The 114463-nt window shown below is 43.8% G+C and carries 115 protein-coding genes (2 of these 115 only partly in view); 53 read left to right on the forward strand and 62 right to left on the reverse strand.

Annotated features, from left to right (window positions below; translation table 11 throughout):
* Positions 1-894 carry the 5' end (the start) of an aconitate hydratase AcnA gene (acnA, locus tag DL796_RS01925; protein WP_110200688.1) on the reverse strand. The gene continues 1818 nt to the left of window position 1, outside the view, so the window shows 894 of its 2712 coding nt (coding positions 1-894); the start codon lies at positions 892-894; its stop codon lies beyond the left edge, outside the window.
* A gap of 255 nt (positions 895-1149) precedes the next feature.
* Between acnA and DL796_RS01930 the strand changes: the two genes are divergently transcribed.
* Complete coding sequence (locus DL796_RS01930) at positions 1150-2256, forward strand: phosphoribosylaminoimidazolesuccinocarboxamide synthase (RefSeq protein ID WP_110199445.1); 1107 nt, start codon at positions 1150-1152, stop codon at positions 2254-2256.
* A 160-nt stretch (positions 2257-2416) separates the two neighbouring features.
* On the opposite strand, the gene DL796_RS01935 is transcribed toward DL796_RS01930, so the two are convergent.
* The 7 genes from DL796_RS01935 to DL796_RS01965 form a co-directional block, all read right to left on the reverse strand.
* Complete coding sequence (locus DL796_RS01935) at positions 2417-3289, reverse strand: hypothetical protein (RefSeq protein WP_110199447.1); 873 nt, start codon at positions 3287-3289, stop codon at positions 2417-2419.
* Positions 3273-4022, reverse strand: coding sequence for an SIR2 family NAD-dependent protein deacylase (locus DL796_RS01940; protein WP_110199449.1), 750 nt, complete (start codon positions 4020-4022; stop codon positions 3273-3275). Before DL796_RS01940 ends, DL796_RS01935 begins: the two co-directional genes overlap by 17 nt.
* 12 nt (positions 4023-4034) lie before the next feature.
* Positions 4035-4307 carry a hypothetical protein gene (locus tag DL796_RS01945; RefSeq protein ID WP_110199451.1) on the reverse strand — a complete coding sequence of 91 codons (273 nt, stop codon included), beginning with the start codon at positions 4305-4307 and terminating at the stop codon, positions 4035-4037.
* A gap of 61 nt (positions 4308-4368) precedes the next feature.
* Positions 4369-5001 (reverse strand): dUTP diphosphatase, encoded by a 633-nt coding sequence (locus DL796_RS01950; protein ID WP_196597939.1) that lies wholly within the window; start codon positions 4999-5001, stop codon positions 4369-4371.
* A 145-nt stretch (positions 5002-5146) separates the two neighbouring features.
* Positions 5147-5974: a co-chaperone DjlA gene (gene djlA, locus DL796_RS01955; protein ID WP_110199453.1), complete on the reverse strand. Its 828-nt coding sequence runs from the start codon at positions 5972-5974 to the stop codon at positions 5147-5149.
* 23 nt (positions 5975-5997) lie between these two features.
* The gene (gene murU / locus DL796_RS01960) at positions 5998-6696 is read right to left on the reverse strand and encodes an N-acetylmuramate alpha-1-phosphate uridylyltransferase MurU (RefSeq protein WP_110199455.1); all 699 of its coding nucleotides are present in this window, start codon (positions 6694-6696) and stop codon (positions 5998-6000) included.
* A complete protein-coding gene (locus tag DL796_RS01965) occupies positions 6693-7736 on the reverse strand; it encodes an aminoglycoside phosphotransferase family protein (protein WP_110199456.1) in 1044 nt (347 codons plus the stop codon). The genes murU and DL796_RS01965 overlap by 4 nt, the downstream gene beginning before the upstream one ends.
* A 197-nt stretch (positions 7737-7933) precedes the next feature.
* Between DL796_RS01965 and DL796_RS01970 the strand changes: the two genes are divergently transcribed.
* From DL796_RS01970 to DL796_RS02000, 7 genes are all read left to right on the forward strand, one after another.
* Positions 7934-10234, forward strand: coding sequence for an LPS-assembly protein LptD (locus DL796_RS01970; RefSeq protein ID WP_227592930.1), 2301 nt, complete (start codon positions 7934-7936; stop codon positions 10232-10234).
* Between the two features lie 2 nt (positions 10235-10236).
* The gene (locus DL796_RS01975; RefSeq protein ID WP_110199460.1) at positions 10237-11538 is read left to right on the forward strand and encodes a peptidylprolyl isomerase; all 1302 of its coding nucleotides are present in this window, start codon (positions 10237-10239) and stop codon (positions 11536-11538) included.
* Positions 11539-11574: 36 nt separating this feature from the next.
* Entirely contained in the window at positions 11575-12570 is a 996-nt protein-coding gene (gene pdxA / locus DL796_RS01980; protein WP_110199462.1) for a 4-hydroxythreonine-4-phosphate dehydrogenase PdxA, read from the forward strand.
* 4 nt (positions 12571-12574) lie between these two features.
* A complete protein-coding gene (rsmA, locus tag DL796_RS01985; protein ID WP_110199464.1) occupies positions 12575-13387 on the forward strand; it encodes a 16S rRNA (adenine(1518)-N(6)/adenine(1519)-N(6))-dimethyltransferase RsmA in 813 nt (270 codons plus the stop codon).
* Positions 13388-13458: 71 nt separating this feature from the next.
* The gene (locus DL796_RS01990) at positions 13459-13794 is read left to right on the forward strand and encodes a PilZ domain-containing protein (protein WP_110199466.1); all 336 of its coding nucleotides are present in this window, start codon (positions 13459-13461) and stop codon (positions 13792-13794) included.
* Between the two features lie 219 nt (positions 13795-14013).
* Positions 14014-14658 carry an orotate phosphoribosyltransferase gene (gene pyrE, locus DL796_RS01995; RefSeq protein ID WP_110199468.1) on the forward strand — a complete coding sequence of 215 codons (645 nt, stop codon included), beginning with the start codon at positions 14014-14016 and terminating at the stop codon, positions 14656-14658.
* Between the two features lie 37 nt (positions 14659-14695).
* Positions 14696-15661 carry a hypothetical protein gene (locus tag DL796_RS02000; protein WP_110199470.1) on the forward strand — a complete coding sequence of 322 codons (966 nt, stop codon included), beginning with the start codon at positions 14696-14698 and terminating at the stop codon, positions 15659-15661.
* A gap of 58 nt (positions 15662-15719) precedes the next feature.
* On the opposite strand, the gene slmA is transcribed toward DL796_RS02000, so the two are convergent.
* Genes slmA through coaBC form a run of 3 tightly spaced genes read right to left on the reverse strand, consistent with a single transcriptional unit; the run spans position 15720 to position 20049 of the window.
* Positions 15720-16313: a nucleoid occlusion factor SlmA gene (gene slmA, locus DL796_RS02005; protein ID WP_110199472.1), complete on the reverse strand. Its 594-nt coding sequence runs from the start codon at positions 16311-16313 to the stop codon at positions 15720-15722.
* A 14-nt stretch (positions 16314-16327) separates the two neighbouring features.
* Complete coding sequence (locus tag DL796_RS02010) at positions 16328-18808, reverse strand: phosphomannomutase/phosphoglucomutase (protein ID WP_110199474.1); 2481 nt, start codon at positions 18806-18808, stop codon at positions 16328-16330.
* Positions 18809-18843: 35 nt separating this feature from the next.
* Positions 18844-20049: a bifunctional phosphopantothenoylcysteine decarboxylase/phosphopantothenate--cysteine ligase CoaBC gene (coaBC, locus tag DL796_RS02015; RefSeq protein ID WP_110199476.1), complete on the reverse strand. Its 1206-nt coding sequence runs from the start codon at positions 20047-20049 to the stop codon at positions 18844-18846.
* Positions 20050-20298: 249 nt separating this feature from the next.
* Between coaBC and radC the strand changes: the two genes are divergently transcribed.
* From radC to DL796_RS02055, 8 genes are all read left to right on the forward strand, one after another.
* The gene (radC, locus tag DL796_RS02020; protein ID WP_110199478.1) at positions 20299-20973 is read left to right on the forward strand and encodes a RadC family protein; all 675 of its coding nucleotides are present in this window, start codon (positions 20299-20301) and stop codon (positions 20971-20973) included.
* A 187-nt stretch (positions 20974-21160) separates the two neighbouring features.
* Positions 21161-21397 (forward strand): 50S ribosomal protein L28, encoded by a 237-nt coding sequence (gene rpmB, locus DL796_RS02025; protein WP_110199480.1) that lies wholly within the window; start codon positions 21161-21163, stop codon positions 21395-21397.
* Positions 21398-21408: 11 nt separating this feature from the next.
* The gene (rpmG, locus tag DL796_RS02030; RefSeq protein ID WP_068988900.1) at positions 21409-21564 is read left to right on the forward strand and encodes a 50S ribosomal protein L33; all 156 of its coding nucleotides are present in this window, start codon (positions 21409-21411) and stop codon (positions 21562-21564) included.
* A 133-nt stretch (positions 21565-21697) separates the two neighbouring features.
* Complete coding sequence (gene mutM / locus DL796_RS02035; protein WP_110199482.1) at positions 21698-22507, forward strand: bifunctional DNA-formamidopyrimidine glycosylase/DNA-(apurinic or apyrimidinic site) lyase; 810 nt, start codon at positions 21698-21700, stop codon at positions 22505-22507.
* 136 nt (positions 22508-22643) lie between these two features.
* Positions 22644-23051 carry an ExbD/TolR family protein gene (locus DL796_RS02040; RefSeq protein ID WP_110199484.1) on the forward strand — a complete coding sequence of 136 codons (408 nt, stop codon included), beginning with the start codon at positions 22644-22646 and terminating at the stop codon, positions 23049-23051.
* Between the two features lie 233 nt (positions 23052-23284).
* The gene (locus DL796_RS02045; RefSeq protein WP_110199486.1) at positions 23285-23704 is read left to right on the forward strand and encodes an ExbD/TolR family protein; all 420 of its coding nucleotides are present in this window, start codon (positions 23285-23287) and stop codon (positions 23702-23704) included.
* 85 nt (positions 23705-23789) lie between these two features.
* Entirely contained in the window at positions 23790-24152 is a 363-nt protein-coding gene (locus DL796_RS02050; RefSeq protein ID WP_110199488.1) for an MmcQ/YjbR family DNA-binding protein, read from the forward strand.
* Complete coding sequence (locus DL796_RS02055; RefSeq protein ID WP_110199490.1) at positions 24149-24448, forward strand: DUF3301 domain-containing protein; 300 nt, start codon at positions 24149-24151, stop codon at positions 24446-24448. Before DL796_RS02050 ends, DL796_RS02055 begins: the two co-directional genes overlap by 4 nt.
* On the opposite strand, the gene DL796_RS02060 is transcribed toward DL796_RS02055, so the two are convergent.
* The 14 genes from DL796_RS02060 to DL796_RS02125 all read right to left on the reverse strand — a co-directional run bounded on the left by DL796_RS02060 (position 24445) and on the right by DL796_RS02125 (position 37968).
* Positions 24445-25200 (reverse strand): patatin-like phospholipase family protein, encoded by a 756-nt coding sequence (locus DL796_RS02060; protein ID WP_110199492.1) that lies wholly within the window; start codon positions 25198-25200, stop codon positions 24445-24447. The genes DL796_RS02055 and DL796_RS02060 overlap by 4 nt on opposite strands.
* Before the next feature lie 36 nt (positions 25201-25236).
* Positions 25237-25500: a YfhL family 4Fe-4S dicluster ferredoxin gene (locus tag DL796_RS02065; protein WP_110199494.1), complete on the reverse strand. Its 264-nt coding sequence runs from the start codon at positions 25498-25500 to the stop codon at positions 25237-25239.
* A gap of 70 nt (positions 25501-25570) precedes the next feature.
* Positions 25571-26053, reverse strand: a complete 483-nt coding sequence (gene coaD, locus DL796_RS02070) for a pantetheine-phosphate adenylyltransferase (protein ID WP_110200690.1) — start codon at positions 26051-26053, stop codon at positions 25571-25573.
* 53 nt (positions 26054-26106) lie between these two features.
* Positions 26107-27498, reverse strand: a complete 1392-nt coding sequence (locus DL796_RS02075; RefSeq protein ID WP_110199496.1) for a coniferyl aldehyde dehydrogenase — start codon at positions 27496-27498, stop codon at positions 26107-26109.
* A 114-nt stretch (positions 27499-27612) separates the two neighbouring features.
* Positions 27613-28587 carry a hydrolase gene (locus tag DL796_RS02080; protein ID WP_110199498.1) on the reverse strand — a complete coding sequence of 325 codons (975 nt, stop codon included), beginning with the start codon at positions 28585-28587 and terminating at the stop codon, positions 27613-27615.
* 13 nt (positions 28588-28600) lie between these two features.
* A complete protein-coding gene (gene hemE / locus DL796_RS02085; protein WP_110199500.1) occupies positions 28601-29668 on the reverse strand; it encodes a uroporphyrinogen decarboxylase in 1068 nt (355 codons plus the stop codon).
* A gap of 105 nt (positions 29669-29773) precedes the next feature.
* On the reverse strand, positions 29774-31114 hold the full coding sequence (locus DL796_RS02090) for an SPOR domain-containing protein (protein WP_227592931.1): 1341 nt from the start codon (positions 31112-31114) through the stop codon (positions 29774-29776).
* A 115-nt stretch (positions 31115-31229) separates the two neighbouring features.
* Positions 31230-32324, reverse strand: coding sequence for a 3-dehydroquinate synthase (gene aroB / locus DL796_RS02095; protein ID WP_110199502.1), 1095 nt, complete (start codon positions 32322-32324; stop codon positions 31230-31232).
* 8 nt (positions 32325-32332) lie between these two features.
* On the reverse strand, positions 32333-32857 hold the full coding sequence (aroK, locus tag DL796_RS02100; protein ID WP_110199504.1) for a shikimate kinase AroK: 525 nt from the start codon (positions 32855-32857) through the stop codon (positions 32333-32335).
* A 97-nt stretch (positions 32858-32954) separates the two neighbouring features.
* Positions 32955-35120 carry a type IV pilus secretin PilQ gene (gene pilQ / locus DL796_RS02105; RefSeq protein ID WP_110199506.1) on the reverse strand — a complete coding sequence of 722 codons (2166 nt, stop codon included), beginning with the start codon at positions 35118-35120 and terminating at the stop codon, positions 32955-32957.
* An 11-nt stretch (positions 35121-35131) separates the two neighbouring features.
* Positions 35132-35689 (reverse strand): pilus assembly protein PilP, encoded by a 558-nt coding sequence (locus tag DL796_RS02110; RefSeq protein WP_110199508.1) that lies wholly within the window; start codon positions 35687-35689, stop codon positions 35132-35134.
* 1 nt (position 35690) lies between these two features.
* On the reverse strand, positions 35691-36305 hold the full coding sequence (pilO, locus tag DL796_RS02115; protein WP_110199510.1) for a type IV pilus inner membrane component PilO: 615 nt from the start codon (positions 36303-36305) through the stop codon (positions 35691-35693).
* Positions 36305-36901 (reverse strand): PilN domain-containing protein, encoded by a 597-nt coding sequence (locus tag DL796_RS02120; RefSeq protein ID WP_110199512.1) that lies wholly within the window; start codon positions 36899-36901, stop codon positions 36305-36307. Before DL796_RS02120 ends, pilO begins: the two co-directional genes overlap by 1 nt.
* Entirely contained in the window at positions 36901-37968 is a 1068-nt protein-coding gene (locus DL796_RS02125) for a pilus assembly protein PilM (RefSeq protein ID WP_110199514.1), read from the reverse strand. The genes DL796_RS02120 and DL796_RS02125 overlap by 1 nt, the downstream gene beginning before the upstream one ends.
* 289 nt (positions 37969-38257) lie before the next feature.
* On the opposite strand from DL796_RS02125, the gene DL796_RS02130 reads away from it, so the two are divergent.
* Positions 38258-40798 (forward strand): penicillin-binding protein 1A, encoded by a 2541-nt coding sequence (locus DL796_RS02130; protein ID WP_227592932.1) that lies wholly within the window; start codon positions 38258-38260, stop codon positions 40796-40798.
* A gap of 99 nt (positions 40799-40897) precedes the next feature.
* Here the strand turns inward: DL796_RS02130 and rpmE are convergent, their stop codons facing one another.
* From rpmE to DL796_RS02160, 6 genes are all read right to left on the reverse strand, one after another.
* On the reverse strand, positions 40898-41110 hold the full coding sequence (gene rpmE / locus DL796_RS02135; protein ID WP_110199518.1) for a 50S ribosomal protein L31: 213 nt from the start codon (positions 41108-41110) through the stop codon (positions 40898-40900).
* Between the two features lie 188 nt (positions 41111-41298).
* The gene (locus DL796_RS02140) at positions 41299-43986 is read right to left on the reverse strand and encodes a carboxypeptidase-like regulatory domain-containing protein (protein WP_110199520.1); all 2688 of its coding nucleotides are present in this window, start codon (positions 43984-43986) and stop codon (positions 41299-41301) included.
* Positions 43987-43991: 5 nt separating this feature from the next.
* The gene (locus DL796_RS02145; protein ID WP_227592933.1) at positions 43992-44840 is read right to left on the reverse strand and encodes a fimbrial biogenesis chaperone; all 849 of its coding nucleotides are present in this window, start codon (positions 44838-44840) and stop codon (positions 43992-43994) included.
* Between the two features lie 31 nt (positions 44841-44871).
* Complete coding sequence (locus DL796_RS02150; protein ID WP_110199524.1) at positions 44872-45495, reverse strand: hypothetical protein; 624 nt, start codon at positions 45493-45495, stop codon at positions 44872-44874.
* Between the two features lie 25 nt (positions 45496-45520).
* Positions 45521-46066 carry a hypothetical protein gene (locus DL796_RS02155; RefSeq protein ID WP_110199526.1) on the reverse strand — a complete coding sequence of 182 codons (546 nt, stop codon included), beginning with the start codon at positions 46064-46066 and terminating at the stop codon, positions 45521-45523.
* Positions 46067-46531: 465 nt separating this feature from the next.
* Positions 46532-46864: a hypothetical protein gene (locus DL796_RS02160; protein WP_110199528.1), complete on the reverse strand. Its 333-nt coding sequence runs from the start codon at positions 46862-46864 to the stop codon at positions 46532-46534.
* Between the two features lie 289 nt (positions 46865-47153).
* Between DL796_RS02160 and DL796_RS02165 the strand changes: the two genes are divergently transcribed.
* The 14 genes from DL796_RS02165 to DL796_RS02230 all read left to right on the forward strand — a co-directional run bounded on the left by DL796_RS02165 (position 47154) and on the right by DL796_RS02230 (position 60607).
* Positions 47154-49340 (forward strand): primosomal protein N', encoded by a 2187-nt coding sequence (locus DL796_RS02165; protein WP_110199530.1) that lies wholly within the window; start codon positions 47154-47156, stop codon positions 49338-49340.
* 152 nt (positions 49341-49492) lie between these two features.
* Positions 49493-50056 (forward strand): SPOR domain-containing protein, encoded by a 564-nt coding sequence (locus DL796_RS02170; protein WP_110199532.1) that lies wholly within the window; start codon positions 49493-49495, stop codon positions 50054-50056.
* 241 nt (positions 50057-50297) lie between these two features.
* The gene (gene hslV / locus DL796_RS02175) at positions 50298-50837 is read left to right on the forward strand and encodes an ATP-dependent protease subunit HslV (RefSeq protein ID WP_110199535.1); all 540 of its coding nucleotides are present in this window, start codon (positions 50298-50300) and stop codon (positions 50835-50837) included.
* A 121-nt stretch (positions 50838-50958) separates the two neighbouring features.
* The gene (hslU, locus tag DL796_RS02180; protein WP_110199537.1) at positions 50959-52299 is read left to right on the forward strand and encodes an ATP-dependent protease ATPase subunit HslU; all 1341 of its coding nucleotides are present in this window, start codon (positions 50959-50961) and stop codon (positions 52297-52299) included.
* Between the two features lie 443 nt (positions 52300-52742).
* Positions 52743-54596, forward strand: a complete 1854-nt coding sequence (locus DL796_RS02185) for a S8 family peptidase (RefSeq protein WP_110199539.1) — start codon at positions 52743-52745, stop codon at positions 54594-54596.
* Positions 54597-54769: 173 nt separating this feature from the next.
* Positions 54770-55159 carry a gamma-butyrobetaine hydroxylase-like domain-containing protein gene (locus DL796_RS02190; RefSeq protein WP_110199541.1) on the forward strand — a complete coding sequence of 130 codons (390 nt, stop codon included), beginning with the start codon at positions 54770-54772 and terminating at the stop codon, positions 55157-55159.
* Between the two features lie 36 nt (positions 55160-55195).
* Positions 55196-55984 (forward strand): bifunctional demethylmenaquinone methyltransferase/2-methoxy-6-polyprenyl-1,4-benzoquinol methylase UbiE, encoded by a 789-nt coding sequence (gene ubiE, locus DL796_RS02195; protein WP_110199543.1) that lies wholly within the window; start codon positions 55196-55198, stop codon positions 55982-55984.
* Entirely contained in the window at positions 55984-56607 is a 624-nt protein-coding gene (locus tag DL796_RS02200) for a ubiquinone biosynthesis accessory factor UbiJ (RefSeq protein WP_110199545.1), read from the forward strand. Before ubiE ends, DL796_RS02200 begins: the two co-directional genes overlap by 1 nt.
* 2 nt (positions 56608-56609) lie before the next feature.
* Positions 56610-58262 (forward strand): ubiquinone biosynthesis regulatory protein kinase UbiB, encoded by a 1653-nt coding sequence (gene ubiB, locus DL796_RS02205; RefSeq protein ID WP_110199547.1) that lies wholly within the window; start codon positions 56610-56612, stop codon positions 58260-58262.
* A gap of 28 nt (positions 58263-58290) precedes the next feature.
* The gene (locus DL796_RS02210) at positions 58291-58629 is read left to right on the forward strand and encodes a histidine triad nucleotide-binding protein (protein ID WP_110199549.1); all 339 of its coding nucleotides are present in this window, start codon (positions 58291-58293) and stop codon (positions 58627-58629) included.
* Positions 58630-58657: 28 nt separating this feature from the next.
* Positions 58658-58924, forward strand: a complete 267-nt coding sequence (tatA, locus tag DL796_RS02215; protein WP_110199551.1) for a twin-arginine translocase TatA/TatE family subunit — start codon at positions 58658-58660, stop codon at positions 58922-58924.
* Positions 58925-58941: 17 nt separating this feature from the next.
* Positions 58942-59304, forward strand: a complete 363-nt coding sequence (gene tatB / locus DL796_RS02220) for a Sec-independent protein translocase protein TatB (protein WP_110199553.1) — start codon at positions 58942-58944, stop codon at positions 59302-59304.
* Positions 59305-59309: 5 nt separating this feature from the next.
* Positions 59310-60074 (forward strand): twin-arginine translocase subunit TatC, encoded by a 765-nt coding sequence (gene tatC / locus DL796_RS02225; RefSeq protein ID WP_110199555.1) that lies wholly within the window; start codon positions 59310-59312, stop codon positions 60072-60074.
* A gap of 53 nt (positions 60075-60127) precedes the next feature.
* Entirely contained in the window at positions 60128-60607 is a 480-nt protein-coding gene (locus DL796_RS02230) for a DUF4442 domain-containing protein (RefSeq protein ID WP_227592934.1), read from the forward strand.
* Between the two features lie 22 nt (positions 60608-60629).
* Here the strand turns inward: DL796_RS02230 and DL796_RS02235 are convergent, their stop codons facing one another.
* Entirely contained in the window at positions 60630-61997 is a 1368-nt protein-coding gene (locus tag DL796_RS02235) for a M24 family metallopeptidase (RefSeq protein ID WP_110199559.1), read from the reverse strand.
* Between the two features lie 234 nt (positions 61998-62231).
* Between DL796_RS02235 and DL796_RS02240 the strand changes: the two genes are divergently transcribed.
* From DL796_RS02240 to DL796_RS02255, 4 genes are read left to right on the forward strand one after another with little or no spacing between them, the layout of a single operon-like run.
* A complete protein-coding gene (locus DL796_RS02240; RefSeq protein ID WP_110200692.1) occupies positions 62232-62798 on the forward strand; it encodes a TetR/AcrR family transcriptional regulator in 567 nt (188 codons plus the stop codon).
* A gap of 12 nt (positions 62799-62810) precedes the next feature.
* Positions 62811-63953 carry an efflux RND transporter periplasmic adaptor subunit gene (locus DL796_RS02245; RefSeq protein ID WP_227592935.1) on the forward strand — a complete coding sequence of 381 codons (1143 nt, stop codon included), beginning with the start codon at positions 62811-62813 and terminating at the stop codon, positions 63951-63953.
* A 12-nt stretch (positions 63954-63965) separates the two neighbouring features.
* Positions 63966-67109 carry a multidrug efflux RND transporter permease subunit gene (locus DL796_RS02250; RefSeq protein ID WP_110199563.1) on the forward strand — a complete coding sequence of 1048 codons (3144 nt, stop codon included), beginning with the start codon at positions 63966-63968 and terminating at the stop codon, positions 67107-67109.
* On the forward strand, positions 67102-68595 hold the full coding sequence (locus tag DL796_RS02255) for an efflux transporter outer membrane subunit (protein WP_110199565.1): 1494 nt from the start codon (positions 67102-67104) through the stop codon (positions 68593-68595). Before DL796_RS02250 ends, DL796_RS02255 begins: the two co-directional genes overlap by 8 nt.
* An 80-nt stretch (positions 68596-68675) precedes the next feature.
* Here DL796_RS02255 and DL796_RS02260 read toward each other — a convergent pair whose 3' ends face one another.
* The 5 genes from DL796_RS02260 to DL796_RS02280 all read right to left on the reverse strand — a co-directional run bounded on the left by DL796_RS02260 (position 68676) and on the right by DL796_RS02280 (position 72074).
* A complete protein-coding gene (locus DL796_RS02260) occupies positions 68676-69071 on the reverse strand; it encodes a hypothetical protein (RefSeq protein ID WP_110199567.1) in 396 nt (131 codons plus the stop codon).
* A gap of 60 nt (positions 69072-69131) precedes the next feature.
* Positions 69132-69536 (reverse strand): hypothetical protein, encoded by a 405-nt coding sequence (locus tag DL796_RS02265; protein ID WP_110199569.1) that lies wholly within the window; start codon positions 69534-69536, stop codon positions 69132-69134.
* Between the two features lie 87 nt (positions 69537-69623).
* On the reverse strand, positions 69624-70184 hold the full coding sequence (locus DL796_RS02270; protein ID WP_110199571.1) for an NADAR family protein: 561 nt from the start codon (positions 70182-70184) through the stop codon (positions 69624-69626).
* Positions 70185-70237: 53 nt separating this feature from the next.
* A complete protein-coding gene (locus DL796_RS02275; RefSeq protein WP_110199573.1) occupies positions 70238-70756 on the reverse strand; it encodes a hypothetical protein in 519 nt (172 codons plus the stop codon).
* A gap of 271 nt (positions 70757-71027) precedes the next feature.
* Positions 71028-72074 carry an AI-2E family transporter gene (locus tag DL796_RS02280; protein ID WP_110199575.1) on the reverse strand — a complete coding sequence of 349 codons (1047 nt, stop codon included), beginning with the start codon at positions 72072-72074 and terminating at the stop codon, positions 71028-71030.
* Positions 72075-72180: 106 nt separating this feature from the next.
* Here DL796_RS02280 and DL796_RS02285 point away from each other — a divergent pair, with 106 nt between their 5' ends.
* The 3 genes from DL796_RS02285 to DL796_RS02295 are packed head-to-tail and all read left to right on the forward strand — an operon-like array spanning position 72181 to position 75494.
* Positions 72181-73008 carry a TatD family hydrolase gene (locus tag DL796_RS02285; protein ID WP_110199577.1) on the forward strand — a complete coding sequence of 276 codons (828 nt, stop codon included), beginning with the start codon at positions 72181-72183 and terminating at the stop codon, positions 73006-73008.
* A 1-nt stretch (position 73009) separates the two neighbouring features.
* The gene (locus DL796_RS02290) at positions 73010-74890 is read left to right on the forward strand and encodes an MFS transporter (protein WP_110199579.1); all 1881 of its coding nucleotides are present in this window, start codon (positions 73010-73012) and stop codon (positions 74888-74890) included.
* A gap of 49 nt (positions 74891-74939) precedes the next feature.
* Positions 74940-75494 (forward strand): SRPBCC family protein, encoded by a 555-nt coding sequence (locus DL796_RS02295; protein ID WP_110199581.1) that lies wholly within the window; start codon positions 74940-74942, stop codon positions 75492-75494.
* Positions 75495-75507: 13 nt separating this feature from the next.
* Here the strand turns inward: DL796_RS02295 and dtd are convergent, their stop codons facing one another.
* From dtd to DL796_RS02320, 5 genes are all read right to left on the reverse strand, one after another.
* Positions 75508-75945 carry a D-aminoacyl-tRNA deacylase gene (gene dtd, locus DL796_RS02300; RefSeq protein WP_110199583.1) on the reverse strand — a complete coding sequence of 146 codons (438 nt, stop codon included), beginning with the start codon at positions 75943-75945 and terminating at the stop codon, positions 75508-75510.
* Positions 75946-75965: 20 nt separating this feature from the next.
* The gene (locus DL796_RS02305; RefSeq protein WP_110199585.1) at positions 75966-76346 is read right to left on the reverse strand and encodes a hypothetical protein; all 381 of its coding nucleotides are present in this window, start codon (positions 76344-76346) and stop codon (positions 75966-75968) included.
* 121 nt (positions 76347-76467) lie between these two features.
* Positions 76468-78288 (reverse strand): translational GTPase TypA, encoded by a 1821-nt coding sequence (gene typA, locus DL796_RS02310; protein WP_110199587.1) that lies wholly within the window; start codon positions 78286-78288, stop codon positions 76468-76470.
* A gap of 98 nt (positions 78289-78386) precedes the next feature.
* Positions 78387-79091, reverse strand: coding sequence for an SEL1-like repeat protein (locus tag DL796_RS02315; RefSeq protein ID WP_110199589.1), 705 nt, complete (start codon positions 79089-79091; stop codon positions 78387-78389).
* An 85-nt stretch (positions 79092-79176) separates the two neighbouring features.
* Entirely contained in the window at positions 79177-81348 is a 2172-nt protein-coding gene (locus DL796_RS02320) for a sensor domain-containing diguanylate cyclase (RefSeq protein ID WP_110199591.1), read from the reverse strand.
* Between the two features lie 123 nt (positions 81349-81471).
* On the opposite strand from DL796_RS02320, the gene DL796_RS02325 reads away from it, so the two are divergent.
* Together DL796_RS02325 and DL796_RS02330 are read left to right on the forward strand one after the other, a co-directional pair.
* A complete protein-coding gene (locus DL796_RS02325; RefSeq protein WP_110199593.1) occupies positions 81472-82557 on the forward strand; it encodes a tRNA (5-methylaminomethyl-2-thiouridylate)-methyltransferase in 1086 nt (361 codons plus the stop codon).
* Positions 82554-82775: a sulfurtransferase TusA family protein gene (locus DL796_RS02330; protein WP_110199595.1), complete on the forward strand. Its 222-nt coding sequence runs from the start codon at positions 82554-82556 to the stop codon at positions 82773-82775. The genes DL796_RS02325 and DL796_RS02330 overlap by 4 nt, the downstream gene beginning before the upstream one ends.
* Before the next feature lie 19 nt (positions 82776-82794).
* Here the strand turns inward: DL796_RS02330 and DL796_RS02335 are convergent, their stop codons facing one another.
* Positions 82795-83772 carry a class I SAM-dependent methyltransferase gene (locus tag DL796_RS02335; RefSeq protein WP_110199597.1) on the reverse strand — a complete coding sequence of 326 codons (978 nt, stop codon included), beginning with the start codon at positions 83770-83772 and terminating at the stop codon, positions 82795-82797.
* A gap of 70 nt (positions 83773-83842) precedes the next feature.
* Positions 83843-86572 (reverse strand): TonB-dependent receptor plug domain-containing protein, encoded by a 2730-nt coding sequence (locus tag DL796_RS02340; RefSeq protein WP_110199599.1) that lies wholly within the window; start codon positions 86570-86572, stop codon positions 83843-83845.
* A 429-nt stretch (positions 86573-87001) separates the two neighbouring features.
* Here DL796_RS02340 and glnA point away from each other — a divergent pair, with 429 nt between their 5' ends.
* From glnA to trmL, 5 genes are all read left to right on the forward strand, one after another.
* On the forward strand, positions 87002-88411 hold the full coding sequence (gene glnA / locus DL796_RS02345) for a glutamate--ammonia ligase (RefSeq protein ID WP_110199601.1): 1410 nt from the start codon (positions 87002-87004) through the stop codon (positions 88409-88411).
* A 119-nt stretch (positions 88412-88530) separates the two neighbouring features.
* Positions 88531-89106, forward strand: a complete 576-nt coding sequence (locus tag DL796_RS02350) for a DUF4124 domain-containing protein (RefSeq protein ID WP_110199603.1) — start codon at positions 88531-88533, stop codon at positions 89104-89106.
* Positions 89107-89203: 97 nt separating this feature from the next.
* Positions 89204-90328, forward strand: coding sequence for a nitrogen regulation protein NR(II) (glnL, locus tag DL796_RS02355; protein ID WP_110199605.1), 1125 nt, complete (start codon positions 89204-89206; stop codon positions 90326-90328).
* Entirely contained in the window at positions 90321-90950 is a 630-nt protein-coding gene (locus tag DL796_RS02360; protein WP_110199607.1) for a response regulator, read from the forward strand. The genes glnL and DL796_RS02360 overlap by 8 nt, the downstream gene beginning before the upstream one ends.
* A gap of 2 nt (positions 90951-90952) precedes the next feature.
* A complete protein-coding gene (gene trmL / locus DL796_RS02365) occupies positions 90953-91414 on the forward strand; it encodes a tRNA (uridine(34)/cytosine(34)/5-carboxymethylaminomethyluridine(34)-2'-O)-methyltransferase TrmL (protein ID WP_110199609.1) in 462 nt (153 codons plus the stop codon).
* Between the two features lies 1 nt (position 91415).
* Here the strand turns inward: trmL and gpsA are convergent, their stop codons facing one another.
* From gpsA to DL796_RS02390, 5 genes are all read right to left on the reverse strand, one after another.
* Entirely contained in the window at positions 91416-92420 is a 1005-nt protein-coding gene (gene gpsA / locus DL796_RS02370) for an NAD(P)H-dependent glycerol-3-phosphate dehydrogenase (RefSeq protein WP_110199611.1), read from the reverse strand.
* Positions 92420-92917, reverse strand: a complete 498-nt coding sequence (gene secB, locus DL796_RS02375) for a protein-export chaperone SecB (protein ID WP_110199613.1) — start codon at positions 92915-92917, stop codon at positions 92420-92422. The genes gpsA and secB overlap by 1 nt, the downstream gene beginning before the upstream one ends.
* 45 nt (positions 92918-92962) lie before the next feature.
* On the reverse strand, positions 92963-93217 hold the full coding sequence (grxC, locus tag DL796_RS02380) for a glutaredoxin 3 (RefSeq protein ID WP_110199615.1): 255 nt from the start codon (positions 93215-93217) through the stop codon (positions 92963-92965).
* Positions 93218-93224: 7 nt separating this feature from the next.
* Complete coding sequence (locus tag DL796_RS02385) at positions 93225-93650, reverse strand: rhodanese-like domain-containing protein (protein ID WP_110199617.1); 426 nt, start codon at positions 93648-93650, stop codon at positions 93225-93227.
* A gap of 196 nt (positions 93651-93846) precedes the next feature.
* The gene (locus DL796_RS02390) at positions 93847-94743 is read right to left on the reverse strand and encodes a hydrogen peroxide-inducible genes activator (RefSeq protein WP_110199619.1); all 897 of its coding nucleotides are present in this window, start codon (positions 94741-94743) and stop codon (positions 93847-93849) included.
* A gap of 142 nt (positions 94744-94885) precedes the next feature.
* Here DL796_RS02390 and ahpC point away from each other — a divergent pair, with 142 nt between their 5' ends.
* Positions 94886-95449, forward strand: coding sequence for an alkyl hydroperoxide reductase subunit C (gene ahpC, locus DL796_RS02395; RefSeq protein ID WP_110199621.1), 564 nt, complete (start codon positions 94886-94888; stop codon positions 95447-95449).
* A gap of 163 nt (positions 95450-95612) precedes the next feature.
* Positions 95613-97229 (forward strand): alkyl hydroperoxide reductase subunit F, encoded by a 1617-nt coding sequence (ahpF, locus tag DL796_RS02400; protein WP_110199623.1) that lies wholly within the window; start codon positions 95613-95615, stop codon positions 97227-97229.
* 91 nt (positions 97230-97320) lie between these two features.
* On the opposite strand, the gene DL796_RS02405 is transcribed toward ahpF, so the two are convergent.
* Both DL796_RS02405 and DL796_RS02410 read right to left on the reverse strand, forming a co-directional pair.
* Positions 97321-97776: an NfeD family protein gene (locus DL796_RS02405; protein ID WP_110199625.1), complete on the reverse strand. Its 456-nt coding sequence runs from the start codon at positions 97774-97776 to the stop codon at positions 97321-97323.
* A 56-nt stretch (positions 97777-97832) separates the two neighbouring features.
* On the reverse strand, positions 97833-98744 hold the full coding sequence (locus DL796_RS02410; protein ID WP_196597940.1) for an SPFH domain-containing protein: 912 nt from the start codon (positions 98742-98744) through the stop codon (positions 97833-97835).
* Between the two features lie 253 nt (positions 98745-98997).
* Here DL796_RS02410 and gpmI point away from each other — a divergent pair, with 253 nt between their 5' ends.
* The 6 genes from gpmI (at position 98998) to DL796_RS02440 (ending at position 106834) form a co-directional block, all read left to right on the forward strand.
* Positions 98998-100530 (forward strand): 2,3-bisphosphoglycerate-independent phosphoglycerate mutase, encoded by a 1533-nt coding sequence (gene gpmI / locus DL796_RS02415; RefSeq protein WP_110199627.1) that lies wholly within the window; start codon positions 98998-99000, stop codon positions 100528-100530.
* Between the two features lie 14 nt (positions 100531-100544).
* Positions 100545-101693, forward strand: coding sequence for a murein hydrolase activator EnvC family protein (locus DL796_RS02420; RefSeq protein ID WP_110199629.1), 1149 nt, complete (start codon positions 100545-100547; stop codon positions 101691-101693).
* 43 nt (positions 101694-101736) lie between these two features.
* Positions 101737-103029: a S41 family peptidase gene (locus DL796_RS02425; protein ID WP_110199631.1), complete on the forward strand. Its 1293-nt coding sequence runs from the start codon at positions 101737-101739 to the stop codon at positions 103027-103029.
* Between the two features lie 84 nt (positions 103030-103113).
* Positions 103114-104685, forward strand: a complete 1572-nt coding sequence (locus DL796_RS02430) for a hypothetical protein (RefSeq protein WP_110199633.1) — start codon at positions 103114-103116, stop codon at positions 104683-104685.
* 24 nt (positions 104686-104709) lie between these two features.
* Positions 104710-106308, forward strand: a complete 1599-nt coding sequence (locus tag DL796_RS02435; protein WP_110199634.1) for a carboxypeptidase regulatory-like domain-containing protein — start codon at positions 104710-104712, stop codon at positions 106306-106308.
* Between the two features lie 19 nt (positions 106309-106327).
* A complete protein-coding gene (locus tag DL796_RS02440) occupies positions 106328-106834 on the forward strand; it encodes a hypothetical protein (RefSeq protein WP_110199636.1) in 507 nt (168 codons plus the stop codon).
* A 61-nt stretch (positions 106835-106895) separates the two neighbouring features.
* Here DL796_RS02440 and nudE read toward each other — a convergent pair whose 3' ends face one another.
* The 11 genes in view from nudE to gspF are tightly spaced (at most 60 nt apart) and all read right to left on the reverse strand, a layout consistent with a single transcriptional unit that may run on beyond the window.
* A complete protein-coding gene (gene nudE / locus DL796_RS02445) occupies positions 106896-107444 on the reverse strand; it encodes an ADP compounds hydrolase NudE (protein ID WP_110199638.1) in 549 nt (182 codons plus the stop codon).
* 60 nt (positions 107445-107504) lie between these two features.
* Positions 107505-108188, reverse strand: coding sequence for a GMP/IMP nucleotidase (gene yrfG, locus DL796_RS02450; protein ID WP_110199640.1), 684 nt, complete (start codon positions 108186-108188; stop codon positions 107505-107507).
* Positions 108167-108919 carry a type II secretion system protein N gene (gene gspN / locus DL796_RS02455; protein ID WP_110199642.1) on the reverse strand — a complete coding sequence of 251 codons (753 nt, stop codon included), beginning with the start codon at positions 108917-108919 and terminating at the stop codon, positions 108167-108169. Before gspN ends, yrfG begins: the two co-directional genes overlap by 22 nt.
* 17 nt (positions 108920-108936) lie before the next feature.
* Positions 108937-109416: a type II secretion system protein GspM gene (gene gspM, locus DL796_RS02460; protein ID WP_110199644.1), complete on the reverse strand. Its 480-nt coding sequence runs from the start codon at positions 109414-109416 to the stop codon at positions 108937-108939.
* Positions 109416-110636 (reverse strand): type II secretion system protein GspL, encoded by a 1221-nt coding sequence (gspL, locus tag DL796_RS02465; protein ID WP_110199646.1) that lies wholly within the window; start codon positions 110634-110636, stop codon positions 109416-109418. The genes gspM and gspL overlap by 1 nt, the downstream gene beginning before the upstream one ends.
* A gap of 3 nt (positions 110637-110639) precedes the next feature.
* Entirely contained in the window at positions 110640-111695 is a 1056-nt protein-coding gene (gene gspK / locus DL796_RS02470) for a type II secretion system minor pseudopilin GspK (RefSeq protein WP_110199648.1), read from the reverse strand.
* Positions 111696-111711: 16 nt separating this feature from the next.
* On the reverse strand, positions 111712-112401 hold the full coding sequence (gspJ, locus tag DL796_RS02475) for a type II secretion system minor pseudopilin GspJ (protein ID WP_110199650.1): 690 nt from the start codon (positions 112399-112401) through the stop codon (positions 111712-111714).
* The gene (gene gspI, locus DL796_RS02480; protein WP_227592937.1) at positions 112398-112802 is read right to left on the reverse strand and encodes a type II secretion system minor pseudopilin GspI; all 405 of its coding nucleotides are present in this window, start codon (positions 112800-112802) and stop codon (positions 112398-112400) included. The genes gspJ and gspI overlap by 4 nt, the downstream gene beginning before the upstream one ends.
* Positions 112789-113457 (reverse strand): GspH/FimT family pseudopilin, encoded by a 669-nt coding sequence (locus DL796_RS02485; RefSeq protein WP_110199654.1) that lies wholly within the window; start codon positions 113455-113457, stop codon positions 112789-112791. Before DL796_RS02485 ends, gspI begins: the two co-directional genes overlap by 14 nt.
* Positions 113426-113911 carry a type II secretion system major pseudopilin GspG gene (gene gspG / locus DL796_RS02490; protein ID WP_110200694.1) on the reverse strand — a complete coding sequence of 162 codons (486 nt, stop codon included), beginning with the start codon at positions 113909-113911 and terminating at the stop codon, positions 113426-113428. The genes DL796_RS02485 and gspG overlap by 32 nt, the downstream gene beginning before the upstream one ends.
* Before the next feature lie 17 nt (positions 113912-113928).
* Positions 113929-114463, reverse strand: the 3' portion of a protein-coding gene (gene gspF / locus DL796_RS02495; RefSeq protein WP_110199656.1) for a type II secretion system inner membrane protein GspF. Its footprint extends 689 nt past the window's final position; 535 of the gene's 1224 nt are visible here — the last part of the coding sequence; the start codon falls outside the window, past its right edge — the gene reads right to left on this strand; it ends in the stop codon at positions 113929-113931.

Here is a 114463-nt window from a genome sequence, read left to right on the forward strand (position 1 = left end):
AGAAATAGTCGCACGGTCTGTTACCGTTAAATGATCAAGCCCTTCGCCAAAGACTTCTACAAACTTGCCGACCACACCATGCTTACGCAGTAGCTCAGTAATCGTCAGTACCATATCCGTAGCCGTGGTACCGATAGGCAATTTACCTGTCAGCTTCAAACCGACCACTTCTGGCATGATAAAGAAAATCGGTTGCCCAAGAATGGCAGCCTCAGCTTCAATACCACCAACGCCCCAACCAACAACACCAATGCCGTTAACCATCGGTGTGTGTGAGTCGGTACCGACTAAGGTATCAGGGAACAAAGCGCCATCGCGCTCGACCACGCCTTGCGCCAAATACTCAAGGTTTACCTGGTGACAAATCCCCATACCTGGTGGCACCACCGTGAAATTATCGAAAGCCGTCTGCGCCCACTTCAAGAACTGATAACGCTCTTGGTTGCGCTCGTACTCCATATCAATGTTTTTATCTAAAGAGTTCTTGTCGCCATAGAAATCAACCTGAACCGAGTGGTCAATCACCAAGTCTACGGGAATTAAAGGATTAACTTTCTTGCCATCAACGCCGTGGCGGCTCGCTTCCGCACGAACTGAGGCCAAGTCGACCACCGCTGGAACCCCCGTAAAGTCCTGCATCAAGACTCGCGCAGGCTTATAAGGGACTTCTTTTTTCTCTGGGTTTGGCTTCCAATTTAATAGAGTGTCCACATGATCGCCAGTAACAGCTAGCCCATCGTGGTTTCTCAGTGCGTTCTCAAGAAGGATTCGAATAGAAAATGGCAGTTTCTTAATGCCGTGGCCTTGTGCCTCTAGATCTTTGAGGCTCCAAATATCAAAATCTTTACCATTGACTGATAAAGATTTCTTACAATCAATTACCTTGTCGCTCATCATGGGCTCCCTTGTAATTACAATAATAAAATCAAAGAATTAAATTATTTTCACGCTACTCATCACTATACCTTAGTTACTTAATAACATAAAATTTAGACTGTCAAATTACTAAAAATATTGCTTAAAACTCATACAATTCGTGGAGAACGTCACGATTTCTGGTATTATTGCGCTCTTAAATTTGGTGTTGAAAAATCTTCTAACACCGTAGGACCCTGTGTCATTAACTGAATAGCACAATAGGACGACTCCATGAGCCTTGCGGGAAAAGTTTTAGCTGTTAATAACGATCTACCGATCCGTACCGATCAACCAGTTCATAGCGGTAAAGTCCGCTCAGTTTACTGGCTAACCAAAGAAGACAGCGCACGCTTAATCAAAGAACGCGGCTACGACGTCGTTGCTGACGCACCGCTCGCCATTATGGTCATCAGTGACCGTATTTCTGCATTCGACGCCATCTGGCACGGCGAAGGCGGTATGCACGGTGTACCTGGTAAAGGCGCAGCCCTAAACGCTATCTCAAACCACTGGTTCAAGCTATTCCGCGAAAACGGCCTTGCCGACAGCCATATCCTTGAAATTCCACACCCATTCGTCTGGATTGTACAAAAAGCCAAGCCGGTAAAGATCGAAGCGATTGCTCGCCAATACATCACAGGCTCAATGTGGCGCGCTTACGACAAGGGCGAACGTGAGTTCTGTGGCATTCGACTCCCTGAAGGCCTTGAAAAAGACCAAAAACTTGATGAGTTATTAATCACCCCATCAACTAAAGGCATTCTAAAAGGCATCCCTGGTGTACCAGAAGCTGATGATGTCAATGTCACTCGTAAAAACATCGAAGATAACTACGAATCCTTTGCGTTCCGTCGTAAAGACGATATCGACCTGTACGAAAAGCTACTCAAAGAAGGCTTCGAACTTATCAGCAACGAACTTGCCAAACTAGACCAAATGTTTGTCGATACCAAATTTGAATTTGGTTACGTCACCGACAAAGCCGGCAACGAAAAACTGATCTACATGGACGAAGTGGGTACACCAGACTCATCACGAATTTGGGATGGGCAAGCGTTTCGTGAAGAAGGCAAAATTGTCGAGAAATCAAAAGAAGGCTTCCGCCAGTTCCTACTGAACCACTTCGAAGATCCAGACATTCTGTTAAACAAAGATCGCATGGACGAACGCCAAGCATTAGCTCGTGACAACGAACTACCTACAGAAGCACTGATGAATCTTTCGAGAACCTATTTAGATATCGCTGAAAAAGTTACTGGTGTAAAGATCGAGTTATCGGATAACCCAAAAGCAGAAATCATTAAGATCTTAAAAGACGAATTTAAGTTGGTTGATTAAGATCTAAGATACTCTGGCTCCCGCGGCCAAGCCGCGGGATGGCCAAGTAATTAACTTGCCCACGGAACTCAGCTAACTAATAGCCTAATATAAAACCTTTCTCTTACTTGTCTATTCTTTTAACCGTACTTCACGTCGTTTAGCGAAAAAGAGAACTTGTTCAACACCCCACACCAGTATTGCCATTCTGCTCTTGTTCTAATTTAAATTTCATATACTTTTCTACTTCCTTGTTTAAGCTTTTCTTAAGTGGCTCCTGAGTCAATGGTTTCATTCCAAGCTCACTCCTTTTCTTATTAAGTTCTTTAATTTTCTCTTTTGCCCACACTAAGTTCTTTTCCTGGATCAATTCGTTAAGGTGCGGATTATTATATAAACCTAAGCCATTAAGCTCTTGATTGACCGCAGCCCAGTTTAACTGTGTTTCTAAACTACCTTCAGTGGTTAGTGGGAGGTTAAGAATGAGCAAATCTAAGGACACAAAGTTACCAGTTTTAATTAGCATTTCTTCTAACTGTTCAATTACCTTCTTATCATCATTTGTATCGGAGTTAAAAAGTGTATTCATGGCAATTCTCGACATTGCAATAGCATCCCCATTTTCGGCCATAGATTTAAGACTTTCATCATCATAATTATGGTACATAGCCAGTCCATTGTTTTGATAAAATAAATCATAACCTCGTATTTCAAGCCATTCCTTCCCTTCAAGATCATATTTAATCAAGCTGTATACTTCACCTGCTATGTCTAAAGCACAGTCACTGCTTAAAACGTACTGCTTGCCAGCTATAGTCTTTAGGCTATGGTTACTACGGGGTTTTACTTGTTCATTCTCCCCCTCAGGCGACGCCTTTTCTATAGTACGATTTTTATTTTGACTTGATTCTTTAGTATCCAGGAATTTTGAATTATTGCCTACTTCTTTTACTTTCTTTTCAAGACTAGTCTCAGACCAAACTATGTAACAAGAAATAAAAATAGCAAAAAGTACAAATAATAATGCGAATAATTTTTTATAGCTCAATTTCATTTAAAAAGACACCTGCTTTGCTTAATACAAAATAATCCACCACCGAACTCTCTGTCGGTTCTGGGTTTATTTCGATGACTTTTGCGCCTTGGCTTTTGGCGAGTGTGGCGAGTCCAGCCGCGGGATAGACTTGGCTGGAGGTTCCGACTGATAAAAATAGGTCGCAGGAGTAAGACGCGCTTTCGGCGTCGCGCCACGCTTGTTCAGGTAAGGCTTCGCCGAACCAGACAACAGAAGGGCGAACTTGGCCACCACATTCTGGGCAATTGGTAACACTCTCAATCCCAGTAACATCAACTTTATACTCAGCGCGACACTGCAGGCAATGATTGCGCCAGATATTGCCGTGAAGCTCTATAACGTCTCTTGAACCACCAGCTTGATGTAGTCCATCGACATTTTGCGTAATAAGTGTGACGGTTTGTTGCTTTAAACCAAGAGATTTAGACTGTTGCCATTTTGCAATGGCTTTGTGCGCATCGTTTGGCTTTTTATTTTTGAGTTCCCTTCGACGCCATTGATACCATTGCCAGACTAAATTTGGATTTTCTAGGAAACCATCAATACTGGCCATCTTTTGCGGATCGTATTGGCTCCACAGACTTTCCCTGGTTTCATCTTTATAGGCTCTAAATGTAGCAACGCCGGATTCCGCAGAGACTCCGGCGCCAGTTAGAATGGTAACGCGCTTAGCGTTTTGAATTAACGCTAAGACTTCAGGTTCGATATCCATATCGCTAGCGGCTTACTCTATCGAAAGGCCACTAAAGTCGTACCGTGTGTCGATGACTTCGCCCACAGCACCAGTGGCCTCCAAAGCTTTGAGATAGCGTTCAGCTGTTTTCGAATCAACATTATTTTTCACATCACGAGGTTCTTCACCAGTGATTTCTAACAATCTTTTAGCCACTTTTTGTTCAATTCCAAAAAGCTCTGCTAAGTCTTGCTCGATATAATACTTTCCTTTGTCTGAGTCTCCATACCCTTTTAATACAACTTTATGAGTACCTTCTGACATGATTTCTCCAGTATTTTTTATTATCTTAAGAATCGTTTGCTAACAATAGTTAAACCCTAGTTTACTTTAAAACTGAATATCTATCAGCCAGCCCTTTATAAACTTGGTCTTTAAAATCTTCATGCGTCGGGTCGAGCGCATTTAAAATTTCAACTAGGACTTCGTTATCTTCCTGCCCGTTCCATTCTTTTATATAAGAGCCGTCTTTATAACCATTATCTTGGCGGAAAAAGTTAAGCGTATTTTTACCAACGTAACTTTTAAATAACTCCTCAAAAGGCATCTCGATTTGCGCCATACAACCGGCAAAACTTGTACCATCAAAGTGTTGATACAGCACAGCTTGCCCCGCTAATACTTCTAGCGTTTGCTTAAAGTCATCTTTAACTAACGGCTCTAGCATTTCACCCGCAAGTTCTTCTGCAATTTCCTCAAAAGAAAGCTCGCCGTCAATACGAGAGCTTAAGCCAAAATGAAAAATATCAACAAGCTCCATCTTAACTTGATCAACATCTGGCTTTTGATGTTTCCACCATTTCCAACCGAAATGCTCTAGCATCTCAGCACATTCGATCCAGATTGCACGATACCATTCATAGTTTTGATCAAACCATTTCTCATGAACTTTCGTGTTCATCGCATGCTGCATTTCCAGCATCGTTGCGATTTGCTTTACCATTAATTCTTTATTCATTCTATTCTCTATACTTAAGTTATTTTCAATGTCGCTCAGCACTCAATTACAAACACTCGCAAAACGTTACGAGCGAAGGAAGTGTGAGGCAAATTAAAATTTGTATTTAACAAAGTAATCGCAAGTCCAAGTAGCTTAAACTTAATTACCAGTTTTTATGTTTTTTAATTAACTCATACGCCGACTTAATCTCTTGCGTCTTCTCCGTCGCCATCTTAATCATCTCTTCTGGCAAACCTTTTGCCACAAGCTTATCAGGATGATGTTGCGACATTAATCGGCGATATGCTCTTTTAACCGTTTTTTCATCATCCGAGCTTTTAACGCCGAGTACTTGATATGCCTGCTCGACACTTGGTGCACTTGGCGCTTCATAGTGAGTTCCACCGTGTCCACCGCCAGCTTGACCTTGCTGTGAATATTGATGGAAGCCTTGCTGCGCTTGCACCATTTTGATCAGCTGGTCGATCATAAAGCCAGCAAAGCCAAGGTGCTTACCCACTCGATGCAAAATAGCTCGCTCATGCGCATGGATAGTACCATCGGCTAGAGCCATAGTGATTTGCACCTCTAGGAACATTTGCATCAAATTGCGGCGACGATGACACTCTTGTTTAAACTGAGTCAGTACCGCCTCTAGGTCGAAGCTACTGGATTTACCTTGCTGAAACAAATCAATCGCGAACTTGCGTGCATCCTGATCGAGTCCCATGCGTTGCATAACATTCTCTGCATGGCGGATTTCGTTCTGCGTCACAGTGCCGTCGGCTTTGGCAATATGCCCCATAGTAGCAAAGGTCGCGGTGAAAAACGCGGCCTGCACTCTTTCTTGATCGCCTGGGGCGTATCGCTCCTGAAAATCATCACTTTTCTGATCGAGCTTATTCCCTAGTACCGCTCCAATGATTGCGCCAATAGGTCCCGCGAGGGAAAACCCTAGAACACCACCAATTACTTTACCAAACCAACTCATGCGTTATTTTCACCGTTTTTGGACTATAATTTTCCATCATATTCAATGGTTTTAATGCGTCTTTGAAAGCTTTGATTCAATTCCTTCAAGCGCTCAGGCGTGCCGATATCATGCCACTTACCATCGAATAACTCTCCTGTTACCTGCGCTTCTACCATTAATTCTTTTAATAAAGGCGCTAGTGGCAGAGGCTCGTCTTCTTTCAAGTCTTTAAAAATCTCAGGCTGATACACCCCAATCCCTGAAAATGTCGCGCGATTATTCCCTTCGGCAATGACTAGGCCATCATCGCGCAAGAAAAAGTCTCCCTGCGGATTATGCTCTGGATTCGGCACCAATACGATATGTGCCAACTTTGTCGGCTGCTGTAGTAGTTTTTCGTAATCATACTCGCTCCAGACGTCACCGTTGACGACGATAAAAGGCTGGTCATCAAAAAAGTCTAATGCTTTTCGGATACCGCCCGCTGTTTCTAAGGCAGTTGGCTCGTGAGAAAAGGTAAGATTTACTCCCCAGTAGGCACCATCGCCTAAGTATTCAGGGATCTGGTCGCCGAGCCACGAGGTATTGATTAATATTTCTTTGATGCCTGCATCTTTTAGGGCTTCGATATGCCACTCGATCAGCGCCCTGCCGTCTACTTTAAGCAATGGTTTCGGATGCTCATCGGTTAATGGTCGCATTCGTTCACCACGCCCCGCGGCAAGAATCATCGCTTTCACAGAGTTACCCCCTGCTTTTGCTCAAACGCTGGCACTACTTTTTCTTTGAGCCAATGGTAAAACTCAGACATTTCTGGGTATTTCTCTGCTTGCTGAAGAATATAAGTAAGGGTTAGCGGGATATCTTTCAAGTAAGCTTCCTTGCCATCACGGTAATTCAAGCGACAAAAAATCCCCGCAACTTTAATATGGCGCTGTAAGCCCATCCAGTCAAACCATTGAATAAACTGATCTTTTTCTAGTACCGCTGGCGATTGCTCGAGGTAGTAATCAATCCAGTTCTCGACTTGCTGTGGCGACCATTGAATATAACAATCCCTTAGAAGCGACAGCAGATCATAAGTCAAAGGACCGCGAACCGCGTCTTGGAAATCGATAATACCTGGCGCGTCGGTGTTGTCGCAATCCATGATATTGCGCGAGTGATAGTCGCGATGCACAAACACTTGTGGCTGCGACTGTGCGCTTTGTATCAGGTGCTCAAAGGTAGTATCTAAAAGGCCATGCTCAATAGTGGATAAGACTAAGCCGAGGTGCTTTTGCAAAAACCAATCGCGAAACAGCTCCATCTCTGAGCGCAACATCACTTCATCATAATCGGGCAGACTTGTCGCAGGCGATTGCTGAATTTGCACCAAGCTGTCAATCGCTCTGCGGTATAGATTATCTGCAATAGCAATATTATCCGAAGCTTGCGCTTCTTCTAACAGAGGCAGGTATAAGCGATCACCCAAATCGCTCAAGAGCATAAACCCCTGCTCAAAATTCTTTGCCAGCACACGCGGCGCATTAACTCTTTCGAGTAATTGCGCGACTTTTACAAACTGTCGGCTATTTTCGTGCTCTGGTGGCGCATCAACGGCTATCCAACTTTGTCCGTTGGCGACATCCGCCCACCTGAAATAACGCCTAAAACTGGCGTCACCTGAGACCATTGACCACTGGTAGTTTTCCGCGGAGTGGCTTGAATCACCAACCAAAGCGCCAATTTGCTGCTTCGACCACTCTTTAAGTTGGCTTTGACGACTATCTTTTGTCATTATTAATTTTCAATCTGCCTCGTAAGCGTTTATCATTAGGTCTTTATAACTGATGTCAGTTACAAAGCGTAAGCCCTTGAATCAACGGGCTGTTTATTTTGTGACCAACCCGAAAAAATACTCGAAAGTACATGGTAAGCAAGAAAGTCCGTTGGGTAAAATCTTTTTTAGTTTCCGCTATTAGCAGTTCTTTAATAATGGCGACGCCAGCTGTGGCAGAGCAAAATGTCCAGCTTGAGCAAGAAAATACCACTGAAGAAGGCTCTATAGAGGAAACTCAGTCCGAACTGCGTCAAAACGACTTTGTTGATCAATTCCCCGAATTTAAAACCTGCCCGAGTGAAGCCCTAGAACCAATTCGCTATCAGCCTTTGCTGGGGGCAGACGGTGAGCCCATCAGGATCTACTCGGATGAAGCCTCGCGCGAAAACGATATGGCGTACCTTACGGGTAACGTGCGCGTTTCGCAAAACCAACAGCAATTGACCGCCGACAGGCTTATTGCCAACAATAAAACCAAATCCTACCGTGCTGAAGGCGACCTTTTGTTCACCAACCAAAACTTTGTGGTTGGTGCAGAAAGCCTAGATTATTATTCTCTCGAAGGCTCAACCAGCATCGAAGACACACGTTTCCACCTTTACAGCAATAACGGTAATGGTCGCGCAGAAAATATCCGTGTCGATAATAAGCAGGTGTTGACCTTATCCAATACGGACTTTTCGACCTGCCCTGAAGATCAAAAAAGCTGGGTTTTCGAGTCCGACGAAATTGTCATCGACCGCGACAGTGGCTGGGGCAAGGCGTATAACAGTGTGGTGAAAATTGCGGATATTCCTGTTTTCTACCTGCCTTATATCACCTTCCCCGTGGATGACCGCCGTAAAACTGGACTTTTACCACCGTCGTTCAGCAACTCCAACCGCAATGGTCGCGATATTAGCGCGCCATACTATGTCAATCTAGCGCCCAATTACGACTTAACCCTAACGCCGCGCTACATGACTTCTCGCGGCTCGATGTTAGGCACTGAATTTCGATACTTAACGCCACAAAACTATGGCGAGCTGTTTTTTGAGTACTTACCGAATGATAAAGCGGCTACCAACAATAACGGTGAAGCTCTGCCCGATAAGCGCTGGCAATATGACTTAGACCACACAACTCAGTTCACCGATAACTGGTCAAGCGGTATCGCTGCTCGTAAAGTCAGTGACGACGGCTACTTTCAAGATTTTGGTGGCAGCATTGAAGACTCCAACCAAGATATTTTAAGCCAGAACCTTTATGTGCAGTATTTAAGCCAGGACTGGCTTATGCGCACAGAATACCAAGACTGGCAGCTACTCAACAGTCCTGTCGAGCGTTATACAATCGCCCCGCGAGTACAACTGACCCGCTTTTTTGAGCCGAGCGACAGTGGCTTTGAAGCTAAAATACACAGTGAACTCACTCGATTCGATAAGGACAACGCGGTCACAGCCGAGCGTTACCACGTCGAACCTAGCGTCGCCTGGAGCCATGAAACGCTTTATAGTTTTTTCCGCCCAGAGCTGAGTTTTGCTTACACTCAATATGAGCAAACCGACCTTTCAGGTAACGACCAAAGCATTGACCGTAGCCTACCAACATTGTCCATAGACACCGGGCTATTCTTTGAGCGTACGCTTAATTTTGATGACGGCGATATGACGCAAACGCTCGAACCAAGACTGTTTTACCTCTACACGCCTTACGAAGAGCAGCAAAATATCGCTATCTACGACACCAGTCTGCCGACCTTTAACTTTACCCAGTTATTCAGCAGAAACCGCTTTAGTGGGATCGATCGTATTGGTGACGCCAATCAGGTTAGTGGCGCCATCACCAGCCGCTTCCTCGACGAGCAGGGTCGTGAAAAAGCATCGGTCTCGATCGGAAGAACGGTTTATCTAAAAGATCGCAAAGTGACTATGCTTAACCTGCCGGTTGAAACCGATAAACAGTCAGGCTTACTTGCAGAAGTGAATTGGCGCTGGACTGACAGTATCGAGATTAAGTCGGCGATTGAATGGGATGACCAAACCAATGAAACCACCCATGGTTTAGTTAATCTCCATTACGAGCCTAAAGAGAACCATATTCTTAACCTAGGCCACCGCTACCGTAAAACGGTCAATCGAACCCAAGAAGAAGCTGAGCTTGCATTTGCATGGCCAATGGCCCAAGATTGGCGACTTTTAGGTCGTTATAATCAAGATCTCACAGAAAATCGAACTAACGATTCTTTTCTCGGTCTAGAGTATGAGTCCTGTTGTTGGGCTGTACGCGTGGTCGCTAGACGTTACATTAATATTCAGCTCGATAGTCAAGGTGCTTTAGTTCCCGATCAGCCTGATGAACACAGTTCAGGCGTCTACATTCAGTTTGTTCTGAAAGGAATTGGTAGCCTACAAGGCAGTACCACTAAGTTTTTAGAAGACAGTATTTACGGATACGAAGATTTATTAGGCAAATAACTATGACATTGAAACATTTGATTTCAGCTTGCTTACTAGCGGTTTCAGTCGCGACATTAGCACCGCTAAGCGCTCAAAGCGCAGAAACTATTGATAAAATAATTGCTCACGTTGACCAAGACGTCATCTTAAAGAGTGAGCTAGATAGAAAAATCCTACAAGCAAAAGAGCAGATCCGCGCTCGCGGCGGCCAACTACCGCCGGATAGCTTGCTAGAAAAAGAACTATTAGAACAGCTTATTGTACAAAGCCTCCAATACCAAATGGCCAACCGCGCTGGCATGCAAGTCCAGCCTGCAGAGTTACAGCAATTCGCGACACGTGTTGCTCAACAAAACAATATGTCGCTGGACGAATTCCGCCTTCACATGCAACAAAAAGGTATCGCTTGGCCATTGTTTTTAGATGACCTACGCAAAGAGATCGTTACAGCACGCTTCAGAGACGCTTATGTTGCGCGCCGAATTAAGATTAGCGATAAAGAAATTGATTCGCTGGTTAAATCTATGGATGCCAAAAGTAACGTTGAGTATTTACTAGGCCACATTCTTATTGCCGTTGATGAAAATGCTACAGAGTCTGAAGTCGCACAATCCAAGAAGAAAGCTCTAGAGCTTTCTAACCAGTTAAAATCAGACGCAGACTTTGCTGAAATTGCCAAACAACATTCTGATGGCTCAGAAGCTAGCGAAGGTGGTGATTTCGGTTGGAACTCAGAGCAAAGCTTGCCAGAGTTATTCAGAACACCGGTTTACTACCTAAAGAAAGGCGCGGTTTCTACGCCTATCCGTAGTCCAGCGGGATTCCACATATTAAAGCTGTATGACAAGCGCGGTGATTTAGAACACGTGGTGCAGCAAACTAAATCACGCCACATCCTCGTACGTCCTGACGCAATTACGACGGAAAGTGACGCCATTGATTTGCTCAACCACATTCGTGAACAAGTTATGGCTGGTGAGGCAGACTTCGGTAATATGGCAAAAAAACACTCTGACGACCCTGGCTCTGCTAACCTTGGTGGTGAGCTTGGCTGGAATAACGTCGGTGCTTTTGATCCTGCTTTTGAAGAAACCCTCAGCAATTTAGAGGTTGATGAAATTAGTAAACCTTTCCAAAGTAGTTTTGGTTGGCACATCGTTCAGTTAACGGGTAAGCGTAAAGACGACCAGTCGGAAGATATGAAGCGTCAACAAGCAGCGAAAATTTTGCGCCAGCGTAAATTCTCAGAAGAAGTTGAGAACTGGATCCGTGAAATCCGCGACGAAGCTTACGTTAAACAAGTTGTAGAAGAAGACGCTTAACCATCATATCCACATTCATGCTGGATAGGTAACACCATGGATATTGCTAGAATCTTAATTACGGCGGGGGAACCCGCCGGCATTGGTCCAGAAATTATCGTAAAAATGGCGCAAAAGCCATGCACCGATCAACTCGTGGTATGTGCCGATCCCGACTTACTACAACAAGTCGCAAGTGAGATTCAACTGCCCCTAGCGCTCACCGAACTCGATCTAGACGCAGAGCCAAAGCCCCATCAAATAGGCCACCTTTGGGTTATTCCTTGCCAGCTCAAGCGACCAGCCACCTCAGGACAATTAAACCAAGAGAACTCGGCATACGTCCTAGAAACCTTAGGTATTGCAAGCGATTTAGCCCAGCAGGGGCTAGTCGATGCAATCTTAACGGGCCCAGTCCACAAGGGCATTATTAATGACTCAGGCCTGAAGTTTTCTGGCCACACCGAGTTCTTTGCTGAGCGTTGCGGCTGCGACAAAGTGGTTATGATGCTTGCCACAGAAGGCTTGCGTGTGACGTTAGCAACCACACACTTACCCTTACGAGAGGTTGCCGATGCGATTACACCCGAATTGCTGCGCGAGGTAATCACTATCATTGATCGTGAACTTCGTGAGAAATTCTCAATACAACAGCCTCGAATCCTTGTCTGCGGATTAAACCCTCACGCGGGTGAGAATGATCACCTCGGTAACGAAGAGTCTCGAATTATCAGTCCAACCTTAGCTGAGTTAAATCAAGAACTCGACTCGACGCTTATAGGCCCACTTCCTGCGGATACTGCCTTTCAGCCGAATAAAATCGACAAAGTGGATACAGTTTTAGCGATGTATCACGACCAAGGTCTGCCAACTCTAAAATATAAAGGGTTTGGCAAAGCGGTAAATGTTACCCTTGGATTGCCTTATATACGCACTTCTGTCGATCACGGCACGGGCCTTGATATCGCTGGGAGCAACATTGCTGATATCGGTAGCATGCAATATGCGCTACAATTCACCCAAGATTTAATTCAACGCCGCCGACAAAGCTAAACTCATGGTTAATTCAAAAGTGGTTCAAGGTCACCAAGCTCGTAAGCGCTTTGGTCAGAATTTTTTATCCGACGATTTCTACATTTCAAGAATTGTTGAATCTATTGGTGCACAAGAGAGTGACCACTTAGTTGAAATCGGCCCTGGTTTGGGAGCCATTACCGAACACCTTGTAACAAAAGCTGGAAAGCTTGATGTGGTCGAGCTTGATCGTGATTTGATACCAAGATTAGAAAAGAAGTTTGCCGAGCACAACAACTTTACGATTCATCAAAGTGACGCCTTGAAGTTTGATTTTACCCAACTCCAAGCACAACCAGGTGAAAAGTTACGTATTGTAGGCAACCTGCCCTACAATATCTCAACCCCTTTAATTTTCCACCTTCTGCGCCAAAGACATGTCATTCAAGATATGTACTTTATGTTGCAAAAAGAAGTTGTTGAGCGCCTATGTGCTGCTCCAGCGACCAAACAGTATGGTCGCCTAAGCGTCATGGCTCAGTATTATTGCCAAGCCGCCATGTTATTTATTGTACCGCCCGGCGCCTTTTCGCCTGCGCCTAAAGTGGATTCAGCCATCGTTTGCCTTAAACCCTACAAAACTATTAAGAATCCAGTAAACGATACCGATTTACTGGCCAAAGTTGTTACAGCAGCCTTTAACCAGCGTCGTAAAACTATCCGTAATAGCCTTAAAGACTGGCTCTCTGCAGATGATTTTGAGACAGTCGGCATCTCACCCACCGAACGTGCAGAAAGACTTTCCTTAGATGACTTTATTAATATTTGTAAGACCATAGAAAACCGTGATTTCTAAAATTGTGGACTTTTTCACACTTTTTGCTAATCTAGATTAGGAACAAGGACGACATATTTACGGGAGTAACTATGAGAATAGAGCAAGAAAAGTCGGGTAAAAGTAGTGCCACAAATCGGCATGAGTCTTTGCAATCTCAAGAAGATGCGAGACGCTTTTACCGTGTATCCATACACCTTCCTATAGCAATTCGCCAACAAAACTCTGAAGTTTTAATCTCTGAAAGCCTCGATATTTCAGAAGGCGGCGTGCTCGTAAAAAACTCGGGAGAGCATCAGCTCAAAAAAGGTGATTTAGTAAAAGTTCACATAGAAGGTATTTTAGGCGAAGATCAAGACCAAATGGTGTTACACCCGATGCGTGTTATGCGGATTGAAGAAGATACCATTGCTCTAGAATTTACCTAACCCTATTGTAAACCTTCATATCATACTCGGTTGGCCCGTTTACTGGTGCCATAGTTTCCTTTTGACAAAATACTTTAAGCTAAGCATTTCACACACTTCTTCCCTATTCAGTCCAGACAACCAATACTTTATTACTGCGTCACGGCGTTCTAGTTTTTTTTAGCATCAAATAAGGTTATCATAGTTGGCTGATTATATTGACCTTTCAGCGTACCCATCATGCATGACTATCAAAAACAGTTTATCGAACTAGCCTTATCAAAGAACGTACTAAAATTTGGTGAATTCACCCTTAAAAGCGGCCGAATAAGCCCTTACTTTTTTAACACCGGCCTTTTCGATAGTGGAGCAGATCTTGCACAGTTAGGTCGTTGTTATGCGCAGACCATTGTCCAACAAAAGATACCATTTGATGTTATCTTCGGTCCAGCCTACAAAGGCATTCCATTAGTCAGCTGTACTACGATGGCACTGGCAGAGCATCACGATGTGAACGCCCCTTATAGTTTTAACCGTAAAGAAAAGAAAGACCACGGTGAAGGCGGTAATATTGTTGGGAGTCAATTGAATGGTGATGTTCTTATTATTGATGATGTTATCAGTGCTGGCACGGCAATTCGAGAGTCTATAGATATAATCAAAAACAACGGTGCAAATCCTAAAGCTGTTCTTATAGCCCTAGACCGCCAAGAAAAAGGCACTGGAGAGCTTTCAGCTGTGCAAGAAGTTGAACAAGATTACGGAATTCCTGTATTTTCTATTATAAAGTTGACAGATCTGCTAGATTACTTAAAAGATCACCCAACTTTCAGCAACTTCTACCCTAAAGTTCTTGCCTATCGCGAAACTTATGGCGTCGAATAACTCTTGGGTGTTATTGATCAATATTTAATGGAGCACTATGAGCTTTAAACACTTACTTCTTTTTTTAGGTCTGATTCTCGTATCGAGCTCTGTCGATGCCAAAAATTATTATCGATTTAAAGATAGTAATGGTCGACTTGTGGTGAAAGACTACTTACCAAACTCCGCCTTAAAGTCAGGCTATGAAGTCATCAATGAAAGTGGTCGCGTAGTCGAAAAAGTCGCGCCCATTATGACTAAAGAAGAGAAAATAGCGGAAGAACTGCGCCAAGAAAAAATTGCAGAGCAACAAGAAAAAGAAAGACGTATGCGTCAGCATGACCGAATGTTACTGCGTCAGTACCGAACTACCGATGACATTAAGCGCACTGAAGAAAACCAAATGGCTTCGCTAAAAATTAACATTTCGATACTGTCTAGCCATAATAAAAGCTTAGAGAATAAACTTTCAAACTTGCAATCCAGTGCCGCCAATTATGAGCGCAAAGGTCAAGCGATTCCAAAATCGATCCTGACTCAAATTAACGCCACTAAGGAACAAATTCAAGAAAACACCAACTCTATCGCACGTTACGAGTCTCAGGTTGAGGTTATTAAAGAGCAATTTAAAAATGACTTGGTACGATTTAAAGAGTTACAAGCGATGCGCCTTATAGAGCAGTATGCAGATAATCAACGCTCTTTTCCAACAGCTACCAAGGTACAATGCGACTCTCAGAAATCTTGCGAACGCTCTTGGAAGTTAGCGCAGATATTTGCTCATGAGAATGCTTCAAACAAGTTAGAGATTGTGACCGATAGCCTAATTATTTCAAGCAAGCCCAAAAGTGACGAGCAACTAGGATTATCAATCACCCGAATTCCTGCTGACGATGATGCCATGCAAATCGTGCTAGAAGTGCAGTGTTTTGACTCTGAAGCGGGGGAAAAACTCTGTCAGGGTGAAAAAGTTAGTCTTTTAAAATCTGAGTTTATTCAGTACATCTCTCAGAAAAGTAGTTAATCCATCATAATAAATAGAGCAAGCCCATAACGATGGCTTGCTCTTCTTTCTGTAATACTTAATCTGCAACAGTAATCGGCTCGAGCAACTGCCACTGGCTTTCCCAGCTGGCTAAAGGTGACTGCACAAAATCCGTCCTAACATACTGCTGAATTCTCCCCTCTACAGTTGCTAATAGCAAATTTGCTCGGCTACTGACTTCAGGCGTGTATTTCGCCTTAGTAGAAACTTCGTGCTGGCGAAATAGCTGCTTTATCTGAGTCTCAATACGATTGAATAACTGGCTGATTCGGCCTCTGAGACGCTCATGTTCACCTGAAAGCGCTTCACCAGTTAATAACCGACAGATCCCTGGGTTTCTGCTAGCGAAAGTTAAAACCAAGCTTAGTATTTGCTGGCACTGCACACTAAGCACCGCCTGCTCTTTAGCTATTAAATTAATTCGCGAAAATAGCGCTTCTTCAGTAAACTCAATCAGCCCTTCAAACATTCGAGCTTTACTTGGAAAGTGCCGATAAAGCGCAGCTTCTGAAACCCCAACTTGCTTCGCTAATTTTGCTGTTGTTATTCGCTCCCCTGGATCTTTTTCAAGCATCAATGCTAGCGCTTGTAATATTTCATTTTTTCGTTTTGATGAATTTTTAGTTGCCATGCTTCTCTCAAATTTTAGAAATTAAGTTTTATTTTTGGTGCAATTTTTTTCAATTGCCTTTTCAATATGTCTTTAACAGCTTCCAGCGATACTTCATTGTCGGCTTCAAATTTAACCACAATACTCGGTGTTGTGTTGGAAGCTCTTGCCAGTAACCAGCGGTGTTTATAATCCACCCTTAGGCCATCAATAGTGTTTATTTCACCATCGCCAAAATCACCTTTAGCCACCAGCGCATCGATTAGTTTGAATTTAACCTTATCAGGCACAGGAACGTTGATTTCTTCTGATGATAAACCTTCTGGTAGCTCTTCAAATAACTCAGCAGAAGTAGCTTGTGATTTGCCTAAAATCTCCAATAGTCTAGCAGCTGCATAAAGCGCATCATCAAAACCGAACCAGCGCTCATTGAAATATAAATGCCCGCTGCCTTCACCACCAAAAGGAGCTTCTGTTTCACGCATCTTAGCTTTCATCAGCGAGTGCCCAGTCTTCCACATCAGTGGCTGTCCGCCAGCCTGCTTGATCACATCTTTTAAAAAGCGCGTACACTTAACGTCATAGATAATTTCAGCGCCAGGATTGCGCGATAAAATATCCTGTGCAAACAACATCATCAAGCGGTCTGTCCAAATTATTTTGCCTTTATTATCGACCACTCCTACTCGATCACCATCTCCATCAAAAGCAATACCCAAATCTGCCTTTTCTTTGATGACCATATCAACTAAAGCCTCAAGGTTCTTCGCTGAGTTTGGATCTGGGTGATGGTACGGGAAGTTTCCATCAACATCGGTATAAAGCCCAATTACTTCGCAACCAAGCGCTTGTAACATCTTTGGTGCAAAGTCTCCCGTGACGCCATTACCACAGTCGACCGCTACTTTTAACGGTTTATCGACTTTAATATCCGCCAATAACTTATCAAGGTAACTTTGCTCAACACTGGCTTCTTTAACGCTACCTTTACCGTTAAAGTATTCTTGCATTTGAATACGCTTTAATAAGTCTTGGATTTGTTGCCCGTAAAGCGTCTCACCAGCCAATACTATCTTAAGACCATTATGTTCTGGAGGGTTATGGCTACCTGTGAGCATCACGCCTGAGCGCGAACCTAATGTATGAGTTCCAAAATACACTAACGGAGTCGGCACCATTCCTAGGTCAATCACGTCTCTACCGCTCGCAACAAGACCTTCGACTAATGCTTTATGTAGTTTGGGGCTCGATAATCGACCATCCCTACCGACTACGATGCTTTGCTCGCCACGTGAATAGGCCTCGCTGCCTATCGCTTTGCCAATCACATAAACCGTTTCTGCATCGAGATTCTCTCCGATAACACCACGAATATCATACTCACGAAAGATGTCAGGATTAATTGCTTTAGATGCACTGCCCTCATCCACTTCTAAGCTGATAGTTTCTTTTTTCATAACTGCTGGTGCCGCAGCAGTTTCTTTCGCCACTACTGGTGCTGGTGACTCGTCAGCTGTGGTAGTTTCTGATGTCGATTTCGCACGTCTTCTACGGCGTTGCGGTTTTGGTTCTTCTGGAGCCTTGTTACTAACGTCAGCTTCTTCAGCAATTTCAACTCCAGAAGATGCTCGACGATACCCCGCGGCAAGATCTTTAAAGAAACTTAGCTGATAGCTTTTACGAGTCACGCTTTGCTCTTGTACGCCCTGAATAAACTTTCGAGCGTCATTCGCAAAAAGTCGTTTCATACTTAGAAGTGGCATCAAACCAACAATCAAAAATGCAACCACTGCCGCGATAAATAACAGTAAAGGTAACTGCCCTGCATCAGTGCTAAAAGCGCTAACTCTTTGCCATAATACAAGTGACCAATTGGCACCAAAACTTTGTGTTTCTAATAAAGGCTCACCTTCAGCAGTGCCATTCCCAATAGCCGCCACAACATGTGATGCGTCACCAAAGTTTTGTCGTAGCTCTAAGCGACTATCGCCATCTGCTTTGCCTAGCAGGCTCTTCACTTCAGTCAGGCTCACCGTTGCCAATATCAATCGGTCATCTGCCAGTTTTTCGGTCAAAGCGATATAACTCGGCTGACCATTTTTAAGGATTAGCTCAGGCTTGCTTTTCTCACCCTGGGCAGCTTTTCTTAATAAATCAATCACTACATGGGTAATTACTGGATCTGAATTGGCGTCTGGCTGAATCGAGCTATTCTCAAACACCACCACCTTCTCAAGCTTTGGCACTTGCTTCTTTAGCTTCTCAACCACTTTAGGAGATTCTTCTGCGAAAACTGACTGCGCTGCCAAATCCAAAGAGCTTTGTATTTGCTGAATCCTTTGCTCGATTAAACTCGCACGCTCAGCAGTCCGAGAAGCCAATAACTGTTGAGCCTGTTTCTCTAGGGGATCTTGAATACCCAAGTAATATAAACTCGCGGATACCGCGACCAAAATCACTAACCCAATCACTAAAGGTATAATAAAAAAGCTGCTTAAACTTTTACCTTTTCCCATTAAAGACTCCTCTTTCCCCGTAAGCTGACGTCACTTTATGATGGACGCACCTGATGGATTAACTCAATTAATTGCTCAGCAACTTTTACCTTGCTTGCTGGCCCAATTCGTTGTTCTTTTGTAATATTCTGTTCGCGATAAAAAACCAGTAATTCATTATGATCACATGAAAAGCCAATATCATCGCGACTGACATCATTCGCGCAAATCATTGTGATCCCTTTGCGTTCCATTTTGGACTTGGCGTAGTCGCTAACATTCTGCGTCTCAGCAGCAAAGCCCACACAAAAAGCACTCGTTTCCCCTGCAACCCACTTCAATATGTCTGGATTTTGGCTTAACTCGATTGTTAGCCCTTCATCACCAGACTTTTTCATTTTCTCTGTGGCCACTGTTTTCGGTTTGTAATCAGCAACTGCTGCGCAAGCAACAAATACCGAATCATCACGCAGCGTTTCCTGCACTTTCCTCAGCATAGCCTCAGCGCTTTCAACTTTAAAGCAATTCACTCCAAAAGGAACATCCAAACTCACTGGGCCGCTGACTAGAGTAACCTCAGCACCTGCTTTAGACGCCATTTCAGCAATGGCATACCCCATTTTGCCCGAACTGCGATTAGCTAAATAGCGCACGGGATCAATCGCTTCTACAGTCGGTCCGGCGGTTACTACCCAGTGCTGACCTTGCAATGATTTAGCATTTAAAAAATGTACCGTATGTTGTAACAACTCAGCAGGCTCAAGCATTCGCCCAAGGCCAGTATCACCACAGGCCTGCTCTCCTGAACCGGGGCCCCAAACTTGAATATCTCGCTCCAATAAAGTCAGAACATTGGCTTGCGTCGCTTTATTCGCCCACATTTGCTGGTTCATAGCCGGCGCCACAGCCACAGGAGCGGCGGTTGCCAAGCACAGAGTCGTCAGCAGATCATCGGCAGCACCGTGAGTCAACTTGGAGATGACGTCGGCAGTGGCGGGAGCGATTAAAACCAGATCCGCCCAGCGCGCTAATTCGATATGTCCCATGGCAGCTTCGGCATCAGGATCAAGCAAGTGCTCGTGAACAGGATTACCCGTCAACGCTTGGAAAGTCATTGGCGTTATAAATGCTCGCGCGCCTTTAGTCATCACCACTCGAACTTCTGCGCCAGCTTTTATCAACAAACGACTCAATTCTGCGCTTTTGTACGCAGCAATGCCGCCCGTCACTCCTAACAGGATTTTTTTACCTTGCAAACTCATGCTAACCGATTGATTTAACTTATAATGAATTATAAGTTTACGCTTTTACGCACAAAAATTATAGTCAAATTCTTAATTACATCTCCCCTTAGTGCCCCTACACTTGATCCTTAGACTATGGTTGTCGGATTGCCATAGTTTTTAGCTGCGTAAGAGTCATTTTGGCTCATCCAAAGCTTAATGCTTAACGCAGGGCTTACTCTATAGGTGAAATCAATTATTACAACGAAATACAAGGACGTTACTGCCATGAAAATTATGGAATGGCCACAACAAGAAAGACCTAGGGAACGGTTGATGCGCGATGGCGCAGAAAGCCTTTCCGACGCGGAACTACTCGCCATTTTCCTCAGGACCGGCACTCGAAATTACAATGTGGTGGACTTAGCTCGACATTTGTTGAGTCAATTTGGGGGATTAAGGCAATTGCTTGAGGCAGATCATAAAACCTTTACCGAGCAACCAGGAATGGGCACGGCAAAATACTGCCAGCTTCAAGCAAGTTTAGAGCTATCAAAACGCTACCTGCAGCAAAATTTACAGTTAAATCAAAGCTTTTCATCGCCCGATGAAGTAAAACAGTTCCTCTCAAGCTTGCTCAGTCATCACAAGCGTGAGCAATTCTTAGTGCTTTTCCTAAATAACCAACACCAACTCATCGCCCAAGAAACCCTGTTCCAAGGTACAATTAATAGTGCAGAAGTGCATCCAAGGGTTGTGGTGGAGCAGGCCCTAAGGTATCATTCGGCCGCAGTGATATTGGCGCATAACCACCCCAGTGGTTGCCTTGAGCCCAGCCCTTCCGATCGGCAAATTACCGACCGTATCCAACAAGCTTTACAGCTGGTAGATATAAGAACGCTGGACCATATTATTATCGCTCACAACAAAAGCTACTCCTTTGCGGAGCATGGCTTAATATGACCAAATTCGGCATTTACTCGAGTTTCGCTAGATGAACTGGCAAAAACACGTGTAAATTGGGCTTTTATTGTCAGTTTAGTTGTCAAAGACACTCCTTTCTGGTATAAAGTGCGCCCTATTTGAAGAGTAGCGGTGAGATAATTTCATCTCCTCGCCAATGTAAAGATTATTTTTTGGAGGCTATATCATGGCTAAAGTTTGTCAGGTAACGGGTAAGCGTCCAGTGACAGGCAACAATGTGTCACACGCAAAAAACCGTACAAAACGTCGTTTTCTACCAAATCTACACTCTCACCGTTTTTGGGTTGAGTCTGAGAAGCGTTTCGTAAAACTACGCGTATCTGCAAAAGGTATGCGCATTATCGACAAGAAAGGTATCGATACTGTGCTAGCTGAATTGCGTGCTCGTGGCGAAAAAGTATAAGGAGCTGAAAGATGCGCGATAAAATCCGTTTAGTGTCTAGTGCTGGTACAGGTCATTTCTATACCACTGACAAAAACAAGAAAAACATGCCTGGTAAAATGGAGATCAAAAAATTTGATCCAACCATTCGTAAGCATGTTATGTACAAAGAAGCTAAAATTAAGTAATACAACCGCTTTAATTTAGTTTCACTGTTTTCTGCCTCCAAGAAAACAATTAAAAAGCCCGGCCTCGCTGGGCTTTTTGCTATTCTGCATTACAATATTATAGCCTTTTCAATAATTGAGTATTAGATTCCTTATGCCAGAGTTGCCTGAAGTTGAAACAACAACACGTGGATTAGCCCCGCACATTACTGGGCAAACCATCATTGCTGTGAATATTCACCAGCCTAAGTTACGTTGGCCAATTCCTAATGAAATAAAACAGTTGGAAGGGCAAATCAGCGGTGAAATTCAGCGTCGTGCTAAATACATGCTGTGGCATTTCGAGGCCGGTACTGTGGTGATGCACTTAGGCATGTCAGGAGCAATGCGTGTTGTTGATGCCGATACTCCATTAAAAAAGCACGATCACTTTGAAGTCATTTTCAACAATGGCAAAGCGCTGCGATTAAATGATCCTCGTCGCTTTGGCGCTGTATTGTGGCAGGCTAAGGGTCAAACACTCGACATCATTGACTCCCTAGGCCCAGAGCCTTTGTCTGAGGATTTCGATGGCGATTACCTGCATCAAAAGCTCAGTAAGCGTAAAGGAGCCATTAAAAACGCCATAATGACCAATGCAGTGGTCGTTGGGGTTGGCAATATTTATGCTAGCGAATCTTTGTTTTTAAGCGGTATACATCCGAAAAGAGCCGCCAACCGCGTAAGCTTAAAGCGCTGTCGCCTACTCGCTTACAATATCCAGCAAGTACTGACAAAAGCTATCGAGCAAGGTGGAACCACCTTAAAAGACTTTACTCAGGCAGACGGCTCGCCTGGCTATTTTGCTCAAGAGCTGAATGTTTACGGACGTGAAAACCAGCCTTGTAACCAGTGCCAAACACCTATTAAGAATATCGTGCTTGGCCAACGCTCCAGCTTTTACTGCCCGAAGTGTCAGCGCTAGTTTAAAATTGTTCTTGGCTCCTTTTTTTGCTATGTTGAAACTAGGCGCTGGTCAGATGACTTGGTGTATTCACTTAGTTTGATCATTAAGTATTATCAATGCCAGCCGTTTAGGAGGCCATCGAAGGAGTATAGATATGCTAAGAAAGAAAACCAAGAACACGTCACACAATGTTCAAGCCGATATGACCCCAATGCTAGATATCGTTTTCATCTTGCTACTATTTTTTATCGTTACAACCAGCTTTGTTCAAACGCAGAGCGTTGATATCACTCGTCCATCAACCGTTTGTGAGCAAGATTGTAATAAGGATACCTCGCCGCTCATTGTCTCTATCGACGAACATAACCAGGTCTTTTTTAATAATAGAAATATTGATATTGAGGCGATTCAAGCCAACCTAGAAAGTCGGTTGGTCAACAATATCGAAGCTCCTGTCATCGTTAAAATCCATGGCGACGCGCATAACCTCAGCTTAGTATCCGCGGTCGACCAAGCGAATAAAGCGGGCGTGGCTAACGTTAGTGTGGCTCGCTGGCCTTAATTAGTTAAAGCTAATAGCCTGTAATCGTTTGATTTTAAAATAAGCAGACAACCGCCACAGGTACGACTAGCAACTTTTGTTGCATTTAGGGTAGACATTTTTTGCTGGATCACATTTAATGTGGCGGTTATACTTTAACGACACATTTAAACAATGCCGCCTTTGTGGGCCAAATGCTTAAGTTGATTCAATAACATCACCGAAGCAACAAAAGTGCGACAGGATAAAGATATATGCGTAGTAAACGAAGAAATAGAGACGAAGACGAAACGGCAATTGACATGACACCGATGCTAGACATCGTATTCATCATGTTGATTTTCTTCATTGTAACGACGTCATTCGTCAAAGAAGATACGATTGAGCTTGCAAGACCAACAACGAACCAAGACACAACACCGCCGAAGAACCCACCACCATTAATCGTGGTTTCTATCGACGGTCAGAGCAATGTCTTTATGAACGAGCGTTCTGTTGATCCTGAAGCGATTCGAGCTAACATCGAAACTCAACTAGCAGTCGACCCTCGTTCGCCTGTTTTGGTACGTGTGCACGAAGATGCAGTCAACGAAGTTCTAGTAACTGCAGTTGACCAAGCGAATTCTGCCGGTGTATCAAAAGTCAACGTAGCTCGCTGGGTTACGGCAGACTAATAAACGTTTCGAGTAAGCTTATCGAAAGCGTAATAAAAGGTGGCCAGTGCCACCTTTTTTTATTGCCTGGGGTTTTATATTGAAAATGAACTATAATAACTTAGAGCATTTTTGTGAACAGTTGCCAGGTGCCAAATTTGATCTCAAGTGGGGCGCGGATAGAACTTACTGTATCGCTGAGAAAATGTTTACCGTTTTTTGTTGTGACTCTAGCGTACAGGGCAGTAAACAATTGTGTTTGAAAGTCACGCCAGCAGACTTTATCGCACTGACTGATATGCACGGAATCGAGCCGGCACCTTACCTCGCAAGATACCACTGGGTTTCGATCACCGAGAATGCAACATTACCCCAGAAAGAGCTGGAACTTCTGATCAAAGGCTCTTACGATATGGTCTACTCTAAATTAAGTAAAAAGAAACAGCAGTCCTTGCACTCTAAAATATGACTCAATTATTTGTAATCCTTCTCATTGCCCTTGTCGTTGGCATTTGGGTTTATAACAGGCGTATACAGGAAAATGCCTATAAAGCTGCTCAGAAAGCCTGTGAGGAAGCCTCAGTACAAAACCTTGACGGCTATGTCGCTCTAAAAAAGATTTATTTTGATAAGGACTCAGATGGGAAGCGTCAGTTTTTAAGACGTTACCAATTCGAGTTCGCCACAGACGGCGCTCAACGCTATGCTGGATTTATCGTTATGCGGGGAAAATGGCCCGTTATTGTCGAAATGGAGTCGGCTTAAACTGCTAACGCCACTTTGCGGTCGGCGCCAATATCACGTTTCAACGCCCTTTTCGTCGCATTATAAGCGGCGACAAAGGCTTCAGGCCCAAGATGGAGTTTTGTCGGCCCACAGCGAGGCAAGTCAAACAACTGTAACGAGACTAAGTTATCTCTTTGTGGAACTTCCAATGCTTTTGATTTCTTACTGCGCCAGGGTGAAACGGACACTATGTGATGATAAAAAACTCGCTCATCCAGAGCCACGTCAGCTAGGGCAGGTCGGTCTTTAATACCGCCATCTAACAAGCGATAGCCGTGGTAATTTAATGGCTGGAATAAAAAAGGGATGGCACACGAGGCATAAATCGCCGATACCAATTCGCCACTGTTGATTATCACGGTTGATTTGGTCTTAATATCATAAGCCGACAACGAAAGATCAGCTCGACACTCTTCAAAGGTTTCAACGGGCAAGATATCAGTTAAAATTTGTCGAAATTTCTCACCTTTCAGCAAGCCCCAACCAAAGCCCGGATCCCAGAAATCAGATCGCTTCAACTCAAACAGAATATTTTTTAATTCAGCGGTACTCAACCCAGATGCCCAGCAAGCGGCAACTAGCGCTCCTGCACTCGAGCCCGTTACCCTTTGTGGAAGTAACTCTTGCTCTTCTAATGCGGCCAGCATGCCGGTATGCGCAAAAAAACTAAAAAACCCTGAGGACAGGGTTAAAGTGAATGGCTCTTGGGACAACCAGTCTTGTAGGGTCATAGGAATATTAGAGCTGTAATCCCCCAGCTCAAGGTACTAAACTTCAACGTAACTTTCGCCAGTTAAACGTTCGTACTTGGCAATCAACTGCTCTTCCGTTTCAGGATTATTTTCATCAAGAGGAATACAATCCACCGGGCACACTTGCTGACATTGTGGCTCATCATAATGGCCAACACACTCGGTGCACTTGTCCGGATCAATCTCGTAGATTTCCTCCCCCTGATAAATGGCCTCATTCGGGCATTCAGGTTCACAAACGTCGCAGTTGATACATTCGTCTGTAATGATTAATGACATACTATTTAAACCAACGGTTCGTTAATGAGCTAAAGACTATTATCGCTTATATGTTAGGCAAGTTCGAGACTTATTGTGAAAATTTCTGCTCTAGAGCTTGCTGTACAGTCGAGTCAACAAATGCTGTGATATCACCACCTAAAGACGCCACTTCCCTCACTAATGAAGACGAAATGTAGGAATACTTTTCCGATGGCGTTAAAAATATAGATTCTAAATCAGGATCTAGATGACGATTCATATTGGCTAGCTGAAATTCAAACTCGAAATCCGATACCGCACGAATCCCACGAAGTACCGCTAGCGCTCCTTTATCTTGCGCAAAGTGTGCCAACAAGCCGTTAAATCCCTCGACTTGGACTTGGCTGTTGCCCTTAAAAACTTCGCGCACCATACCCACTCGCTCTTCCAAGTTGAATAACGGCTTTTTCGAGGGGCTGTCTGCTACAGCTATAATTACTGTATCAAATAATCGACAAGCTCTTTTAACAAGATCCATATGCCCCTTAGTAATGGGATCAAAGGTTCCTGGGTATAAAACTATTTTCTTCATAGACAACTTCATTCAAATTCTGGCTGTTCGCTTAAGGTATCAAGTCAACGAGATTACCGCTTCATGATGCCCAGTAAAAATTTTGAAAACTTAGACGGCGGTGGGTACATCAGTTTTACGCCAGAAAAGCGTCTTTGCTGATAGATACTCTTTGCCTTTGAGAATGTTTTGAAGCCTTCGTGACCATGGTAGTGGCCCATTCCGCTCGCACCAACACCACCAAATGGTAGCTCATCTTGGCTCACGTGCAAAATGGTATCATTCAAGGTGACGCCACCTGAGATCGTATTCAGCATATAATGATTCGTGACTTTTTTATTATGGCTGAATAAGTAAAGCGCCAGTGGACGCGGCTGTTGATTTATCCAAGCAACAGCTTCAGAGTGTTCTTGATAGGGTACTACCGGTAGCAGAGGACCGAAAATCTCTTGCTGTCTAATCAACATGTCTGGCGAAGTATTTAAGACCAGTGTTGGCACAGCTTTGTTATCAACAAGTTGATCAGCTTCGTGTTCAAAAAGGGGGACTATCTTAGCGCCCTTCTCCTTCGCGTCTTGAAGCATTTCCTGATAACGCTTCACCTGCTTATCGGAGGCTAAAGCTGTATAATCTTTCTCGCGCCACTCTGGATAGAATTTTCGAGCAGTTTCTTGCGATAAACGCACAAACTCTTCAGTTTTTGCCTCAGGTACAAAAACATAATCAGGAGCTAAGCAAGTTTGGCCAGCATTTAGTAGCTTACCAAACAATATCCGCTCCACTGCAGTTTTCAAAGGAAACTTTTTATCGACTATAACCGGCGACTTGCCACCTAGCTCTAGGGTTACTGGTGTGAGGTTTTCGCTTGCCGCTGCCATAACTTTTTTGCCAATATTGGTCGATCCTGTAAAAACGAGATGGTCAAAAGCTAACTTAGAAAACGCTTCACCAATGTCTGCACCGCCATTAATGACGACTACTTGCTCAGATCCTAGGTATTGCTCACAAAGCTCTGCAAACAGTTGGCTAAAGCTTGGCGTGAACTCCGACATTTTCAGCATGACTCGGTTTCCCGCAGCTAAAGCGCCAATTAAAGGTCCCAAAGCTAAAAATAACGGGTAGTTCCAAGGAACAATAACTCCAACTACACCCAGGGGCTGATACATGATCTTTGCTTTAGCTGGCTTAAACCAAATATCCACAGGACGCTTGCTTGGCGCCATCCACTGAGCCAGAGACTTTCGTGTAAAACTAATGGAATTTAGGGCAGGATAAATTTCTGCAAATTCGGTTTCGAAGGGCGTGCGGTAGCCGAAGTCATCATTAAGTGCCTTTTTAATGGCATCTTGGTTTTGTAACAACATACGTTTCAGTTGGCGAAGAAGGTGGTCACGCTTCTCCAAACTTGGATAAGGATCGTCTTGATAGTGTTGTTTGAGCGACTTCAGCGTGTTCTGTAATTCCATAATAAAAATATAGATATCAATAGGTTAATTAAATCTAGCTTAACAGATTAAGGGCATGACTCCTAATCACATGAGAGCAGACTATTTTTAAGCCTTAGCTGTTGCTAGTGGTGATTATAAGAAGGGATCAAAGTAACCTAAAATGGTTTCTTCTAGATAGAAGCTGACACCTTTGCTACCTGGGCTTGCAACAAAACCAACATGGCCACCATATTCACTAATCAACAACTCCAAGCTGTCAGGTAGCTGGTCTTCCCTAGGTATGATTTCAGGCGACATAAAAGGATCGTCCGCGGCATGAATGACTAAAGCTGGCTTTTTGATGGTGCCTATATAATAAATACTCGAAGCTGTTCGATAATAGTCATCAGCATCTTCAAATTCATTTAAAAATGAGGTGACTCGATTATCGAATTCGCGGAAGGAGTTAATCGCCATCACGTCTCTTGGCGATAAATTTAAAAGCTCTAACAAGCGGTGTTCAGGAAATTTACGAACAATACGCTTTTTCATCGAGTTTAATAAAAAGTATTTGTAGATTTTAGAAAAGCCTTGATCAATCGAATCAGCACAGATTGATAAGTTAAATGGCGTCGACACGGCACAGCCAGCATCAATTTGTGCTTTATCTTGCTGCTCGCCGAGCCACTTTAAGAGCACATTAGCGCCTAATGAATATCCGGCAACAAACAACTTATCTGGCGCTTTGCTGGCATGAATCTCTGCAATAACTTCGTCCAAGTCATCACTTCGCCCTGAATGATAGGTTTTATCCAGTCGATTATCTTCTCCGCTACAACCGCGCCAATAGACTAAAACACCACGCCAGCGGCGCTGCTCGATCTGGAAAAGCATACGGCGTAAATAAGGGGAGTTTATGTCTCCCTCCAAACCATGCAACAAGACGACTGTAGGTGCGTCTCTTTCAGGGTTGACCCAATCCATGTCGATAAAATCACCATCGCTCAGCTCTAGTCGCTGACGGACCATTTTAGGTAATGGTAATCTAGGCGCTAACGGCGCCCAGAATGTTTGTAGATGGCGATTTTTGAGCCACCAAGGTGGCTCAAAATGACTTTCCTTTAACATAGAACCCTATGAATTATTGATGGTATTTTTTACTTAGCTCGTGCACCGCCTCAATAAAGACGCCTGCTTTTTCCGGCTTAACGAATTGATGGATGCCATGTCCTAAATTAAACACATGACCGTTACCGTGTCCATAGCTAGCTAAAATAGTCTCGACCTCTTCACGAATTCTTTCATCAGAAGCGTAAAGTAACGAAGGGTCCATATTACCTTGGAGTGCTGTTTTACCCGCCACACGCTGTCTGGCTTCGCTTAAATCCGTCGTCCAATCAACACCAAGACAATCACAGCCTGATTCAGCCATGATATCCAACCATTTGCCACCACCTTTCGTAAACAAGGTAACTGGAATGCGCTGACCATCTTTTTCACGGTTCAAGCCATCAACAATTTTGCTCATATAGCGTAAAGAGAATTCTTGATAGGCCTGAGGTGATAAAACCCCACCCCACGTATCAAAAATCATCAACGCCTGTGCGCCGGCTTCGACCTGTGCGTTAAGGTAAACAATGATTGAGTCAGCAAGTTTGTCCAACAATAAGTGCATAGCCTTGGGGTTGCCATACATCATACCTTTCACTTCTGAGAAGTTTTTAGTTGGACCGCCTTCGACCATATAGGTCGCCAAGGTCCACGGACTGCCCGAAAAACCGATTAAGGGGACACTGCCCTTCAACTCACGACGAATCGTACTGACAGCATCTGTCACGTACTTAAGCTCTTGATTTGGGTCTGGGATTGGTAATTCTTTAACCGTTTTTTCATCACGTACAGCTTTTTTAAAGGCGGGGCCTTCGCCAGGCGTGAAGTAAAGACCAAGCCCCATGGCATCTGGGATCGTTAGAATATCTGAGAATAAAATTGCGGCATCTAGAGGGAATCGACGTAACGGCTGTAAGGTTACTTCACAAGCTAATTCTGGATTAGTGCATAAATCCATAAAGCTACCCGCTTCTGCTCGCAACTGGCGGTATTCTGGTAAGTATCGACCAGCTTGGCGCATCATCCAAATTGGCGTGCGATCTGTGTCTTGCTGGAGGGTGGCTTTGATATAACGATCATTAACGAGTGGATGGCTCATGGTACTCAAAAAGTTAGTCTCTGTTGCACGCTATTATAGATGGAACGGCGCATGAAAACAGCCTAATCTTGCGAAAGCAGCCTTTATTCAGCTAGTATTAGCGGTTTACTGCGAAACTTCCTTGGCGATAGCGGAAAACTGTCGAATCCACGGCTGTTGCGCCAGAATATCTTCTGGTAATGATTCTATGGCTTGCTGAGCTTCGGCGCGGGTATCAAAAGCCCCCCACAGCACTCGGTAGCGGATTTTTCCGTCTAAATTTGCCTGATAGACATAGCTGTCAGCAAGATCTAACGATTTTTGGAATCGCTCAGCGGCAGCTTTCTCTGTATGAGAAAACAACTGCATGCTGTATGCGTCTTGAGAGTGACGGGCTAGCCAGCTATTGAAATCCTCATTCTGTCGTGGCTCTGCTGTTGCTACAACATCCTTGCGTGCGACTTTCAGTGCAATAGACTCAATGGGATCGCTCGACTCAGCGGCTTCATCAACCTCGGCTTGAGAGAGTGAAGGCTGATTATCGGGTTTTGATTTGTCGGTGTGCTGCTCGCCTCCATTAGCGCTTATAGTCATGTCGCTAGTGGATGATGCACTGTTTTCAACAGTTCTAAATTCATTCCCAAACTGTTCTGTATTATTTCTAGAATCAGACAACTGATCTGGTCCAGAGCTACCTAGGTTATCTTTGCTAAGAACTGTTGTTTCTGGTTGCTCACTCGATGTATAGCTATTTTGCTCAGCGCCAGTTTCGAGGCTTTCGATAACCAACTCACCGCCTGGCGCTTCAACTCCATTCTCAGTATCGTCATCATTCGTCGCTATATTAATGATTAACAATACAATGAAGGCGAGTCCAGCGGCGCCTAGCGCAGCTGTCATATACCAACTTTTATTCGCTTTTTCGAAGTTTTCACTACTTTCTTGCCCCGAAAAAAGCTTACTAAGATTTTGCTTTGCTTGGTCGATAATGTTTTTCGGTAATCCTTGGCTAGAATACCAGATAGTATCACTCTGCATTTGAGAGACTTGGACGTATTTCGGTTGATCTTGAAGCTGCTTTTGTAGGAACTCATAACAATCTTCTTTAGAAAAGAGCGGCAACTCGACTTTTCTTTCTGCAAAAGCATCAACTCGCTCGTCAATTCCTGGCTCGGCCAATAACAACCAATATATGTTTTCTTGTGGTTGAGTAAACTTTTGCAACAACAAAGTTGAGGCTTCGTGGGCGTCGTCAATGATAACTATCAACGGTTTTTCAGGCTTCTTAGGCAGTTGAGCCTGGATCTGTTGAATTGTACTTAAAGGGTGAACTTGAACAATTTGGCAGTCAATTTTTTCATCCAGCACCACTTTTTTTTCAAATATCTTAGCGAAGGATGACTTCCCAGAACCAAACTCCCCTTCCATAACGGCAAAGCCACCGTTAGGCACTTGATACTTAATCAAGCTTATTAACCGGTTCCAACTCGAGGGTAAGTACAATACTCGATTATGCTTTTCTAAAACATTTGGGTTTAGGGACTGTGAAAAAGCCATTTAAAACAATGCCTTGTTATGTTATTTATTCAAGATATTGCTCAATGAACTGTTCAACATCTTGAGTTTTTATATTATGTTCAATAGTAACCTTCCCAATCGCTTTTGGCAAAATCAGAGTGAGATCTGTGTCAACATTCTTCTTGTCCAAAGCCATCGCTGATACTAATTCTGAGGTGCTAACGTCATCAACTTGGGTTTCGATGTTCGTAGGTAGCCCAAATCCTTGGGTAAGTCGCTTAATTGCAACAGACTCTGATGGGCTTAATAAGCCTAGTTTTACGGAATATTCTGCAGCCATCACCATTCCAATAGCTACTGCTTCGCCATGTAACAACTTGCCAAACCCTAAAGCCCTTTCAATTGCGTGTCCAAATGTGTGCCCCAGGTTTAGCCAAGCCCTAACACCTTGCTCTTTCTCATCGAGACTGACTATTTTGGCTTTAATACCACAGGCCCTTTGAATCATTGTAGCTAGAGTAGCTGATTCTTGAGCCAAAATACTTTCAGTATTCAGTTCAAGCCATTCAAAGAAATCTCTATCTGCAATCACGGAAGCTTTTATAATCTCAGCAACGCCCGCTAAAAACTCTCTTTTGGGTAATGTTTTTAGCGTATTAAGGTCGGTTACCACGCGAACGGGCTGATGAAATGCCCCTAACATGTTTTTACCAGAAGGGTGGTTCACTGCCGTTTTCCCTCCGACTGAAGAGTCAACTTGTGATAAAAGCGTCGTAGGGACTTGAATAAAGCTAATTCCTCTCTGGTAAATCGCGGCAGCAAAACCACTTATATCACCCACAACACCTCCACCTAATGCAATTAATGTCGCATTACGACGTAAACCGACTTTCAGCATAGAATCAAGGATATCTTCGAGACTACCTAGTGATTTGTACTTTTCGCCATCCTTCAGGATGTAGCTGTGAGTCTCGTATTGACTGAGAGAATTTTTTAGGACTTTTAGATAGAGAGGGGCAACGGTTTCATTGCTGACAATAAAAACTTGTTGCCCTTTAATAACAGATGAGAAATTGTTGCTATCAGAGAGTAAATCCTTTCCGATAAGTATTTGATAATCCGAACTTTTAGTTGGTAGTTGTAAATCCAGAATATTCAAAGGTTGCTCTAGGCTATAGGTTGTTCCATCAACTCAACAATTTCTTTTGCTACAGATTTTACCGAACTAATATTGGTGGCTACGGTAAGGTCGGCAATTTCAGTATAAAGAGGCTCTCTTTCTTTCATAAGCGCCTCAAGAGTTTCTCTTGGGTTCCCATGCTGAATAAGTGGGCGTCTTTTGTCACGGCGAGTTCTTTCTAACTGCTGCTCTATAGAAGTTTCTAAATAAACAACAACACCTCTTGCAGCAAGGTGGTTGCGACTCTTGTCTGAAACAACTGCACCTCCGCCTGTTGCAAGCACGATACCTTGCTCTTGTGTTAGCTCCTCAATGATTTTTTCTTCACGAACACGGAAGCCTTCTTCACCTTCGATATCAAAGATCCAGTCGATAGGCGCACCAGTACGCTCTTCTAGTACGTGATCACTATCCACAAATTCGAGCTTTAAGATTTCAGCCAGCTGCTTTCCAATGGTGGTTTTACCCGCACCCATTGGTCCTACTAGGAAGATATTGCGCTTACCTTTCATTATTAACTTTGAACTCTTTTTTAATTAACCAAATATGAAAAACCAAAAACCCAGGCACGCGATTATACCTAGGTTTTTAGTATTTGGGTATGTTTGACTAATATTTCAAGCCTTGTTTAATGATTTTTGGTGTTACAAAGATTAATAGTTCCTCTTTAGAGTCTTCTCGCGACGTATTGCGGAACAACCAACCTAATAGTGGAATATCACCCAATAGTGGTACTTTTGTTTTATCTAACTTAGTCCTGTGTTGGAAGATACCACCAAGAACAATCGTTTCTCCATTATCAACCAGAATTTGAGTGCCAATTTCTTGAGTATTAATCGCTGGAGCACCACCTACGGCAAAGCCGTCCGGAGTCGTAAATAAAACTTCTTCGCCACGAGTGTCTTGCGTTATCGCTAAGTCTAAGAATACACGACCGTCAGGAGTTATCTGAGGAGTTACCTTTAGCTCCAATACGGCTTCTTTAAACTGAATGTTCGAAGCACCTGATGAACCACCCTGTAAGTATGGAATCTCTTCACCAGCTTTAATAAAGGCTTCTTTTTGGTTAGCTGTGATGACTTTTGGGCTAGCTACAACCTCACCTCGGTTTTCAGCTTCAAGTGCTGATAATTCCATATCAACAATAATGCCATCCGCCAAGCGTGCAAATGAAAGCCCTAATGATCCTGCTGGGTTAGCTACAGGTAGGTTTACATTAAAGCCATCATTTTGGTTTCGGTCTCCTTGAACAGAGCCATTTATTCGGCCTGCATCGACAACAGTGCCAGAAACACCTACTTCACCAGAGTTCATTGAGTCGCTAATACCAAATCTTGTACCCAAATCACGGGCAAAGCCATCGGACGCAGTTACGATTCTTGCTTCAATAAGCACTTGCTCCACAGGAATATCTAGCTGATTTATAAGGCGACGTACATCTTCAAGTTTTGAAGCTACATCTTTTACAATTAGCGTGTTTGTTCTTACATCTACTGAAACAGCGCCTCGCTCAGAAAGCACCCCTATAGATGGAGAGTCTGTTCCACCAGAAGCTGATAATAGGCCAGCAATTTCAGCTGCTTTTGCGTAGTTTATTTGAATAAGCTCTGTTCTTAATGGTGCGAGCTCTTCTTGTTGCTTACTTGCTTCTAGCTCTTGTTGTTCACGAGCCGCAATGACATCTGCCGGAGCAATCATCATGACGTTTCCGTCTTTACGCTTATCAAGACCTTTTGATTTTAAAATGATATCTAGCGCTTGGTCCCAAGGTACATTGACTAGGTTTAGAGCCATAGAACCCTGCACGTCATCACTAATAACAATATTAATGCCCGCGAAGTCACCTAAGGTGTGCAAAATTGCTTTTAGATCCATATCTTGGAACTGAAGTGTTAATTTTTCACCTGTGTACTTTGGCTTTTCACGCTCACGACGCTCAATTTCTTGTTTAGAAAGTGGTTTGAGCTCAATTGTGTATAGGTCATCTGCTTGATACGCTAAATATTCAAATGCATCGTTACCACGAACTTTTAAGCGAACGTTATCACCGCGACGAGTCGTTTCAACTAGCTGGGCAGGCGTGCCGAAATCGATAACGTCTAATCTACGAATAAAGCTTGGGTCTATATCGCTACCGATAAAGTCTGCGATGACCGTACGACCTTCTTGGCGTAAGTCCACATTGACATTTGCAGCGCCTAGATTAACCAAAACACGACCTTCTCCAGAAGTACCTCGGCGAAAATCTACAGCCTCAATATCATAATTTGAACTAGATGAGGTGTAACTTGAGCTAGTATTAGACTTATTCGAAGTCATAGCCGGAGCAGTACCCGACTCAAGCGTTACTAAATAATCGTTACCTTGAATTTGGCTATTAAAGGCCACTAATTCAGATAGGTTAATCACCACACGAGTACGATCTTGCGCTTCAATAGCAGTAATTGAGCCAACAGCACCAACACCAATGTCTTTAGTCTTATAACCTAAGCTTGAACCTACCCCAGAGAAGTCCATTGAGATTCGTGCAGGGTTCGAGGTGGTAAACTCTTGTGGCATCGGCGGAGTGTCAGAATAGCTCATACGAACCATTACCTTGTCTCCGGGCAACACATTGTAATCTATAGATTGCAGTTGGCTGGCCTGGACGCCCCAAGAAAATAGTGTTGCCCCTATTACAAAAGTGCAACTTTTCATCAATTTATTCATCTTTGTCAACATAGTCGTTTTACCCAATTCTGACTTGTTCATCCATTCTTCATTTATAATATGCATCGTTCAGCCCCTCACTGCCCTAATACTAGGTATTGTGTACGATTTTCCCAGCAACCTCTTCCGTTCGGGACAATCGCTTCAATGGTGATCTGGTTACTATCGATTTTAGTAATCTTGCCATTATTCAAACCGATATACTCACCTACATGAACAGGCTGAATGACACCAGCACTATCACCGCTAAGAATCTTGACTAAACCTCTTAATTCTTTCTTATTTGCTATCATGCCTGAGTACCTGAGAGCATCTAAGCCATACTTTTCCATCTCGAACTTTTGACGGTTAGGATCTGGCCTTACATCTGACTCACAATCTCCATCAATCAGCATCATAGTCGACTCAAGCTCAGGATCGAGCTTGGCAAATGGACTGCGCAAGTCTGATGCTGAATACGTAAACGGCTCATAAGCTTCAACTTTTGGTAGAGGCTCAATATTCGTTTTCGTCTCACTCTTAATCTTAGCAATTTTGCTGTCTAAGCTTTGCATATCACCATCTTCACAGCCACTTAATACAGCTAATGCAATGATAGTGCTTAGAAGGGCTTTAATTTTAACAGTATGCTTCATTTTATCCCTCCTCTGACTCATAACGATAGGTTTTAGCTAACACACTAAAACTTAACTGCTCAGACTGTTCGCGGTTTTGCGCGCCTCTTCTCGAACCACCCCCTGCACGTTTTATCTCAAAGCTATGCAAAGTAACAATACGAGGTAATTTAGATATACGGCTTACGAAATCTGCTATCTGGTGATAATTACCTGTCGCCACAATTTCAATCGGCTTTTCGATATAAAAAGCCTTCTTAGTTTCATCCAAGTATTTATGCGACAGAAGCTCAACACCAGCACCTGAAGCGGCATAGGAAATTTCATCCAACAAACCTGGAATTTCAGTATTTTTTGGAAGCTGCTCTAAAAGTCCTTTAAAGGTTTCTTTCATCTCAGCCATTTGCTCACGATAAGCGTCCAAATTAACGGCTTTTTCGTATTCGCGCTTATAGTCTGCTAATAACTGAACTTCTTTTTTCTTTTTGGACTCTAATTCACTTAACTGCTCGCTAGTATCGAAGTAATAGCCCAAGCCAAGAACCACCAGCATAGCAATAATGATAAATACTATTTTCCCAGGAAGAGGCCAAGAACCAATATTATTAAAATCCTGGTATTGACTTAAATCAGCCATTATTTGCCCTCCTGTTGTTTCACAGTGTCAGGAATAATTTGCTTAGCTTCCAGTGTGAAGTTTTGTGCAGGGAGCCCCTTGTTCTGCCTATTAACATCTTTTAGAGCCGATGTTTGCAGCCTGTCAGAACTGTCCATTTTACGCATAAATTCAGAAATTCTAGGGTTTGTTTCGCCTTGCCCAGTAAACACTAACTTATGTTCTGTCGCTTGCTCACCAGTACTTGGGGATTCTTGCCTTGTCCAAGTCGTTAAGTTAATACCTTCAGGAGTCACTCGAACTAACTGATCAAACATACGCACTACTTCTGGGCGACTTTGTTGCAAATCGGTAATCAATTCCATCCGCTTGATTAGCTCTTCTTTTTCTTTTTTAAGCCGATCAATTTCTTTAGTTTGTTGCTTTAACACACTGATTTCAGTGTTCAGTTTGTTAATTCGCTTATCTTGGTTTTCGATTCTCGAGTTCATAACTGTATTGACTAATAGCCAAATCAAACCAGCCAGCACTACCATTAAACCGAAGGTAATCCAAAACTCTTTATTACGTTCTTGACGTAACTCTTCACGCCAATCGAGTAGGTTAATGCGTGCCATTATTCGAAACTCCTTAATGCTAGTCCACAGCTTATCATCATTGCTGGCGCGTCGGCGCTCAATGCTTGTGTATTCACATGAGACGAAATGGACATATCCGCAAATGGGTTAGCCACGCGGGTTGGTGTACCTAGATGCTCTTGAATCATGCCATCTAAGCCATCAATGGATGCACAGCCACCAGCTAAGATAACTTCATTTACCGAGCTGTATTCGCTCGCAGAAAAGAAGAACTGTAATGCACGGCCAACTTGTTGCGTAATGATTTCAGCAAAAGGCATCAAAACTTCTGACTCATAGTCATCCGGTAAACTACCCTGCTTTTTAGCTAGGCCAGCTTCTTGGTACGACAAACCGTAGCGACTTTGGATTTCTTCAGTTAATTGATTGCCGCCGAAAAGTTGCTCTCTGTTATAAATCACTTGCCCATTTTGAAGCACATTTAAGCTTGTCATGGTCGCACCGATATCAACAATCGCCACGATCGAATCTTCTAAGTGCTCAACTGTTTTCTTTTTAGTCAGTTGATACGAGCGTTCAATGGCATACGCTTCGATGTCGACAATCTTGGGGGTTAAGCCCGCGATGTCTAGCGCATCAAGTCGAGTATCAACGTTAACACTGCGTGAGGCCGCTAAAAGCACATCCACCAAATTATCATCTGTTGCAGAATCGCCTAACACCTCGAAGTCGAGGTTAACTTCTTCAAGTGGGTATGGAATATACTGATCCGCTTCAACCTTAATCACATCTTCCATTTCTTGGTCTGACAGACCCTTTTCCATCTGGATGGTGCGAGTAATTACTGCTGAGCCCGACACTGCCACAGCGGCGTCTTTGGTTTTGGCTTGAGCTTTTTGGACAGCTTTTTTTATTGCATTACCGACCGCTTCAGTATCACGAATATCTCGTTCTACTACTGCGCCCTGTGGTAATGGTTCGACAGCGTATCGATCAACTCTATAGCGACCGCCAGACTTGCCAAGTTGCAACACCTTGACCGTCGTCGAGCTGATATCAATACCTATAACTGGTACTTGTTTCTTTTTGAATAACCCCAGAACCATAAATCCTATGCCTCACTAAGTTGGTTCAACACAGTCCATTTGTCCATTTTATCTTAATATACTTCTAAGACATGTCCCCAGAAAAGTGGATACAAATCCACATTAAACTTAAACTTTTTTGTTAACTAACACTTCTAAGATACTATATTTACACTGATTTACAAAAAAATTCAGCCTTTTTTTTTAGAAAAGGTATACTGGTACTCAATTCGTTCATCAGCTATTACGCTTCACAATAAATCTTTCTCATAAAATGACCATCAATATATTGAAGAAATTAGCCCTTTTTGTGATTATTATCACAATATTTGTGGTTATGACCATTATTGGCGCATTCCTTTATGCGACTCCGCAAGTGCCTGAAATCGACTCTCTTAAAAATGTAAAATTACAAACCCCGATGCGCATATTTACCTCAGATGGCAAGCTAATCGGCGAGTTTGGAGATGTTAGGCGTGAACCAGTCAGCTACGAACAAATCCCCAAAAACTTCATTAATGCATTAATTTCGACCGAAGACCAGCGCTTTTATGAGCATAGTGGTGTCGACGTTCAAGGTCTACTAAGGGTTATTAAAGTTGCGGCAACCACTGGCGAGTTTTCCGAAGGCGCCAGCACTTTAACCATGCAAACCGCTCGGAATATGTTCCTTACCCGCGATCAGCGCCTTAAGCGAAAACTTATCGAGATGTTTCTGGCGATCAGAATGGAGCAGGAGTTATCCAAAGAAGAAATTCTTGAGCTCTATACCAATAAAGTCCACTTTAGTCACAGAGCCTATGGACTCGCGGCAGCGGCTGAAGTCTATTACGGCAAATCTCTGACCGAGCTTACGCTACCAGAAGCCGCCATGATGGCAGGCCTACTCAAAGGCGAATCAGCCTATAACCCAATTTCAAATCCCGAACGAGCCCTTCAGCGCAGAAATCTCGTACTAAGTCGTATGCTTCGCGAAAACTATATAGATAAAGACGTTTACGAGCTTGCGGTAGAAACTCCCCTTACGGCTAAAAAGCACGCTGCTGCCCTCGATATTGAAGCGCCTTATGTAGCCGAGATGGTGCGTCTTGATGTCATAAACCGTTTTGGTCGCGACATTGCTTACAATCATGGTCTCGATATAGTCACGACTATCGACTCAAAGCATCAAAAAATCGCTAATGACGCCTTGCGCGAAGGTCTTTTTAGCTACGACCGCCGTCATGGTTACAAAGGCCCAGAGCGCCAAATTGAAGATTTCTCTAATAAGGAATTAAGTGAACTATTACAGATTTTAAAAGACACCCCAGTCATCGCAGGTTTACGCCCTGCAATCGTCACCGATGTTAAGGAACAGTCGATTACAGTCCTGACTGCTGATGCAGAAGAAATTACCATTGATTGGGACGGTCTCAATTGGGCAGCTAAATTTATTAGCGATAGTCGGATTGGCTATAAACCAAAGTCGGCACAAGAAATTGCCGCTGTTGGTGACCTTATTCGCATCATGTCGGTTGACGAGGATAAGTGGCATTTGAGCCAAACCCCCGAAGCCTCGGCGGGCTTTGTTTCGATTCGTTCTAAAGATGGCGGTATTACGTCATTGGTCGGTGGCTTCGACTATTTGACCAACAAGTTCAATATGGTCACCCAAGCTCGTCGTCAACCGGGCTCAAACATTAAGCCTTTTATCTATGCAGCAGCCTTCGCCAAAGGTTTCACGGCCGCTAGTCTTGTCAACGATGCGCCTTATGTCAAAGTTAACAATGAAATAGACGAGGTGTGGAGACCCCAAAACGACAACTTAAAATACAATGGTCCAACACGCTTGCGGATCGGCTTAAAGCGCTCCATTAACACTATCTCGACGCGCTTGATTGACAGCATTGGTCCCGCCTACGCCGAGCAGTTCTTAGTTAAAGTTGGTCTGCCTGATGAACACATGGATCCTTATCAATCCTTAGCACTGGGTACCGCGAGTTTCACCCCTCTTGAAATGGCCACAGCCTACGCCGTGTTGGCTAATGGCGGTTATCAAGTGGAGCCCTATTACATCGAGAAGGTAACCACCTCTTATGGCGACATTCTTTATCAAGCGACGCCTAAAATAGTATGTGAAGAGTGCGAGCAGATTCGTATTAACAACCAAATTCGTGACGCTAAATACAAACCTGAAATACGCAACTACCCTGCTCTACCATTGCCTGAAAAGAAAATTGCCAAAGAAGTCATCGACCCGCGTGATGCTTTTATTATCTACGACATGATGAAGGATGTTATTCACAGTGGTACAGCGACCACTCAGCTAAGACGCAGAAACAGTCCTTTATTGGAGCGCCACGACTTAGCGGGCAAAACCGGTACTGCGAACGACTATAAAGATGCTTGGTTTTCAGGCTTTAACGATAAGCTTGTGGCCAGTGCATGGATGGGCTTTTCGGATCACAGACGAAGCCTCGGGCGTTACGAGTACGGTGGTAAAGCCGCATTACCTATTTGGGCATCCTTTATGGAAAAGGCTCTTGAAGGCATACCTGAGCAAGAAATTATCCAACCGCCTGGTGTAGTCTCGGCTAAGATCGATCCTGAAACAGGGAAGTTAGCGGCTCTTGGCCAAAGTAATGCTATTTTCGAATATTTTAGAGATGACAATGTACCTTCTGAGGTTAGCCAAAGAAGCACTGATTTTGGCGATATCTATAATCAGACCAATCGCTCTCAACAGCAAGACTCGCCTGAAAGCCTTGAGCAAGAAGAGTTAGATCAACTGATCGACTCCATTCAAGATGAAGGCCAGCAAGAACCACCAGAAGAAGAGCAGGAAGAGCCCGAGCCAAGCTCCATATTCTAGCTTTCAAGCCTAGCCGCTTTTAATCAGCAGCTAGGCTTTCCTTTAAGGCACAAAAAAAGCACCCCTAGAGGTGCCTTTTTCAGTAATAACCTAGGGTTATTACTTGTTAAGCGTACGACTACCGAAACGCTTACGGAAACGATCAACACGGCCGCCTGAGTCAACCATCTTCTGCTTACCAGTATAGAACGGGTGGCATGCAGAACAAACATCAAGACTGATGTCCGAACCAGTTGAACCTACTTCAATAACGTTACCACAACTACAAGTTGCCTTGATCGTTTTGTATTCTGGGTGGATACCTTGTTTCATAATTCATCTCTCTTTTTGGAGTCGCCATTCGGGCTATAACCTAAAGAACCGTTAACTAACAGAACCAAGTTACGCCAAACACCACTCAAATATTTGGGAAGCGAGATTGTACGCGCCATTGCTACTGAGATCAAGTGCTACTGAGATCAAGTCGCTAAAATGAAAAGCCTTGTTCCTAATGGACACTCTTACCTTACAAGCTCGATATCCACGCCAAATAAAAAGTTATTTTTTACAGAAAATGAACGCTGGCCAAGAATTTCATCCTTATCATTTATCGCTTGCAGCTGATAATCGCCATTGCGTAGCCCATCAACCCTAAAGTAACCAAACTGATCGGTATAAGTGCTCATGACTAGGTTTCCGTCTTTATCAAAGACAGCAATCTTGGTTTGAGGGCTAGCCTCACCATTAATAGTTACTTGGCCTGCCGCGCTATACTTTGCTTCCATGTCAAAATCGACGCGGGTTACCGCAGAAGATCCAACTTCAACAATATAGCTTTTCGTATCAGGCACCAGCTCAATAGGCAAGAACTCACCATCCAAAGCCACGCGGTGGATTCCAGGGGTCACTTTCTCCAGATAGAAGGTACAGCCCTGAACAGGAACTTTATAATTTGAACCGTTTACCAGTACGCTGACATGCTCCATGTCACAGCTGTCACTGCCGGTATTTAAACTGCCGGCGATGGTGCCGTTAGTGTTATAAGATCTGCGATGAGTTGCTGGCACAAACTTATCGCCTGCGACGGCAAAGTCCATCGAAACGCGTGCAAATACTGAAAGGCCACCATCGTATTGTGGGTCTGCTTCGCGCACTCTTAGGTCAAGATAGACTCCAGAGGCAATTTGCTTACGGTATTCAGCAAATAGGCCAGCACCGTACTCATTCGAATGATTGACCTCGAACCGTAAATGATCATAGCTGGTCCAATCCGTCGAGCGCCAATAGAAACCAGCGGCTGACTCAATAACGGTGTTCTGGTAAGGACGATTGTCTAGAGTGCCCTTATACATTCGCCCAGACATATAGCTTTGTATATTTTCATTAACACTATGATCAAATCGCACAGTTTGCTCATCCGGCTTATGCGTCACTCTAAATCGCGACTCAAAACTTGGCCGATAATATAACTCTGTTCGATAAGCGCCATCGAAGTCAGGACGCATCGCAACAGAGAAGTTATCACTTACTCCATAAAAAACCCCGGGCTTTATGAAACTGACTTTCTCATTGTTTAAAGCGGTACTTTGCTGGTTCTTCCGGTCTTGGTAACGCCCGATTAATTCTAAACGTAGGTTGGTTTCTGGTGTGTAATAAAAGTAGGCGTTGGCTGTAGTTAAATCACCATCCGTATTATCGAAAAAACCCGCTTCCTGCTGACGTACAAAAGTAGAAGCTCGCCACTTTTTACCGCTTCCATCAAGCTCTAGCTGTTGTGTCAGCGCATCATTACGCCAAGCAGCACGGTACGCACCAACAAAGTGGCTACCTAAAGAAGACGCCACACCCGCAGTTTTTGTATCAACATCATCCAATAAATACCCTGCTTCAAGCGTGGTTTCATCGCTTAAGCCGTAGCGATAAAGAAAAACACCCGCCTCACCATTATCCTCAAAGTCCGGATCGAGCCAATTCCCCTTCTTACCATAAGCAACACTGGTGACCATTTGACCTTTACTCAGCAAGCTTTCAGAGCTTAATCGAGTTTTATTTTGACGCTCCAGTTCGGTTCGGCTAACTGCATCTAAAATCACCACCTCTATTTCGTTATAAAGCCCTGATTCCGATCGCACCTCACCGAAATCGTAGGTACCGTCGAGGCGTACAAAAGTTTCGCCAATTAGTTGATTGTTAACGAATAATTGAGCGATAGCACCCGCTTCAGCAGTACCTCTAATCTTTTGTACCGAAGTGCCAAGCTCCCGAAAAAAGCGTGACTGACTAATATCTTGATAAGGGTCAAAAGGCAGGCTTTTGTTGCTGTAAAAATACTGTGCACCAGTAATCGTCACAGTGGGCGATACGACCGATGGACTCGCCACTTGCTTACCTATCAACCACTGTTCTTTATCATCGCGCTTAAGCCAAAAGTATTCATCTAGTCGCCAGTCGCCTAAAGTGTTTTTCTCGGCTTCTAGTAACCATGAGCCACCCGCCGCCGCGCCACTCCCTACGATTTCACTGCGACTATTATTTTGTGTGAAATCTAATGGCCCACCATCTTTCTCTGCATACACTTCATGCGACAAACGGAACTGGCGTAAGCTAAATACATCAGGTTTGAAGTCCACTTCAAGGTCTTGTGTATTGCTCCGGCTCGTTACAGAATCACGTTGCTCGGACCAGGGCGGTAACAACGTTAATGCGTATTTTGACTCATCAAAGTCACCGTTGACCCTAAGGTATTCATTTAAGGTACTCAGCCCCATCCATAACTCACCATCGATTCGAAAGCTTTGCCTAGCAGGGATTTCAACATCTGCTCCAGGCACACTCACAGTGATAAAGCCATTCTCTAATTTAAAACTGGCGCCGATGACTGGAAATACTTGCTCAATTGGGATTAGATAATCAGTTTCTGATTTTACGATATCGAGCGCGATAAGCTCACGGCCTCGCACTTCTAAACCGACTAGGATTTTTTCATAACCGAAACTGTTACCGGCGGTTTTAGCAGAACCCGAATCGTTATAACTCGCTTCCCACGGGCTATAAATGGCGCTACTGTCGAGCGGTTTTGGGCTATGGTAGGCTAACTCGCCTGTCACTTCGTCTATATTTGATGAGTGCGGCTTAGGCTGTGCAAAGGCGTTCGCCGACAGCATTGTCGCTAGCGCAAAACCTACCTTGGTTATAATCTTGCTGTCCAATGCTCTTACTTACCGTTTGTTACACGGTAAACCTTTTCATAGACAGTACCTGCAATATCCACCTTTAACACTAGAGCGTAATCATCAGGCAGTGATTTAGTCAGTGGTAAAGCGCTTTTAACTGTTCGACGTTCGCCAGAAAAAACAGGTTTTGAATTCAGCTTGCCTTGTTCAATATACTTACCTTGGGACTCACCTATGTTGAGCTTTAGCTGTGACAACAACTCTTCATCCGAGAGACTTGTCTTCCCCACGATTCTAAACACTCCTTCTGGGCGAATATAAACATTACCTTTATTGGTGAGGTCGAACGTTAGTTCCTGTGATTCCTTCGAATAACTCATGCCATGAAATACTGCGTTTTCTATAGTCTTGCCAAAGAAAGCATAGACTGGCACGCCGACATTAAACTGTACATTCACTCCTTTTGAGTGCTCTTTCTGTTGCTGCTTAAAAAAGATCATAGCACGATGCTCACCGTCCATTGGTTTTGCTTTCGGGCGGATAGCCATACGAACTGTTTGCTGACTCTTGGCTGGAATCGTTAACCGCACAGGGTTAATGATTAGCCACTGATCCAAGCTTTGTGGTGTCGGTGGTAGAGCGCGATAGTTATTATTCTCATCAAAATCCCAGTTTTGTACCGAGACTTCAACGCTCATGGGCTCTGCCCCTAAATTCAGAACTGTCACGCTTTTAGTGCTACGCACTTCATCGGTATTGAATTCTACGCGCGACGGCGAGATAGCTAGTTGTGGTTGAAGTCCTTTTTGGCTCGCGGCATCTATAGACTCTGCAAGCATTAAGCCTGATAGGATTAAAATAAGAAATATAGAAACAATTTTTCTAAACACTAAGCAACCTCATTAATTCAAGCGCAGTAGTTTATAGGTTGTCGCAGCTCAAAGGAGTGCCATCACCTCCGCTGCTGTCAGACCCTCTAAATAACTCTACTTGCAAATTCCCTCGGTAAACTCCGCTATCTTTAGCATTGCTTAAATCCAACGTTAACTCAATTCTACCGCGGGTTCTCACGCCTACTTTAAACCACAACCAATATAAATTCTGCCTGGCACTAGGAAGAGCACGAATTTGCACAACGTCGAGACAAGAGTTAGCCCCACTACAAATTTTATTATCACCTTGAGTCAGTCCGTTAAACTGGTATGCCGCAGTGATATAATCATCATTTGCAGCGCCTTCAAATGTCACATCCACTTGCCAAATAAACTCTGTACTTTTTACCACTCTGCTATGATCAAAACGAGAAAGGTCTGAGCCGATATCGAGATTAATGCTCTGGTTAATTATCAGCTTCGACTGACTACCGGTAATGGCGAAAGCCTGCTCAGCAGAATTACTTCTTTTAGTAACATCACTTCTAGAAACCACTAGCGATTCATCTATTGAGTTACAATTAACATTCGCACTGGCTGTATCAACTACCCCCAGACAAATAACAAAAAAAGCCGAACTCAAAAGGCTCGACTTTTTTTGTAAAGCATTCATGCTGTTTCTCAATGGCCGGTCGCTATTAAGAGCCCGTTACTGTAATCGTATAGTTAGCGGTTACAGTACCGTCATCCAAATCTGAAGATGTTAAATCGATATCAAACGAAACAGCGCCTGTTGTAGCTGCCATAGAAGGCGTACCAGTTGATGGTGTTATATCAAGATTTGAAACTGCTGATTCGCTTGCCTTGTCAGCAATAGAAGCGTTAAAAGTACCGTAACCTAATGCACGTACTGCCCAGCTGTTTTGTAGTGTGACAGTTGCTGAAGTGCCTGTTGCGGCAAGATCTGAGGCAATATCAAGATTAACAGCATTACTTGAAATAGTGCCACTTTGTGTTGCTGTTAGAGCTGATGCACAATCTTCAGTAGTACAACTACTATCTAAAAGACTTGCGAATTCGCCAGGTGCAAAGCTTAAATCGATATCTGTGTATGCGTAAAGAATCAGTACGTTTGGTATTGAAACGTCAACATTCACGTCCAACTCTGCGGCTTTGCTCGATGATGCAAAGATAAGACTTGCAGCTAGACTAGCTACAAATATAGATTTTGTTAAGATATTCATAATTTCACCTCTATATAAAACTGCTCTCTGGCAACAGGATGCGAACTATATCACATAAAAAGGCTCATACTAAGTCAAATATGCATCAAAATGTCTATTTTTTATACATGAATATTCGTAACAAATATAAAATTATTATTTATCAATAACTTGATGCCTTTTTATCATATATTGCCTGACCTATCTAGGCTAGTAACATGGTTATCTTCTGAACAAACCCTTTCAAAATTGACATGCAACCGGCAACAAGTGACAATTTTCGTCACTTTTAGCAGGCCAACTTGCCACCTCAGATTTATTTCAGATTGATATATTTTTGTTTTTGTCAGGTTTATAAACAATTCTATATAAATACCTTATGAGTTCAAAATTTGAGGCTTGACGAATTTAGAGCATAAAAAAAGCGACTCTAGGTCGCTTAATTGCTTCAGTTTTTATTATTGCTATTATAAGTTGTTGTCGTTATTAATCTTTGCTCATCTCAAATAGCGCTTTGATTGCAACAATCAAGGTTGCGGCACCTACCATATAGCCAATGTTATGCATGATAGATCCGATAATAGTCCCCAGACCGGCTATATCATTTAAGGCATTCTCTAATGGATAAATCGCTGTTGATGCCATCAAGAAAGCAATACATGCGATTAGGAATCCTTTTGTTTCACTACCCGAAACATTAAGGAAACCAACCACTAAACCCACGACTACCAGTAATAATGGAAACCAGCTAACTTCTACGAAGCCACCAATGACCGCTACCGCTAACCCCGCTAAAAACGCAATACTACCTATTTTCATCTCACGCTCCTCCCCATTGAATTTGCTTTTAATCGTAATGACAGACTCTATTCTGCCTGACGATTAGTTTTTTCTATCTCTTTTTTGTTTTGACATTAGTATTTTTTACTAGAGCATACAGTATCAGGTTTTTTTACAATCACAAGTCCGACCAGGTTATCTTTTTCTGCTTTCCCAACGCAACACGCTATTTCATAAGCATCAGACTGCAAAATATTTATTGCCATAAGTGTTCGCACTACCTATCCTTGACGCATTCACTTTGCTTAAGATCTAATAACGTTACTAAATGCTAATTCGACTCGCGGTTCCGACTCCCCTACGTCGCTCTTTTGATTACCGATATAAAGGTACAGCGCCAGCTGTGGGCAGCCGCGTTGTAGTGCCTTTTGGTCGTCAGAAGCTAACCGCCGTAGTGTTGAGCCATCCAGACAGCAGTCAGGTTCCTAGCAGCAAACTCAAGTATATAGACAAAGTTATCGATAGTGAGCCTTTACTACCAAGCGTATTATTCAAGCTTATTCGTTTTGCTGCTGATTACTACCAACATCCTATAGGAGAGGTTTTCGCCAATTGTTTACCAACCCTTCTTAACAAAGGTGAGCCCGCTAAGTTAGAGCCTGAATGGCAATGGTCACTGACCCCATCAGGCGAGGATGCTATTCCTAAAATCCGTAGCAATGCCGTTAAGCAAAAGCAGCTTTTTCAGCTATGTCTCGAGCACAATGGTGTTCTTACGGAGCAGGTGTTAGGGCTCCACGACTTTATACCCTCTTACCTGAAAACCTTTGAAGAAAAAGGCTGGCTTGTGAGATCTGAGCAAAAGCCAAGCCAAGTGGTCTATGAGCCTGAAGCAGGCTACGACACAGAAAACGTAACCTTAACTAGTGAACAAGAAGATGCAGTGGACTCGATTAGGCCACATTTCGGGAGCTTTAAGGGCTTTTTGTTGGATGGCGTAACTGGTAGTGGAAAAACCGAAGTCTATTTACAGCTTATTCGTGAAGCGCTAAGTCGCCAGCAGCAAGTGTTGATGTTAGTGCCTGAAATTGGCCTAACGCCACAAACGGTAAAGCGTTTGGAACGCCGCTTTAATGTCCCTATCGCCATGCTTCATTCCGGCTTAACCGATAAACAGCGCTTGAATATCTGGCTAAAAGCTCGTGCCGGTCAAATTTCGATAGTTATTGGCACCCGCTCTGCACTTTTTACACCTCTAGCCAAACCAGGTTTGATTATTGTCGATGAAGAACACGACCTTTCCTATAAACAACAAGAAGGTTTCCGTTATTCCGCGCGCGATCTCGCTATCGTTAGGGCGCAGTACGAGCAAACCCCGATTGTGTTGGGTAGCGCCACACCATCTATGGAGTCGTTGCATAATGTTGAGCAAGGTAAGCTTTCGTTATTACGACTAACGAAGCGTGCTGGTGAAGCAAAACCGCCCCATATCAAGGTGTTGGACGTGCGACAGCGCCACCTCAATCAAGGGCTATCGCAGCCTTTAATCGATAATATGCGCAAGCACCTCGCGCAAAACCAGCAGTGCATGATTTTCCTTAATCGCCGAGGTTTTGCGCCAACCTTGATATGCCATGAGTGTGGCTGGATTGCTGATTGTCAACGCTGTGATCGTCACATGACCTATCATCAGCGCTTTAAACGTTTACATTGCCACCACTGCGACAAGCAAGTATTTATGCCGAAACGCTGCCCTGAGTGTCAATCCCCACAACTCAATCCGGTAGGGTTAGGTACAGAACGTCTAGAAGAAGCGCTCAAAGAAATATTCCCTGACAAATCAGTCGCTCGGATTGATCGCGACAGCACGCGGCGCAAAGACTCGATGCAAAACTTCGTCGAGGCTATAAAGAATAACGAGATCGACATTTTAATCGGTACTCAAATGCTGGCCAAAGGTCATCACTTCCCAAAACTGTCTTTAGTCGGTGTGGTCGATACCGATGGCTGTTTGTTTAGCGCAGATTTTCGTGCCACCGAGCGCACCGCACAGTTACTAACCCAAGTCGCTGGCCGAGCTGGGCGTTCCAAAGGTATTAAAGGCGAAGTCGTGATTCAGTCACATCACCCCGATCATCCTTTATTAGTCAATTTATTCACTCAGGATTACCAAACGCTTAGCCGAAATATTCTAGCCGAGCGCCAAGAAGCACAGCTTCCACCTTATACCGCCATGGCCATTTTCCGCGCAGAAGCGAATACGCTTGAAATGCCTATGACGTTTTTAAATGATGTAAAACAACAACTTAAACATACAGGTTTAAGTGTTTATGGCCCATATCCCGCGCCAATGCCCAAGCGCGCTGGCAAAATGCGTGCGCAATTAATGGTGCAACACGCCCAGCGTAAACGCCTACAGCAGGCATTAAGCCCCATCACGCCAACACTCGAGCAACTTCCAAGTTCGCGCAAAGTTCGTTGGTCGCTAGACATCGATCCACAAGAAGTGTTTTAGCCCTAAACTAACCTCGCCAACAGCATTAGCCTGCGACTCCTCACAATTTTTATCATTTTTGCCATTGGGCGTTGGACTTCCTTAGCCCAGCGCTTAAAATACTCCCATAGACGATGTGGCCAAGTTGCCCCAAACTGAGCTTTCTAATAATAATGACTAAAGATTACGCCAAGCGTAAGCGCGCAAAGAAAAAAACCAATACGCGCACACCACGCAGCAACACTAAAAAACCAATATCCCCGATCATTGTTTTTCTGAGCGGTATTTTGCTGACTCTTTTCGCCGTATTCTTGTGGGCTATCGTCAAAAAGCCTGATGTCATCGAGGAAATTGTGTCGCAGAAAGAGACTAAGGCCGCAACCGAGAAATCTCAAAACAAAGCGTCGGAACAGACACAAAAGGAATCCACAAAAGAACCTGATACTGAGTTCACTTATCACGAAGCATTAACCAATAAAGAAGTTGATGTGGTCATTAACAAACCTAAAAACACTGACAGCGACAAAACCTATATCATGCAGTGTGGCGCCTTTAAAAAGATTGACGATGCTGAAAAGATGAAGGCAGAGCTTGCCTTTATCGGCTTCCAAGCAAACATTCTCACCAAAGGCGGTTGGCATCGCGTACGCCTCGGCCCCTATAAAAGCAAACGAACCGCCGAAAGCGATCGCCACAAACTACAGGATAATAAATATCTAAATTGCCAGATTTGGTAATCTGCTAGCAAAAACTTTCTAAGTTACCTCATTACCCCTTAGGCCGGACTTTTATCAATGTTTGGCCGATTAACGGGCTTGTTGTCCAACTCTTTATCAATAAGTCCGTCTGCAATTTCGAATCTAATAGCTTCACACTTTGCAACATTTATAGCGAGCCTAGGGCATAATTTATCCTTGAATTCATTTGTCACGCCCCCATTTAGCTGAGTAACAAAGAACAAAACTCCGGAGCAGAATTTTGGAACAATATCGTGGAACCACCATTTTATCGGTGCGTCGCAATGGAAAGGTCGTCATTGGTGGCGATGGACAGGTTTCTTTAGGCAATACCATTATGAAGGGTAATGCTCGAAAGGTTCGCCGCTTATATAACGATCAAGTTATCGCTGGCTTTGCTGGCGGAACAGCCGATGCTTTTACACTGTTTGAGCGCTTTGAAGCCAAGTTAGAGTCGCACGGCGGTAAACTCATGCGCGCCGCGGTCGAGTTAGCCAAAGATTGGCGTACCGATCGCGCTTTGAGAAAGCTCGAAGCACTTCTTGCTGTGGCAGATAAAGAACATTCGCTCGTGATCACTGGTAATGGTGATGTGATTCAGCCAGAAGATGACTTAATTGCTATCGGTTCTGGTGGTGCCTTTGCGCAATCAGCAGCTAAAGCCCTATTGCAAAAAACTGAGCTTGGTGCGCGTGAGATTGTTGAAACTGGTTTAACTATCGCTGGTGATATTTGTATCTACACCAACCACAATCAAACCATTGAAGAATTAGAATACTAGTAATTGACTACCGTCATTACGAGGGCTGTCATGCCCGAAGTAATCTCTCACGGATTGCTTTACCTAAAGGCACTTTCACACACAATGACGGTTTAAAGCAAAGAATCAAAGAGAATTTATTATGTCTATGACTCCTCGTGAAATTGTCCATGAGCTGGACAAACACATTATCGGCCAAAGTGGTGCTAAACGCTCTGTAGCTATTGCGCTACGTAATCGCTGGCGCCGTATGCAGGTTGACGAAAGCTTGCGTAATGAAATTACCCCTAAAAATATCCTAATGATTGGCCCTACGGGTGTTGGTAAAACTGAAATTGCCCGTCGTCTTGCTAAGCTAGCTAACGCGCCTTTTATTAAGATCGAAGCAACGAAGTTCACCGAAGTGGGCTATGTCGGCCGTGATGTTGAATCAATTATTCGTGATTTAGTCGATGCGGCTTTTAAAATGTTGCGTGAGCAGGAAATGACCAAGGTTGAAGGGCGCGCTCAAGATGCTGCCGAAGAGAAGGTACTCGATGCTCTGCTTCCTCCAGCTCGCAAATCGTCTGATTCACCTTGGGATCAAGAAGAACAGCCAAAAACTGAAGACTCTTCAGCTCGCCAAGTATTCCGTAAGAAACTCCGCCAAGGCGATTTAGACGATAAAGAAATCGAAATTGATGTGGCACAAATGTCCGTCGGTATCGATATTATGGCGCCTCCAGGCATGGAAGACATGACCAGTCAGCTTCAGTCCATGTTCCAAAACATGAGCCCAAGCAAGAGTAAGAAGCGCAAGGTTAAGGTCAAAGACGCTATGAAAATGCTGACCGAAGAAGAAGCGGCGAAGATGATCGATCAGGAAGAGCTGAAAATTAAAGCTGTGGCATCGGTCGAACAAAACGGTATCGTATTCCTTGATGAAATCGACAAAGTGACTAAACGCAGCGATAGCCAAGAAGGCGGTGTCTCGCGTGAAGGTGTACAGAGAGATTTATTACCGCTAGTTGAAGGTTGTACCGTCAACACTAAGTACGGCATGATCAAAACCGACCATATTTTATTTATTGCGTCAGGTGCCTTCCACTTGTCGAAACCGTCGGATTTAATCCCAGAACTACAAGGCCGCTTGCCAATTCGTGTCGAACTTCGCGCTCTAACGCCAGAAGATTTCAAGCGCATTCTAACCGAACCAGATGCGGCTTTAACTAAGCAGTATCAAGCGCTATTGGCGACTGAAGGTAAGAAAATCGAGTTTGACGAAAGTGGTATTGAGAAAATTGCTGAGTATTCTTTCCAAGTCAATGAGTCCACTGAAAACATCGGTGCTCGCCGCCTGCATACAGTCATGGAGCGTTTACTCGACGAAGTATCTTTTGATGCAAGCGAGAATGACGAGCCGTTAGTGATTGATGCGGAATACGTCAAAAAACAGCTATCAGATTTAGCCGATGACGAGGATCTAAGTCGCTTTATTCTATAAAAGAAGCGCCTCACACAAAAAAGCTGACCAAATAAGGTCAGCTTTTTTGTTTCTAATCTATTTCAAACTCATCTACGTTTATAGCTCAAATTTGCATTTAGCTGAGCTAATGCCAAATATAACCGCTGTATATCTTCACACATCGCACTCACCCTAGATAATTCTAAAATCACAATGACTACACCTTGTTATAAAACAAAAATTTAATACTAAGATAGAAGCGTATAACGCCATGGGATAAAGCAGATAAAGTCTTATTAGCAAGTCTGGGTTTGAGATATTTGAGATTTGTAACGCTGTGTACAAAAGTGACAAGCCTCAAGATTTATTCATCTAACCCCCTTTTTTGCATAAATAAAATTGTTTTAACAAGTCAATTTTTATACAGTCCAAGTGCTCTTATGAGAAGAGAGATAAGAAATAAATACCAAGGGGTAATAAATATGAAACTAACTAAAGTGGTTACAGGGGTACTACTTGCGACTGGAGCTGTTGGCGCATACGCTGGTCAGTTCAAAACAGCGCACAACCCGTCAAACGCTATCAAAGGACAATACATTGTTGTCCTAAAAGATGATGTCGTTGCTGAAAACGAAGGCTTATTCGCTTCACAAGCAAACCTTAAAGCCGTACAAATGGTTAACGACCAACTATCTAACAAATATCAGGCTCGCGTTACTCGTACCTATAAAAAGGTATTGAAAGGCGGCGTCTATCAAATGTCTGAAGAACAAGCCATGAAGCTTGCTCAAGACCCTAACGTTGAGATTGTTGAAGAAGACCAAATGATGTCTATCAACGCTACTCAAAACAATGCAACATGGGGTATCGACCGTACGGATCAGCGCGATCTTCCATTAAGCGGCACTTACACTTACAACACAACTGCATCAAATGTAAACGCTTACATTATTGATACAGGTATCTTAAACACGCACAGCGAGTTTGGCGGTCGTGCTGTGAGCGGTATCGACACAGTCGATAACGATAACGATGCCACTGACTGTAATGGTCACGGTACGCACGTTGCAGGTACAGTAGGTGGTAGCACTTACGGTATCGCAAAAAACGTTAACCTTATCGGTGTTCGTGTACTAAGCTGTAGCGGTAGCGGTTCAAACTCTGGCGTAATCGCAGGTATGGACTGGGTTGCTGACAACCACGTTAAGCCAGCTGTTGCTAACATGAGCTTAGGTGGCGGTGCTTCTAGTACTACTGACGCGGCTGTTCAACGTTTGACTGACGCTGGTGTTACTACAGTTGTAGCGGCAGGTAACGATAACTCAAACGCTTGTAACTACTCTCCAGCTCGTGCAGCTAGCGCAATCACAGTTGGTTCAACAACATCAAGCGACTCTCGCTCAAGCTTCTCGAACTACGGTAACTGCTTAGACATCTATGCTCCAGGTTCAAGCATTACTTCAGCATGGCACAATGGCGGCACTAACACTATTAGTGGTACTTCTATGGCGTCTCCACACGTTGCTGGTGTTGCAGCTTTATACCTAGCTGACAACCCTAACGCTTCTGTGAGCCAAGTAACGCAAGCAATCCTTGATGCTGCTACTCCAGGCAAAGTAAGCGACGCTAAATCAGGCTCGCCAAACTTATTGCTATATAGCTTCTTCGATGGCTCTACACCTCCTCCACCACCACCTCCAGGTGGCAACGAACTTGAGAACGGTGTTGCACAATCAGTCTCAGGCGCTCAAGGTTCTGAAACTGACTTCACCTTCGAAGTTCCGTCTGACGCAACGTCAGTTGACTTCCAGTTATCAGGTGGCTCAGGTGATGCTGACCTTTACGTGAAGTTCGGTAGCGCTCCAACAACATCAAGCTACGATTGTCGTCCATATAAAAATGGTAACAATGAAAGCTGTAACTTCAGTGCACAAACTGGTACTTACTATGTGATGGTTCGTGGTTATCGTTCATTCTCTGGTGCTAGCTTAGTAGCTAACCATGATGGCGGTGGCACAACTCCTCCTCCAAGCAACGGTGGTAGCTCTAAGATTGAAAACATCTCTGCGAGCAGTGGCCAGTGGAAACACTACTATTTAGACGTACCAGCAGGTATGAGCACATTAAATGCGACCATTAGCGGTGGCTCAGGCGACGCTGACTTATACGTTCGTCGCGGTTCACAGCCTACTACGTCAGCGTATGACTGCCGTCCGTACAAATGGGGCAACAACGAGAGTTGTTCTATTTCTAATCCAGCGGAAGACCGTTACTACATCAGCTTACGTGCTTATCAGACGTTCTCTGGCGTAACGTTAGACGTTGTTTGGGAATAATCTCAACGTGTTAGTTCATCTTAACTATAGATGATAGAAGCCGGCCCTAGGGTCGGCTTTTTTTATCGCTCATATTAATACAGTATGACTCTCTGCTAATCTTACACATCTCTCCAGTTTCATCGTCTGCTCTGCTACAATGGCACTATCAAAAACTGTTTTATCACAAAGCCATGAACCAAGTGCCTAGCGCCATTAAGCTGCATCAAAAGTCGCGACAACTTGAAGTCTGCTTTTCAGGGAATACCTACTTCTTACCTTATGAGTATCTGCGGGTATTTTCGCCGTCAGCAGAAGTCCGAGGGCATGGTAACCAAGAGCTGACCTTGGTTGGAGGAAAAAAACATATCACAGTAACCGACGTCGAACCTGTGGGCCAGTACGCGATTAAGCTCAGTTTTGATGACGGGCACGACAGTGGCCTGTATACTTGGCAGACATTGTTTGAGCTTGGGCGTGATCAGACCACGAATTGGCAGACTTACTTAAAACGTCTCGAAGCAGCAGGTCTAAGTCGCTCTGCCGATAAAAGTGTTAATGTGTACACCCCTAACTCAAACTAACATTAGCAAACGTAGCTACCAACAAAGAATCAAGTCATGACACAAGACGACAAGCAAAACAGCAATAACAAGCCACAAGAGCAGGACAACACCACTCACTTTGGTTACGAGACCGTCGCTAAAGAAGAAAAGGCGGCCAAGGTTGCGGAAGTATTTCACTCCGTAGCGGGTAAATACGATGTGATGAACGATCTCATGTCGTTCGGTGTGCACCGTTTGTGGAAGCGCTATACGATTGAGCGCGCCGCCGCTCGTAGTGGTCAAAGAATTCTCGATATAGCTGGTGGTACTGGCGATCTTACAGCTAAGTTTTCTAAAATTGTTGGTGATCAAGGCCAAGTCATCTTAGCCGATATTAACGATTCTATGATTAAGGTCGGCCGCTCCAAGTTGGTCGATTCTGGCGTTGTCGGCAATGTTGACTTTGTGCAAGCGAATGCTGAGTGTTTGCCGTTCCCAGATAATCATTTCGATCGCATTACCATTGCCTTTGGTTTAAGAAACGTTACTGAAAAAGATAAAGCGCTTAAGTCCATGTACCGTATTCTAAAACCAGGCGGTCGCTTGCTAGTTCTTGAGTTTTCGAAACCTGCGCTACCTTTGTTGTCGAAAGTGTATGATATTTACTCTTTCTCGCTACTGCCAGCAATGGGCAAACTGGTTGCTAACGATTCCGAAAGCTATAAATACTTAGCTGAGTCGATTCGTATGCACCCTGATCAGGAAACCTTAAAGGGCATGATGACAGACGCCGGCTTCGATGACGCCGAATACACCAATCTAACCGGTGGCGTAGTCGCGTTGCATATCGGGAAGAAGTACTAATGCTGGTGGAGCTATTCGCGCCGACTATTGAAACGGTTATCAATAAAGTGATTAGCCTCGACCCAGAGGCTAAGCAACGTTTAGCTCGCCTTGATCAAAAGATCATTGCTTTCCACTTTACCGATATAGAGCAGAAACTGTATTTCGTGATTGATGAAAGCTACATCCTAGTGAAACATCGCTGTGACAAGCCTGCTGACGCTGAACTGAGTGGGGGCTTACTTTCTTTCTTCAATTTAGCTTCTGGCGACGATAGCACGCCTATCTTTAAAGGTGAGGTTCGTTTTGCGGGTGAAATTAGTACGGCGCAAAATTTTCAGAAGTTCTTTAACCAGTTAGACATCGATTGGGAGGAGCATCTATCTCAATATGTGGGCGATATTGCTGCCCACCAGCTGTTTAGTAATGGGCGTGCTTTTTTTAAGTGGCTTGGTAAAACTACAGATACTGCCCAACAAAATGCCAGCGAGTATCTGCGTTTTGAGGCAAAGGCAGTGCCTGCGTCGATAGAGCTCGAGAACTTTTATGATGATATCGCTGACTTAAAATCTGACGTCGAACGCCTTGCCATGCGTATTGAGCGACTGAGCCAGCGAGCACAAGCTGATAAGGACACAGCATAATAATGAATACCATTAAGCAGCTGCACCATGCCCTAAAAATAAACCGCACATTAGTGCGTTATGGCCTTGATGAGTTTTTAACGCCAACGCCATTAGCGGTGTTGCGACCGGTTGCCCGCTTGTTTTCTTTAAGTTTCAAAAAATCAGCACAAGACAAATCTCGTGGTGAACGCTTACGCTTAGCCATGATCGAGCTTGGCCCGATTTACATTAAATTAGGGCAAATGTTATCGACCCGACGAGACTTGGTACCGCCTGATATTGCCGACGAGCTGGCGCGCCTACAAGATCAAGTAGAGCCGTTCCCTTCAGACCAAGCCAAAGCTGTCATCGAAAAGCAGTTGGGAGCAACAATTGAGCAGGTATTTACCAGCTTTAGTACCACTCCTCTAGCCTCTGCCTCCATTGCTCAAGTTCATGAAGCGACCTTAAAGTCCGGCGAAGAAGTAGTGGTTAAAGTTTTGCGCCCTAATATTCGCAAAAAAATCCGCCGTGATTTAAGCATGATGCATGAGCTCGCAAGCTGGGCTGAAAAGTACTCAAGCGAAGCGCGTCGCTTGCGCATTAAAGAAGTCGTCAAAGAATACGACTCAACACTTGAGCGCGAAGTGGATCTTAGAATCGAGGCCGCCAATACTTCGCACCTGCGTCACAACTTTAGTGACTCGGAGTTACTTTATGTGCCAAAAATCTACTGGGACTATACGCGCAGTAAAGTCATGGTGGTTGAAAAAATTGCCGGAACTCCTATTGGCGATGTGCAGCGTCTGAAAGACGATGGCGTCAACATGAAAGAGCTGGCCGATCGCGGCGTCGAAATCTTCTTCACACAAGTGTTCCGCGACAGCTTTTTCCATGCGGATATGCACCCGGGTAATATTTTCGTCGATACCACCAATCCTGAAAAGCCTCAGTATATCGCCATTGACTGTGGCATTATGGGCACTTTAGAAGAAGCCGATAAGCGTTATTTGGCGCATAATTTCTTGGCCTTCTTCGAGCGCGACTACAAGCGCATTGCCGAACTTCATGTGGAGTCAGGTTGGATTGATGATGACGTCTCAATCCCAGAGTTTGAGTCTGCGATTCGTGCCGCCTGTGAGCCCATATTCGGGAAATCATTAGCTGAAATATCCTTCGGTCACTTCTTAATACAGCTCTTTCAGACGGCCCGTCGCTTTAATATGAAGGTTCAACCACAGTTAGTTCTGCTACAAAAAACACTACTCTATGTCGAAGGCCTGGGGCGCCAGCTTTATCCACAACTTGACCTGTGGGAAACCGCCCAGCCTTATTTGAGAAAGTGGCTAAGAGATCAAATTGGGCCACAAGCCATATTTGACGAAGTTAAAGCGCAGCTTCCGGACTGGCTACATAAGGCACCAAAAATCCCGGGCTTGTTATTCGATAACGTTCATCGGCTGGGGCAAGAGTTAGAAAAATTCGAAGGCCTAAAAAAGGAGCTGACTCAACTAGAGCATTACAAGCTCCGCCAAAACCACGCCCAAAAGCACGCCATTATTGGCAGTGGGTTTGCGCTATTAAGCGGCTTGCTATACTTAGGGCTGCCTCAAGATTGGGTACCGGCGTTATCGTCGGGTGTATTGGCTCTGTTTTTCTTAGTTAAAAGCTTATGGCCAATCAAGACCAAATAAACCAAGCAAACAGAGAGTTTATAGCATTATGAGCGACTGTATTTTTTGTAAAATTATCGATGGTAATATTCCATCCGAAAAAGTTTATGAAGATGAAAAAATTTATGTTTTTAAAGATATAGCGCCGAAAGCGCCGGTTCATTTACTGATGATTCCTAAGCTTCATATCGCCAGCCTGGCTGAGGTTGAAGATCAGCATCAGGATCTTCTCGGCTACATGATGCGAAAAGTACCACAAATCGCACATGAAACGGGCTGTGAAAAAGGCTTCAGAACCATCATCAATACAGGTGATGAAGGCGGACAAGAAGTGTATCATATACACATTCATATTTTGGGCGGCGGCGGTCGCTTACCTTTTGCTTAATATCAAGCGACACAATTGAGGTATATCCATGAAACCTGGTATGTGGGAATTATTAATACTGCTCGTTATCATTTTGCTGCTTTTCGGTACTAAGAAAATCCGTAATGCTGGCGGCGACTTCGGCGCGGCCTTTAAAAACTTTAAGAAAGCTTTTAAAGATGAAGACGACAAGTCCAACTCTAAAGAAGAGCCTAAGGAAAAGTCTACTGAAGGCCTAAAAGACGACCGTGCTGATAAAGCGGAAGACGCTCAGTTTTCCGAGTCAAAAGACTCTGAAAGTAACAAGAAACCATAGCAACAATCTAGCCAATTATGCCTTTTGACATTGGTTTTTCCGAATTACTGCTTGTAATGATTCTGGCACTATTAGTACTAGGGCCAGAGCGTTTACCTAAAGCAATGCAAACCTTTGGTCGATGGGCAGGCAAAGCTAAGCGCACTGTGGCTAACTTTAACCACCAAGTTAATCGTGAGCTTGAGCTTGATGAGATGAAGAAAAAACTCGCAGAGCACGAAGCCATGATTAAGCGCCAAGCGGAAGGCTCTGACCTACAGAAGCTGCGCGACGAAGCTGAGCAGAAAATTAAAGCCGCTGAAGAAGCCAAAAAGCGCGCCGAGCAAGCTATCGAGTCAGGCACTTCAAATCTAACCGACGATAAAAAGACTTCCTCTTAATTGCCATGACTGACAGCACCAATAGCAAAAGCAATGACATGCCACTTTTATCGCACTTGATTGAGTTGCGTACGCGCCTTTTGCGCTCGGTGCTTGTTATTGTTGCGATTTTTATTGGTATGGCTTTTTTCGCCAACGAGCTGTATGAGTGGTTGTCTAAACCCTTAAAAGAAGCATTACCTGAAAGCTCTACACTAATCGCTATCGATGTCACGGCACCATTATTCGCGCCTTTTAAATTAGCTTTTGTACTGGCAATCTTTATCGCCATGCCCTTCGTCTTACACCAAGCCTGGATGTTTATCTCGCCAGGACTCTACAAGCATGAAAAAAGCTTTGCTGTGCCTTTGCTGATCAGCAGTATTATCCTTTTCTATGCGGGCATCGCCTTTGCCTATTTTGTGATATTCCCGATTATATTTGGCTTTTTATCGAGCATTGGTCCGCAAGATGTTAACTATCTACCCGATATTAATAGCGTACTTTCAATCGCCTTAAAGCTGTTCTTCGCTTTTGGTCTAGCCTTTGAAATCCCCATAGCCACCATGCTACTGATATGGTCTGGCCTAGTTAGCCACCAAAAGCTTGCCAACACGCGCCCTTATACGGTGGTCGGTATTTTTGTTTTTGCCATGCTGTTAACACCACCAGATATGATCTCACAAGTACTACTGGCTATCCCTATGTGGATATTGTTTGAGCTAGGCCTGATTTTCGCTAAAGCCTATTCGCCCAAAAAAGCAGAAACCACTGAGCAAGAAGATTTATAGCCCACTCTTGCTACAACTGATGCTATCTGATTCAATAGACTCATCCGATCAGTATGCAATCAACATCTATGAAAACAGTTTCTGCTAAAAACCTTAAACGTCTGCTTAATATATGGCCACCCTTTTGGGGCTCAGGTATCCGCGTCACCGAACTCGCGGATGACTGGTCTTATGCCAAGGTTCGTCTACGCAAATACTGGTTTAACCGCAACTATGTGGATGTTCATTATGGCGGCTCACTATTTTCAATGTGCGATCCGTTTTACATGCTGTTGCTACTGCATAAGATGGGGCGCGAGTATGTGGTCTGGGATAAAAAGGCGGAAATTAAGTTTATCAAGCCCGGCCGCAAGGACGTCTTTGCTGAATTTAAAATTACAGAAGATATGATGTCAGAGTTAAAGCAACAGCTCGAAACTCAAGACAAAATTGAACCTGTATTTGAAGTGGATATTACAGATACCGATGGTACTTTAATTGCTAAAGTCTGGAAAACCATTCACATTTCAAAAAAGCAAAAGACAGCCTCATAACTGTCTTTTGCCGCCTATAGTTCTACTGAATAAAATGCCACTTCGTTTGGCGGCCACCAAGATAGACCACTCGTTCCCCGTCAAACACCGCTGATTGTTCAAGCATGATTTGGATTAACTGGTTATCCCACTCAGGTAGTTTTACCTTAACATTCCCTTCGATGGCGTAGCCCGTATTCGGATACAGCTTCCAATCGCCCTTAACAGGCGTTGGTCCTTGGTTATCCCACATACCAATAGTTGGCCCTATGGCGTGTCCGACGAAACCCAGCGGGTGAGTATAAGTACTGGACTTAATGCCTTGTCTTTTCGAGGCTTTATGTGTCGCGGCTAAGATTTCATTACCACTACACCCCGTCTTAAATTCGGAGGTTAGAATATCTTGCCATTGATTACCCACTTTCAGCGCTTCTTTAAGGCCTTTCGGCACTTCAAACTCACCGAAATTCGCCACATAGCCCATCTCTTGAGTATCAGTGCAGAGTTTTAAATAGCAAATCCCAACGTCTGTGTGAATAATATCCCCTGGCTCTATCGTCCGACTGCTTTTACCAAAGAATGGTGAGTCTGGTGAGTTTTTATCACCCTTGCGCTGAATTGTGACGTAAGGTTGGAACCAAGGCCTAACCCCAAGCTCTTCAAAACGTTCGCGTATGTACCAAGCAACATCCTGATCGGTGGTTACACCAGGCGTAATCACTTTATTCGAGAAGGCTTCATCAATAACGCCTCGTGCGACTTTTACGATTTGCGGGTAAACCGCTAGCTCAGGAGCTGTTCGAGTTTCCATCCATCGGATCACCAACTCTTCAGAGCTAACTAATCTATCTTGATATTTTTTAGGTAAACTACTCACTAGCTTTTGATGCAAGCCTTGAGTTAAGCCATCTGCCAATGCCCACTCTTCACTGACATTAATGCCGATTCTTTTTGGATCATACTCAGCAATAATGTCGGCTAGTCGTTGCCACTGCTCATCAATTGTGCCGCCTTCCCATCTGCTTTTATAAAAGTCACCAATATCGTATCGGCTAACGCTAAACCGCTCTACCTGATCACCATTTTTAGCAAATACCAGTAATGTGGTACGCCTAGCAGCGAAAGTTGGCTCCGGCACTAGCGTATAAAATAGCGCATCTTCACCATATTCACGATTGATCACCAACCACATATCCAAGTCAGATTCGCGCATCAGCTTTGGTAAAAGATTATCCAAGCGATATTGCAGGATCTTATTGATTGGCGCGGTTCTGTCGCGATGAGATAACACCTTAGGCAGCTCACTCACCTCTAAGCCTTGCTCGAAAATCTGCTCATTGTTTTTGCTGTAAACCTGCATAGCGGTTAAGGCTATCATGGATGCAATAACTATGTTTTTTAGCACTTTCATAGAAATCTCCTATCGACCAATTTAAAGCATATAAAGTCCTGTCTTCTTATGGTCATCAAAAATTATATTTATTTTCAGTATGTTAGAGATAATATCACCGATACTAGGTCAAATATATGACTATTTCAAAGTGCCTTAAAGCTCCTAAACAACTATTTGACTTAATAATATTAGTTGCAGTTCAAGCTCAACAACACTAAAATGAATGAACGTTCATTTCCCACAACCTATATTATGTCCAAGAAGCATCAAATTCTTGAGGCAGCAATTCGATCATTCGTAGATCGTGGCCTGCAAGGCTCCTCTATGGCGCTAGTCGCCAAAGAAGCCGAGGTGGCTACAGGTAGCGTATACAACTATTTTGAAGGTAAAGAGCATCTCATTAATGAGTGCTTCCTCTACGTTAAACAGAATGAAATCGAATTTCTACTCAAGCATTACGACACAGATGTTAGCTATGAACAGAAATTTAAGAATATTTACACCAATACCATCCGTTTTATGTTGGATAACTGTTCTTATTTTCGGTTTACGCATCTGTATGCATTTTCCCCAGTCATCCTTCAGGAAACGCGAGATAAGCTACATCCGCTTTATGAGCCTTTTGTGCAATTGTATGAAGATGCTTATGCCGCTGGTGCGATTCGCACGCCAGAGGTTTTAGAGCAGCATTTACCTATTTATGGTGGTTTCAGTTATCTGATGCATTATTACTTTGTGCATGATGAAGAAATTACTGACGACAAAATTCAATCAATGGTCAATTTCGCCTGGTCTGCAATTCGCAATCCAGAGCAGTAACCACAAGGTTATATGATGAAAAAAACACTACTTATTTCGACATTACTTTTCACTGCCAGCGCTAGCAGCTTTGCAGCACAACAAGGTCAACAACAGGCAGTTCCAGTGCAAGTCGCGGAAGTGACTTCTGATACCACAACCATTACACAAAACCTTCCAGGGCGTGTATTAGCGGTGCGTACCGCTGAAGTTCGTGCCCGCGTCGATGGTATTTTGGAAAAACGAATCTTCACCGAAGGCGAAGATGTTAAGCAAGGCCAACCACTCTTTCAGATTGACGATCGTGTAATGAAAGCCAATGTTGCCGCTGCCAAGGCGAATTTAAGCACGGCGAGAGCTCAACAAAAGCTTAATAAACAAACACTTAAGCGTTATGAAGAGTTACTTGAGCAAGGTGCCGTAAGCCAGCAAGAGTACGACACTTATCTTGCCCAAAGCCAACAGGCAGACGCCACGGTTGAGCAGGCGAAAGCTGAACTAGCAAAAGCTCAAATCAGCCTTGATTACGCTACGGTTACAGCACCAATCTCAGGTCGCATTGGTCGCGCCTTAGTCACAGAAGGCGCTTTGGTTAGTGCCGCTAACGCAACGCACTTGGCGACGATTGAACAGCTTGACGAAGTTTACATCGACTTTACTCGCTCACCAACTGAGCTTAATAAGATGCGTGAGCTATTCACTAACTCAGACGCAACAGATTCGGGCTCACAGCAGGTAGACATACTGTTTAACGACGGTACACCTTACGAGCACCCTGCACGACTTGAGTTTTCAAGCCTGTCGGTTGATCCTGATACTGGCTCTGTGATGTTACGCGCGGTGGTAAAGAACCCTGATCACAAACTACTACCAGGTATGTTTGTACGAGTAAAAGCTCCAGTCGCCGACTCGCAAACGTTAATCCAAGTGCCACAAAAAGCGGTACAAGTAACTGCTCAAGGCGCCATGGTAAAAGTCGTCAAAGACGGCAAGCTAGCGATGCAGCCGGTTGAGCTTGGGCCTATGATGGGCACCAGCTGGGTTATTAAAAGTGGCCTAAACGCAGGCGACCAAGTCATCGTGAGTAGCACTCAGTTCCTACAACCAGGTACGCCAGTCAAAGCAATGACAGCTCCAAGCCAGAACGCCAAACAAGAATCGTCACAGGCTCAGTAATAGGTATTATTTATGGCACAGTTTTTTATTAACAGACCTATCTTTGCATGGGTACTTTCCCTGCTGATCCTGCTTGGCGGCTCGCTCGCCGTGCAGAATCTTCCGGTCATGGCTTACCCTGATATTTCGCCACCGCAAGTCACGGTCACGGCGAACTACCCAGGAGCGTCAGCGAAGGTTATCGAAGATACAGTAACTACCGTAATCGAAGAAGAAATGAACGGTATCGAAGGCTTGCGTTACATCAAGTCAGACAGCTCTCGTACCGGCTCTTCGACCATTGTTCTAACCTTTGCCACCGGCACAGATACAGACATCGCCGGGGTTGAAGTTCAGAACCGTTTGAAACGTGTTGAAGCGCGCTTACCCGCCTCGGTTAGAACTCAAGGTGTGAATATTGATAAAACTCGCCCTGATTTCTTAATGGTGGTATCGCTATTTTCACCAAACGGTACCTACAACTCGACCGACTTAGGCGATTATGTAGATCGTGCCATTTTGGGCGAGATGCGTCGTATCGATGGTATCGGTAGTGCTCAATTATTCAGTGCGACCTACGCCATGCGAGTTTGGGTTGATCCGAAAAAGATGGCTTCTTATGCCATTACACCGAGCGAAATTTCACAGGCTATTCGAGATCAGAACGCCCAGCTAGCGACTGGTGAACTGGGTTCATTACCATCACCAAGCGATCAGCAAATTAACGCCACCATTCTAGTTCCTTCGCGCTTATCGACGCCTGAAGAATTTGGCAACATCATCCTACGTTCCTCAAGCGACGGCGCCATCGTGCGTTTAAAAGATGTAGCGGAAGTCGAGCGCGGCGCTAACAACTATGGCTCACAAGCCATGCTAAATGGCCAAGACTCTGCGGCTTTTGCACTAAAGCTTAGTAACAATGGTAACGCTTTAGAGGCAGCTCAAGCCGTCAAAGATAAGCTAAAAGACTTAGAGCAATACTTCCCAGAAGACGTTGAGTGGGTTATTCCCTACGATACTTCGGTATTTGTTGAAGGCTCGATTTCACAGGTCATACAAACGCTTATCGAGGCGGTATTCCTTGTGACATTGGTAATGTTCTTATTCTTACAAAGCTGGCGCACCACCCTAATCCCGCTAATCGTAGTACCTGTGTCGCTAATTGGTACCGGCATGGGTCTTTACCTGCTAGGCTTCTCGATCAACATGCTCACCATGTTTGCGATGGTGCTTGCTATCGGTATTGTGGTCGATGACGCCATTATCGTGGTCGAGAATATTAAACGTATTCTTGATGAAGAAGACTTGGGCCCTTACCAAGCGACCAAGAAAGCGATGAAACAAATTTCAGGCGCGATTATTGGTACAACAGCGGTTCTAATTGCGGTATTCATTCCAATGGCCTTCTTCTCAGGCTCAGTGGGTCGAATCTATCAGCAGTTCTCGCTAACCATTGTGCTAAGTGTTTCGCTTTCCGCATTCTTGTCTTTATCACTCAGCCCAGCGATTGCTCAAGGCTTACTGAAAAAAGAAAAAGAAGGCAAAAAAGAGTGGGCGCCATTCCGTCTCTTTAACAAAGGCTTTAGTAAATTCACAAACGTTTATATGAATAACGTCAAAAAGTTATTCAATAAAACGGGCTTAATCATCACTATGGCCGTGTTTGTCGTAATCACAGCTTTCGTCGGCTGGCGCTTTGCTAGTATGCCAACAGGTTTCGTGCCATCGGAAGACCAAGGCTTTATCGTTGCCTCGTCGCTAATGCCTTCAGGCTCGACGCGCGCGCGAACTCTAGAACTGACCAAGAAAACTGACGCTTGGTTCTTGGAGCAGCCAGAAGTTGAGCGTATTATTACAGTCGCCGGCTTTAGTTTCTTTGGTACCGGTCAAAACACTTCGATTACGTTCGTTAACCTAAAACCTTGGGAAGAGCGCGAAGATATGCGCGATGCTGATGCTATGGCTAAAGCAGCTACGGCAGAGTTTATGAAGTACCAAGAAGGTAATACCTTCGCCTTTAACATGCCGTCAATTCCTGGTTTGGGTAACAGCAGCGGTTTCGACTTCCAGCTGCAAGACAAGTCAGGTGTCGGCACGCAACAACTCATGGGCGCGGCTTACCAATTATTAGGTCAAGCCATGCAGTCGGGTAAGTTTGCCGAAATTCGCCCAGACACTTTGCCACCAGCACCACTACTGACTTTTGAAGTAGATCGCGTTAAAGCACGCTCTTTAGGTGTGGACATTGGTGAGTTGAACAACACACTACAGATCGCTTTAGGCTCGTCTTATATCAACGACTATGTTGAAGGCCAGAAGGTTCGCCAGGTTTGGCTGCAATCTGACGCCGACACACGCTCGACGCCAGAAGAAATTCTGAGCATGCAGATTCGTAACAAGCAAGGCGATTTAGTCAACCTATCGGAAGTAGCAACAGCCGAGTGGACAGAAGCTCCAGCAAAGCTGACTCGTTATAACGGCTCATCGTCGATACCTTTAACCGGTAGCGGCGCGCCAGGCGTAAGCTCAGGTGAAGTTATGATGTTAATGGAGCAATTCGCAGAGCAGCTACCAAAAGGCATTGGTTATGAATGGTCAGGTCAGTCGCTAGAAGAAAAAGTGGCGGGTAACCAAACGACCTTACTTTTCGCTTTATCGTTCTTAGTAGTCTTCCTTGTACTTGCCGCGCTTTATGAAAGTTGGTCAGTACCACTAGCGGTTATCCTAGTCGTACCTTTGGGTATTTTAGGCTCAGTGTTATTCGCTGCAATAAGCTCGATGCCAAACGATATCTATTTCAAAGTGGGCTTAATTACCATTATTGGCCTCTCTGCGAAAAACGCAATTTTGATTGTTGAGTTTGCGCGTGAAGCACAAGGCGAAGGTAAGAGTGCGCTAGAAGCCGTAACCGAAGCCTGTCGCTTACGCTTGCGTCCAATCTTAATGACCTCGCTAGCCTTTATCATGGGTGTATTACCCCTGGTTCTTGCCACTGGCGCAGGTTCAGCGAGTCGCCAAGCCATCGGTACTAGCGTTATGGGCGGTATGATTACAGCAGCAATCTTCGCTGTACTATTTGTGCCAGTATTCTATTTACTGGTGCGTAAGATTTTCCCAAGAAAATTAAAACATTATGAACTTGCCGCGAAAGGTATGGAGGTTAAAGACGATGAGTAACAATAGAGGCACTAAGACGCTGACCTCCCTAACAGCTTTGGCTGCGAGTCTTGTACTATCAGGCTGTATATCCATGGGGCCTGCTAATGAGCGCCCCGAAGCAGCCATCGAAAAAAGTTTTGGAGAGCAAACTGAAGTTAGCCATGCCGAATTTACGCTAGAAGCATGGCAACAGTTTTTCCCAGACGCTAACGCTCGCATCATGATTGAAGAAGCTCTAAAGTCGAACACCGACTTGCGTATCGCTATCGCGCGCATGGCTGAGCTCGAAGGTCGCTATCAGATCCAACGTGAAAACAGGTTCCCTGCGATTGGCGGCGAAGTAAACCAAGTTCGTAGCCAAAACTCGATTAACGTTCAAGGCAACGACAATATCGTTGATGTCTATAACGCCAAAGTTGGCTTGGTTTCTTACGAACTTGATCTGTTCGGTCGTGTGAATTCACTTAGCGATGCTGCACTAGCGCAATACCTATCGAGCGCAGAAGCGACTCGCTCGGTGAAGCTAAGCGTTATCGCTCAAACCGCGAACGCTTATTACAGTTGGGTTTCCGCTAAGCGCAGTTTAAACTTGGCTGAGCAGACTCTTACTAGCCGTAAAGATAGCCTAGATCTGATTCAGAAGCGTCTTGATACGGGAATCGCCAGTGAACTAGATCTAGCGCAAGCGGAAGCATCGTTCGCTACCGTAAGCGCACAAAAAGCCCGTTTTGAGCGTGCCCATGCCGCGGCTAAAAGCGCCCTTGAACTATTAATCGGCAAACCACTATCCACGGTTCCGTTTAATAAAGAGCAATTACGTATCGCCGAGATGGCGTTGGAACTGCCAGAAAGCATCAGTTCGGAAGTGTTACTAAGCCGTCCTGACGTTTTATCCGCGGAGCAAAGCCTATACGCGGCTAACGCCAACATCGGCGCTGCTCGTGCAGCCTTCTTCCCGTCAATTACGCTGACTGGGGACTATGGCTACTCCAGCACCGAGTTCGACAGCCTGTTCGAAAGTAATTCGAACAGCTGGAGCTTTATGCCCTCGATTCGAATTCCAATTTTCAACAACGGCCTACAAGCAAACCTCGATATTGCCAAAGCACAGCAACAACGCTTAATCGCCGAGTATGAAAAAGCCGTGCAACAAGCCTTCTCCGAGGTTTATCAGCTAATGAGCAACCGCACAACTTACGACAGTGAGTTAGAAGCTAACCGCTCATTAGTCAAAGCCCAAGCGAAACGCCTACAGCTCGCCGAAGCCAAGTACAAAGCCGGCCTAGCCAGCTACCTTGAAGTGCTTAACGCACAACAAGATAAGTTCAGCTCAGAGCAAGCCCTGCTAGAAACTGAACGCGCACAGCTAGCCAATGTTATATCTTTGTATAAAGCACTCGGTGGCGGCGACAAAGTCGTTAACTACACTGCCGAAGGCAAGTTAGAAACTGGTGTAGAAACTGGAGAAAGTCCAGAAGAAACATCAAAGCCTAACGACGATTAATTTAGTCGCTAGGCTCAACTGCTAGACACTAAAAAGCCCTGCATTTGCAGGGCTTTTTTGACCTTTCAAAAAACAGTTACTTATAAAGTACAACCAGCATCATTTAGCCAACCAGAGTCATATCTTTTATTATTTATAGAGATAATAACAACCCTAGTGTGTAAACTGTAGCCGCCTTTATCCCAAGGTGCTGGCGTAGCTAATAGTCTCATTTCAGTGATTTGCTCAAAGCTGAGGCCATGTTTAATGAGGATATTCTCCGCTTTTTCTCTAAGAGACATTAAGGCCATTCTCAATGGTTTATTTTGAAGAACATTTTCAGGATAAGGGCTATCACATAACAAATTAATTTCTGTAGTATTTATCCCTGAACCGCTTAATGCGTTTGATAAATGTGGAGATATGTAACTGAGACCGCTACCAGCATGATGAGCGATATTATGAGCAACCCCTTGCAAAAAAGATTCTTTCTTCATATATGCGCTCTTCTCCTTAGACAGTTAAGCAAACTTCTCTTCTGCAGAACTAGATTAGTTCTACCCTTCTAACGTTAAGTGAGGGAGACTCTCCTTAACATAATAATAAGCCTCGTCAGATACTTCTGTATCCCATAATGATACATATTTAAGCTTTGGGAGTAATGCCAGCAACTTAAAACCATAGTCCGTTATCTTCACATCTTCAATCCATAACTCTTCAAGTGTTTTAAACTCAGTGATTACTTCTATCGACTTATCTGTAATTAATGTAGAGTCCAGATCGATGCATCTTACTTTGTACAAGAAAGGTAAGTTAGAAATTCCTACATCTGTGATTGCTGCATTTTCAAGACTAAGAGAAACAACATCATCCGGTACCTTCAAAAGCTCTGAATCTCCAAATTTTGTGGCATCAAAATATCCTGCTTGCTCTCTCAGCTTAAAGACTAAAACATCACCCATTGTTTAATTTACTCCTTGGAGACAAGTTAGCAAGTAGCGTCTAGCACAACGGCTTCCCACGTCCCCGAGCCCAGTGATTGTCGCTTGTTAAGCACCCTCTTGAACTGCAAGCTGCTCTCTAACTTCCATGAGTGCAAACCCTAAAAGATTGAGGCCTCTCCAGGTATTTGGGTTTTCAGATGCTGGATTGTCTTGAGCCAGACCGATGCCCCATACTTTATCCACTGGGCTAGCTTCGACTATTACTCGGTTTCCGGTATTTAACAAAAACTCCTTCAGCTTTGAGTTCTGAGAGAACTTCGCAAGATTAGCATTTACCACAATCTCAAGTCGTTTTTCATCCCACAACTCTTGCTTGAAGCCAAGCACCTCACGGCCAATAGCTTTTGCCTCTCCTGGATTACCAGCCAAAAGGATTTTTTTACATGCCCTATAATCACCAAACAACTTAGCCTTCTGATACATCATGTAATGCTCAGCAGTAATAAACTCATTTCCATCTACTTCAAATTTCGAATCATACCACTGGCTAAAGCAACTCTTTGTCACTTGCCCAGCTTTTTCTTGATGCCCCCAGAAAAAGACATATTTCACCTTATTTCCATGGTTTACAAAATCGGCAAGTTCTTCTCTTGTGCTAATCTTCAATTTTCTTCCTATATTTTATCTGTGAGAGCGCTTAACTAGCTACGAATAGCTTGTTAAGTGCTACTCAGCCACGTAACTATTTCTTTAAAATAAGTGCCTAGAGCAGCACCAAGAATAAGGGTTACTAACCATAACAAAAATGATATCACTTGCCTGATTCTCTTACCCTTTCTTGCTTGTTCAGTAAGTTCTTTTCGGAGCGCATTTTCCATTTCAATTCGGAAAGCTTCAAATGCCTCTTTATTGGTATCGGCTAATGTTTGATATCTATCTGCTAATCTTTTCTTCTCTTTAACCGACTTCACTAGTTCTGAAAGTTGTTTATCCTGCACTGCCAGGTCTTCTTGCATGTCACGAATTATAGTTCCTGCAGCTTCGATATGAATGCGAGCGGACTCAACTCTTTGAAGGGTGCCTTCCCCATCTCGCGTTTTTGGAAAAAACTCTTTTAGATATTTGCCTGTAGCTCCAGATGTTATCCGCTTAATCTGATCTTGAGTATAAAGCTGTCCAGTGATGGCTCGAATTACAGTTCCTAGAAACTCAGAATATACTTTAAATAATAATTCCATTTTCAGTATTCTTAACTTATTCGTTTAATATTAGTATCGAGACTACTTTAAGCTCTAAGCAGAGTCAAAACCACGTAGGTGTGATACACCTTTTGTCATCCCGCGACACAACAGGCCCTTCCTTCGGTCGCTTAACCGCGGAGACCAGTGTCTTATTTGGAGATATAAAGTTCACAGTAAACCCACACAAGATCCTGAGTTACCTAAAGGTATTCCCTTCGGTCACAGCTCAGGATGACACAGCGTATTGCATTAAAATCAATACGCTGTGTCACTTATCCCCCAACATAATGCCGATCCAGTGGGTTTCTTCATTACTGTCGAGGATGATTTTTACGATGATGGTTAGCGGCACCGAGAGTAGCATTCCCACTGGGCCTAGTACCCACCCCCAGAATAATAAGGATAGGAATACGACTAGCGTGGAAAGCCCCAAGCCACGCCCCATAAATTTAGGTTCGACGATATTGCCGACGACGAAGTTGACGGTTAAATAACCTGCGGCAACTAACAGCGGCGTGGTAATCGAGTCTTGGGTTAGCCAGGCCATGATAACGGCTGGCACGGCGGCGATGATGGAGCCGATGTTTGGTACAAAGTTAAACATAAAGGCGACTAGGCCCCATAGAAACGGGTATTCCACATCTAAAAACACTAGCCACACACTGATTAAGACGCCAGTGAGTAAGCTCACGATGGATTTAATGGTGGCGTAGCGCTTAATTTTGTCGATAACTTCGTTTAAGCCACTGTGTGCTTTGCTGTCGGTATTAGGAAATGCGCGCTGCATTTTGTCACCAAACACGCTGGCTTCCATCAAGAGAAAGATCGAGGTTAAGACAATTAGGAATAGGTTACTCAGCATGCCACCTAAGCCGTTAAGTACCGAGGCGGATAGGCTCATCACCGTGCTAGGCGAAAAGCGCTCTGCCAGCGAAGCTTCAGGAATATTAAAACCTAAACCTTCTAACCACGCCATGGCCCCAGCCAGCTTATTGCGTAGCATGATTTCGTATTCAGGCAGTTTGGCGGAAAACTGTTCCACCGAGTTACCAACTAAGCGTCCAATCAAGAAAAACAATAGCGACATAATCACCACCACCAATATCATGGCTAACCAATCGGGTACGGTTTTGGTAGTTTTTGGGATTTTTAGGTTGGCGATATAAAAATAAAGGGGGCCTAGAATAATCGAGACGAATAGGGACAAAATTACAGGGACAACAAAGCTACTGGCAGCTTTTAATCCGGCAATCACGATAAAGGTAGCCGCTATGGCTAATAATACATTGGTAACACGGCTCACATCTGATGACATAGGGTTCCCTGTAATAATTGGTATTTGGTGGCAAGTATCATTTCGTGTCAAAATAGTTTATAACAAGAATGCAAAATCACAAGTCTACAACCAAAACTAATCACTTATGTCCTATATCGATATTGGCGTAAACCTAACGAATAATCGCTTTAATGACGACTACCATGAGGTTATTGAAAGAGCCCGTCAGCATGGCGTTAGCGCTCAAATCATCACCGGTACCTCACCGCTAGAAAGCCAACAAGCGTTTAAGTTAGCGACCCAATACTCAGATCTTTTTTCTACAGCGGGGTGCCATCCCCACGATGCTAAAGATTTTAAGCCTAGTGACTTAGAGGCACTAAAAGAGTTATTGCATAATGACAAAGTTGTCGCGGTTGGCGAATGTGGCCTCGATTTTAATCGTAACTTTTCGCCACGAGACACTCAGCTTGATGTGTTTGAGCAGCAGTTACAATTAGCTTGCGACACCCAGAAACCATTGTTTATTCACGAACGCGACGCTGGGCAAGAAATGGTGCAACTATTACAACAGTATCAATCAAAGCTTCCCAAGGCCGTGATACACTGTTTTACTGGTAGTCAGGCGAGTTTAACACAGTATATCGATATGGGACTCTATATTGGCATTACGGGTTGGATTTGTGATGAACGCCGTGGTCAGGATTTAGCACAGATGGTGCACTTGATTCCAGACGATAAGCTGATGATTGAAACCGACGCGCCTTTTCTTACGCCGCGCGATTTAACCAAAGATCAGAAGAAACAATTAAAAAGTAATCGAAATGAGCCTTTTTTGCTGCCGCATGTAGCGCAAAAGGTCGCAAGCTGCCGCCAGCAATCATTACAAGAGTTGTCTTCCAACTGTTATAACAATACGGTCGCTTTCTTTCAGCTCCCAATAACTAAAAATATAAACGCCAAGGAACACTAGCATGGCTCAGAATCAGTTTTCTTTATTTAAGCAAAAGTTCTTTTCATCGTTTTTTATCACGCAGGCTCTAGGCGCACTAAACGATAATATTTTTAAAAGTGCTTTACTGATCTTCATCGCCTTTCGAGCTGGCGACGAACTCGGCCTGGATTCAGATTTATTGAATAACATTGCTGCGGGCCTATTTATTCTGCCCTTCTTCCTATTTTCCGCTACCGCTGGCCAGATCGCTGAAAAATACGAAAAGTCTGCGCTGATTCGAAAAATAAAGGTCCTCGAAATCGGTATCATGACACTCGCCGTTTTAGGGTTCTTTTCTAGCAACATCTGGTACTTGTTGGGGATTCTATTTTTAATGGGCTTCCAGTCGAGCCTTTTTGGGCCGATTAAATACAGTATCTTGCCGCAACATTTGTCCGACAAAGAGCTGCTTGGTGGTAACGGTCTTATTGAAATGGGCACGTTCCTCTCAATCATTATAGGTACTGTCATCGGTGGTGTTCTAATTGGCTTTGACGATCTCGGTATTAAGATTTTATGCTCCCTACTGATTATAGTCTCTGCCTGTGGTTACTGGGCCAGTCGCCATATTCCAGAAACGCCTTCGGCTCAGCCCTACCTCAAGATTAACTGGAATCCAATTACTCAAACTTGGCGTACCTTCCAATATACACGACAAAATAGAGTAGTATTTCTGTCCATTCTAGGCATCTCTTGGTTTTGGTTTTACGGTGCGGTATTCCTAACTCAGATCCCAAACTTCACCAAAGTGAGTCTGAACGGTAATGAAAACGTTGCGACTATTATTCTGGCGACTTTCTCGGTGGGAATTGGTGTTGGCTCGGCGCTGTGTGAGTTTCTGTCGGGGCGAAAAGTAGAACTCGGCTTGGTGCCCTTTGGAGCAATCGGATTGACCTGGTTTGCGCTCGATATCTATTTTGCCAACCCTAGCAGTGATTTTATCGGCGAACTTGGCCCTTCGGCATTTCTAGCCCAAGAGGGCGCTATCCGCACGCTGATTAACTGTGCTTTCGTTGGGATCTTTGGTGGCTTTTATATAGTTCCACTCTACGCTTTAGTCCAAGAGCGCTGCGAAAAATCACACCTGTCGCGCGTAATTGCCGGTAATAATATTCTCAATGCCTTGTTCATGGTGTTTGCTGCTTTGCTGGCGGCTGTATGTCTTGGCAATGGTATGACTATCCCGCAATTCTTTATGCTCACAGCGATTCTTAACGCGGCGGTAGCTATTTATATCTTTACTCTGATTCCTGAGTTCTTGATGCGTTTCCTAATTTGGATTCTTATCAATACGATATATCGCGTGAAGAAAACAGGCGTCGAAAATGTGCCCGAAGAAGGTGCCTGCGTGGTGGTTTGTAACCATGTCAGCTATGTAGACGCATTAATTATTGGCGGCACTATAAGACGCCCAATTCGTTTTGTGATGTACCATAAAATCTTTAAAATCCCTGTGCTGAGTTTTATTTTTAAAACGGCAAAAGCCATCCCCATCGCTGGGCATAAAGAAGACCCTGAGCTTTTAAATAAAGCCATGTACACTATCGAAGAAGCGCTTAACAATGGTGAAGTGGTATGTATCTTCCCCGAAGGAAAACTTACTACAGATGGTGATATTGATGACTTTAAGTCTGGAATTGATAGAATTTTAGAGAAGTCGCCGGTTCCTGTGGTCCCTATGGCGCTACAAGGCCTTTGGCATAGTTTGTTTAGCCGCAAAAAGGTCAATAAGTTTATTGATCGCGTCAAACGCTTACGAACGAAAGTTCATCTTGTGGTTGGTAAGCCAATAGCGGCAGAGCAAGCAAACAAAGACAACTTGTACTCTGTGGTCAAAAAGCTTAGAGACGATAAGCCGTAGCTAAATGTCCTCGAATAAAGTTGATTAAAACAATCTAAAGAGAGCTGATATGAAATTTGCGAAGTACTTATTTATTGTTGTGGGCGTTATTTTCCTAACGTTAGTTGCTATTGGAATTTTTAAGACCGACTACCAAAGTAAAGCCAGTATCGAAATCAATGCGCCGCAGTCACAAGTCTTTGCTGTCTATAACAACCCTCTGTTGTATCAGCACTGGATGACTAATTATCAGTCCTTAGAGCAACTAGAGGGGCAAATTAATGAAGTAGGCAATAAGCATCGTCTGAGTTTCACCACCGGCTCTGGCGAAATAAGCATTCTTGAGCAAACACTGTTAGCTTATAAAGCCGATGAGTTAATTCGATATAGCTATCAGAACCAGTGGCTAGAAGGCACTAGCACAGCGAAGTTCGAGCGGACAGACGCGGGGGCAACTAAGATAAACTTAACGTTAAACTATACTGGTAAAGGAATTGTGCAGAACGCCCTGCTCTTTCTTCTAGGCTCTACAATCGACGAAGGCCATCAACACAATCTGGAGCAACTTAAAAAGTTGATTGAAGAGTCGCAGCCGGAGCAGCTCGAAGATAGCTCAGAGCAATAACCCTACTAGTCTTTTAGACTTTTAGCGTAAATGTTACCGGTCCATCGTTAATCAGGTGGACCTTCATATCCGCACCAAACTTCCCCGTTTCGACCTTTTCGTAAGTAGCTTTAGCCTTTTTCACCAGATAATCAAAAAGCTCTTCTCCTTGCGCAGGAGGAGCAGCACTCGAGAAACTGGGGCGCATGCCACTCTTAGTATCAGCGGCAAGCGTGAACTGGGGCACCAACAATAAACCGCCATTAATTGCTTCAACAGAAAGGTTCATCTTGCCATCGTCATCAGAAAAGATTCGGTAACCCAGAATTTTTTTGAGTAACTTATCGGCGCTAGCAACATCATCGCCACGCTCCACACCGATAAGTGCCATGATTCCCTGGCTTATTTCACCAACAGTTTCACCATCTACGATGACTTTTGATTCTTCGACTCGTTGGATTAAAGCTATCATCTCTAATTAATACCGCTATCTTATTTGTCACCGCCGTCTTCAGCGTCACTAGATTCACTATCGTTAATGACGCCATCATCAACTTCTTTAATGATAACGGTGCCGTCAGTTGGACGCTCGCCAATACCTTTATCCTTAACCACCTTAGCGTAGGCTTCTTGCACACATTGTTTCATTTTCTCGTGCTCGCCTTCATTGTCACCTAAACACACTCGATACTCGTATTCCAGCTCTTCTTTGACCGAAGTGTCTTTAAACACAGACTGATCATGTTGGCCACCCAATAACTTGCTAATGGTTTTAAGCGCACCATTGTTTTCGCTAGAGCCACCGTTTGAAGCACAACCGGATAGCAAAGCTAAACCTAAAATGAGGGACGTTGAGGTGACTGAAAAGCGCATGAATAAACCTGACCTTATCTTTATTGGATGAATGCTTTGCCCACAATATAGCATAGTCATAAAAAAACTTTCAGCATAAAAAAACCGCTGACTCAGCAGCGGTTTTTGATATCAGCTAAGACTAGCCTTTTGGCGGACGCGAGGCACGTTTACGCTCGCTTTCCGTCAAGTGTCTTTTACGGATACGAATACTTTCAGGCGTCACTTCAACCAGCTCGTCATCGTTGATAAACTCAAGCGCTTGCTCAAGTGTCATCTTAACTGGTGGCGATAGAACCTGCGCATCATCCGTACCAGAGGCACGTACGTTTGTCAGCTGCTTGCCCTTTAGACAGTTAACCGTTAAGTCGTTTGAGCGACTGTGAATACCAACGATTTGGCCTTCATAAACTTCATCACCATGCTTAGTGAATAAGCGACCACGTTCCTGCAAGTTAAACAGTGCGTTGGTTAGAGCTTTACCTTGCGAGTTTGAAATTAACACACCGTTGGTACGCTGGCCAATTTCACCACCTTTGAAAGGACCATAGTGGTCAAAAGTGTGATACATCAAACCGCTACCAGAAGTTAGCGTTAAGAATTCAGTTTGGAAGCCAATTAAACCACGGCTCGGCATCATAAAGTCTAGACGTACACGACCTTTACCATCAGGCTGCATGTTGGTCATTTCAGCTTTACGCTCACCTAAACGCTCCATCACGCTGCCTTGGTGTGCTTCTTCAACGTCGATAGTAACCGCTTCAAAAGGCTCTTCTAGCTTACCATCAACTTCGCGAATAATAACTTCTGGGCGCGATACTGCGATTTCAAAGCCTTCACGACGCATATTCTCAATTAAGATACCCAAGTGAAGTTCACCACGGCCTGAAACACGGAACTTATCCGGGTTGTCCGTTTCTTCCACTCGCAAAGCTACGTTATGCACTAGCTCTTGCTTTAGGCGCTCTAGGATATTACGTGAAGTGACGAATTTACCTTCTTTACCGGCAAACGGTGAGGTATTCACCTGGAATGTCATGGTAACTGTAGGCTCGTCAACAGAAAGTGGAGGTAACGCTTCTATTACGTTTGGATCACAAATAGTGTCAGAAATCTTAAGATCGCCAAGACCTGTGATAGCGATAATGTCGCCAGCATCGGCAGACTTCACTTCGTGTCTGTCTAGGCCCATATAGCCAAGAACCTGACCAACTTTTCCGTTACGCTTGGTGCCATCAGCAGATACCACAGTAACTTGTTGATTTACTTTTACTTGACCACGTTTGATACGGCCAACACCAATAACACCAACATAAGAGTTATAGTCGAGCTGCGAGATTTGCATCTGGAAGCCACCCTCAGAGTTAGCCGGCGGTGGCGATACACTTTCCACGATGGTTTCGAATAAAGGCTGCATATTTTCGCCCGTGGTATCCGCCTCTTTGCTCGCCCAACCATTCAGTGCTGAAGCGTAAACCACGTCAAAATCTAACTGGTCATCTGTTGCGCCAAGATTATCAAATAAATCAAATACTTGGTCCATAACCCAGTCTGGTCTAGCGCTTGGCTTGTCAATCTTGTTAATCACAAGAATTGGCTTAAGACCTTGGGCAAAAGCTTTCTGCGTCACAAATCGAGTTTGTGGCATCGGGCCTTCTTGGGCGTCTACAAGTAGCAATACAGAATCAACCATCGACAATACACGCTCAACTTCACCACCGAAATCGGCGTGACCTGGCGTATCTACGATGTTAATGCGGTAATCTTTCCATTCAATCGCTGTATTCTTAGCAAGAATGGTAATACCACGCTCTTTCTCAATATCGTTAGAATCCATTACACGATCTTGCTCGCCGGCACGCTCTCCTAATGTTCCCGACTGCTCTAGAAGCTTATCGACCAAAGTTGTCTTACCATGGTCAACGTGAGCAATAATCGCAATATTTCTTAATTTATCTATCATATAGTTCCTGAAACTCAATACTCTGGCGTTAAATTACCAGTTTGTGCAAAAAATTGGCGCCATTCTATACTAGATAGCGCCATTCGCACAGAAAATAGTCATTTTTCTTCAGTTTCAGGCTGTTGTTGCTCTGGACTTTCCACTTCTGTACTGATAACGGAGCCCCCAGTTGCTAATTTATGCTCAATAAACTTATTTGTTCTGGCTAAATCCTGCTTTAAAGCTCGGATAACCTTAGGATCTCTTAGACTCACTTCCCGTAAGCAATTATCAAGACTTTTTTGGCTGCCACTATCAACACAGTAATGCTGTATAAAGCCACAGTTGCCTCTAATTCGCGAGCCAGTACATTCTGGGAGCGTGTTTCTGATCATTTTCTTAAGATTCATGGCAATCGCTAAATCACTGTACTGCTCAGAAAGCTCAATCTTAATCTTTTCAGCCTGTTGCGTTTCTGCATCTGGAACAGCTTGCTCAACTTGCTGATAAAACCTTTTAATTTCGGGTGAGGGGCTTCTCCTTGCTAAACTTGCCCAGCCATACGCTTGGTGAATGTCCTTCTCAACCCCTAGGCCGTTTAGATAGTGAAATGAAACCATGTATTGCGAATATTTATCACCATATTTAGCGAGTGACAAATATTGCTTAAAAGCCGCTTGATAGTTTCCCTGCTCAAAATACTCATCAGCCTTTTTCTCAGCCCCCTCTTCTACTTTAGGTAAATCAAACAGAGTTTCTTTCGCTGAGGTAATTGTTGTAAATAGTATTAAACCGATAAGTATTAACGTTTTTTTAATAGACATTTTTTTATCCTTTCCTTGTTTACTTAGTCTCAATGCCTACTTATAACTATAAGTAACCGCTTCTTCAAGTTACAGATCATTACAACTACTGGCTTTTATGCGTTATTTTGTTTTTCCCGCTACTTTTACTAACATACAGTAGTTCGTCTGACTTTTTGATGATTCCCTCATAACTTATATTAAAATCGTCCCGAACAGTATAAGCACCAATGCTTATCGTCATTTTGATAGATTGCTTACCATAGCAAACACTTCCATTCTCAATAGTAGCCCGAAACAATTCTAACAAGTGCAAATGATTGGCTTCAGAGCCCTCAGCGAGCATAACTACAAACTCTTCCCCACCATAACGTCCCACGAAGTCGGTATCTCGTTTGAACACATCTTTTAACGTTTCGCCAATATATTCTAAGCACTTATCGCCAGCAGTATGGCCGAGGCTATCGTTTATTGTTTTAAAGTTATCAACATCCAAAACGGCAAAGGTTACTGGGTTATGGTTGCGTATGGCGAGTTTAAATACCTTTTGCGTTGCAAGCTCAAAGCCTCTTCGGTTAAAAATATTAGTTAATTGATCTTGTCTACTTAAGAGCTCTAACTTTTCGTTTGTCTTTTTCAACTCTTTCGTTTTTTCATCCACTTCATCTTTTAACTTTTCTTGATAATCAATCATAAGTGATTGAGCATTTATTAACTGCAAGCGTATAGACTCAACTTCTTCACTTGATAAGTACTTCATTGCTCTGGTTGGTACAGGCCTCTGCGCCTCAAAGTACCGCACTAAACGCTCTAGCGGGCGAGTAATTTGTTTTGCAAATCTTCGGGTCACTGACAATGCTAGAATTGAAATAATAATTAGAGTCAAAATTAGTTTATAGAAGTTATTTTTGTATGCTGTTATTAAGGTATTGGGCTTACTTAAAACCTTTACCACCCACCCATTGTCTGTTGTGACTTGTTTATATAGGTACTCCCGCTCATTGACTTCGATTGCCGGCAAATTACTTGAGTAGGCTAATGTCATATCCTGCTGAGCAAATACGGTTAACGCCTTGATATTTAATGCCGGTGACGAATAGATAACTTTGCCTGATTTGTCTACAACAATTACCGAATAAGCATTACCTGTTGCATCAATGTCGCTAAAATTTGGTAAATTTAGTGAGCCTTCAACAACACCTTTAAAAACCCCTCCACTATAGTAGGGTGCACTAATCGCAATAATCGGGTCGTTACCAAAGCCCCTACCAAGAAACACCTCTGAAATAAAACTTTGATTGGTCTCTTTGGGCTTAACAAAATAATCTCGATCGCTAACCAGACGCGATAGCTCGGGCAACGCCAACAACTTCTCAAACCGCTCTTCTGGCACCCCTTCAATAACCAACCCCTTCTCATCGGTAATTAGCATAGTAAGAAAGCCGGAATAATTCGAGTTCCAATGATTGAGCGTCGCTTCCTGATCGGGCTCATCTTGCAGCTCGCTGATAACCTCAGATAGGTTCTCAATGGCCTTTTTGTGATAAGACAAATAGCCACTGCTCAGTTCAGCGAAATGTGCAGCTCTTATGCGAAGGATTTCTTCGAGTTCTTTTTCGGACTGCTGGGCATTGCTATCCGACAGAATCAAGGTAATTAACAATGTTGGGAAAACGATACATATAAGCGACAGTTCAAATATTCGACTCGATAACTTGGGTAGCTTATTGGCAATATTTGAACTATATAATCTTGACGGAAGAAATGGCTGAACTAATAGGGCAAGCGAGATATTTAATACACCGTTTATGGCCTGCTTAATGAGGATCACTTGCGTGAAGTCAGTCGAGGTCACTTGGTAAAAGTAAGTAATCACTACGTACGTAATAGGGAGGCCAAGGATTAACCAATAGATGATATCCGCTATAAGGATAAGAAACCCTCGGCGAATCAAAAAGTAAACCACGAGTGTTTGAAGTAGGGTTGTAATTAGAAGTGAAGGATTCTCTGTGGCTAAAAACAGACCTAGAGAGGATAGCAGCGTTGCTATAATAGCGGGAACCAAGCCTCTGAAAATGAGGCAGAGGAATACAAACACCTCTCCCATATGAAGTCCCAAGTGTCCGTATATTGGAATAATAAAGTTAAAGTTTATTAAAAATGCGAATATGCCAAATAATACGCCGTAGACGACTTGTTTTTTTAGATAATCCTTCTGATAATAATTCAGATCCTGAGCCCCCCATTGCACTATATTACTGATACTATCCCATCTCATTTGAAATGTGTAAATTTTTGCTTAATTATTTACCAGTTATCTTTGCTAGTCTCGCTCCGCTAATATATAATCTCTGTCCATTTTTTGAGCACCAAGCTCTCCGCAAGTTATTGATTTTTGGTTATGACACAAGAAACTTCCTCAGTAAACACTGGCGACAAGCCGAAACAACGTAAAGCCGTTGCACTCATCTCTGGTGGGTTAGACTCGCTCTTAGCGGCAAAAGTCGTTCAAGAACAAGGGATCCATGTTGAAGGGATCAACTTTTATACAGGCTTTTGCGTAGAGGGACACACGCATGCAATCCGTAAAAAAGATAAGGATAAGCAAAAGCGTAATAACTCTTTGTGGGTAGCCGAACAGCTTGGTATTAAACTCCATATTATTGATATCTCTGAAGAATACAAAGATATCGTACTAAACCCGAAGCATGGTTATGGTGCCAACCTAAACCCTTGCCTTGATTGTAAGATCTTCATGGTTAACCAAGCTCAAGCTTGGGCATGGGCGGAAGAAAACGGTTTTGACTTCATCATTACTGGTGAAGTTATTGGCCAGAGACCTAAGTCGCAACGTAAAGAAACCATGCCAATTATTGCCCGCGAATCTGGTGCTGATGATCGCCTGTTGCGCCCACTTTGTGCCAAAAACCTTATGCCTACTCTCCCTGAGCGTGAGGGCTGGGTAAACCGCGATGAACTTTATGACTTTTCAGGCCGTAGCCGTAAGCCACAGTTTGAGCTCGCAAAAAAGTTTGGCTTCGAAGACTTTGCACAGCCAGCCGGCGGTTGTTGCTTCTTGACTGATGCAAACTACTCTAAGAAGCTTGCGGACTTATGGGATGCTCGTGGTGAGCGCCGTTATGAGCTTGATGACATTATGCTTCTTAAAGTAGGCCGTCATATTCGTCCAAAGAAAAACTTTAAATTGATAGTAAGCCGTGAGGAAGGTGAGAATAATTTCTTGCGCGGCTACAAAAAGCAATTCACCAGCATCCATACGGTAAGTCATGGTGGGCCACTAACCTTGTTAGACGGTGATTTTGATAAAGAAGATATTAAGCTTGCCGCGCAAATAGTGGCTCGTTACTCAGGTGGTAAGAACGCAGACCAAGTCACTGTTCAAGTTGAAAATTACAAAGGAACTTCTTTTGTCATGGACGTCCCTCCTATGAGCGCTGACGAAATTAAGCAGGAGTGGCACGTATGAGCCAGAATACTTTAGATTGTCGTAACCTCTTGTGCCCTATGCCGGTTATACGCACTCAAAACGCCCTCAAAGAACTCTCTGAGGGCGAATTGCTTGAAGTGACTTGCACAGATCCTGGAACCTTAAGCGATATCCCTACCTGGTGCAGAATTAACCATCACGAAGTCGTTTCAACAGAAGAAAATAATCACGAAATTGTTTTTGTAATAAAAAAGTAAATCCCTTTTTAAAGGGGAGTTAAGCTATCTCAACTCCCCAAGCAACAATATGCGAATTACTTTTTAATTCTTGTTGTACGGTAATTTTTTTTCCAAATTTGTTTACAGTTTCCGCTAACTTTTCTAGTTGCTCCTTAGAAACTGCAACTTCGACTAAATCAGACATTCTTTCACGGCTTTGCTCCAGCTCGCCTTTATAACGACTTAGCTCAGCTTTAGCAGCTGATGAGCCCTGCAACTTTGCAACATGGAATATCTTTTTTGACTGGTTTAGCGCATCTTTTAGTATATCTGGCACATTAGATCGTTCTATTCTCGATAGTAACACACCGCTTTCTTTGTTGAACAAATCCCTCACTCGAATGGCTTTCTCATCTTTATTTAACTTTTTGGCATTTGCGGGGTTACGTAATTTGGCAAATACTGGGATCAACTGTTCAATTAGCTCAATGTAGCCAGCCTTTTCGCTAAGAATATCAATATGAGACATTTCTTCTTTAGCTACTTTCAAAAGAATTGAGTCACTATGGTGTAGGACAAGTCTTGCTTTCCCAGTGCTTTTCATTACTCTGCAAAGCTCTTTGACAACACCTGTTTCAAAAGCATACTCAACACCAAATTGGCTGGTAACTATATCAAAGGCCTCATCTAAATAGGGTAAAGCATTAACATCAGTTTCATAATCCATTGAAACATTCTTACTAACTTCTACAAATCTGTCGGCAACTATCTCTTGATCAATAGCGGCAATATCTGCGCCAGTATATAAAGACAAGCCATGTTTCTTATTTTTTTGTAGTTTAATTAACTGAGCAATTACATCGCCCTTTCCTGTACATAGGTCAAGCACACTGCTCGTCTCGTTCAACATTTTTTCAGTATCAGCCCAGAAGTTATTTATCTCTGAGTCTTGGGCTTTAACCCCTGCACTACAGGAGTCTATTTGATTTTCGGTCCAATATTTTGTCCAGTTAGTTTGTCGTTGTTTCTTGTTCATTATTTTTCTCTTTATAAAAAAGAAGGGCGAATAAATTCGCCCTTCTTGGTCTTGCTTAAAGCTCTAAATATTAGAAGCTTTGAGTGTACTGAACGTACGTGTAGCGACCATAGCCGTCGTATAGACCGTAGTTATAGTCACGACCATCGTAACCCACTAATGTAGGTAGTTTTTCGCCAACGTTTTGTACACCTACAGTGATACGACCGTCCCAAGGAGCAGTGTAGTTCACCTGTACGTCATGCGTAGTCCAAGTACCAACTGCAGTAGCATCTTCACCGTTTGCATCAATAACGTTAGTATTTAATGCGAACTGGAAGTCTCCAATCATGTACTGGTTACGTAACTGTGCACGGTACTCAGGAAGACTTGCGATACCAACTAGGTCTTCACCACCGTTGATGCTGTAGTCATTAATGTAACTGATTTGCAATGTAGAATCTAATACACCACCACCTAAGTCAAAGCGTGTGTGCATGTTCCAGTCGATGTTGCTAGTTTCTAAATCACCTTCGTTACCAGAACCACGTACTAGGCTAGTAATAACCTGACACGTTTGAGTAGTATCAACACTACAAGGCTGTGCTTCACGTGTTACCGTGAACGTACTGTCTATTGGACGTGGATCGTAGTTTGCTCCGCCTGGTTGATATGAAGCATAACGAGGGTCTGTGCTACCAGCAAACGTTTGTGTACCGTTTCTGTTTACAACAGTTTGAGCAGAGAACTGAACGATACGGTCTTCAATTTCGATTGAAGAGAAATCTAAGGACATATCGAACCAATCAGTTGGTTGCCATACGATACCAAATGCATACTGCTCAGACTGCTCTGACGTCAGGTTTGGATTTGAAATTGACAGACCATTGATTTGACACTCTTCAGTACGGTCATCAACTAATACATCGCACGAATCTGGGTCAGCGATTGAGTCAGCTGAGAATGCTGGCTTTTGAGTTAAGATGTCCAATGTTGGTGCACGGAAACCTTGGCCCCAAGAAGCACGTAACGTTAACTCGTCAGTTGGTTGATAACGCATACCAACTTTTGGCGAGAAGTCACTACCGTAATCAGAGTAGCTATCGTAACGACCCGCTAGTGAAACTTCGAAGTTATCTGCGAAAGGCATTAATGTTTCGAAGTACATAGCGTTTACACTACGACCACCGCCTGCTGAGTTACCAGCAGAACCACCAACTAGACCAGCTTCAGACTGTGAATCATACAGATCTTGGTAGTACTCTTCACGACGTTCAGCACCAATAAACATCTGCATAGAACCACCGTCTAGGTCCATGATGTCAAATGCAACAGATGCATAAACTTCATCGATGTTGAAGTCACTTTCACGTGAGGTAGTTACAGCTGAGCCAGAAAGTACATTTGCTGGGTTAGCAGATGGTTGTTGTACGTTGTAACCATAATAATAAGAATTAGGATCGAACGTACTTGTGTTATCACCGTAAGTAGCGTAACCAGGGTTGAAATCATTTACAAATGTCCAAGCAGTTTGAGCCGCTAAGTAACCGTTACCGATTTCTTTTGTGCTGTTACGAACACGACGAGCACCAAAGTCAACTTCAGCGTTGCCTACGAAACCAGTCGCGCCAACTAGGAAATCATAGTTAGTGTTATTAACTGTATTGTCACGGTTACCCACTGCTGCAAAACGGTGCCAGATATCTACATCTCGTTGAGCGCCAACTACAGAAGCGTCATATGCAACTGCGTTAGGGTTGTTCGGGTCGTAGTACCATGCGTTAGGGTTAGTTGGGTTGTTGTAGCTGTTAGCATCAATTACTAAATCACTATAGTAGAAAGTGCTATCAGGAACTGGAGCATAACGACCGAAAGATGTCGTCTTATTTACACTAGCATTACTGTAAAGTTCCCAGTCATCGTTAATTTGGTGTGTACCTTTCAAGAAGATCGACTCATTCTCGTTAGATGCTTCGTTCGCGTTAGTCGCGTTGAAGTTGTAACGACAAACAGTACCATCTAAGTAAAAGTTTTCTTCGCCACAGGCTCCTGGTATTCCTTCAAAGTTGAAAGAGTTAGGGTCTGTGAAGTTCGCACCAAATACTGATGCACCTGCGTCCACCCAAGGGAAGTCACGTTCGAAAATGATTTCACGCTTGTTCCAAGATACGCCTGCTAATAAGCTAGTAGTACCGTCTGAAGAACCGAATAAAGCGTGGCCAGACTCACGGTCACCGCCGTCTGCAGGTACGCTTACGCCACCCTTACTAACCATTAACTCAGCACCGTTGTAGTCTTGACGTGTAATAACGTTTACAACACCACCGATTGCATCAGAACCGTATACAGCTGATGCACCGTCTGTTAATACTTCGATACGCTCAATCGCACCTAGTGGGATTGAGTTCAAATCTTGACCTTGACCAGTAGATGGAGAGTGCGTCAAACGACGACCATCGATCAATACTAGAGTACGGCCAGAACCGATACCACGTAAATCGATAGTTGAAACACCCTGTGCTGAACTACCAGATTGTGGACGTAATGAACCTGCGCTGTTGAACGTTAGTTCACGCATTAATTCTGCTGCTGATAAAGCACCAGATAATTCAATTGTTTCACGGTCAATTACTGTAATTGGGTTAGCGCCTTCAACGTCTGAACGCTTTAAACGTGAACCTGTTACAACAATTTTCTCTGCCTGAGCGCCTTCTTCTTCGTCTGCAGCGAAAGAAGCTGGAGCGCTAACAGCTAGAGAAGCAGCAAAACCGCTATATAAAGCGACTTTTACAGCTTTAGCTATCATTGTCTTGTTAGTCATAAATTCCTACCTATAGATAAGTTGGTAAATTTTCTTTGTTGTACCAAGTCCATTTTTCGCCTCCCACAAAGAAGGGGCCATGGCGAAATACAGCCTTGGAGTATGCTATAGGTACCACATTAAAATTAGCCGGTCAACAAAATTTACATTTTAATGCTTTAAAGCGGAACCTAATCAGATTTTGTTAAACACTTGTTTTTATTAGATTTTATTTTTAATAAGTTGCATTAAAAACAGCGAACAGCTGTTTATTTAATAAGCAGCAATACACCCATGATTTCTAATCCATTTCATTATTATTATTCACGTCGAGCCGCACCATTTTGGTGCAACGACTTGTTTTAGAAGGCATCTTATTCATAGTTTTAATTCATCGCCTTGTTATAATGACGCCAGTTTCAATTCAATCTTATTTCGGGGTGTGATCCAATGTCAGTTGACAATGTTTTGAAGATGATCGAAGAGTACGACGTTAAATTTGTTGATTTACGTTTTACGGATACTAAAGGGAAAGAGCAGCACGTGACTATTCCAGCACGCGTGGTAGATGAAGATTTACTATCTGATGGTAAGATGTTTGACGGATCTTCTATTGCCGGCTGGAAAGGTATTAACGAGTCAGACATGGTTCTTATGCCAGACACTGAAACAGCTCTTATCGATCCTTTCTACGAAGACACGACCATGTTGCTTCGTTGCGATATCTTAGAGCCTGCAACGATGACTGGTTACGACCGTGACCCACGTTCTGTTGCACGTCGTGCCGAAGAGTATTTAAAGTCTACAGGTATTGCTGACTCTGCTTTTTTTGGGCCAGAGCCTGAGTTCTTCATTTTTGAAGACGTTAAGTTCAAAACGGATATTAGCGGCTCATCGTATAAAATTGACGATCCTGAAGCTGCTTGGAACTCTGATAAAGACTATGAAGGTGGCAACACTGCACACCGCCCGCGCGTGAAAGGTGGTTACTTCCCAGTTCCTCCTGTCGATTCATCGCAAGATTTACGCTCACAAATGTGTCTTGTTTTAGAGAGCATGGGGCAAGTTATCGAAGCGCACCACCACGAAGTTGGTACAGCTGGCCAGAACGAAATTGCCACTCAGTTTAACTCTTTAGTAAAAAAAGCAGACGAGACTCAAATCCTAAAGTACGTTGTTCATAACGTCGCTCATGCTTATGGCAAAACGGCAACATTCATGCCAAAACCACTAGCAGGCGATAATGGCTCTGGCATGCACGTTCATATGTCACTGGCCAAAGAAGGTACAAACATCTTCGCTGGCGACAAATACGCAGGCTTATCAGAAGAAGCGTTATACTTCGTTGGTGGTATCATTAAGCACGCCAAAGCTCTTAACGCGCTAACCAACCCTTCCACCAACTCATACAAACGATTGGTTCCAGGGTTTGAAGCTCCGGTGATGCTTGCTTACTCAGCAAAGAACCGTTCCGCTTCTATTCGTATCCCGCACGTTAACAGCGCTAAAGCGCGCCGTATCGAAGCTCGCTTCCCTGATCCGATGGCAAACCCTTACCTAGCCTTCGCAGGCCTTATGATGGCCGGTTTAGACGGTATTCAGAACAAGGTTCACCCTGGCGATGCCATGGATAAAGATTTATACGACTTGCCGGCTGAAGAAGCTCTATCTATTCCTCAAGTTGCGGGCTCGTTAGAAGAAGCTCTTAATGAGCTAGATCAGGATCGCGAATTCTTAACTCGTGGTGGCGTTTTCTCTGATGACATGATCGATGCTTATATCGCCTTAAAGCGTGGTGATGTTGAGCTATTGAAAATGACACCGTCACCAGTTGAATTCGACTTATATTACAGTCTGTAATTTAGTCGCAGTTATTATTAGCTATATTGCTAAGCCCGGCACAGCCCGGGCTTTTTTATTTTGACACTACAATCACAGTTTTAGATACTAGAGGGAGTGTTTAACTCAAAGGAAACCCCATGAAGTCATTATTGGTGACAATTGTTTCGTTACTTGCCCTAAGCTGCGGCTCTATAGCTACTTCTGCTAAAGAAACGGTAATGTATAAAAAAATAGATAAAGATGGCAATGTGGTGTTTACCGACAAACCAATTCCAGGCTCAAAACCTATCACTGTCAAAACAGACGTCAATGTGGTTTCTACCCCCAAGCCAGCATACAAAGCGCCGACAATAAGTGATTCATCAGAAGAAGATGATGATGAAAAAAAGTTTAAGTATGAGGTTCTTGCCATTGATACACCTAAGAATGACGAGGGTATTAGAGCTAACGACGGTAGAATTAATGTTATAGTTGCTGTCACTCCTAATCTAAGGCCAAACCATAGCGTACAGCTCAAGCTGGACGGTAATAATGTAGGCCAAGCGCAGAAAATTCCTTACTTTAACCTAACAGAAGTTGAACGCGGCACTCATCAGCTGCAGGCTATGATTATTGACGATGATAGTGGCGAGACCGTTCAATCTTCAGACGCTATTAGCTTCCACGCGCTTATTGCCTCACGTCTCAATCAAAATAGACGTAAGAAACGTTAATCATCCAATAGCGCTTTCACGCGCACCAAAATGGTGCATGCCAGTTGATACTGCTATAATGCCTTTTTGAATCTTGCACCTTTGAGCAGCATTGCCTATGCGTTTTCAGCGCCTTTTAGATAACTTATCGACCTCAATCATTCTTTTTGATGCTCACGGGCGTTTTCAATACTTAAATCAGGCCGCCGAAAAGTCCTTTAACACCAGCAACAAGGTGCTAAAAGGTAAGCGCTATAGTTACTTTATTGCCAGTAACAGTTTGCCGTTAACCGAAATTCTCGAAGCGCTTCGCCAGAATGGTCAATTTGTACAAGACAATATTCAGCTACAGCTACTCAATGGTAAAGAGCTTTCCGTTGATATCTCTGGTCACTGGTTTATGGCGGATGAGCCTTATTTGTTAGTAGAGTGGCAAAGCTCCCAGCGCTTCCGTAGCCGTAGCTTTGCACAAGGCTTGTCTAAACAAACACAAGTCAGCGAACGGCTATTACAAAATCTAGCGCATGAAATTAAAACGCCCTTAAGCGGTATTCGTGGCGCTGCACAGTTGCTCAGTCAAGAAACCACCGCAAGCAACGTTCCGCAGGATGTAAGACAAGGGATTGGCGAGCTAAGTACCATTATCCAGAAAGAAACAGAACGTTTAACCAACCTTGTTAATCGCATGTTGCTCTCTACCCAGAAAGCGACGCGTGTCATGATGAATATCCATGAAACCACCGAGCAGGTTCTCGACTTATGCCAGCTAAACCTGCCGAGCAATATAACCCTGAGTCGAGACTATGACCCTAGTCTCCCTGAGTTTATGTGCGCGCCAGACTCGGTCTACCAAGCTATTTTGAACATTACCCAGAACGCCATAGAAGCTTGTCATGAGCAGGCCGACGCAACCATAGTCTTACGCACACGGGCGCTACCAAGGCACACTATTGGCGAAACCCAGTACCCGTTAACGCTTTGCGTACAGGTTGAAAATAACGGGCCAGCTATTGATCCTCAATTAGAGCCCAACATTTTCTTCCCGTTAATAAGCGGCAAAAGCAGCAGTGGTCTCGGGCTTGGGATTGCGCAAAGCCTTATTCAGCAGCAACAGGGGCTAATTGAATTTAGCAGTAACGCCGATAGAACATGTTTCAGCATTTACCTGCCCGTCATCCCGAAAGAAAAGCATCAGACGACTGAGGGTACTTCAACTCATCAACTGGGATTACAAGATGACTAACGATACCGTAGATACAAACACGGTCCTTGTGGTCGATGATGATAGCTCCATCCGCTGGGTCTTGGCTCGCGCTCTGAATAATGCACAATTTAAGGTGATCTCATGTGACAGTGGCCAAGAGGCCCTCAGCATCATTTCTGAGCAAAAGCCACAGCTTGTTATAACCGATATACAAATGAGTGGTATGAGCGGGCTTGAATTATTAGAAACCATCAATCAGAAATGGCCTGAGCTTCCGGTCATTATGATCACCGCCTATGCCGATACCGATCTTGGCAGTAAAACCCATGAGTTAGGTGCCTTTGATTATTTGCCGAAGCCCTTTGATATCAATCACGTCATCAACTTATGTCAACGAGCTATCAACAGCCACAAGCCTGCTAGTGATTTGCCTTTGTGGTTACAACACGCCGAGAAGCACATCGACAGTGAGTACCATCAAGGGAATGCAGAGGTCTTGATCGAGATGCAGCAGCAGTTTGAGCAGTTTGTTGCTGAAACGGCATTAAGACTAACTCAAGAACACAAACAAAAGTCAGCAAAAATATTAGGTTGGGGTCGCAATACCTTAAGCCGTAAATTAAAATACTGGCAACAAAAGCCCAACTCCAAAGAAGAATAAGTATGCTGCATATCGTATTATTTGAGCCTGAGATCCCACCTAACACCGGCAATATTATTCGCCTTTGCGCCAACACAGGGATACAACTACACCTTATAAAGCCTTTAGGTTTTGAACTTGAGAATAAGCGTATGCGTCGTGCCGGGCTCGACTATCACGAGTGGGCCAATGTCATTATTCATGAAAACTTCGATGACTTTAAAAATCAGCAGCAACCACAACGACTTTTTGCTTTAAGTACGAAAGGCAAAAAGCATTACCATCAAATTGAATATCAAGATGGTGACTACTTCATTTTTGGCCCTGAAACTCGTGGGTTGCCGGATCATATTCTAGAGGAGTTAGCGACTACCTTGTTGAGAATACCTATGAAGGAAGGAAGTCGAAGTTTGAATCTGTCCAATACAGCGGCCATCATGGCCTTTGAAGCACTCAGACAGCTCGGCTTTGAAGGTTGTCAGTAGCTTAAGACTCAGACTTTAGATCACGCGTTAGTAGTTCATGCGCGGCGGCTTTAGGATCGGCGCCTTTATAGATAATCTTATAAATCGCTTCACAAATTGGCATTTCCACACCTACTCGATTCGATAACATGTGGATTTCATGAGCGTTACGCACCCCTTCCACCACCTGTCCAATGGCTTTTTCAGCGCCCTCGCGATCACCACCCTGCCCTAAGGCTAAGCCAAAGCGACGGTTTCGAGACTGATCATCTGTGCAGGTCAATACCAGATCGCCCATTCCAGCCATACCATTGAAGGAGTCGGCTTTGCCTCCTAAGGCTACACCTAAACGCTTCATTTCGGCTAGGCCACGCGTAATCAATGCGGTGCGTGCGTTTGAGCCGAAGCCCAAGCCATCGGCGATACCTGCGCCAATTGCCACAACATTTTTTACGGCACCACCAATCTGCAAACCAATCACATCAGTGCTGGTATAAACTCGGAATCGGTCGTTATGAAAATCTAAGGCTAGCTCTTCTGCAAGAGCTCGTTCATTCGAGGCTAAACTGATAGCCGTTGGCATCCCATTAGCCATTTCTTTGGCAAAACTGGGACCGGAAAGAATGGCATGTGGTTGCTCTGGCCCTAATTCTTCAATTAGGACATTTCCCAGCAAGTCACCAGTATCTGGATCTAAACCTTTGCTCGCCCAGATAATAGGCGTCTTGTCACCTAAATGTGGCTTGATGGTTTGTAAAGCCGCTCGGAAAGCATGGCTCGGCACCGCTACAAGCACCACAGATGAGTCATTAATGACTTCTTCAATATCGCTAGAAACCACTAAAGATTCAGGAAATTTGGTATCAGGTAAATAGCGAGTATTTTCGCAATCACTTTGCATGCGCTCAGCTTGAGAAGCGTCACGCGCCCACATCTTTACCTGATGGCCATTACCCGCTAGGACAATAGCTAATGCGGTTCCGTACGACCCAGCGCCGAGAACCGCAAAAGACTTAGGAGTGCCCATTAAGCGTTTGCTTCACCTTGTTGCTGAGCAGCTTGTTGTTGCGCCTGCTCATACAAAGCATTGAAGTTAATTGGCTGTAATACGAAGCGCGGGAAGCCACCACGAGATACTGCTTCTGAGATACCTTCACGAACGTATGGGAACAACTGCTCACAGCAGAAAGTTCTCAATAAACGCCCACGAACTTCGTCTTCAATACCTTTAATACCGAATACGGCACCGTACTTAACTTCCGCGATGTAAGCAGTCTTCTCGCCAACTTTTGACGTTACAGTCACTTGTAACTCAACTTCATAGCTGTCGTTTTCTAAATCTTTAACACGGTTATTTAGGTTAACGTTGATTTCTGGCTTGTACTGCTCTAAAAAGATTTCTGGTGAATTCGGTGCTTCAAAAGAAATGTCTTTTGCATAAATCGTTTGTACTACTAACTGCATACCCTCAGGAGTTTCTACTTTTTGCTCACCTTGGTTTGCTGCATTTTCGTTCTCTGCCATAACTGTACTCTCTTTGATATTTAATGTTTTATTTTAATAATGGATCTAATTGTCCAACATCGGCTCTAATTTTCCTGCGGCATGCAAAGCATACAGATCATCACAGCCACCAATGGGCTTGTCGTTGATGATAATTTGCGGAACCGTATGGCCGCCAGCAATTGAAATCATCTTTTCCCGCAACTCATTGTCGCCATCAATTGCAATTTCAGTGTAATTGATGTCTAGTTTTTCTAGCAGATGCTTCGCTCGTACACAAAATGGGCAAAACCGCTTGGTGTACATTTCAACTGTTGCCATTGATTGATTACCCTTTCACTAGTGGTAAATTATCGCCACTCCAAGACTGGATACCGCCTTTGAGTTTGTGAACCTGGTTAAAGCCAAATTTGCGTAACGTAATCGCTGCGCTACCTGACTGGATTCCAGTGTTACAGACCATAATTATGGGGACCTGCTTATATTTTTCAAGGTCCTTAACGCTATCTTTAACCTTCGTAAAAGGAATGTTCACCGAACCGTGAATATGCCCCTTATTAAAGTCCGCGACCGATCGCAAATCCACTACCTGCGCATTTTCTTTATTAATCATTTGCGTAGCTAGTAACGGCGTCAATGACTTAGAGCCACTGGTCAGGGTTTTGATGATACTAATCAGAAGTAATAGTGCGAACGCTAACCAGGCCGAGCCTAGAAACGGATGATTGCCAAAAAATTCAAATAATTGCTGCATTTGCCAGAAAACCTAAGTCAAAATGATACTGGAAATTAGAACATTGCATTATACACAAAACTAATCATTCGCCCAGTATCTATATGCCTTAAGGCTCCTTTGGAATAGTGATATTTGCCTTCAGTTCACTGAGCTATTTCAAAATGATTATTTTTTGCACAGATATCATCCAACTAATCTAAAAATTAGAATTAACCTATTTTCCGCTAAGCGCCTGCTTACAAATTTGTTTTAGAGCCTCTACGCTGCCCATTCTTGTAAAATTCGGTCGTATGAGAAAAGCAATCCGGCGATGAGGGCCTGGCTCGCTTAAATGCACAGCAATGAGTTCTTTGTTTTGCGATATGAGCTGATCCATGGCCATAGCTGGGATCAAGGTTGTGCCCAAGCGGCCTAATACCATTTGTATCAAAGTATTAAGACTGGTTGCGCCAAAACCATGCTCCGCTTGCTTATCTGTAAGCTTGCATGCATCTAGGATATGATCTTTTAGGCAGTGTCCTTCTTTTAGCAACATCAAGTTACTTTGCATTAGCTCGTCGCTGGTCACCTCTTTTTTACCACTAAACCGATCGCCTTTTAGAGTGACCCAATAAAAGTCTTCCTGCCAAAACTCCAAGGCCAACAAGCCTTCATGTGCATAAGGTAGTGCCAGAATAGCGGTATCCAGCTCCCCTTTTCGCACCATATCAACCAGCACATGGGACTGTTCTTCGACAATACGCAACTCCGCTTCTGGGTATTGCTCGTGCAATAAAGGGAAGATCTTGGGCAGCAAATAAGGCGCGATGGTTGGAATAACACCGACGGATATCGGAAAGCTCAGTGGTTGCTTGATTCCTTCAGCAAGTTCATCAAGAGAATTTATCTGTAGCATGATTTCTCGAGCGCGCTTTAAAACTTCCTGTCCCAATGGCGTGACTAAAACTTTTTTATTATCGCGCTCGAAGATTTGCAAACCCAGATGCTCTTCCAACTGCTTCAGGCCGGTACTCAACGCTGACTGGCTGATGTTACATCGCTCGGCGGCCTTCTTGAAATGTAGCGTTTCCTCAACTGTTAACGCGTAAACCAACTGTTTAAATGACACCATTAGTATCTATCCTACCGACAATCATAATTCATAATTATAGAACATCATCTTCAACTTATTCAAATTTACTAAACCACCAGCAATTCCTATACTTTTCCCCGTACTCACAAAGAACCCAATATTAACGAATAGGAGGCCACACATGGCACTTATCAACACTGAAATTAAACCTTTTAAAGCAACAGCATTTAAAAACGGCGAGTTCGTTGAAGTTTCTAACAAAGACATCGAAGGCAAGTGGGCAGTATTTTTCTTCTACCCAGCAGACTTTACGTTCGTATGTCCAACTGAGTTAGGCGACTTAGCGGATCATTATGAAGAACTTAAGAGCCGCGGCGTTGAAGTATTCTCTGTATCAACAGACACTCACTTCACTCACAAAGCATGGCACGAAACGTCAGACACCATTGGCAAAATTAACTATGCCATGATTGGTGACCCAACAGGCGAAATTACTCGTAACTTCGACGTTATGCGCGAAGGCCAAGGTCTAGCAGATCGCGGTACATTCGTAGTCGACCCAGACGGCGTCATCCAGGTCATGGAAATCACAGCTGAAGGTGTTGGTCGTGATGCTGAAGAGTTAGTTCGTAAGATTAAAGCAGCTCAGTATGTACGCGACAACCCAGGTCAAGTATGTCCGGCGGCTTGGAAAGAAGGTGAAGACACTTTAGCTCCTTCACTAGACTTAGTAGGTAAAATCTAAGTCGGTAAGAGCTAAGTCTCCAACACATCTATTTATAGATAATTGTTGTAAACGCTTGGTGGGCTTCCCCGCTCACCAAGCATCCTAAATCACTCGCGACTGACATAGTTTTCTTCTTAACATCAAAACTTCCTCAGTCAATTTTGCAAGGCAGGAACACACTATGCTAAACAAACAAATATTAGAAGCTTTGAAAGGCTATACCGCAGATTTGCAAAAGACGGTGACTTTCGTCTTGCAAACTGGTGAGCACTCCAAGCGTGATCAACTTAAAGATTTTTTACAGAGCTTTGCCAGCGTTAGCGACAAAGTTCAATTTGAAGAACGTGATCTAAAGGGTCAAGTTCGCAGCCCAATTAGTTTCCTAATTGAAGTTGATGGCGAAAATTCTGGGATCCAGTTTTCAGGCATCCCATCGGGCCACGAGTTTAACTCGCTAGTCTTAGCGGTTCTGCAAGCAGCAGGTACTCCAATTAAACTCGATAGCTCATTACAAAACATGGTCAAAAATATTGACCAAGAGATGAAGTTCGAAGTTTTTGTCAGCCTAAGCTGTCACAACTGTCCAGACGTGGTGCAAGCTTTAAACCAATTTGCTGTGATTAACCCTAATATTTCAGCAGAAATGATCGACGGAGGCTTGTTCCAAGACGTTATCGAAGAGCGCGATATTCAGGGCGTGCCGAGTGTTTATCTAAACGGTGAATTATTTGCCAACGGTAAAGTTACCGCAGCAGAACTCATTGATAAGTTGCTCGAGCAAGATCCGTCTATTGCGAAAGCCGACTCAGCTGAGAAGCTACCCTTACAAGATGTTGTCGTTATTGGTGGCGGACCAGCAGGCGTAAGCTCAGCGATTTATAGCGCACGCAAAGGCTTAAAAGTAACCCTAATCGCTGATCGCATTGGTGGCCAAGTTAAAGACACCATGGGTATCGAAAATTTAATATCTGTGCCAAAAACCACCGGGCCAGAATTATCAGGCGCATTACAGGCACATCTAAACGAATATGATATTACCGTTAAAGAACACCTGCGTGTGACTGATGTACAGCAAGGCGACATCAAAACCATTACGCTATCGTCAGGCGAAGTTATTGATAGTAAAACTATGATTATCGCTACTGGCGCTAAGTGGAGAGAGCTTGGTATCCCTGGCGAAAAAGAAAACGTCGGCAATGGCGTGGCCTACTGCCCACACTGTGATGGCCCATTCTTTAAAGGCAAAGATGTTGCAGTCATTGGTGGCGGTAACTCAGGTATCGAAGCGGCACTAGACTTAGCCGGTATTGTAAAATCCGTTACGGTGTTTGAATTTATGCCAGAGCTGAAAGCCGATAAAGTGCTCGTCGATCAAGCCGAGGCAAAAGACAATATTACCATTTTAAAGAACGTCGCAACTAAAGAGATTCACGCGACAAATGGTAAGGTTTCCTCTATCGAATACACTGACAGAGCGACGGAAACAAATCACAGTGTTGAACTTGACGGTGTCTTCGTACAAATTGGCTTAGTGCCTAACTCTAAGTTCTTAGGCGATGTCGTCGAAACCACTAAGTTTGGCGAAATCGTGATTAACGAAAAGTGCGAAACGTCTCAGCCTGGTATTTATGCAGCCGGCGACGTCACCACTGTGCCTTACAAACAAATCGTCGTTTCCATGGGCGAAGGCTCAAAGGCATCGCTAGCATCGTTTGAGTACTTACTTGCAAATTCAAGTAAGCTTGAAAAGATGTACGAAGAGAGCCAAACAAAAGAACGTCAAAAAGATGCTGCATAAACGCATAAGCCGCATAAAAAAGAAGCCCTCTAAATGAGGGCTTCTTTTTTATTAACAGTTTTTTAATTTTAAAAAATACCATCTAAAGTTATTAAGTTAACTGCTCAACCTTCAAAGTCGCGCCTTCAAAGCCAACGACTTTGACTTTTTCGCCTTGTGGCGTGTCGGGGCCTGTGACGCGCCAGTAGGTGTCGCCGACTTTTGCTTTGCCGACGCCGTTTTCGATAGCGGTGGCGAGAGTGAAGGTTTGCCCGATAAGTGATTTGCCGCGGTTATTCAGCGAGCTGCCGTCTTCGGGTTCGTTAAGTTTGTGTTTTTTGCTGTAGCTGCGCCATACGACGATACTAACGACGGAGAAGATAGAAAAGACTATCCACTGCCACTCGGGGCTAAAGTGTTCTCCTAAAAAGAGTAGCAAGGTACCGACCACTAAGGCGGCAATTCCTAACCACAATAAAATTGCGCCAGGCGCGAACATTTCTAGAATGAGTAGCACCAGTCCGAACACCATCCAGTGCCAATATTCTGCGTTTGAGAAGAACTCCATAGTATCCCCTTGTGGCTAATCTATGACTTAATCGGTTTCGTTATATTTGTGGTTGTTTACTTATTGCTGAACGCTTCTTTAGCAATCTCAGCGACGCCTGCAACCGAGCCGATGACTGATGATGCTTCAAGCGGTAGCATTAGCACTTTCTGATTATCAGATGTTGCGATTTTACCCAGTGCATCGACGTATTTTTGCGCAACAAAATAGTTAACCGCTTGCACGTTACCTTCGGCAATGGCTTTCGATACCATGGTCGTTGCGTTAGCTTCTGCTTCAGCCTGACGCTCGCGCGCTTCCGCTTCACGGAAGGCTGCTTCTTTAGCACCTTCTGCGGTTAAAATTTGTGCTTGTTTTTCACCTTCGGCTTCTAGAATTTCCGCTTGCTTAGTACCTTCAGCTTCTAGAATCTGCGCGCGCTTTAAACGCTCGGCTTTCATCTGTTGCGCCATCGCATCTACCAAATCGCGAGGAGGCAAAATGTCTTTAATCTCGATACGAGTGACTTTAACGCCCCAAGGATTAGTTGCTTCATCAACAATCGTTAGTATACGAGCGTTGATTTCATCACGCTTCGATAACATCCAGTCCAAATCCATACTACCTAAAACGGTACGGATGTTAGTCATTACAAGATTCTGCATAGCGCGGTGAAGTTGATTCACTTCATAAGTCGCTTTTACTGGGTCTACAACCTGATAGAAACACACCGCGTCGATGGTAACCGTGGCGTTATCTTGTGAAATGACTTGCTGTGCTGGGATATCTAGCACCTGCTCCATCATGTTTACCTTGGCACCGATGCGGTCAATAATTGGCATAATCACATGCAAGCCTGGCGGTAGCGTTTTACGATATTTACCGAAACGTTCAACAGTATATTGATTACCTTGGGTCACGGTTTTCACACCTAAGAAAATACCTATGACAACAAGCGCCACAAGCGCAATAACAAGTTCCATGAACATTAATAGATTCCTCTTTTCTATGTTTTAAATAAAGATTTTAGATAATGGTTTTAAAGTTGTTAGTTTTTAAAGTACTTTTAATTCTTCAATATAGAATGAACGCTAGTCCTCGTTCAATCTATTTTTTCTAGATTTTGTAACAAGCTGTAGCGGACTTTAGCGCTTCTCTAAGCTGGCCTAGCCTCTATTGCCCTAGCTTCCATAAGGCTTGCACGATACAATAGCTCACAAGTTCGTCATTTTATTTAACTTCATGAGTAATAGCCCAAAACCTGTTGCCCTGATCATACTCGATGGTTGGGGATATAGCGAAGATCCAAAAGACAATGCCATCATGGCTGCCAATACCCCAAACTGGGATAAATATTGGGATCACTATAGCCACACTCTAATTTCTGGTTCAGGCACCGACGTCGGTCTACCTGAGGGGCAAATGGGTAACTCCGAAGTCGGCCACCTTAACCTTGGCGCAGGTCGTGTGGTTTACCAAGATTACACGCGCATCAGCAAGGCCATTGAAACGGGGGATTTCTTCGATAATGAAGCCCTTGTGAAGGCTATCGATAAGGCTGTGAGCAAAGACAAAGCAGTACATTTGATGGGCCTTTTATCACCAGGTGGCGTACATAGCCATGAAGATCATATCCACGCGGCAATTAAGCTTTGCCAACAGCGTGGCGCTAAAAAAGTTTATATCCATGCTTTCTTGGATGGTCGCGATATGCCACCACGTAGTGCTGAAGCGAGCTTGGTCAAGCTGGATAAAGTCTGCCAAGAAGTTGGCGTCGGTCGCCTAGCCAGTATGGTCGGTCGTTATTACGCGATGGATCGTGATAACCGCTGGGAGCGAGTTGAGTTGGCTTACGATATGTTGACTCGCTCAGAATCTGAATACCAATACCTTGATGGCGTTAGCGCACTAAAAGCAGCTTACGAGCGTGATGAAAATGACGAGTTTGTCAAAGCAAGCATCATTGGCGAAGCAGCTCCAATTGAAGATGGCGACAGCATTATTTTCATGAATTATCGCGCCGATCGTGCTCGCCAAATCAGCAAAGCCTTTGCTAACGATGACTTTGATGGTTTTGAGCGCAAAAGCCGCCCTGTTCTTGCTAACTTTGTGATGCTGACTCAATACGCGACCGATATTGATGCTTCAATCGCCTACCCGCCTATTAGCATGAACAATGTGCTTGGCGAGCATTTAATGAAGCTTGGCAAGAAGCAATTACGAATAGCCGAAACAGAAAAGTATGCGCATGTGACCTTTTTCTTTAACGGTGGCGTTGAGACTCCATTCGCCGGCGAAGATCGCGAATTAATCCCTTCTCCAGATGTGGCGACTTACGATTTACAGCCTGAGATGAACGCGAAGCAGGTGACGGATCACTTGGTTAAAGTGATTAAAAATAAAGAGTATGACGCTATTATCTGTAATTTTGCCAATCCTGACATGGTAGGCCATACCGGCAACTTCGGAGCTACGGTAAAAGCTATCGAAGTACTAGACGAGTGTATCGGCCGAATCGTTGAGGCGCTTGAGGAGGTTGGTGGCGAAGCTTTAATTACCGCAGATCATGGCAATGCCGAGAAAATGGCGGATGCCGAGACAGGTCAAGCTCACACCGCTCACACCAGTGAGCCCGTGCCCTTGTTATATATTGGCCGCAAAGCCGAACCAGTGGTTACTGACGGCGTATTGTCCGATTTAGCTCCTACATTATTAAGCTTGATGGATTTGCCAATTCCTGATGAAATGACGGGCAGACCAATATTCAAACTATAATTAAGGTTCACTAAATGACGTCACCAAGACAACTTCTTCTATGCCTGTTCGTTTTCTTGGTGACTTTTTCTTTATCTTCGTACTCCGCGAACAATAAAGCCCAAGCCGAAAAAGAGTTAAAGATACTTAAAGCAGCCATCTCGGATATCCAAAAAGAGCTGCAATCTAACCTTAAAGAACAAAGCCAAGCACAGCAGAAGATACAAGTTATTGATAAAAAGCTCGCTGCAGCAAGCAGCGCCCTGCGTTCAACACAAGCAAAACTGAAGTCTGAAAAGCAAAAGCTCGCTGATTTAAAGATTGAGCAAACTCAGAAAGTTGAGTTACGAGAAAAGCAACGTCAACGCCTCGCCACCCAGCTCAAAAGCGCCTATATTTCAGGTCGTCAGGAATATATTAAGCTTCTTTTGAACCAAGAAGATCCGACTAAAGTATCTCGAATGCTGGAGTATTTTCGCTATTTAAACCAAGCGCGGATTGATGATATTGAAAAATTACAGCAAACCCTGCAACGCTTAGAAGTTATTGAGCAAGATATTCAAACCACTTTAGTGTCTTTAGCAGAGCTTGAGCAATCTCAAAAAGATCAACAAAAACAACAGCAAACACTCAAAGAACAGCAACAGATCGCATTACAAGAGCTTAAAGACAGTTACAATAACCAAAATTCACGCCTTAACAAATTAAAGCGTGATGAAGAAGAGCTGGCGAAAGTCATTCGCTCGATTGAGAAAACACTTCGTCAGTTTGCGCCAAAACAATCGCTAAGCGGTTTAGCAAAACATAAAAAGAAACTGCAATGGCCCGCCAGTGGCCCTCTAGTGTATCGTTATGGTAGCAATAAATTAGGAAACCGATTAAAGTGGAATGGCATCTTAATCGGTGCTAAAGAAGGCTCCTCGGTTCATGCTATTCATCATGGCCAAGTGGTGTTTTCAGACTGGTTACGCGGTTATGGTTTGTTGGTTATTGTCGATCACGGTCAGGGCTACCTCTCCTTATACGGACAAAACCAATCATTACTAAAGTCGCCTGGTGACTGGGTCGAGGCTGGCGAGCCGGTTGCGATCTCTGGTGGAAGTGGCGGTAGTGGTGAACCGGGTTTGTATTTTGAAATACGTTATAAAGGTAAACCACAAAACCCCATCAGGTGGATAAAGTAAATCAAAAATTCGAACTTTGGGCTTTATAAGGGAACAGCAAAGAATGAAATTACAGCTTTTATTGGCAACCATACTGACTAGTCTTTTAGCTAGCTCAGCGCTCGCTGACACCCCAGCTGATAATCAGGATAAGGCCCAAGAAGCCGATACAACACTGCAACAAGAGTCCGGCACCTCAGAAAAAGTCGAGACCTTACCTTTAGATGAGTTAGCTGCATTAGCCGATGCCTACGCTCAGATTAAAAAATCCTACGTAAAAGAACTAACCGACAAAGAAATTCTAGATGCTGCCATTCGTGGCATGCTTAATAACTTAGATCCCTACTCTAGCTACCTTACGGCTGAGCAGTTTGCCGCTTTACAAGAAAGTGCAACAGGTGACTATGCAGGTATTGGCGTAGAAGCAAGCCACACCGACAAGGGCATTGAAATTGTAAACGTGGTTAAAGATTCGCCAGCAGAAAGAGCCGGTTTAGTGTCTGGCGACTTAGTCACCAAAGTGAACCAAGTCCCTACCGAGGGACTATCGCCAGAAGAAGGCTCGAAGCTGATGCGCGGCGCTCCGGGGAGTAAAGTGTCACTAACCTATATCGATACCAATGGTGACGAGCAGCAACTCACGATTACTCGTCAGATCATCCATACCACCAGCGTGAATTATCAACTGCTAGAAGACAATATCGGTTTCGCCAGAATTACAGAGTTTCAACTGCGCACTGCGAATGATCTCAGCCAAGCCATCAGCAACATGGAATATCTCAATAAGAAACCTTTAGCAGGGCTAATTCTCGATTTACGAAACAACCCTGGTGGGCTTTTAGATGGTGCGACTGAAGTCAGCGATTTGTTTTTAAATGAAGGCGTTATCGTGCAAACCAAAGGACGCCTCGAGGAAAGTAATGAAGTGCATAACGCTTCTTATGGAGACATTTTACGCAACAAGCCACTCGTGGTTTTAATCAATGGCCGTTCTGCTTCAGCTTCAGAAATTGTCGCTGGCGCGTTACAGGATCAAAAGCGAGCAACCATAATCGGTACTCAATCTTTTGGTAAAGCCATGGTCCAAACTATTTTGCCAATTCATGGCGGCAATGCGATAAAACTAACTACCTCTTTGTATTACACGCCACAAGATCGTTCCATCCAGAACTCAGGGATTACGCCCGATATTGAGGTTCCTTTTGAGCCTATTGATATCAACAAAGGTTCAGATCCTGAAAAGCTACAAAATGATACAAAAAAACAGGCGTCAGACCAAACCACTGTAAATCAAGACTATAGGCGCGATAATCAAGTAATGGCAGCCATAAAACACATCAAAAACGCTGCTCAATAAGACACATAACCTCGATCAATTTGAAAGCTTATATTAGACTTAGTCGTTATAAGATAAAACATCATAATAAAATCGGGGTAGTGTATGTATCTTAAAAGACTCATCTTTGTTGGCGCAGCTCTTAGTCTATTAGCCGGTTGTGACATTCCAAACGCTGAAATTTCAGGGAAAGTCACCTACGAGAAAGTTCCTCACAGCGAAGAAACTAATGGCTTAGACTACAGAAACTCATACGACGTGCCACTTCGTGGCGTGAAAGTAGAGCTGATCGAAGATGGCAAGGTTATCGAAACGGATATAACCGATAGCCAAGGTAGCTACAGCTTTGTCAAAAAGATGGATACCTTCGTGCAGTTACGTGTTCGCGCAGAGTTAATTAACGACGACACTAGCGAAGATGGCAACGAATGGCACGTTAGAGTCGTCGACAATACAAACGACAAAGCCGTATATACCCTCAGTACCGACACTTTTGAAGTTAAGCGTGAAATTATGGAAGTAAACCTTCATGCGGCTTCAGGCTGGCAAGGCGATGAAGGATATAAGCGCACCCGTGCGGCAGCCCCTTTCCATATTCTCGATAAAGTTAACGATATTCTGCTTAAACTGGATGATGTTGGCGAAGTTCAGTTGCCAACTCTGACCATGAACTGGAGTCCAAACAACATTCCTTCACAAGAATTGGACTATGCGACAGGTAAAATTATTACCTCGCATTATACAAACAACGAAATTTATTTACTGGGCGCCGAAAATGTTGATACCGATGAATATGATGATCACGTCATTATCCACGAATGGGCTCACTTTTTTGAAGATAACCTTGCTCGTTCAGACAGTATCGGTGGCCCTCATGCAGGCGGCGACTACCTTGACCTGCGCGTAGCTTTTGGTGAAGGCTTTGGTAATGCTTGGTCGGCTATGATCACAGATCGACCGCTATATCAGGACTCTTTTGATCAAGGTCAAGCCTTGGGCTTCTCGATTGCCATAGAAGATAACGACGTTATCAACCCAGGCTGGTTCAGCGAGGGTTCAGTGCAGTCCTTGTTATATGATATTTATGACGAAGCTGCTGATGGCCAGGACTTTATCCACTTAGGCTTAGAGCCGATTGTTAGCATATTGACCAATCAACAAAAAGATACAGCGGCTTTAACCAGTATTTTCACGTTCATGACTTACTTTAAGGAAAACTATCCTGAGTACGCGACTGATGTGGATAATATGATGGCAGCGCAAAATATTAACCCAGCCGTAGATATCTGGGGAACCAATGAAGATAACAATGGCTCTTTACCAGAAGGCCTGCCGGTATATTTAGATCTATTTCCGCGCGATATTTTGCGAGTATGCACCAGTACCTCACAAGGCGACGCTGGAAATAAGCTGGCAAATCACCGTTTCTTAAAGTTGAACGCGCCAGTGGCAGGGAACTATACTTTGACTCTTACGCCATCGCGAAATAATGATATTGATGCTTATATTTTCACAAATGGCGTTGAGATTGCTCGTGACGAAGCTCCTGGTATTGAGCCAGTGGTTCTCAGCTTTGACCTAGAGCAAGGCATCAGTATTGCTGATACTATTGGATATAACGAAGAAGGCACTAGTGTAGCTGCGACCTGTTTTGATGCGGAGTATCAGCTCAACTAAGAGTTTGATAACTGAGGAGAACTCATGAAAGCCATAAAGTTAATGTTAATGATGTCGTTATCGGCACTCGTTTATTCGTGTGGTGGTGGCGGTAGCGATAGCGGTTCGCCTACACCTGGACCGGGTGATGGTGGCGGTAGTGGCGAAAGTGCCACTATTTCAGGAAAAGTCACTTATGACAATGTCCCACATAATCCTTCGACCAATGGTCTAAATTATAATGCTACGACTCAAGATCCCGTTCGTGGCGTAACCGTTCAACTAATTCAAGGCAGTACCGTTGTCGATACAACAACAACCGACGACAACGGCGACTACAGTTTAGCGGGTGAAACTGGCGCGACTTATACCTTGCGTGTGCGCGCAGAGCTTAAGCAAAGCGGTACTCAAGCTTGGGATATCGAAGTGGTCGATAACACTAGCAATAATGCGCAATACGTCTTAGATTCAAGCAGTTTTCAAGTGGATTCAACCAACTTCACTCGAAACCTTAACGCTGCATCCGGCTGGGGTGGTAGCTCTTACACCAGCACAAGAGCAGCGGCACCCTTCCACATTCTGGATCGCGTCTATGATGTCATTGATAAGCTAAGAGTTGTTGATGCTAACTTGCAGCTCGACCCTCTGGTTATAAACTGGAGTCCAAACAATATCCCACAAAGTGGTAGCTTGAATACTGGCCAGATTGGCACTTCCTTTTACAGCGCTGACAAGATTTATCTGTTAGGTGCCGCGGATACTGATACGGACGAATACGACGGTCATGTCATTATTCACGAGTGGGGCCACTATTTCGAGGACAACAATGCGCGCTCCGATAGCATCGGTGGCTCTCACGGTGGTGGCGATCGTCTCGATATGCGCGTTGCCTTTGGTGAAGGGTTTGGTAACGCTTGGTCGGCCATGATTACCGACGATCCCATTTACCGAGACTCTTTAAACTCAGGGCAGTCTCAGGGCTTCAGTATCAATATTGAGAATAATAATGTCAGCAACCCTGGTTGGTTTAGTGAAGGCTCTGTGCAATCGATTCTTTATGATATTTACGATGCCGGCAACGATGAAACCGTCGCTCTAGGACTCGGTCCGATTTACGATGTCTTAGTAGGTAAGCAAAGAAATACTGAGGCTTTTACCAGTATTTTTACCTTTATGACCTACATCAAAGAGAATAATCCAACCGAAGTTGCAGGGCTTAACCAACTTCTTAGCGATCAAAACATCCAACAAAATATTGATATTTGGGGTTCGACCGAAATCGATGACGAAGGACAACCGAGCGTTTTACCCGTTTATAACGAGTTTAATCCTGGGGATTCGCAGCAACTGTGCACTATCAGAACCTTTAACTCATCGACGACAAGCATGAACAAGCTTGGAAACCGCAAATTCCTCAAGCTAAACATTTCTGCTACAGGAAGCTATACCCTACGCTTAACGCCATCTAGCGGTGAGGACCTTGACGGTTATATTTATCAGCAGGGTAATCTAGTTGCTTTCGATGATGCTGGTGGCTCATCCACTGTAAACATCCCCCATAACTTTTCAGCCGGCACCTACGTCGCAGATGTTTCAGCTTATAGAACAAACGCTTGCTTTAACGTCGCTTTAATACAGAATTAATGAATATCGAGGAAGAACTATGAAATTATTACTATCACTATTAGTCGCTATTCCTTTAGTCGCATGCAATAACCAAGCGACGACCGCGAAAGAAGCGCACACTAAAAGTGGCTTTAAAAGCCCGGGGAAACCATCGATGAAGGTCGATATGGACTATCAAATCTCTAAAGAGCGCGTGGCAGTGGGCGAAACGGTTGATATTCAATTCAACTTCAAAGGCCAAGCTAAACCGAGCAGCACAAAGTTAAAAGCCAGTAAACAGCTGGTACTGCATGGCGATAATACCATTAAGATGCAAAAATCAGGCAGCCAGCAGCCACATAAGTTTAGTGTTACGCCAATGACTGAAGGCATCCACTTAGTAACAATAATTGCTGAAGATATACAGCAGTCACATCAAAAGCCTTTTGCCATAAGAATCATTGCGGGTGACAAGCCTATTGAAGACTACTTGCAGCAAAATGGTCAGCTTCAGATTGATGAGAATGGTGAAAAAATCATCTCGATGCCAGCTGAAGAACGCTAGATCCAAACCATCAAAAAAGCCGCTTTATGCGGCTTTTTTATTAGGCACAAACTTTTATGAATTATTTCTTTGCCAAATAGCGCTGTAACAAGTAGATTGCGGCAATACTCCGTGCTTCGCTAAACTCTTCTACGTCTAATAGCTTATCGATGTCTGAAAGCTTCCATGGAACCACTTCTATGGGCTCTGGCTCATCGCCTTCTAACTTACTCTCAAACAAGTCTTCAGCGACCACCAGGTGCATTTCATGGCTTAAATACCCCGGTGCCAATGTAATTTTTTTAAGCTCCGAAAGTGACTTCGCCGCATAACCCGCTTCTTCTTGTAACTCACGGTTTGCCGCCTCTAATGCAGACTCGCCAGGATCGATCAGCCCCTTAGGAAACGCTAGTTCATAACGCTCAAGCCCCGCCGCATACTCTTTTATTAGCAGCATGGTCTCAGAATCAAGCATAGGGATAATCATGACAGCGCCATGCTTTCCAGCCTTTAAACGTTCATAAATCCGAAAAACACCATTCGAAAACTCTAACTCTAGCTCTTCAACGGCAAAGATTCGGGTTTGCGCTATGACTTTTTGGTTTTTGATTTTCGGTGTTTTTGATGTCATTTCTTGTCTCTATAAATTCAATTGCTGAGCGATTTTATGTCTTAACTTCAAACCACAGCCTTACTCAAAGTTTTCAAGCAGCTCGTCTAAGTAATTTATGCTCGGTAACTCTTTGTATGTTTTTGGCGGCAGGCTTGAATCGGGCTGTTCAATAATAGCGATATGTTTAACACCTGAATGTTGCGCTTGCATTAAGATTGACTCTGTATCATCTATAAACAAGCACTTTGACAAGGGTATTGCCATATCTTCTTCTAGCTGTGACCAAAACGAAGGCGACTCTTTCGGCTGATGAAACTGATGAGAGGTGTATAATTTATCGAAATACTGCTCGATGCGCGTCTGCTCTAATTTAACACGCAATGTTTCTGGGTGAGCATTCGTAACTAAATAAACATCTTTGCTACTCGCATGAATCTTTTCTAGAAACTCAAGGGTTCCAGGTCTAACGCTTACTTGATGAGCAAGCTTGGTTTTGTGCTCGATTATGTCAAAGCCTAACTTCTCTGCCCAAAAGTCCGTGCAATACCAATTTAGGGTACCGCTATAGTCTTTGTAGCACCGGCCTAAAAACTCTAATGACTCTTCAAGTGTCATGCCTTTATTTTTCGCATAGACGCTGGGTACTTCAGTCTTCCAGAAGCGGTTATCAAAGGACAAATCCAGCAAAGTACCATCCATATCTAATAAGATAGCGTCGATGGACTTCCAATCGCTTTGACTTAAGGTAGCTTTCCGCGCCATTCTAAATAAATCCTATCGCCTTGAGTTCGCCCCCAGCGTGTTAACCAAGTCTTGAGATTTGATGGTAACGCTGAGGTAGTGTGTAACTGCATGCTAAAGCTTTTATCCAGCGAAAGCTCGATAAATCCTTTAAGGTCCAAAACGCCCTGATTATCGACAATCGTTAACCTCAATGTATTAATCGATTCCGCTAGCTTGCTCAAGTTAAAGTTTATTGTACCGAGCTCTAAATTATTATTCGGGTATTCGATAATAGCATTTCGCCAGCTTCCAGCACCTTCTAAAGCCAGAAATTCATTATTTGCAATATGCGCAATATTGATAGTGCCACTAACCTGGCCTTTAGCACCATCGATTGCTACGTTGAAGTTTTCTGGGATAAAAGAAGCGTCGATATCAAATACGATATCACGTAACTCAAAATCATTATTAGCTAAGTTAAGATTTGCAGATAGTTGAACTTGATGATCGTCTACCTCTAAGTTTGAGCTCAATGAACCAAGGAGCAATGCCAAGGGATTTGTATCAAGCTTTACCTGCTCTAAGTGATATTGACGATAGCCCACACTGTTAGCTTCGAATGCCCAGATGGTGCCTTCCACCCCAGTAAAACTCACACCAGGAACAATGTCACTAATGAATGGCGTTGCTACTCTCGCCGGTGCAAGCGCGATTAATAAAACAATAAACAGCACGAGGGCTAATACAGCCCCCAAAACAATTTTCTTCATGACGAGTTACACTATCACTATGATGGCTTAATAAATTTAATCGAAGCATCTACCATTCCAATAGTATCAGTGTCGGACACTCTCAACGTATCCACCACAAGTCCCTGATCCTGCTCAAGCGAACCAACCCACCTCAGCACTTGGTCAAACTCAACATCATCAAGTCTTACCTGAATTTCTTCATCACGCTTTCTTTCTTCAATTCGAGAAAACCTCAAGCCGTAACGCTTACTGCTTGTGGTAATTAGTTGGTTGAGTGACTGGCGAGATACTTGCTGACCACCTGAACGTGATTGCAATGCTCTGACTTTGCTGGTTATTTCAGGTAAGTCTCGCTTCGCTAAAGTGACATTTTCGTTAAGTTGGTGTATGTGTTTTTTAACCGGCATCACCACAGCTATAAACACGATAAGCAAAACCATCATAACACCTAGGATTAGCACCATATTTCTTTCGCGGACGTTGAGTCCTGTGTACCACTGTTTGATAGAATCCATTACTTGGCCCCCACTGTAATTCTTGCAGTCCAAACACCACCATTTTCTGAAGCATTACGCATATCAACTTTAAGGCCAGCAGCCTCTAAGTTGCGTTGGGACTTAGTCAAAACGTCATAGCTCTCTGCTGTCACATCGAGGCTCAGCTGTCCGCGACTGGCAATATATTCGATTTGTGAAAACTTGATACTTTTTGTATCCATCGAAGTTACTGACTGCTCCATTAAACCGGCAAAACTCACCGAACTGCCACTATCGCCACCAATAGTTCTATAGCTATTGTTTATCTGAATCACCGCTGTTGTTAGTGGTAAGCTCGGGTAAAGTTTTTTAGTCTCCGCCAAGGTTTGCTCTTCGACCACGGACAGCTGCTTGTTTAAGTGGATAATATGACTAACAGTAAAAATAATACCTAAAAGAATAAGTATAGAAGCAGCGATTGCTGGCAGCTTCCATACACCATAGTTTCTTTGGGTTTTCTTTTGCGAGGCGAACTCTTGCTGTAGTAAGTTGATTGCCTTGTCATCAAAATTCGTCGCTAAAAATAAGAATGCATTATCGACACTGTCTTTTTGTGTCGCTAAGCCAGGAATAGTCTCTAAATCAATCTGGCTCAATTCTGTGGTATAAATTCGAAGTGCTTGTGTCACACTGAGCTCATCAGTCTGTAATTCTAATTTCAGCAGTTGCTCAACCAGACCTTGATCCGCAGACCAAAAATTATTTTGCTCTTGACGAACCAGCACCTGCTCTTCGACTAAAGCCGTCCATGCATCTTTGTAACTTGGTAAGCAAGCTGCTTCTGAGACAACATAATCAGGTTCAATGCCTGCATCTTTTAGTAAGGCCACCAACTCGGAAAAGTAGTTCTTATCAATGACGTTCACTGCCAACCTATCTTGCTCATCGAAAGCACCAAGAGCAAAGTGTTGACTGTCGACGCTGTCCAAGACTTGCTCTTCCAACTGATAAGGAATCGCTTTTTCTAGATGCTTACGATTTTTTGTTGGTGCCTGCACATTAAAACATTTCACACGATGTGCCGGAATCATCAGAACAATTTGCTGTTCTGTAATAACTTCCGCTAGCGTTTCGACATCTTCAAGGAGCAACTCTCCCTCTTGTTTAAAGCTTGCTTGCTTTTCACTAGATGCTAAAAGAATCCCCCATTGCAACGATTTTTCGTCGCTTGTGAACCGTATAAATAACCGTTCTTTCATTAATTATTCTCCAATATGGCGTGCGATCACGTGGAAGTTCGTATCGTTTTTTAACATCAATGAATGCACCACCGCAGTACCCGTATTCACTCTTGCTCGAGCGCTTAATAACAAATACTTGCTATCAAAAACTAATCGCCCTTTACCTTTCTCAGAAATTTTTCCGCTACCCAAAGCCTCGAAAAAAGAAGTCTGGTCGTAGCCATCTTCAGGCAGCTCTTCTAATGCTTGTTTAACCTGCGACAATTCAACATCCTCTAACAAAATCCAAACCAGTTCAGCATGTTCAGGCTTTACTGTATTGACGTTTATTGTGCCTTCCGTTGTAGGTAAGACACAAATAAACTCTTTAATCGAGTCATAAATCTTCGGTGTAAAGCCCTTTACAACGACCAATTCGCTGGTATGTGCCATCAAAGAATCAGCCGTTCGATAAGGAACCTCTAAACCTGTGTATGTATAGTCTTCGGCACCATCAATACCCGACGGTTCTTGATCTTCATCGATCCAGTCTTTTAGCGCAGTCGCCAAAGCCTGCGGCGATACTGTTTCTTCGCCAAGGTGAGGCTCTATCAACTTGGCAAATAAATCAACACCAGGCATGCCACTGTCGTTAGTGTCATCGAATCGTCTAGCACCACCGCTGTCATTGCCTAGATTATTACCCGAGCGTAAATTTCCACCAGTGCCCTCTTCGCCATCAGAAGGAGGCTCCATCAATACGCTATTGATATTGAAGCAGCTGTGCATATCACGAATCTGACCTTCTAGTTGCCCCAGCCCTTGTTCGATCTCAAACGAAATAGCCCCCTGGGACCAGGGTTGATTGCGATGAACTCTTTCAGCTTTACTTTCTTTAAAATAGTTACTCAGCTGATCTGTCGCAAACACCTCAGCACCGTACATATATTGATAGGCGCGAGCACCATTAATAATATTAGCGGTTCTTTGCACATGCATCTGCTGAGAATTCAATATTTGTACAGCGAGAATGCTTAATACTGAAAAAATAATCAGCACTGTGATTAAAGCAACGCCTCGATTATTCTGTAATTTCATGACTTTACCCTAAGCATCAATTTCGCCCTGCTCTTGGGTCGTTTGGCGCACCCGGCCCTTGAGGCTCTTCTGCCTCACCAGCATCATCGGCCGCCACTTCAAACTTTGGCAATGGAAATAAACGATACAACTCGCCAAAGTCTTTTAAAACAATAGTAACTTTAATAGCTTCAGGCATCGCCAAGCGCTGGTCACCGTCGACTAGCCAATCTTTTTTCCAAGTATCTTCAGTCAGAAACTCCATTTTGAACTCTTCGACTTGTGTCAAAAAGTCACGACTCATTTCTTGACCTTCACGGGCACTGTCGAGATACAACCAGTGGTGCCTCTCGATTCGGTCATCTACAAACTCGTATTTAACATGCTGTAGATTACTTCTTTTTAGCTTTGCATGATTGCGCCAGTTTGCACGAGTAAATTCAATATAGTTATTAGCCGACTGTGACTCCGCTTTCAAAAGTGGCGCGCGATCACCAAAAGAGTTGCGTCTGTCGCGCGGCACCATATGGCGAATATCGTCTTCTAGTTGCCTAAAAGCCAGCTGCACTTCTCGTAATCTCTGTATCTGCTTTTCGTTAGCGTCCGATGTTACTTGGATAAAATTAAAAACCTGTAAAGCACCCGCCAACACAACACTGAAGATAAACAGTGCGATCAATACTTCTGTCAGCGTAAAGCCTTTCGCTTTGGTTAAAGCTTTGTTCATCGACGCTGCCCACGTTCTTTGTCAGTTTTTTTACCAACAAATCCTGTCATGGTAAAAATGCCATCACTACCAAACTTAATGCTAAAGCTAACACGGCGCATGGTTTCTACTTCTGTGCCAACGACTTTTTGCTCCCACTCCCACTCTCGACCGGCGTATTCAGTAACGCCTTGCTTTGTGCCAACCGATGGCCACTCATCATCTAGTTCAAGTTCAGCAAAGTGATTTTGCGCCACATAGCTGGCCAAAGTTCGTTCTTTCGAATTACCTAGCGCGACCACACTTGACGAAAACAAGCCGGTTAACATCGGCGTAATAAAAATGGCTAGTACGGCTAAAGCAATCAACAACTCCAGCAGGCTTAAGCCTTTTTCATTTTGCCCATGCTTATTCATCGTCATCGTCTTCTAAATCAAGTTCCCAGTCGTGGCTATAGTGCCCCTTAATGGCACTTGAAAGTTCGAGTTCACCAACATAGTTTCCGGTTATGCGATAAAATACTGGCTCATCTCTATCAAGCCCAATGGTGGCAACAAAGTCATTCATCTCACCGCTTGATAGCATGTAAATTTGTGGCGTTCGCGAGGATGATTTTTTGTCATTCTCTTGCTCCGTCTCATCCGAACCCTTTTCGCCACCAGCTGAATCAGTCTCGTCCTCTTCCTCATTCGCCAGCAACGCCTCTTGCCCTTCTAAATTAATACTTGCCCGAAGAGGTTCTTCAAACTCAACCTCACGCAATAGACGATGGTCTTCTAACGGCTGCCATTTACCACCGTTATATATCAAGAAAGAATAACCGTCGGACTCAACCCTAACGCCTAGCTCGATGCCTCTAATGATGGACTCTTCTTGCGCTACTTGTAATAGCCCATAAAACTGGCGGGATTTATTTTTGAGTTTTGCTAATTCATTATCGCTTAAAGCAATCGTCGCCACCGCTATCATTAACGCAGCAATGGCTAACGCGATAAGCACTTCAATCAGGGTAAAACCTGACTGAAGTGATTTATGAGGATTGGCTTTATTGATTGTCGGAGTTGAAATTCGCTTCATGGAGATTCCAAGTACCGATATCCTTATTTTCACCTTCGCCACCTTCACGACCATCACCACCTAAGGTATACAAATCAAAATCACCATGACGGCCTGGGTAAATATAAATATAGTCTCTCTTCCAAGGATCTTTTGGCACAGACGTTGAGCCTAAGTAGCCCGAGCTTGGATAGTTTTGTGGGATAGGCTCGCTCGTAGGACGCTGAACCAATGCCTGTAAGCCTTGCTCAGTTGTAGGGTAATAGCCATTGTCAATTTTATAAGTTTGCAACGCAGTTTTAAGCGTACCAATATCACCTTTAAGCTTTTGAATATTTGCCTTATCTACGTTACCAATCAAGCTCAGGGTAACGAAAGTTCCCATAATCGCGACAATCGCTAGGGCAATTAGAATCTCGGTTAAAGTAAAACCTTTAACCTTTTTCTTGATTGAATGTGTGTTTCGTCTGTTCATCAAATTAGTCTCCATGATTAGCCTGTAATAGAGTTAGTCAGCTGGAATATTGGCAGCATCATCGCCGCAACAATAAACATCACCATACCGCCTAACGCCAAAATAATTAGTGGCCCCATAACATTTAAAGCCACGTCAATACTGTTCTCAAACAATGTCTCCTGGTTTTCAGAGACCTGCTCTAACATTTGCTCCAACTCACCGGACGCTTCACCACTTCCGATCATGTGTATCATCATCGGTGGGAACTGACCACTTTGTTGCAGTGCCACCTTGAGGCTACCACCCTCTCGAACTTTAATGGCAGCTTCGTTAATCGCCTTTCTCATCCTCAAGTTAGATAATACCTTGCCACCAATTTTCATTGCTTCAAGTAGCGGTACACCACTCGAATGTAGAATATTTAAGGTGCTCGTAAATTGAGCCGTGTTTAAGTTACTCGACAAGCGCCCAATAACCGGCATTTTCAAAATCGAAGAGTGCCACTTCAGGCGATTATCTTCTTTTCTAAGCCAGACTTTAATTCCAGCAAATGTCAGTACCGCCGCAATA

The sequence above is a fragment of the Kangiella spongicola genome (assembly GCF_003194565.2).
GTDB classification, from domain to species: Bacteria; Pseudomonadota; Gammaproteobacteria; order Enterobacterales; family Kangiellaceae; genus Kangiella; species Kangiella spongicola.

What these genes read in the sequence shown, in the direction of transcription:
- typA (WP_110199587.1), bottom strand. Translation starts at nt 78,288, where the DNA reads ATGATAGATAAATTAAGAAATATTGCGATTATTGCTCACGTTGACCAT.
- gspN (WP_110199642.1), bottom strand. Translation starts at nt 108,919, where the DNA reads ATGAAGAAAATTGTTTTGGGGGCTGTATTAGCCCTCGTGCTGTTTATT.
- DL796_RS02080 (WP_110199498.1), bottom strand. Translation starts at nt 28,587, where the DNA reads ATGTTAAAGGAAAGTCATTTTGAGCCACCTTGGTGGCTCAAAAATCGC.
- DL796_RS02210 (WP_110199549.1), top strand. Translation starts at nt 58,291, where the DNA reads ATGAGCGACTGTATTTTTTGTAAAATTATCGATGGTAATATTCCATCC.
- gspL (WP_110199646.1), bottom strand. Translation starts at nt 110,636, where the DNA reads ATGAAAGAACGGTTATTTATACGGTTCACAAGCGACGAAAAATCGTTG.
- glnL (WP_110199605.1), top strand. Translation starts at nt 89,204, where the DNA reads ATGCGTTTTCAGCGCCTTTTAGATAACTTATCGACCTCAATCATTCTT.
- DL796_RS02290 (WP_110199579.1), top strand. Translation starts at nt 73,010, where the DNA reads ATGGCTCAGAATCAGTTTTCTTTATTTAAGCAAAAGTTCTTTTCATCG.
- DL796_RS02440 (WP_110199636.1), top strand. Translation starts at nt 106,328, where the DNA reads ATGAAATTATTACTATCACTATTAGTCGCTATTCCTTTAGTCGCATGC.
- DL796_RS02485 (WP_110199654.1), bottom strand. Translation starts at nt 113,457, where the DNA reads ATGAAGCGAATTTCAACTCCGACAATCAATAAAGCCAATCCTCATAAA.
- rpmG (WP_068988900.1), top strand. Translation starts at nt 21,409, where the DNA reads ATGCGCGATAAAATCCGTTTAGTGTCTAGTGCTGGTACAGGTCATTTC.
- rsmA (WP_110199464.1), top strand. Translation starts at nt 12,575, where the DNA reads ATGGTTAATTCAAAAGTGGTTCAAGGTCACCAAGCTCGTAAGCGCTTT.
- gpmI (WP_110199627.1), top strand. Translation starts at nt 98,998, where the DNA reads ATGAGTAATAGCCCAAAACCTGTTGCCCTGATCATACTCGATGGTTGG.
- hslU (WP_110199537.1), top strand. Translation starts at nt 50,959, where the DNA reads ATGTCTATGACTCCTCGTGAAATTGTCCATGAGCTGGACAAACACATT.
- DL796_RS02255 (WP_110199565.1), top strand. Translation starts at nt 67,102, where the DNA reads ATGAGTAACAATAGAGGCACTAAGACGCTGACCTCCCTAACAGCTTTG.
- yrfG (WP_110199640.1), bottom strand. Translation starts at nt 108,188, where the DNA reads ATGGCGCGGAAAGCTACCTTAAGTCAAAGCGATTGGAAGTCCATCGAC.
- ahpC (WP_110199621.1), top strand. Translation starts at nt 94,886, where the DNA reads ATGGCACTTATCAACACTGAAATTAAACCTTTTAAAGCAACAGCATTT.
- DL796_RS02155 (WP_110199526.1), bottom strand. Translation starts at nt 46,066, where the DNA reads ATGAATATCTTAACAAAATCTATATTTGTAGCTAGTCTAGCTGCAAGT.
- hemE (WP_110199500.1), bottom strand. Translation starts at nt 29,668, where the DNA reads ATGAGCCATCCACTCGTTAATGATCGTTATATCAAAGCCACCCTCCAG.
- DL796_RS02110 (WP_110199508.1), bottom strand. Translation starts at nt 35,689, where the DNA reads ATGAAGCATACTGTTAAAATTAAAGCCCTTCTAAGCACTATCATTGCA.
- DL796_RS02315 (WP_110199589.1), bottom strand. Translation starts at nt 79,091, where the DNA reads ATGTCTATTAAAAAAACGTTAATACTTATCGGTTTAATACTATTTACA.
- DL796_RS02125 (WP_110199514.1), bottom strand. Translation starts at nt 37,968, where the DNA reads ATGGTTCTGGGGTTATTCAAAAAGAAACAAGTACCAGTTATAGGTATT.
- rpmB (WP_110199480.1), top strand. Translation starts at nt 21,161, where the DNA reads ATGGCTAAAGTTTGTCAGGTAACGGGTAAGCGTCCAGTGACAGGCAAC.
- grxC (WP_110199615.1), bottom strand. Translation starts at nt 93,217, where the DNA reads ATGGCAACAGTTGAAATGTACACCAAGCGGTTTTGCCCATTTTGTGTA.
- dtd (WP_110199583.1), bottom strand. Translation starts at nt 75,945, where the DNA reads ATGATAGCTTTAATCCAACGAGTCGAAGAATCAAAAGTCATCGTAGAT.
- mutM (WP_110199482.1), top strand. Translation starts at nt 21,698, where the DNA reads ATGCCAGAGTTGCCTGAAGTTGAAACAACAACACGTGGATTAGCCCCG.
- trmL (WP_110199609.1), top strand. Translation starts at nt 90,953, where the DNA reads ATGCTGCATATCGTATTATTTGAGCCTGAGATCCCACCTAACACCGGC.
- rpmE (WP_110199518.1), bottom strand. Translation starts at nt 41,110, where the DNA reads ATGAAACAAGGTATCCACCCAGAATACAAAACGATCAAGGCAACTTGT.
- ubiB (WP_110199547.1), top strand. Translation starts at nt 56,610, where the DNA reads ATGAATACCATTAAGCAGCTGCACCATGCCCTAAAAATAAACCGCACA.
- DL796_RS01975 (WP_110199460.1), top strand. Translation starts at nt 10,237, where the DNA reads ATGACATTGAAACATTTGATTTCAGCTTGCTTACTAGCGGTTTCAGTC.
- DL796_RS02235 (WP_110199559.1), bottom strand. Translation starts at nt 61,997, where the DNA reads ATGAAAGTGCTAAAAAACATAGTTATTGCATCCATGATAGCCTTAACC.
- tatA (WP_110199551.1), top strand. Translation starts at nt 58,658, where the DNA reads ATGAAACCTGGTATGTGGGAATTATTAATACTGCTCGTTATCATTTTG.
- tatC (WP_110199555.1), top strand. Translation starts at nt 59,310, where the DNA reads ATGACTGACAGCACCAATAGCAAAAGCAATGACATGCCACTTTTATCG.
- ubiE (WP_110199543.1), top strand. Translation starts at nt 55,196, where the DNA reads ATGACACAAGACGACAAGCAAAACAGCAATAACAAGCCACAAGAGCAG.
- DL796_RS02430 (WP_110199633.1), top strand. Translation starts at nt 103,114, where the DNA reads ATGTATCTTAAAAGACTCATCTTTGTTGGCGCAGCTCTTAGTCTATTA.
- DL796_RS02385 (WP_110199617.1), bottom strand. Translation starts at nt 93,650, where the DNA reads ATGCAGCAATTATTTGAATTTTTTGGCAATCATCCGTTTCTAGGCTCG.
- DL796_RS02000 (WP_110199470.1), top strand. Translation starts at nt 14,696, where the DNA reads ATGAGCTTTAAACACTTACTTCTTTTTTTAGGTCTGATTCTCGTATCG.
- DL796_RS02305 (WP_110199585.1), bottom strand. Translation starts at nt 76,346, where the DNA reads ATGCGCTTTTCAGTCACCTCAACGTCCCTCATTTTAGGTTTAGCTTTG.
- pilQ (WP_110199506.1), bottom strand. Translation starts at nt 35,120, where the DNA reads ATGCATATTATAAATGAAGAATGGATGAACAAGTCAGAATTGGGTAAA.
- DL796_RS02340 (WP_110199599.1), bottom strand. Translation starts at nt 86,572, where the DNA reads ATGACTAACAAGACAATGATAGCTAAAGCTGTAAAAGTCGCTTTATAT.
- DL796_RS01950 (WP_196597939.1), bottom strand. Translation starts at nt 5,001, where the DNA reads ATGAATAAAGAATTAATGGTAAAGCAAATCGCAACGATGCTGGAAATG.
- DL796_RS02350 (WP_110199603.1), top strand. Translation starts at nt 88,531, where the DNA reads ATGAAGTCATTATTGGTGACAATTGTTTCGTTACTTGCCCTAAGCTGC.
- DL796_RS02050 (WP_110199488.1), top strand. Translation starts at nt 23,790, where the DNA reads ATGAACTATAATAACTTAGAGCATTTTTGTGAACAGTTGCCAGGTGCC.
- DL796_RS02245 (WP_227592935.1), top strand. Translation starts at nt 62,811, where the DNA reads ATGATGAAAAAAACACTACTTATTTCGACATTACTTTTCACTGCCAGC.
- gspG (WP_110200694.1), bottom strand. Translation starts at nt 113,911, where the DNA reads ATGAACAGACGAAACACACATTCAATCAAGAAAAAGGTTAAAGGTTTT.
- gspI (WP_227592937.1), bottom strand. Translation starts at nt 112,802, where the DNA reads ATGACGATGAATAAGCATGGGCAAAATGAAAAAGGCTTAAGCCTGCTG.
- DL796_RS02190 (WP_110199541.1), top strand. Translation starts at nt 54,770, where the DNA reads ATGAACCAAGTGCCTAGCGCCATTAAGCTGCATCAAAAGTCGCGACAA.
- DL796_RS02230 (WP_227592934.1), top strand. Translation starts at nt 60,128, where the DNA reads ATGCAATCAACATCTATGAAAACAGTTTCTGCTAAAAACCTTAAACGT.
- pdxA (WP_110199462.1), top strand. Translation starts at nt 11,575, where the DNA reads ATGGATATTGCTAGAATCTTAATTACGGCGGGGGAACCCGCCGGCATT.
- DL796_RS02275 (WP_110199573.1), bottom strand. Translation starts at nt 70,756, where the DNA reads ATGGAATTATTATTTAAAGTATATTCTGAGTTTCTAGGAACTGTAATT.
- DL796_RS02250 (WP_110199563.1), top strand. Translation starts at nt 63,966, where the DNA reads ATGGCACAGTTTTTTATTAACAGACCTATCTTTGCATGGGTACTTTCC.
- DL796_RS02265 (WP_110199569.1), bottom strand. Translation starts at nt 69,536, where the DNA reads ATGGGTGATGTTTTAGTCTTTAAGCTGAGAGAGCAAGCAGGATATTTT.
- aroK (WP_110199504.1), bottom strand. Translation starts at nt 32,857, where the DNA reads ATGAAAGGTAAGCGCAATATCTTCCTAGTAGGACCAATGGGTGCGGGT.
- DL796_RS02040 (WP_110199484.1), top strand. Translation starts at nt 22,644, where the DNA reads ATGCTAAGAAAGAAAACCAAGAACACGTCACACAATGTTCAAGCCGAT.
- DL796_RS02060 (WP_110199492.1), bottom strand. Translation starts at nt 25,200, where the DNA reads ATGACCCTACAAGACTGGTTGTCCCAAGAGCCATTCACTTTAACCCTG.
- slmA (WP_110199472.1), bottom strand. Translation starts at nt 16,313, where the DNA reads ATGGCAACTAAAAATTCATCAAAACGAAAAAATGAAATATTACAAGCG.
- DL796_RS01990 (WP_110199466.1), top strand. Translation starts at nt 13,459, where the DNA reads ATGAGAATAGAGCAAGAAAAGTCGGGTAAAAGTAGTGCCACAAATCGG.
- glnA (WP_110199601.1), top strand. Translation starts at nt 87,002, where the DNA reads ATGTCAGTTGACAATGTTTTGAAGATGATCGAAGAGTACGACGTTAAA.
- DL796_RS01935 (WP_110199447.1), bottom strand. Translation starts at nt 3,289, where the DNA reads ATGAAATTGAGCTATAAAAAATTATTCGCATTATTATTTGTACTTTTT.
- DL796_RS02330 (WP_110199595.1), top strand. Translation starts at nt 82,554, where the DNA reads ATGAGCCAGAATACTTTAGATTGTCGTAACCTCTTGTGCCCTATGCCG.
- nudE (WP_110199638.1), bottom strand. Translation starts at nt 107,444, where the DNA reads ATGACATCAAAAACACCGAAAATCAAAAACCAAAAAGTCATAGCGCAA.
- gspK (WP_110199648.1), bottom strand. Translation starts at nt 111,695, where the DNA reads ATGAAATTACAGAATAATCGAGGCGTTGCTTTAATCACAGTGCTGATT.
- DL796_RS02435 (WP_110199634.1), top strand. Translation starts at nt 104,710, where the DNA reads ATGAAAGCCATAAAGTTAATGTTAATGATGTCGTTATCGGCACTCGTT.
- DL796_RS02160 (WP_110199528.1), bottom strand. Translation starts at nt 46,864, where the DNA reads ATGAAAATAGGTAGTATTGCGTTTTTAGCGGGGTTAGCGGTAGCGGTC.
- DL796_RS01940 (WP_110199449.1), bottom strand. Translation starts at nt 4,022, where the DNA reads ATGGATATCGAACCTGAAGTCTTAGCGTTAATTCAAAACGCTAAGCGC.
- secB (WP_110199613.1), bottom strand. Translation starts at nt 92,917, where the DNA reads ATGGCAGAGAACGAAAATGCAGCAAACCAAGGTGAGCAAAAAGTAGAA.
- DL796_RS02390 (WP_110199619.1), bottom strand. Translation starts at nt 94,743, where the DNA reads ATGGTGTCATTTAAACAGTTGGTTTACGCGTTAACAGTTGAGGAAACG.
- DL796_RS02200 (WP_110199545.1), top strand. Translation starts at nt 55,984, where the DNA reads ATGCTGGTGGAGCTATTCGCGCCGACTATTGAAACGGTTATCAATAAA.
- DL796_RS02405 (WP_110199625.1), bottom strand. Translation starts at nt 97,776, where the DNA reads ATGGAGTTCTTCTCAAACGCAGAATATTGGCACTGGATGGTGTTCGGA.
- ahpF (WP_110199623.1), top strand. Translation starts at nt 95,613, where the DNA reads ATGCTAAACAAACAAATATTAGAAGCTTTGAAAGGCTATACCGCAGAT.
- DL796_RS02335 (WP_110199597.1), bottom strand. Translation starts at nt 83,772, where the DNA reads ATGAACAAGAAACAACGACAAACTAACTGGACAAAATATTGGACCGAA.
- pilO (WP_110199510.1), bottom strand. Translation starts at nt 36,305, where the DNA reads ATGGCTGATTTAAGTCAATACCAGGATTTTAATAATATTGGTTCTTGG.
- DL796_RS02075 (WP_110199496.1), bottom strand. Translation starts at nt 27,498, where the DNA reads ATGGAATTACAGAACACGCTGAAGTCGCTCAAACAACACTATCAAGAC.
- DL796_RS02010 (WP_110199474.1), bottom strand. Translation starts at nt 18,808, where the DNA reads ATGGGAAAAGGTAAAAGTTTAAGCAGCTTTTTTATTATACCTTTAGTG.
- DL796_RS02420 (WP_110199629.1), top strand. Translation starts at nt 100,545, where the DNA reads ATGACGTCACCAAGACAACTTCTTCTATGCCTGTTCGTTTTCTTGGTG.
- DL796_RS01965 (WP_110199456.1), bottom strand. Translation starts at nt 7,736, where the DNA reads ATGACAAAAGATAGTCGTCAAAGCCAACTTAAAGAGTGGTCGAAGCAG.
- DL796_RS01970 (WP_227592930.1), top strand. Translation starts at nt 7,934, where the DNA reads ATGGCGACGCCAGCTGTGGCAGAGCAAAATGTCCAGCTTGAGCAAGAA.
- gspM (WP_110199644.1), bottom strand. Translation starts at nt 109,416, where the DNA reads ATGGATTCTATCAAACAGTGGTACACAGGACTCAACGTCCGCGAAAGA.
- DL796_RS02280 (WP_110199575.1), bottom strand. Translation starts at nt 72,074, where the DNA reads ATGTCATCAGATGTGAGCCGTGTTACCAATGTATTATTAGCCATAGCG.
- djlA (WP_110199453.1), bottom strand. Translation starts at nt 5,974, where the DNA reads ATGAGTTGGTTTGGTAAAGTAATTGGTGGTGTTCTAGGGTTTTCCCTC.
- DL796_RS01945 (WP_110199451.1), bottom strand. Translation starts at nt 4,307, where the DNA reads ATGTCAGAAGGTACTCATAAAGTTGTATTAAAAGGGTATGGAGACTCA.
- radC (WP_110199478.1), top strand. Translation starts at nt 20,299, where the DNA reads ATGAAAATTATGGAATGGCCACAACAAGAAAGACCTAGGGAACGGTTG.
- DL796_RS02320 (WP_110199591.1), bottom strand. Translation starts at nt 81,348, where the DNA reads ATGAGATGGGATAGTATCAGTAATATAGTGCAATGGGGGGCTCAGGAT.
- DL796_RS02360 (WP_110199607.1), top strand. Translation starts at nt 90,321, where the DNA reads ATGACTAACGATACCGTAGATACAAACACGGTCCTTGTGGTCGATGAT.
- DL796_RS02260 (WP_110199567.1), bottom strand. Translation starts at nt 69,071, where the DNA reads ATGAAGAAAGAATCTTTTTTGCAAGGGGTTGCTCATAATATCGCTCAT.
- coaBC (WP_110199476.1), bottom strand. Translation starts at nt 20,049, where the DNA reads ATGAGTTTGCAAGGTAAAAAAATCCTGTTAGGAGTGACGGGCGGCATT.
- coaD (WP_110200690.1), bottom strand. Translation starts at nt 26,053, where the DNA reads ATGAAGAAAATAGTTTTATACCCAGGAACCTTTGATCCCATTACTAAG.
- DL796_RS02325 (WP_110199593.1), top strand. Translation starts at nt 81,472, where the DNA reads ATGACACAAGAAACTTCCTCAGTAAACACTGGCGACAAGCCGAAACAA.
- DL796_RS02120 (WP_110199512.1), bottom strand. Translation starts at nt 36,901, where the DNA reads ATGGCACGCATTAACCTACTCGATTGGCGTGAAGAGTTACGTCAAGAA.
- DL796_RS02285 (WP_110199577.1), top strand. Translation starts at nt 72,181, where the DNA reads ATGTCCTATATCGATATTGGCGTAAACCTAACGAATAATCGCTTTAAT.
- DL796_RS02425 (WP_110199631.1), top strand. Translation starts at nt 101,737, where the DNA reads ATGAAATTACAGCTTTTATTGGCAACCATACTGACTAGTCTTTTAGCT.
- DL796_RS02185 (WP_110199539.1), top strand. Translation starts at nt 52,743, where the DNA reads ATGAAACTAACTAAAGTGGTTACAGGGGTACTACTTGCGACTGGAGCT.
- DL796_RS02045 (WP_110199486.1), top strand. Translation starts at nt 23,285, where the DNA reads ATGCGTAGTAAACGAAGAAATAGAGACGAAGACGAAACGGCAATTGAC.
- DL796_RS02295 (WP_110199581.1), top strand. Translation starts at nt 74,940, where the DNA reads ATGAAATTTGCGAAGTACTTATTTATTGTTGTGGGCGTTATTTTCCTA.
- tatB (WP_110199553.1), top strand. Translation starts at nt 58,942, where the DNA reads ATGCCTTTTGACATTGGTTTTTCCGAATTACTGCTTGTAATGATTCTG.
- DL796_RS02240 (WP_110200692.1), top strand. Translation starts at nt 62,232, where the DNA reads ATGTCCAAGAAGCATCAAATTCTTGAGGCAGCAATTCGATCATTCGTA.
- DL796_RS01930 (WP_110199445.1), top strand. Translation starts at nt 1,150, where the DNA reads ATGAGCCTTGCGGGAAAAGTTTTAGCTGTTAATAACGATCTACCGATC.
- DL796_RS02150 (WP_110199524.1), bottom strand. Translation starts at nt 45,495, where the DNA reads ATGAATGCTTTACAAAAAAAGTCGAGCCTTTTGAGTTCGGCTTTTTTT.
- DL796_RS02055 (WP_110199490.1), top strand. Translation starts at nt 24,149, where the DNA reads ATGACTCAATTATTTGTAATCCTTCTCATTGCCCTTGTCGTTGGCATT.
- gspJ (WP_110199650.1), bottom strand. Translation starts at nt 112,401, where the DNA reads ATGAACAAAGCTTTAACCAAAGCGAAAGGCTTTACGCTGACAGAAGTA.
- DL796_RS02170 (WP_110199532.1), top strand. Translation starts at nt 49,493, where the DNA reads ATGACTAAAGATTACGCCAAGCGTAAGCGCGCAAAGAAAAAAACCAAT.
- DL796_RS02065 (WP_110199494.1), bottom strand. Translation starts at nt 25,500, where the DNA reads ATGTCATTAATCATTACAGACGAATGTATCAACTGCGACGTTTGTGAA.
- DL796_RS02410 (WP_196597940.1), bottom strand. Translation starts at nt 98,744, where the DNA reads ATGTTCATGGAACTTGTTATTGCGCTTGTGGCGCTTGTTGTCATAGGT.
- DL796_RS02165 (WP_110199530.1), top strand. Translation starts at nt 47,154, where the DNA reads ATGCTAATTCGACTCGCGGTTCCGACTCCCCTACGTCGCTCTTTTGAT.
- gpsA (WP_110199611.1), bottom strand. Translation starts at nt 92,420, where the DNA reads ATGGGCACTCCTAAGTCTTTTGCGGTTCTCGGCGCTGGGTCGTACGGA.
- pyrE (WP_110199468.1), top strand. Translation starts at nt 14,014, where the DNA reads ATGCATGACTATCAAAAACAGTTTATCGAACTAGCCTTATCAAAGAAC.